A 115343-nucleotide genomic window follows, 5' to 3' on the forward strand; every position below is an offset into this window, starting at 1 on the left:
TTTGTTCTGACTTAAGCATTACTTGCTAAGCATTTAATTTTTATTTCAAAAGAATACGAGTTGTTTATCATACTCTGTTTAATTTTCAAAGATCATTCTATTTCATCACTTTTACCAAGCGACTCATTTATCATATCATTTTTTTTAAAACTTGTCAACAACATTTTTTAAATATTTTTCAATTTATTTTTGTTGTGATGCTACTTTACTGTAGCGACAAGAAATATAATATCATATACAGATCATATAATTATATTACTTATCTTTATTATACTAGATTATATTTTTCTTACGTTTATTTTGTTGTTATTTCTTATATTTTCTTATACCGATACACATGGTAAAGTTTATATTAAGATTATTTAGAGTACCTCTTTTTTTCTATTATTAATAGGGTATTCTGTGAATTGTATAAAACAAAGGTTATCTTTTTTAGTTAAAAATAACCTTTGTTTTATCTGTTATATATAGTCTCTATAAAGTTAATTCTTATTTTAAATTTTCAACTACCTCTCTAAAAACATTTCCCCTTACTTCAAAGTTAGGAAACATATCAAAACTTGCACATGATGGTGATAATAATACACAATCTCCACTTTCAGCTATATCTTTTCCCTTATTAGCTGCTTCTTCAAGAGTTTCAACCATATATATAGGCATTTGAATTTTCTTTTTTTCTATTACGTTTTCAAAAACTTGTTTGATTTTATCTTTTGTATTTCCTAATAATATTAAACTTTTTATATTTTTATATCCTTGCTCTGCTAAGGGTTCAAATGGTATATTCTTATCGTATCCTCCAGCTATTAATATAACAGGATGATCAAACGAAGAAATTGTAGCTAATGTTCTAGTAGGGCTTGATGCAATAGAATCATTATAGTATTTAACTCCTCTTAATTCACGTATGAATTGACATCTATGCTCTACCCCTTTAAAAGTTGTTGCAACTTTTTTCATATTTTCCTTAGAAACTTCAGAGTGTACTGCTAAAAATGCCGCTAAATAATTTTCTACATTGTGCATTCCTCTAATAATTATTTCATCCCTTTTACAGATTTCTTCTCCATTAACATACAATATCCCTTCTTCATAATATGAACCATCTTCTATTTTTCTTTTACTACTAAAGAATTTTACTCTTCCTTTTTGTTCTCCTAAGAAAGAATAAGTTATATCATTTTCCCTATTTAAAATAAGTAAATCATTATCATTTTGGTATTTAAATATATTCTTCTTAGCATTTATATATTCTTCCATACCCTTATGCATATCTAAATGATTAGGACTTAAGTTTGTAACTATAGCAATTTCTGGTGATACATTCATAGTCATAAGTTGAAAACTTGAAAGTTCCAACACAACTCGATGATCTTTTTTGACCTCTTCAATTTTTGAAAATAGAGGTGTACCAATATTACCACCTACCCATGTTTTAAACCCTTGCTCTTTTAACATATTATATATTAATGTAGTTGTAGTAGTCTTTCCATCACTTCCTGTTACAGCATAAATTTTAGCCGGACAATATCTAACGAACTCTTCCATTTCAGATGTTATATATGCCCCTGCTTCCTTTGCCTTAACCAAAGCTGGATTATCTATTCTCATAGAAGGAGTTTTAAAGATAACATCAAAATAAGTTAAATCATTTAAATATTCTTCTCCTAAGACTAACTTTACTCCCCTACCATTAAAATCTTCAAGTAATTTTTTATCTAGTTTATCTTCTGTTTTTTTATCTAGAGCAGTAACCTTAGCACCCAAATCTAATAAAAAATATATAAGAGGTATATTACTAATACCTATCCCTACAACTCCGACTTGTTTATCTTTAATAAATGTTTTAAATTCCATAAAATCTTTTTTCATCTAACCGCCTCCAAAATTGCCATTGCTGAAAACAATGTTTCATTTATATTATACTCATATTTATATAAAATGTAATCATTATACCAATTAAATCTTATGCTTCTATAAGACATTTGCAATCGTATAGATATATAATCAAATTTAATTTAAAAATATAAAAAATATTTTTTGACTTAATATTGCAAATTTCGACTTATTATGTTAATATATATATGTGCCGTAAAGAAATGATATAGATAATTCCCCAAGTATAGGTTAATCATTGACATATCCCCATAATTATCACAAATAAGATAGCAACCCCATGATTAACCCCTTTAAACCGGATTTCGAAAATCCGGTTATTTTTTTATTTTATGATATTTATTAATATATTTAAATTTTTTGTAAAATAATAAAATAAAGAGATGTAGCATAAAATTTCTACATCTCTTTATTTTATCTAAAATTCAATTTTTTCTTCTATGAATTTTGTTAAATCATCTATATTAATTCTTACCTGATCCATAGTATCCCTATCTCTTACAGTTACTTGATTATCTTCTAATGTTTCAAAATCCACTGTTATACAATAAGGAGTCCCAATTTCATCTTGTCTTCTATACCTCTTACCTATACTTCCTGTTTCATCATATTCTACATTGAATTTTTTAGCAAGCATTGAATAAACTTCGTTTGCTTTATCTGAAAGTTTTTTTGAAAGTGGAAGAATAGCAGCTTTAAATGGTGCTAATGCTGGATGTAAGTGTAAAACTGTTCTTACATCATCATTTTCTAGCTCTTCTTCATCATATGCATCAACTAAAAATGCAAGTGCTACCCTATCAGCACCTAAAGATGGCTCTATACAATAAGGAATGTATTTTTCATTTGTTACAGGATCCATATAAGTCATATCTGTTCCTGAATGTTCACTATGCTTCTTTAAATCATAGTCAGTTCTATCCGCTACACCCCATAATTCACCCCATCCAAATGGGAATAGATATTCTATATCTGAAGTAGCATTACTATAGAATGATAATTCTTCCTCACCATGATCTCTATATCTTATATTTTCTTTAGTCATTCCTAGATTAAATAAGAAGTTTAAGCAATATTCTTTCCAATATGCAAACCATTCTAAGTCTGTTCCTGGTTTACAGAAAAATTCAAGTTCCATTTGTTCGAATTCTCTTGTTCTAAATGTAAAGTTACCTGGTGTTATTTCATTTCTAAATGATTTACCTATTTGAGCAATCCCAAAAGGTACTTTTTTTCTTGTGCTTCTTTGAACTGATTTAAAGTTTACAAATATACCTTGTGCTGTTTCTGGTCTTAGATATATTTCTGCTTTGCTATCTTCTGTAATACCTTGGAATGTTTTGAACATAAGATTAAATTTTCTTATTGTAGTAAAATTCTTTTTACCACATTTAGGACAAACTATATCATGTTCTTCTATATATTTTTCATATTCTTCATTGCTCCATCCATCAGCACTAGCAACTTCAGCACCTTGAGCTGTCATATAATCTTCTATTATTTTGTCAGCTCTAAATCTAGCCTTACAATCCTTACAGTCCATTAATGGATCTGAAAAATTACCTAAATGTCCTGATGCTACCCAAGTTTCAGGATTCATTAATATAGCACAATCTAATCCTACATTATATGGACTTTCTTGAACAAATTTTTTCCACCATGCTTTTTTTACATTATTTTTAAATTCAACTCCTAATGGACCATAATCCCATGCATTTGCAAGACCTCCATATATTTCAGACCCTGCAAATATAAATCCTCTTGTCTTACACAATGCTACTATCTTATCCATAGTTTTCTGTACTGCCATACTTATTCCTCCACTTCTTATAAATGTATGTAAATTTTACTTATTTTCCAAAAACTCTATAATTTTATAAATGGATGCCTAAATTCTAGGCATCCATTGTAATTAACCATTATGCGCCAAATTATTTTTGTTCTGGCTTCATTGTTGGGAAAGGTATAACATCCCTTATTGAAGAAGAATCTGTTAAGAACATTATTATTCTATCGATTCCTATTCCTAATCCACCAGTTGGAGGCATACCAACTTCTAGTGCATACATGAAGTCTTCATCTATTAAGTATGCTTCATCATCACCTAGTTCTCTTTCTTTAAGCTGTTGCATAAATCTTTCTCTCTGAACGATTGGATCATTTAATTCTGAATATGAATTACAAACTTCTCTACCGAAAATAAACCCTTCAAATCTTTCAGTATACTCAGAATTTCCTCTTTTCTTCTTAGTTAAAGGAGAAATTTCAACTGGATAATCACATATAAATGTTGGTTGAATCATTTTATCTTCTGCATATTCTTCAAATAATGCATTTAAAATATCACCCTTTGTACAGAATTTGATATCTTTCTTGAATTCTAAATGTTTTTCCACAGCTATTGCTTGAGCTTCTTCATCTGTTTTAATTTGAGTAAAATCAACACCTGCATATTCTTTAACTGCATCTTCCATAGTAACTCTTCTCCATGGTGGAGTTAAATCAATTTCAGTTCCTTCGTAGCTAATCTTAGTTGTTCCTAAAACTTTTTCAGCAACATAAGCTATCATATTCTCAGTAATTTCCATCATATCATTATAATCAGCATATGCTTCATATAACTCTATCATTGTAAATTCTGGATTATGTCTAACATCTATTCCTTCATTTCTGAAGTTTTTACCCATATCATACACTTTTTCAAATCCTGCAACGATTAATCTTTTTAAATATAATTCTGTTGCTATTCTTAGATACATATCTATATCTAATGCATTATGGTGAGTCATAAATGGTCTTGCTGCAGCACCACTAGCTATAGGAGAAAGTATAGGAGTTTCTACTTCCATAAATCCTCTATTATCTAGATATTCTCTTATATATCTCATTATAGAACTTCTATTTTCTAAAGTTTGTTTAACTTTAGGATTCATTATAACATCTACTTCTCTGTGTCTATATCTTAAATCTGGGTCTTTTAATCCATGCCACTTCTCTGGAAGAGGTCTTATTGACTTACAAGTTAATTGGAAGTCCTTTATATGTATAGAAACTTCACCAGTCTTAGTTTTAAATACTGAACCTGTAACTGCTAAAAGATCTCCTACGTTAAATGTTTTAAATTCCTTTAATTTTTCTTCTCCAACATCATCTAACTTGATGTACATTTGAAGTTTACCATATCTATCATGAAGATCTGAAAAACCAGCTTTACCATGTACTCTTTTAGACATAAGTCTACCTGCCACAGTAACATCTTTTCCTTCCAATTCCTCAAAGTTATCTTTAACTTCTTTAGAAGAATGAGTAACCTCTACTGTATAAACATCAAATGGATCTTTTCCTTGTTCTTGAAGTTCTTTTAATTTTTCAACCCTTTGAGCCATTTGTTCATTATATTCTTGTTCTTCTTTTTTAGCTAACTTTTGTTCTTTTAATTCTTCCTTTGTTAATTGCTTTTCTTCTGCCATTACAAGTCCTCCTATCCTCTCTTAACTTCTAAAATTTCATATTTGCTCATTCCATCAGGAATAGCTACTTCTACTACATCACCAACTTTTCTACCCATTAATGCACTTCCAACTGGTGATTCATTAGATATTTTATATTCCATAGGTTCAGCTTCTGCAGATCCTACTATTTTAAAATCAACCTCTTCATCAAATGTATAATCTTTAACTTTAACAACACACCCTAAGTTTACTGTATTATCTTTTAAGTCTGTTTCATCTATTACTATTGCATTTCTAAGAGTATTTTCTATATTTGCTATTCTTGCTTCTAAGAATGCCTGCTCATTTTTAGCTTCATCATATTCGGCATTTTCACTTAAATCTCCAAAAGAAAGAGCTACTTTTATTTTTTCTGTTATTTCTCTTCTTTTAACAGTTTTTAAAAATTCTAATTCATCTTCTAACTTTTCTATTCCTTCTGGTGTCATCATATATTTCTTTGAATCACTCATTTATTTCGCTCCTTTATATAAATACTTCTTACATTTTTTGTATCTATTTCTAAAAAATATATTGTTCTTAACTATTTAACTAATTATAAAACAGAGTAATATTAAAGTCAACATTATAAAACACTCTGGATTACACGTATTACTATATTATAACATACTTGCATAGTTTGATAATATATCTATAACTTCATCTGAGTTATTTTTTGTATTTATTTCATTTTTTATATCTGTACAATTTTTGATTCCTTTTATATACCAAGCTACATGTTTTCTCATTTCTCTAACAGCCTTATATTCATTTTCATAGTTTAGAGTAAGTTTATAATGTTTTATACACATTTCTACCTTTTCTCTATCTGTTGGATATTTTATATTTTCCCCTTTTATTGCACTATTTATTTGTTCAAATATCCAAGGGTTTCCCATAGCTCCTCTAGCAACCATTATACCATCACAGTTTGTTTCTTGTTTTAACCTCATGGCATCTTCCACGCTAAAAACATCACCATTCCCTAGAACCGGTATAGAAACTGCCTCTTTTACTTTTCTAATAATATTATAATCAGCTTTCCCCTCATACATTTGTTTTCTAGTCCTGCCATGAACAGTAATTGCATCTACACCTGCATCCTCTAATTCTTTTGCAAACTCTACAGCATTTATATTATCTTCATCAAAGCCTTTTCTGAACTTTGCAGTAACAGGTTTTGATGTAACACTCTTAATCTTTCTTATAATATTACCTGCTAACTTAGGATTTTTCATTAATGCAGATCCATCACCATTTTTAACTATTTTAGGTACTGGACATCCCATATTAATATCTATTATAGAAAAGTTATCATTATTATTTAAAAACTTTTCACAAACATTAGCCATAATCTCGGGATCACTTCCAAAAATCTGTATTGCTGAAGCCTTACACTTTGGTGATACTTTCATTAATGCCTCTGTATTTTCACTTCCATAATACAATCCCTTTGCACTTACCATTTCAGTATATGTAAGTCCACACCCTAACTCTGTACATATTTCTCTGTAGGCTACCTCTGTAACTCCAGCCATAGGTGCTAAAAACGTAGAATTTTCAAATTCCAGGTTTCCTATTTTCATAAAATGCATTACTCCTTATTTTTATTATATATAATTCTAAGACCATCTAATGTTAAGAAAGGTTCTATTTTATCTATACTTTTAGCTTCTTCATTTATTAAACTAGCTAAACCTCCGGTTGCTATAACCATAGGTTCTTTTTCTCCTAAAGCCATCATTTCTTCTTTCATTTTATTAACTATAAATTCTACTTGCCCAACATATCCATAAAGAATACCCGCTTGCATACTTGTTATCGTATTTTTGCATATTATACTTTTAGGTTTTTCTAAATTAACTTCTGGAAGTTTAGCTGCCCTTTCTATTAGGGCCTGTGTTGAAATCTTAATTCCTGGGCATATAACTCCTCCCAAGTAATCTCCCTTTTCTGTAATAGAACAAAAAGTGGTTGCAGTACCAAAGTCAATAAGAATAAGAGATGATTTATATTTATCATAAGCAGAAACTGCATTTACAATTCTATCAGCCCCTACTTCTTTAGGATTATCATACTTTATATTTATTCCCGTTTTCACACCTGGTCCTACTATAATTGGCTTTACCTCAATATATTTTCTAATCATATGCTCTATAGTATACATTATATTTGGAACTACCGAAGAGACAATTAGCCCTTCTATATCTTTTATATGTATATTATTAAATTCAAAAAGCTTCATAACTTGAATACCATATTCATCTGATGTTTTATGTGGATCTGTTGATAACCTCCAATATCCTACTAATTCATCCCCCTCATAGACTCCTAATACTATATTAGTATTTCCTATATCCATTACTAAAATCACTTTATGCACCCACCTTGCCACTTATATGTATATTAACATAACAAAAGCAGCTTATAGCTGCTTTTATTATGTTATTTCATCTAAATCAATAATTTAATTGTAACAACTCCACCCTATTTGTCAAGTAGATAAGCATTTCCAATAATTTTATAAACTTACGTCTTTTTACGATTAAAAATCAATATATTCTTATTAAATACTTATTAGAATAATCCTATAATAGATCCATCCTCTAAGATATCCATATTGTTAGCTGCTGGAACCTTAGGAAGACCTGGCATTGTCATAATATTACCTGTTAAAACAACGATAAATCCTGCACCACTAGATATTTTAACTTCTCTTATAGATATATTAAAATCTTTTGGTCTTGATAAAAGAGCAGGGTTATCTGACAATGAATTTTGAGTTTTTGCCATGCAAATTGGTAGTTTATCTAATCCTAAAGATTCAATTTCCTTTATGTCCTTTAAAGCATTTTTATCAAAATCTACACCATCAGCTCCATATATTTCCTTGGCTATTATATTTATTTTTTCTTTAATGTTTAAATTAACTTCATATAATGGTTTAAAATTACATTGCTGTTTTTCAATAGTATCAACAACTTTTTCCGCAAGTTCTATACCACCATCTCCACCTTTTGCCCAAACATCTGATAAAGCTATTTTTACACCTAGTTTATCGCAAAACTCTTTAATAAAATTAATTTCATTTTCTGTATCACTAATAAATTTATTTATGGCAACTATTACTGGAACTCCAAACTTCTTAATATTTTCTATATGCTTTTCAAGATTTTGTATTCCCTTAGATAATGCTTCTATATTTTCTTCATTAAGTTGATCCTTCTTAATACCTCCATGATGTTTTAATGCCCTAACAGTAGCTACTAATACAACACAATTAGGTTTTAATTCACCATATCGGCATTTTATATTAAAAAATTTCTCTGCTCCTAAATCCGCTCCAAATCCTGCTTCAGTTACAACATAATCTGAAAGTTTTAATCCCATTTTTGTAGCTATTAAACTATTACAACCATGGGCAATATTAGCAAAAGGTCCTCCATGAATAATAGCAGGTGTATTTTCTAAGGTTTGAACTAAATTAGGTTTTATCGCATCTCTCATAAGTAAAGTCATAGCACCATTTACTTTTAATTCTTTACAATATACTGGTTCTCCATCTAAATTATACGCTACTAGAATATTACCCATTCTTTCTTTTAAATCCATAAGATCATTAGCTAAACATAGTATAGCCATAATCTCTGATGCAACAGTTATCATAAATTCATCTTCCCTAACAAATCCATTAGGTTTACCACCCAAACCAACTACTACACTTCTTAAAGCCCTATCATTCATATCCATTACTCTTTTAAATTTGATTCTCCTACTATCTATTTTAAGAGAATTTCCTTGGTGAATATGATTATCTATAGCTGCACTTAAGAGATTGTTAGCTGCTGTTATAGCATGCATATCTCCTGTAAAATGAAGATTTATGTCTTCCATTGGGACTACTTGGGCATATCCGCCTCCTGCCGCTCCACCTTTAATTCCAAATACAGGTCCTAACGATGGTTCCCTTAATACAGCAACTGAATTCTTATGTAATTTATTAAGTGCTTGACTTAATCCTATAGTTACAGTGGATTTTCCCTCACCAGCTGGAGTTGGATTAATAGCTGTAACTAAAACTAAATTTCCTTTTGCATTAGATTTTTTGCTTAAAACATCTAAATTTATTTTACATTTGTACTTCCCGTAAAAATCTATATTATCTTCTGTAAGTCCTAACTTGTTAGCTATAGTTGATATATGTTGCATTTTTGCTTCTTGCGCTATTTCAATATCGGTTTTCATAAGAGTGACCCCCTTAAAATTTTATATAAAAAGGATAGTCCTTTAGAAAATGACTATCCTTTTTTGTTTCATTTATTTTTTCTTACTTTTCTTGTTTTGGTTCGTCTTCAATTTGTTGATCTTCTATCTTTTTAGATTCATCAACACTCTTTATTTCTTCAACCTCAGTTTTTTCTAAAACTGTCTCTTCATTTGATAATGTTTCTACATTATCTTTAACTTCTTCTGTCTTAAGTTTTTCTTTTTTTTCTTCCTTCGGTGGTAATTGTTCACCTTTTATTAAAAGTTCAAACTCTTCGCCTGTAAGTCTTTCTCTTTCTAGAAGAGCTCCTGCTACAGCATGAAGTTTATCTATTTTTTCTGTTAAAATTTTCTCAGCTCTATCATAAGCATTAAAACTTAATTGAGATACTTCTTTATCTATTCTAGATGCAACTTCTTCACTATAATTTCTTTCATGTCCTAAATCTCTACCCAAGAATACCTCTCCATGAGTAGTTCCGTATGAAAGAGGTCCTAGTTCATTAGACATACCATATTCAGTAACCATTTTTCTAGCTATAGAACTCATTCTATCTATATCATTTTTAGCTCCTGTACTAATATCTCCAATTATAAGTTTTTCTGCAACTCTTCCACCAAGTAATCCTACCATTTCATCTAATAATTTAGACTTAGATGTGTAACTTCTGTCTTCCTCTGGCAGATTCATAGTATATCCGCCTGCCATACCTCTTGGAATAATACTAATTTCATGAACAGGATCTGCATGTTTTAAGTATCTCATAACAACCGCATGACCAGCTTCATGGTATGCTGTAAGTCTTCTATCATCTTCGCTAATAACCCTGCTTTTCTTTTCTGGACCAGCGATTACTCTTGTAATAGCTTCTTCTAACTCATCCATACCTATAGCCTTTTTATTAGCTCTTACTGTTAACAAAGCTGATTCATTCATTAAATTTTCAAGATCTGCACCTGTAAATCCTGGTGTTCTCTTAGCAAGTACTTTTAAATCTATACAATCTTCAAGACGCTTATTTCTTGAATGAATTTTTAAAATTTCTTCTCTTCCTTTAACATCAGGAGCTCCGACTAAAATTTGTCTATCAAATCTACCTGGTCTTAATAAAGCTGGATCTAAAATGTCCGGTCTATTTGTAGCCGCAACCATTATAATTCCTTCGTTAGCAGAAAAACCATCCATTTCAACTAGAAGTTGGTTTAATGTTTGTTCTCTTTCATCATGTCCTCCACCAACACCTGCTCCTCTTTGTCTTCCTACTGCATCAATCTCATCTATAAAGACTATACATGGTGCATTTTTCTTTGCTTGCTCAAATAGGTCTCTTACCCTTGAAGCTCCAACACCCACAAACATCTCTACGAAATCAGATCCTGATATACTAAAGAATGGTACTCCTGCTTCACCTGCTACTGCTTTTGCAAGTAAAGTTTTACCTGTTCCTGGAGGTCCTACAAGTAGAATTCCTTTTGGTATTCTTGCTCCCATTTCAATGTATTTCTTAGGTTGTTTAAGAAAATCAACTACTTCTGCTAATTCATCTTTTTCTTCCTCTGCGCCTGCAACATCTTTAAATCCTATTTTCTTTTTATCCGGTGTGGCCATTCTTGCTTTACTCTTTCCAAAATTCATAACTCCACGGCCACCGCCACCGCCTTGTGATTGCTGCATAAACATAAAGAAAAAGAAAACAAGCATTAATATGAACAATAGTGTTGGTAAATATTGAACCCATGCTGGGAAACTTTCAGGTTTTAAATATTGTAAATTAACACCTTCTAATTTACCTTTATCTATAATTTCATCTAGTAATCTAGTTGATATTACTACTTCATATTTACTTTTGTTATCACTTTTAAGTTGACCAGAGATTATAGCCAAACTTCCTTCTTGTTGTATATTGGCAGTTTTTATTTTATTTTCATCTAATACTTTAACAAATTGATCATATCTCATAGTTCCACTAGACTTCGTGGAGTCAAGCACTAGCATACCTGCCACCATAGCCAATACAAAAACAATTATCCAGACCGTTGCACTTGATAATTTTTTCATTAAAACAGGCCCCCCTCTCTATTTAGTTACTATAAAATTTTATCATATGAAATTTTTATTTACAATAACATTAATATTAATTATTTATTAATGCTTTGCTAAAACTTCAAAGTCGTATATATTTTAACTTATTTTCTCAATAATAATTCATTGAAAAATATTCTATATATACGACTTTCTTAGCTTTAACATTAATAAACTATGTATTACTTTAATTATACTACATTATTTAGTTTTTAATCCTTTTTATTTAAATTTGATATAAACTTTTTTATTTCGTGTAGACTCTTTCTTTTAAAATTCCTATAAAAGGTAGATTTCTATACATTTCAGCATAGTCTAATCCATAACCCACTAAAAAGTAGTCCGGTACATCATATCCTAAATACCTAACATCTAATTCTACTTTTCTTCTATCAGGCTTATTTAAAAGACAAGCTATCTCTACACTTTCTGGATTTCTAGATTTTAAATATTTCATTAAGTACTTTAAAGTAGTACCTGAATCTATTATATCTTCTATAACCAATACATTTTTACCTTCTATTTCATAATCCAAATCCTTCAAAATCCTAACGATCCCAGATGATGTACTAGACATACCATAACTTGATACGGCCATAAAATCCATTTGACAAGGGATAGTGATTTCTTTTAATAAATCTGACATAAACATTACAGATCCTTTTAAAATACCTACTAAAAGCAACTCCTTGCCTTTATAATCTCTACTTATTTGCTCACCTAGTTCCTTAATTCTCCCTCTTAACTGTTCTTCTGAATAAAGAATTTCTTGAATATCTTGTAACATCTAACTTTTTCCCCTCTCTATCTTTATTTTTAGCACTTGTTTTGTCTTATCCGTTACTTTATATTTTTCACTTACTCTATAGCCTACTATCCATGCTATATCTTCTCCAAAACAAACTAAAGGAACTTCATTTCTTTTTTCTCTTGGTACTTTCATATCTACAAACATCTTTTTAAGACTTTTATTTCCCTTCATCCCTAATGGATTAAACATATCTCCTTCTTGTCTGTATCTAAGTTTTTTATCTCCATTAATATTGTCATAATTAAAAAATTTAGTGTATGTACTACTTTCTGTTAAGTTTACTTCTTCTTTCGGAATTATTTCCAGAGAAATTTTAATATCTGAGATACAAACAACATTACCATCTCTTAAAAATATTTCTTTCTGTTTGCAGTTAGAATTATTACCAAAACTATTTTCAAAATCTTCTTTTGAATAAAGATAGACATCTCCATAATTATTGTACGCCACCACATCATTCGGAAGTATTGTTCGTGTTCCTGTACTGTTACGTCCAATTTCTATAACACTACTAATATGGTTTTTTTCAAAGTTATACATATTACCTTTAAGCTTATATAAAGCATTTCTAATAACTCGCGCTAATAGATTTTCGTTTTCATTATGGAATGCCTCCTTTCTTATTATAACCCTATTTTGTTCTTTATAACAATATTTTTCGTAACATTCTTTAGAAATTTCTTTTAAAAGTTCGTTTTCTCCTTGCATTATTTCCCCAAGTCTATTTAAAGCTGCCACCACATCTTTATTAAAATTCTCTTCCATATAAGGTATTATCTCTAACCTTACCTTATTACGACTATATATACACTCTAAATTTGTTTTATCTATTCTAGGTTTTAAGCCTATATTTTCACAATATGATTCAATTTCTTTTCTTGTTCTTCCTAAGATAGGTCTAATATAAATTTCATCTCTTACAGGTCTAATTCCACAAAGTCCTTCTACCCCAGTACCTCTCATAATCCTCATTAACAAAGTTTCTGCTTGATCATTAGCATTATGAGCTAAGGCAATCTTTTGTATATTATATTTTTTCCTTAGCTCATTAAAATAGTTATATCTCACTTCTCTTCCTGCCATTTCACAAGAAAGGCCTTTTTCCTCTCCATATTTTTCTACATTAAATTTTTGAGTAAATACTTTTATACCAAGTCCATTACATAAATCCTTTACATATTGTTCATCATCATCTGCATCCTTGCCTCTCAAACAATGATTAACATGAGCTGCATACAATTCTATATTCAATGTTTTTCTTAAACTATATAAAACATGTAATAGGCATACAGAATCAGGCCCCCCCGACAATGCTACTAAAATTTTATCTCCCTTTTGTATCATATTATACTTTTCAATATAATTTAAAACTTTATCTATCATTAGTAACCACAACTCCTAGCATCTTTATTATTTTATTAATTAAAGTTAATTATATTTTTTAATATATATTAGTGCAATACCAATTAATTAAATTTATGTTAATGAACTTAAGGTATAAATAATATTAATAAACCCCATAAACCTTACATGCTAATACTGTCATATCATCTTTAACTTTATATTCTCTAAGTTTTAATGCCTTATTCAATACTTCACATGCAATTTCTTTCGGTTCATTGCTTTTAATACTCTTTAAACACTCCTTAATAAATTTTTCATTTAAGATAGAATCATCATTATAATCTAAAACTCCATCACTAACCATGACTATAATATCTCCATTATCAACCTTTCTCTCCTCTATTTCTATATCAGCAGTATCCAAGACTCCTATTGGTAAACTTTTAGACTTTATTACTTCTACATCATTAGCTTTTTTCAAAAAGCTATCTACTGCTCCAACCTTCATGAATTCCACCCTACCTGTATATAAATCTATATTACATAAATCTAAAGTAGAAAACTTCTCTGTTTCAGAAAATTTCATACTCATTATAGAATTTATAGCATTAATAGCCGTTATCTTACTAAAACCATTTTTGCAAAACTCATTTATAAGCTGTACAGATGCTTTACTTTCCCTACTAGCTTGAGGTCCTGAGCCCATACCATCACTAATAATAGCCGTATATGTTCCATCATCTAATTTATTCGCACTATAACTATCACCACTACATTTTTCTCCATCTTTACATTTAATCGCTACATAAGAACTTACTTGAAATTTGGGTATTCTTTCATAAGTAACATTACATGTACCATTCGCTTTGTCTATAAGACATGAATCTCCACAAACATACATAGGATATCCTGTTGCTTGATTTACATATGCTAAAGCATCCTTACTACAATATTTTTTACCCCCACACGAATTTAATATAAGTTTTACAATATCTCTTTTTCTTTCATCTTTAATACACAAAATATCTTTGTATTTAACTCTATTTTTATCTAAAATTCTCTTTAACTTATTTTCTAATTCTATATTTATATATATATTATCTTGTATCTCACCTCCTATATTTTTAACGGTTTCACCCATATTTTTTATCTGTTTTGAAAGTAGCTCCCTTCCCTCACATAAACTACTTCTTTTCATCTCATTAATAATATATTTATTCACTATATCCTCTGTATTTTTCATTAAGGCAGTTCTATTAACGCATTTTCTTTCTATTTCATAAGGAACCTGAAAATTATTCTCCTGATAATTTTGTATAAGCTCCATAAATGCAGAATAGGTATAATGCATTTCTTGTTTCCAACAAATACTTTTCATATTACAATTGCAACATACTCTATCCGCCAAATTTTCAACCAGAGCCGAACTTTTCCCTTTCATCTCAAGTTTCTCATTATCCACTAAAGAATCTAAGGTGTATGATATATTAAATAATAGATTAGAAAATTTATTTAACCTTTCATCATAAAGCCCCCTTATTTTATGCATATACCCATCATTTAAGTCTTCCTTTTTTTCCTGAACATTAAATTCTAAACAAATTCTATTATAAATTTTTTTAGGAGTTATCATAAATAACGCCATAGAAGCTAAAAGTTCAAATCCCAAAAAGCTAGAATCAACTCCTAAATAAATTTGCATTATAAAAAATGTAATAGCATACGCAATACCCGAAAAATATTTTCCTGTATCTCTAAAAACTCCTGCAATTAAACCACATACTCCAAAAACAGCTATATATACTGGCATAGATAAAGATGTCATTCCAACTATAGACCCTAAAACAACCCCAACTCCCCCACCGACAGAACTTCCACAAGTAAATCCAACTACACATACAAAATAAAGTCCCAATATATTCATCAATGATATTGATTTAAAACTGACTCCCCACGTTCCTGCCAAAATTAACGATATTACTATTCCCATGCTAATAGTTTCTTCATTGTCAAATAATTTTTTATTATCTATACTTTTAAAACATAAAATACCTTTGTTCATAATATAATATAATGGAATAATGCATAACCCTTCCATAACAGCGTAAAAAACACTAAGAGAAAGATTCATTTTACTAAATATTATTTTAGTAGCTATAAATTCAATAAAAATCATAAAAAACATAGCTATAACTTTTTTCTTTCTTGATTCCTTATTTATAAAATAGTTTAAAATTAATAAACCACCAATACAAATTAGATAATTTCCAACACTTTGAATTTTAGGCATTAATGAAAAATAACCTAGCATACTTCCTATAGAAGCCACTAAAAACATCTGTTTATTAATATATAATGAAAATACCATCAACATAGCAATCCCAAATGGGGCCATACCATTTATAAGTTTAACTCTACTAATTAGCAGACAAACCAAACTATATAACATTGCCTGTTTTATGAAACCTATATTTATCTTACTATTTTCCCTTTCTTCCTCCTTTTCTTTTTTAACCCTTTTATAAGGTAAAACTTGTATACCATATTGCATAATTAATCCACCACCCTTTATAAAATTACGAAATCATTATACCAGTTTGAACTGGAAATAATTGTCATAAGGTGGAATTATATTTTATTTTTTATAAGACATTTTAAGAGTATATTTGTATTTTTTTACCATATTGTATGAAATTCTATTTTAGATTTGAAATTTTAACTTTTAAAATGATAATAACTGAGTAAAACTTAAAGAATTTAACAGATTATTTGTAGATTTTATTAAGACTAGAATATATAAAAACATAAAAAAAACTGTTGAATTTATTCAACAGTTACACTCTATTTGGTAGCGGAAATAGGATTTGAACCTACGACACTTCGGGTATGAACCGAATGCTCTAGCCAACTGAGCTATTCCGCCATGTTGGTTGCGGGGATAGGACTTGAACCTACGACCTTCGGGTTATGAGCCCGACGAGCTACCAGCTGCTCCACCCCGCGGCATTTGGTGCTGAAGACCGGAATCGAACCGGTACGGTGTGTTAGCACCGCAGGATTTTAAGTCCTGTGCGTCTGCCAGTTCCGCCACTCCAGCTTAAATTATTAACATGTAAAGATTAAAATGGTAGCGGAAATAGGATTTGAACCTACGACACTTCGGGTATGAACCGAATGCTCTAGCCAACTGAGCTATTCCGCCATGTGGTTGCGGGGATAGGACTTGAACCTACGACCTTCGGGTTATGAGCCCGACGAGCTACCAGCTGCTCCACCCCGCGACATTGGTGCTGAAGACCGGAATCGAACCGGTACGGTGTGTTAGCACCGCAGGATTTTAAGTCCTGTGCGTCTGCCAGTTCCGCCACTCCAGCATTTACATGCTTTCATTTTATGAAATTGATTATATATCTTATTTAAAAACCTGTCAACAAGTTTTTAAATTTGGTGCTGAAGACCGGAATCGAACCGGTACGGTGTGTTAGCACCGCAGGATTTTAAGTCCTGTGCGTCTGCCAGTTCCGCCACTCCAGCACATTTTGTTTCGCTGTTTTTCATCAGCGACAAGTGTTATTATATATTAATATGGTACACATGTCAACACATTTACACAAAAAAATTTATTTTTTTTAAAAAGGTAATAGAAAAGCTAGGGTTATTAACGTTTTCATACCCTAGCTTTTTTACATTTCCAAAGCATATTCTTTAAAAATGTGCCTTCTTTATTTTAAACTAATAATTATTTTGTCTTTTTTTTAATACTTCCTTGACCTTTAGCAAGTTTATAACTCTTAGTATCTTTTAATCTTTCTTCACTTTCTTTTAAAAATTTAGAAAGGTTATCTTCAAAGTTATGGTGATGAGCCTTGTTTTTTTCTTTTTCCCAATCGATTTCTTGTGGTACATGAGTTCTTTTAGGCTTATTTTCTTCTAACTGCTTCATTGACAAACTTATTTTACCATCATTATCTACTGAAATTACTTTCACTTTTACTACATCATTTTCTTTTAAATGTTTACTTATATCCTTTACAAAAGTTTTAGATATTTCAGATATATGTAAAAGCCCTATCTTGCCCTCCACTTCTACGAACGCTCCAAATTTTGTGATGTTAACCACTTTGCCTTCTAAAATGTTTCCTGGTTGTAAAGACATTGAAAATGTATCCTCCTTAAAATAAAATATTTATGTATTTTTTTATTTTTTCTTATCTATTATTGTTTCTTCACCTTTTTTTACTAATCCAAGTTTTTCTCTAGCTAATTTTTCTAAGTAAATTTCTTTTCCTGATATTGTGACCTCATCTTTTAACTTTTGATTTTCCATCTTAACCTTGCCTAATTCAGTATTCCATTTACTAATTTCATTTTTTTGCTCATGCATAATAACTTGTTGTGAAATTAGTACATATCCTATATATACTATCGATAAAAAAATTAATATCTTTTTTTTATTAATAAATCTTTTCATAGTATATCATACCTTTCACATTTGGTAAATTCATAATACTTTAGTCTTTATTAAAAACTTTTTTTACGTTATATATTAATAACTCAAGTGGAAATAACATATACTTAATTAAAATTCTAAAGAACTTAAAGATATATTTACTAAAATTATAAATTATCAATAAACAAAAATTACTTAAAAATCTTAAATATATAACTATTCCAATAAATATTAATAAATATATATATATACTAACATAAGCGTAGTTAGTGTACAACAAAAATATAAATACTAAAATCGATGTTAAAATCCAAAAAAGTATATCTTCTATCACAGTAATTATATTACCTGGTTTTTCCACACCCCTTATTAATCTATATATGTCAAAAAATAATCCTGTAATAACTCCAGCCATTAAACTAAAAATGAATAAACTTATTTGATACCCTATAGGAAATAACATTTTATTGCCTACCTAAATAATCTACTTAGTATAGTATCTTTTTTTTCTGGTCTTTTATTACTCCTATATATGCAAGAATTAATAGTTCCTGTTATGTTTAATTCTCCATTATTTACATCCAACTTATTCATTTTTAGATTTTGACCTTTAATGTTTAAACCACCTAAACTTGTACTAAGTATTATCTCTTCTTCATTAAAACTAATTACCTCTTGTACTCCAGAAACCTGTAACTTCTTTCTATTTTGTAAAGTTAAATTACTTTTCTTTTCTTCTACATTCATTTCTTTTTTAGATTCCATAATATTTATATTATCCTCCTTCTAAAATCAAATACTGCTTATACACCCTTCTTTTTATATATATATGCACTTAATTCAATAAAATGATAAAAAAACATTATGTAAAATAAAAAATGAAAAAGAGCCTATAAATTGATAAGGCTCTTTTTCATTTTTTATTCTTCAGCATCTGCACCAGATATGATTTCATACATATCTTTTGCTTCTTCTTTTCTAGCATGCTCAGTTACATTAACTATTCTTGCTTTAAGTGTATCTTTAGCAAATACTATTTCTATGATATCATTTTCCTTTATACTTGTACTAGCTTTTGCAGGTTTGTTATTTATTAAAACTCTACCACCATCACAAATTTCCTTTGCCTTTGTCCTTCTTTTTATTATTCTTGATACCTTTAAATATTTATCTAAACGCATAAATTATTCCCCTTTATTATAATTTTCGAATTTTAATTTTATAAAAAATCTAGATTTTAATAAAGAAAAAACCTAGATATTTATCTAGGCTTTATTAGTTATCTCTAACTACTTATTTACTCTTTCTTTGAACTCTTTACCAGCCTTAAATACTGGAACTACTGATGCTGGAATTGTGATTTCTTCCTTAGTTCTTGGATTTCTACCTATTCTTTCAGCTCTTTTTCTAGTTTCGAAAGTTCCAAATCCTATTAATTGTACTTTTTCTTCTTTTTCTAATGATTCTTCTACTGCTTCTATAAATGCTTTTAATGCAGCTTCAGCATCTTTCTTAGTTAACTTAGATTTCTCACTCATAACAGTAATTAATTCCGCTTTATTCACCTTAGTTACCTCCTTAAATTAAAGCATACTCTATAACATGAGTATACATAAAATAGCTTATTCTTCAAGAATTCAAAAAATCCTTCTTTTTTTATTATTTTTATAACAAATTTAGTTATAAGCTAGTCATTTTTATTTTTTGCTTGTTCCCACAACCCATCCATTTCCTCTAAAGTCATATTTTCTAAGGATAGACCTTGTTCCTGAGCCTTAGTTTCAATAAAACTAAATCTTTTAATAAACTTATTGGTTGTATGGGTAACAGCTTCCTCAGGATCTATATTTAAAAATCTGCATACATTTACTGTAGCAAAAATTAAATCTCCTAATTCATCTATTATTTTTTCCCTGTTATTAGAATTATATACCTCTTTTACCTCAAAATATTCTTCTTTTACTTTGTCTAAGGCTGGTTCTACATTTTTCCAATCAAATCCTACCTTAGCAGCTTTCTTTTGAACTTTCTCCGCTCTCATTAAAGCTGGCAAATTTTTTGGAATATGTTCTAATATTTGCGTATAATTTTCAAAGTTATTTTCCTTCTTTTTTATACTCTCCCAATTATCTAATACTTCTTGTGTAGTGTCAAGTTTAATTTTTCCAAAAATATGAGGATGTCTAGAAATCATCTTTTCACAAATAATTTCTGTTATATCATAAATATTAAAGAACCCCTCATCTTTTCCTATTTTAGCATGAAATACAACTTGTAACAATACATCCCCTAGTTCTTCAATTAATTTATTTTCATCATCTTCATCTATAGCCTCTAAAACTTCATAACATTCCTCAATTAAGCATTTTTTTAATGTTTTATGGTCTTGTTCTAAATCCCAAGGACATCCTTCTTCTCCTCTTAAAACATCCATAATATTTACCAAGTCATAAAAATTTCTTAAAGCTTTTGTCCCTTTAGGAATATATAAAGAGGTTAAGTAATCAATATCCTCTTGTCTATCTAACTCATAAATTTTTATTTTTCTTATACTTTCTACACCTTTTATACCAGCACCTCTTACAAAATATATTTCTTCCTCATCATTGTAATACTCAGAAAGTGCCAATTTAACTTCTGATGCAATTAAGTTATTATAAACTTGTGTTATTACTATACCTGTTTTATTATTTAGAACAGAGTTTTTCATTTCAAAGGCATCGACAACTTGCATACCTTCAATAGGATCTATTTTTAAACATCCCATGATAGCTTCTAAAAAACTAACTGCTGGAAGTATCTCATATTCTACATTTTCTTTTTTACAAAGATCAATTAATAAAATTACCGACTTCTCTGCAACTAATGGATGTCCTGGTACAGCATAAACAATCTCTTCAAAATGCTTCGCCTTTGATATTATATCTTCTGCAATTGATTTATAAACATCATCAAAACTCTCATTTGTTTCATAAGCATTATCATAAGTTGCAAATTTTATGCCCAATTCTCTTAAGTATTCTACTGTTGGATGTTTTTCCGTTCTTAAAAAAACATTTTCACAGTTTTTCAAGTTTTCTATTGTCCCTAACGTTAAAGAATCTTTATCTCCTGGACCCAATCCTAAAATTTTAATCATTTGCTTACCACACTCCTTCCTATATAGCTTTAACATATTACTTACTATTAGTTAAGCCTTGCACTGAAATTATTATACTTTAGATATTTTAGCACATTTTAAATAACTTTAAAATTCTAAGGTGTTCTAAATTTACGTTTTATTTCTTTATAGGAAAAAATATTAAAAACTATTATAAATATAGAATATATTATGACCCCTATTAAAATTGCTCCTAAACAAGCTAAATTGCTACTTGAAGTTAATATACATATATATCTATAAGAAATTATTACTGCAATAGACATGAATACTGATGCAAATCCTGGCTTAATTGTAGCTTCATAAAAATTAATAGACATATTAAGTTTTTTTCTAATTAAAATTAAATTTAGTATACATGCTATAATATACCCTAAAGTAGATCCTATTACAGCACCGTATATATTAATACCTGGTAAAGGGACCAAAACATAAGTTATTATAACCTTAGCTATACATCCTATGGCTAAATTCTTAACAGGTGCATAAAAATTATTCATAGCCTGTAACAAAGTTGTACTACATTGAGTTAATACTATAAACGGAAGTGATAAAGACATATATTTAAGAATTTCATATCCTCCTACATCTCCCTTAAAAATAAGATTCATTATAGGATAAGCTAAAAAATACAACCCCATGGCGGAAGGAATTGATATTACACTTGATAATTTTATAGCTCCTTCAACCTTATTTTTAAGATCTAATCTTCTTTGTTTTATATAAGCTTCTGCTACTATAGGAACTATAGATGTACATAATGCTACAGATAAAGCAAGTGGTACATGAGATAATGTTGATGCCTTTCCTGTAAGCTGCCCATACAATATAGCTGCTTGTTTAGTTGAATATCCTGCCCTTAATAATTGACTAGGAACTAAAATTGAATCTACCAACCCCATTATAGTTCCTATAACTGCTCCGAATGAGAATGGAACAGCATTTCTTAATATAGTACCAACTATTCCTTTAGAATTTGTACTTATTGATTTATTAAAACATTTAGTTACCTTTAAATATTTAATTATTAAATAAACGAGTCCTATTATAGAACCTATTACAGCTCCTAATGCCGCTCCTCCAGCAGCATACTCTATTCCTAATGGGAACAATATATATGCAAGCCCTACTCCCCCTACAACCCTTCCAATTTGCTCTAAAATTTGAGATATAGCTGTAGGATTCATATTATGTAATCCTTGAAAGAAACCCCTTAAAATTCCCATGATTATAACAAAAACAGGTGCTAATGCCGTAGCTATAAAAGCATAATATGCTTTCATGTCCCATTTTAGACTGTTAATTATATTTTTAGAAAAACAAATAAGTATAAATGAAAATCCTAAAGCCACGGGTATCATTATAAGAAAACTGGACCTTAAAACTTTAAATATTCCTCCCCTGTCGTTATTAGCATTCATTTCTGATATTATTTTTGATACTGCTATAGGTATTCCTGAAGATACTGCTATAAATGTTAAATAAAGAGGATACGACATCTGATAATATCCCATTCCTTCATCACCAATTAATATCTGCATAGGTATCCTAAAAAATAACCCTAAAAATCTTGCTAAGATACCAGCTAATCCAAGGATTAGTGTTCCCTTAATGAGATTTTGCCTTTTCATAATTTTCCCCTCCTGTTAATCCATAGTTTAACGCAAATGTTTTGCTTTAATTAATATTATTTTTAGGTTTGAGGAATTATTACTTTAAGACAAAAAAATAAATGACAGGATTTTCATCACTGTCATTTATGTATAAAACATTTTTACTCCATTTGCTTACCTAAGAAATTAGCAGCTGTTTCAGCTAACTTTAATTCTAATTCTCCGAAACTATCTTTATCTTCATCTGTAATGATTAAAACGTTTCCAATAGTATCTCCTTCTGCTATAATTGGAGCAACAACTTGATACTTATATTTTGTTTCTTCATCATCTTCATATACTGGAATAACTTCTTGTGAGTTTTTACCAAGTATAACAGCCTTTCTTTCTTCCATAATAGTTTCTAATTCGGAACTTATCTTTTTATCTATATATTCCTTTTTAGAACCACCACTAACTGAAATTATTCCATCTTTATCTGTTATAATTACAGTTCCTCCTATGGTTTGTTGTAATGACTCTGCATATTCTTTAGAAAAATCGCTAAGTTCTTCTATTGGAGAATATTTCTTTAAGATTACACCACCATCTCTATCAGTAAATATTTCTAATGGATCTCCTTCTCTTATTCTTAAAGTTCTTCTAATCTCCTTTGGTATAACTACTCTGCCTAAATCATCTATACGTCTTACTATACCTGTTGCCTTCATTTGTTTTCCTCCTTTAAACATGTGTTGCATAAAATATCCTTGTGTTATTATTATCTTTATAATTATGTAATTTTATGCACATATTTAAATCAAATTTTCATAGTAAGACATTTTTTTCTATGATGACCGTAAAAACTCACATATTACATGTATTATTATTCAAATTTATTTTCATATATTTTAACGTTTTTCTCTTTTTTCCACTTCTCCATGGAATCTTTCCAAGCTTTCATTTTCTTATCAATTAAAACCTTATCTTTAATTCTATCTTTTACTTCTTCAAATTTCTTTGGTGGATAATCTGTTTTTTCCATCAATTTAATTATATGCCAACCTCTTTCATCCTGAGAAGGTTCACTAATTTGACCTACTTTCATAGACATAGCTGGTAATAAAAATGGTATTTGCGTTACTTGTTTATACTGTAAAAACCCAAGTTCTCCACCCTTTTCCTTGCTAGATTGATCTATGCTCTTCTCTTTAGCCATCTTAGCAAAATCTGCACCTTTATCTAATTGTTTTTTAATTTCCTTAGCTTCTTTTTCTGTTTTTACTACTATTTGTGCTGCCTTAATTCCATTTGGTTTTTCAGTAAAATCATTTAAATTAGATGTATAATAGTCTTTTAATTCTTTTTCATCCACCTTTATATCTTTTGTAATCTTTTCATACACTTTATCAGACAGCATTGATATTTCTGCATTTTCCTTTATTCTTGTTTGCAATTTCTCTTCAGTTAATTTTTCTTTTTCTAGAGCTTTCTTATACTCTGCATCTGTTTTAAATTTTTCTCTTATTTGTTTTTTAGTTTCATCAATTCTTTTTTGTAATTCTTTTTCATCGACTTTGATTTTTAGATCATCAGCTTTACTTTTTATAACCATATTAGTTACTAAAATTTCTGTTAGCTTAGCTCTACCCTCTTTTAAAATTTCCTTAGCCTCTTCATTTTTTTCATAATTATCACCATATTTTTGTTTTAGAGGTTCAGTCATATAAGCAAGCTGTTCATCAAGTTGTCCTCTTGTTATTTTATTACCATCCACCTTAGCTACAATCTCTTTTGCAACAGCCTTAGGAGTTTTTTCGATCATTTTACATCCACTTAAACTAGCCATCATTGTTAAGGCCATAATAGCACAAGTTAATCGTTTTGTATTCTTCACTTTAAGTACCTCACATTTCCATTTTATTTTTTTATTTTTAGAATTTTACATAAAATGATTTTATCATAACTACTTTAATTTTTAAACTATAGTTAAAAACTCTTTAAAAAGTTCAATAAGCCTTTCTAAAAGATTTTCTTTCTTTATATTTTTTAAATTATAGTATAAGACTGGCTCATCACCTAATTTAACCGCTAGCTCTCCCCTATAATCAGATAAAATCTTCTTAATTAATTCCCTACTTAATTTTTCCTTATTTATAAATTTAATATCTAATTTTTCTTTTACTTCTTTTATTTCTACTATTCCTAATTCATTTGCAATACTCTTTAAATATGCTATATTAATGAGATTTCTCACTGAAGGTGGTATATCTGAGAACCTATCTTCTATTTCATCTTCAATTTCAACTAATTCTTCATCTGAAGATATAGATGCAATTTTTTTGTAAACTTCTATCTTCTGAGTCTCATCTTTTATATATCCACTTGGTATATATGCATCAATCTTAATTTCAATTGTTGTTTCAAATGCTTCCTCTTCTATATCTCCTCTTATTTTAGCTATTGTTTCTTCTAGCATCCTACAATATAGATCATATCCTACAGAAGACATATGGCCATGTTGAGAAGAACCCATCATATTTCCCGCTCCTCTGATTTCTAAATCTCTCATAGCGATCTTAAAACCTGAACCAAGCTCTGTAAATTCTTTTATTGCCTTTAATCTTTTTTCTGCAACCTCTGTTAGTACTTTATCTTTCATATAAGTAAAATATGCATATGCTATCCTATTAGAACGTCCTACTCTTCCTCTTAATTGATAAAGTTGAGATAATCCCATTTTATCTGAATCATATATAATCATAGTATTAGCATTTTGTATGTCTATACCTGTTTCTATAATAGTTGTACATAATAAAATATCATATTTTCTTTCCATAAAGTCAATCATTACATTCTCTAATTCTCTTTCAGTCATTTGACCATGTGCTATAGCAATTCTTGCCTCTGGTATAAGATTAGATAGATATACACTCATATCTCTTATAGTTTCTACTCTATTATATACAAAAAATACCTGTCCATTACGTGCTATCTCTCTCATAATAGCATCTCTTATTAATTGTTCATTAAATTCCACAACATAAGTTTGAATTGGATATCTTTCTTCTGGTGGTGTTTCAATTACACTTATATCTCTAACCCCTGTTAAAGACATATGCAATGTTCTCGGTATCGGAGTCGCAGATAGGGTTAAAACATCTACGCTTTTCTTTAAGTCTTTAATTTTTTCTTTATGCTTTACTCCAAATCTTTGTTCTTCATCAACAATTAGAAGTCCTAAATCCTTAAATACTACATCTTTTTGTAATAATCTATGCGTTCCTATTATTACATCTAAATTTCCTTCTTTTAATGCTTGTAATGATTTCCTTTGTTCTGCTGCAGTTCTAAATCTACATACCATATCAATATTTACAGGGAAACTTGAAAATCTTTTAATAAAATTATTATAATGTTGTTTTGCTAATATTGTTGTAGGAACCAGCACAGCAACCTGTTTTCCATCCATAACTGCCTTAAATGCCGCCCTTAATGCTACCTCAGTTTTTCCGTATCCTACATCTCCACAAAGCAATCTATCCATGGTCTTTTTAGACTCCATGTCCCCTTTTATCTCTTCTATTGCTGTTAATTGATCTGGAGTCTCCTGAAATGGAAATTCATCTTCAAATTGCTTCTGCCATACAGTATCCTTTGTATACTGATGACCTTTTAGTATGCTTCTAGCCGCATAAAGCTTAACTAGATCTTCTGCAATATCTTCTATAGACTTTTTAACTTTTCTTTTAGTTTTACTCCATTCTGCACTACTTAACTTTGATATCTTTGGAGTTTTTCCTTCAGAACCAATATACTTTTGAACTAAATCCAATTGGTCAACAGGTACATATAAAAGATCATTTCCACCATAAGAAACTTGTAAGTAATCTTTCTTATGTCCACCTACTTCTAGTTGTTTTATTCCCTTATATACACCAATACCATGATTTACATGAACTACATAATCTCCTAATTTTAATTCTGTAAAACTTTTTATCTTAGCTACACCTTTTTGATTGGTTTTATGTTTTGCTTTTCTCTTAGATTCTCCAAAAACTCCTTTATCTGAAATAACACAAAGCTTTAATTCTGGATATTCATAACTTCTTAACTGACTTCCATATGTTACTACAACTTCTCCATAAGCAATTTCATCTACAATATCCTTATAAACACTTTCTACACCTTTATCTCTCAAAGTTTGAATTAATCTTTCACCTCTACTTTTGGTACCAGAAAGCAGTAAGATTTTATATCCTAACTTTTTCTTTTCCTTTATTCCCTCTATTAGTAGATCTAACTGACCATGATATTCATTTAAAGTTATTTCAGAAAAAGATACTATAGATTCAGGCTTGAATTCTTTTAATGTCTTGGTAATACCACTTATAGTTAATAATTCTCTAGAAATAATATATTCTTTTAAAATTTCCTTACTTATAATCAGCTCACCTTGTTTAGGAAGAAGATTACCTCTATTTAAGAAATTATCAAAATTTTCATTAAACTCCATGTAAATACTATCAAGCTTACCTGAACACCTTTGTGGGTCATCCATTACTATAAATACATCCTTAAAGTATTCAAAGAATGTAGAAGTCTTTTCATAAAAATAAGGAATATAACTATCTATAGTTTCAAATGTCCATTTCTCTTTTAAAGCTTCTAGGTTAGTGTTTATTATACTTAATATTTTTTCTGCTTCTTCATACTTATTATTTTTGTTAAATTTTTCTACGGTTGTTTCTAATTGTGTTTTAATATTATTATATCCATTTTCCAGATTTTCCTTGTACAATATAATTTCTTTGGCTGGAAAAACCTCAATAGTAAAACACTTGTCTATACTTCTTTGAGTTTGTGCACTAAAATTTCTAATTGAATCAATTTCATCATCAAAAAGCTCTATTCTATAAGGCATATTTGCAATAGGAGGATATATATCTATAATTCCTCCTCTTATGGAAAATTGTCCTTTTTGTTCCACCGTAAGTGTTCTTTCATATCCGCTCTGAACTAATCTCTCGCTTAATTTTTTTGTATCTACTGTATCTCCCACAGATAATTTAAAAATATTTTCTTTAAACATTTCTAAAGGAGTATAAACAGCCACTAATGCATCCACAGTAGTAATTACTATCTTTTTTTCTTCTCGTAACATTTCTCTAATAACTTTTAATCGTTCCCATCTCAAGTCGCCAGAAATGGCATCTATGTTATAAAACACTAGTTCCCTAGTAGGCAAATAATATACATTTGGAAGAAAAAAGTTTAAATCCTCATATAAATTTCTTGCTTCAATATCATTATGAGTTACAATTAAAATAGACTTATTAACTGTGTTGTATATAGCATTTGTTAAATAAGCTTTTGACGATTCAGATATACCATAAACCCCTATTGGATAACTTTTTTCTGTCATATTTTTTTTAATTTCAGAAAATCGTTCATTTTCCAATAAGGGCTTCATTAATCCTTTAAGCCTCATTATATAACACCTCTTATTTTAAACTTATAACATATTAACGCTCTTATTCATCAACAGAAAATCCATTAAATTTATTCATGGTTTCCGTTACTCCTGACTTAACTATCATCTCTACAATTTGAGGGCATATTTTTAAAACTTCTTCTACCTTTGCTCGCTCCTCTTTTCCAAACTTACCCAAAACATGCGCAACTAAATCATTTTTAGGTTGACCAACTCCTATTTTTATCCTTGGGAAATCTTGTGTACCTAATTTCTTTATTATATCCTTGATTCCATTATGTCCTCCTGCACTTCCTTTAGCCCTAACTCTAACTTTTCCTTCATTTAAGCTAATATCATCATATAACACTATAACTTTCTCTGTAGGAATATCATAATAATCAACCACTGCTTGCACACTATCTCCACTCAAATTCATATATGTAGAAGGTTTTAATAATATAATTTTTTCACATCCTATCCTTATTTCTCCATAGGTTCCTTTAAATTTTACCCTATCAATATTAATTTTATACTCTTCCGCTAACACATCTATTGCATCAAATCCGGCATTGTGTCTTGTATTTTTATATTCGTCACCTATATTGCCTAATCCTACTACTAAATACATAATTTCCTCCTATTTCAAACCATTATTCACTACAGTACCTATATTAAGGTTTTAATCCATCTTAATATCAAAAATAATTAGCATGCAATTATTGCATGCTAATTATTAATTTTAAATTATTTTTATAATTACTTCAACTACCTACACTTATATCACTGTAAATAATCTCTCCATTTCTCCATATCCTTAAAACTAACTTACTATCTTTCTTATTATAAATACTAATAAGTTCCCCTAAATCATCCATATTTCTTACTGTAATATTATTTACACCAGTTATAATATCTGTAGGTCTAATATTTTCTTTTTCACTTATACTATGTTGTAAAACCTTTCGGATATATACTCCTTCTACACCTTCATAACCAGTCGGTATAGCATTTTTACCAACAATACCTAAAGACTTTATTGCATTAAACTTCGAATTCAATATATTATTCACAACTTCTTCAATTTCATAAGGGTGCAACGCATTATAACTACAATCCTTTAATGCACTATTATCCTGTCCTTGAAAATTTATACCTAATACTTTTCCATCTTCATCGCAGATAATTGTTCCACCTTTGAGGTTCTTATTATTAGATATACCTGTCTGAATAAAATTAACTAAAAATTTTTTATTACCTTTAATATTTAAATTGCTAAATAATCTTTTTTCTATAGATACCATATTTCCTAAAAAGTTTCCCTTATGCTGTTCATCACCTTCTAAAATTATAATGTTCCCAGCTAGAGTACACTTCTCAATATTTCTAAAACTTATAGTCTTCAAATTCTCCTTATTTATCTTAATAACAGCTATTCCAGTTAGACTATCTTCCCCAATAAATTCTCCTTTAATTCGTTGTCCATTACTTAAACTAACCAAGATATTATTTTTATCTGGAAGATCATTGGCCCTTGTAATTATATATCCGTTTGATTTTAAAATTAACCCCAATTCCTTCACATTTTTACTTTCTATAATAACAGACTTATCTAACATAGAATTAAAAAATTTATCATAGTTAGAGTTATACTTACTTACCATACTAGCATCAGGTGAAAATTTATATTTCATTGATTTTTGTCCTAAGCTTTCACTTCTTATTTCTCTAATGTTAGTATTATAATCTACGTGAGTTTTAAAATACGATATAATTAAAATACTTGAAGAAACGGTAAGAGTAATAATAATTGTAACATTACTAAAATATTTTATACATTTATTAGTGTTACTTTTTCTAAATTCTATATTTTGCTTTCTCACTTCTTTTATTTTAGCTTTTTTTAGATTTAAGCCTGTTTTTAACCGCATTCTACCACTTCCTGTTTAGATTATGTATTAACAAATTTATTTAGATTTATCTAATGTGAATGTAAAACAAACTCCCTTATCTTCGTTTTCCACCCATATCTCTTGATCCAATTGTGATAATATTTCTCTAACTATAGAAAGCCCTAGACCTGTGCTCATTTTAGATGTTCTTGATTTATCTCTCTTATAAAATCTTTCCCATAATTTTTTTAGTTCTTCATCAGGTATGGGCTTAGAATCATTATACACAGAAATAATAGCTTGTTTAGATTTAGACTTAGCATTTATCTTAATTTCAGCATCTTGTTCAGAATATTTTATAGCATTATCAAGTAAGTTAGTTAGTACCTGTATAATTCTATCTTTATCTGCTCGTACCATTAATTTATCACTATCAAAATATACATCTACAGTTAAGTTTTTTTCTTTTATTCTTGTTTCAAACTTTAGTACAGTTATTCTGATAATCTCATTTATATCAATATCTTCTATTATAAGTTTAAACTTACCATCTTGTAATGCTGATATATCTAAGAGTTCATTAACCAACCTAGTTAATCTTTGAATTTCCTCATGAGCTAATTTTAAATAATAGGTTTCTTTTTCTTTTGGAATAACACCATCTATTATTCCTCCTATAAATCCTTTAATTGAAGTAATAGGGGATCTTATTTCATGAGACACATTAGAAATAAATTGTCTTCTATTGTCTTCTATTTTCTCCAAAAAATCTGCCATATAATTAAATGAACTAGCAAGTTCTCCTATCTCATCGTTAGTTCTTATTGTTACTCTTTTATCTACTTCTCCCTTAGAGATTTTTCTAGCAACATCATTTATTTCTCCCAAAGGAGTTAAAATAATTCTTTGTGAAAATGCATATATTACAAAACAAGATATAATAATGGCAAAAACTGCGGATATCCATATTATCTCATAAAATCTATTTAAAGGATCAGTAATTTGATTCATAGGAGTATTCATAACTATGGCTCCTAAAAATTTTCTATCATGAGTAATTACTGGAATTTCAATACTATGAACTAAGGTTTCATACACCTCTCCATAGCTACTTTTTTTATCTAAAATTTTATTATGTTTCAAATCTTTTACATCATTTATAAATAACTGAGTTCCTATTAATTTTTTATGAGAATATTCCGAAACAGAATATATATACCCCCAACTATCAACAAGCCAAATATCTGCATTTAAATAGTTTCCTACAAAGTGTAAAGTTTCCTCTACGGCTTCTGGAGTTATATCATTTCTTATATACCTTACAGCTAGCTGACTTAGTATAGGTGCTTGGCTTTCTAATTGTTTCGTTCTTTGTTCAAAATAATAATTTTCAAACCAAAATGATAGAAACGCAGCTAAAATCACAAAACTTAATGAAATTATTAATGTATAAGTAGCTAACATCTTAGTGAAAAGACCCTTTTTTCTCATCTATTTCACCTCAAACTTATATCCAACACCCCAAACAGTTTCAATTTGCCAACTTCCCGCTCCTTGAAGTTTTTCTCTTAATCTTTTTATATGAACATCGACAGTTCTTGAATCCCCTGGATAATCATACCCCCAAACTTCACATAAAAGTTGTTCTCTTGTAAATACTTTATTTTTATTTAGGGCTAAGAAATATAAAAGTTCAAACTCCTTAGGCGGCATCTTAAGTTCTGTACCTTTATATATAACATTATAAGAATTTATATCTATAACTAAATCTTCAAAAGATAATACTTCTTTATTTACACCTTCAACATTATATCTTCTTAAAACAGCTTTAATTCTAGCTATAAGTTCTTTAGGTTCAAATGGCTTAACCATATAATCATCAGCACCTAATTCTAAACCTAATACCTTATCAAAGGTTTCTCCTTTAGCTGTTAAAAGTATTACTGGTGTCTCACTATCTTTTCTTATAGTTTTTAAAACGTCTATACCATCAACATATGGTAACATTATATCTAATACCATTAAATCTGGCTTATATGAACCAAACTTCTCTATAGCATCCTTTCCATTATGAACTACAGCAGTTTCATATCCTGAATTTTCTAAATACATTTTTATAACTTCGCATATATTTTCATCATCATCTACAATTAAAATTCTTGCTATTGCTCCTTCCACATTAATACCCTCCCTTTATATTTATATTTATAATTTATCATATTTAAGTTTTTATTTTTTCAGTTTTACTTAAATGTTACAAAATATTTACCATGTACAATAATATTTTTTCCTAATTAATTGATTATATGTAAAAATAAAAACATGTTATAGTTATACTACAACATGTTCTTATTTAAAATGAAAATTAATCTTCAAATAATGTACTTATAGAAACATCATCATGAATTCTACCTATAGCATCCGCAAATATTGGTGCTACTGGTAATATCTTAAACTTAGAAATTCTTTTTTCTTCTGGTAAATCAATTGTATGTAACATAACAACTTCTTTTATAACTGAATTTTCAAGTCTTTCTATAGCTGGTCCTGATAATACGCCATGACTACAGCAAGCATATACATCTTTTGCACCCATTTTTTTAAGTGCAGCTGCACCGTTTGTTATTGTACCTGCAGTATCTATCATATCATCTATCATAATACATACTTTGTCTTTAACTTCCCCAATTATATTCATAACTTCTGATACATTAGCCTTTGGTCTTCGCTTATCAATGATCGCTATTGGTGCGTGTAACTTGTCAGCAAATTTTCTTGATCTTGCAACACTACCTAAGTCTGGTGAAACTACAACTACATCATCTCTATCTTTAAAACCATTTTCTATGAAATAATTTGCAAGAATTGGGCATCCCATTAAATTATCTACTGGTATATTAAAGTATCCTTGAATTTGTGCTGCATGTAAATCCATAGTCAATACTCTATCAATACCTGATGCTGTTAAAATATCTGCAACTAATTTAGCTGTAATTGGATCTCTTGATTTTGCCTTTCTGTCTTGTCTAGCGTAACCATAGTATGGTATTACTGCTGTTATCCTACCAGCAGATGCTCTTTTTAATGCGTCAACCATTATTAATAGCTCCATTAAATTATCATTTACTGGAGCATTTGTTGATTGAATAACAAATACGTCAGTACCTCTAACAGTCTCGTTAATGTTTACTGAAATTTCCCCATCACTGAAAGTAGTTACTCCTGAATGTCCTAAAGATATTCCAAGTCTATCAGCAATATCTTGTGCTAATCTTTTGTTTGCGTTTCCTGTGAAGATTTTAATATTTTTCCCATTAAACTGCATTATGTAGACCTCCTAAAAATTATTTCTTTAGCCCCTTTTTTTCTACCCAATCAGCTATGTTAGTTTGTCTTGACCTTGCAACTGCTAATGCTCCTTCTGGAACTTTCTTAGTAATTGTAGATCCCGCTGCTATATATGAGTTTTCTTTAAGCTCAACAGGTGATACTAAATTAGCATTACATCCAACAAATACGTGGTTTCCTATAATTGTCTTATGTTTTTCTTTTCCGTCATAATTTACTACTACTGTTCCGCAACCAAAATTGCAACCAGAACCCACTTCGGCATCTCCTATATATGTTAAATGTGATACCTTAGTATTATCTCCTATTGTGGACTTTTTGATCTCAACAAAATCACCAATTCTGGCATTTTTACCAATGTTACTATCAGGTCTAATATATGCAAAAGGTCCAACCGTAGTATTTTGGCCAATATGACTTTCTAATATTACAGAATTTTGAATAGTAACCCCTGCTTCAACAACACTATCTTTAATTCTTGAGTTAGGATATAACATACATCCTTCCTTTATAATAGTTTTTCCCTCTAGTACATTGCCAGGATATATAATTGTATCTGATCCAATTTCTACATCTGTTTCAATATAAGTAGTACTTGGATCAATTATTGTTACCCCATTTTCCATATGTTTTTTATTAATTCTTTTTCTTAAAATTGCTTCTGCCATACTTAATTCCACTCTGGAATTAACAGCAGTTGTTTCTTCTACTGGAACTTCAAAAGCTCCTATTTTAAATTTTTTATTTTTAAATATTTCAATTATATCTGTTAAATAATATTCATTTTGTGCATTATTATTAGATAATTTATTTAAATTATCTAATAAAGCCTCTATATCAAAACAATACATTCCTGAATTAACTTCTTTAACTTTAGCTTCTTCTTTTGTGCAATCTTTAAATTCAACTATCTTTTCCACTTCAGATTTTTCGTTTCTTATTATTCTTCCATATTTAGATGGATTTTCTAGTACTGAAGTTATTATGGTAGCTTTATATTCTCCATCTTCATGGAATTTAAATAATTTTTCTACCATTTCTTCGGTAATTAATAAACCATCACCTACAAATATTGCAACAGTTCCTTTTTTACCCTTTAAAAATTCATTACAACACATTACTGCATGCCCAGTACCTAACTGTTCTTCTTGAAGTGAATAAGTAACGTTTCTGCTTTTTGTACTTTCCTTAACTTGTTCTGCACCATAACCTATAACTAAGTTTATGTTTTCAATTCCTGTAGACTTTATTGTATCTATAACAAGATTAATCATCTCTTTACCACAAGCTTTATGTAATACCTTTGGTAGTTTTGATTTCATTCTTGTACCTTTACCTGCAGCTAGGATAATAGCACATTTATCCAAATTCAACACCTCGTATATATTTATTTTCAAATATAAAATTCCCTTTATAATTATATTTGAAAAGATTAAGTTTTTCAACCTTATCAAGATTTTTTTCAGTAAGTTACATTTTTTTCAAAATTATCATCTTATTTGAAAACTTACAAAAATAAAAAGGAGCCTAATGAACTCCTTTTATTAAAACTACAAATTTTTATTATTCTCCTATTTCCTCTGATAAAGTGTTTTCATCTGCACTTATTTGGCTTTTCACTCTTTCGTATTCTGACAAAATTGCATCCTGTATCTTTTGTCTTGTATCAGTATTTATAGGATGAGTTATATCTTTAAACTCTCCATTTGGTGTTTTTCTGCTAGGCATAGCGATGAAAAGTCCATTTTTACCTTCTATAACCTTAATATCATGTACTACAAACTCTCCATCAAATGTAACTGAAACTATTGCCTTCATCTTGCTATCAGTAGAAATCTTTCTTATTCTTACGTCTGTAATTTGCATAGGTGCACCTCCAAAACAGTTACTTTATATAATAATTCTCCATGATTCACAGAATTCCTTCTTAATTTTTAAAAAATTCTCAATCTTTTTTAATATTGACATTTTTTTTACCAATATTAAATAAAATTTCACTTCTAATTTTTATTTGATGGATATATTACTGCATTTCCTTCTTCATTTATACCCTCAAATTGTAACAAGGATATATAATCTTTAACTAATTTTTCTTTTGTCTCGATATCTTCTATAAATACACCTATACCTAAAAGCTCACATTCAAACTCTTTTAATAAATTTATAATTCCTGTTGCAGTTCCCCCGCCCTTCATAAAATCATCTATAAATATACACTTACTATGTCTATCTATAGCCTTTCTTGCAAGAGTCATAGTTTGTATTCTCTTTGATGATCCTGATACATAATTAATACTTACAGTAGTTCCTTCTGTAATTTTTGTGTCATGCCTAACTATAACAAGTTTAACACCTAAACACTTTGCAACTTCATATGCTAAAGGTATACCTTTAGTTTCTACTGTAATGACACAATCAACATCTAATTCATTAAACTTAGATGCTAAAATAGCCCCAGCTTTACTTATAATTCTAGGATCATATAATAAATCGGTCATATATAAAAAATTTCCTGGAATAATTCTTTCGTGATCACTTAAAAGTGAACATATTTCTGACATAAAATTTTCTTTTTCTATATTACTAGTGTCTGGTATATATTTTATACCACCTGAAGCCCCTGATATTGTTTCTATTTTTCCCATGAACAACTTAGATAAACATTCTCTTACGATAACTATATCTTCACTGATTGTAGATTTTGCAGCATTCAGCGAACTTGTAAATGTATTTAAATTTATTACCCTATTAGGGTTTTCTACCAACACTTTTGTTATTGCTCCGATTCTTTGATTTCTTGTAAACTTCTCTGCCATTAACATCACCTTTAGAAAAAAATTTTACGAATTATTATTTATTTACCTCTAAAAACATTCATGATTTTATAGTATATTTTACAACATATAAAGAATTTTAACCATAAAATAGAGAAATATTTAAATAATTTTTTTTAAAATCCATTTTTTGTGTTGATTTTCAATAGTTTTGTATATAATTATAATGTAATAATCTAAAAAATATTTTATATTAGAAAGAAATTTTATATTTTGCCCAAAACAGGTAAGTTTTTAAATAAAATTTTCTTTTTACAAGGAGTGATAAAAATGTCTTTAAACTTTATAAATGATATTAAAAAGAAAGTTCATTTCATAGGCATAGGTGGTATAAGTATGAGTGGACTAGCAGAAATTTTACTTAAAAACGGTTATTCCGTTTCTGGTTCGGATATGAAAGAAAGTCATATAACGAAAAAATTAGAAGATTTGGGTGCAACTATTTATATAGGTCACAAAAGTGAAAATGTAGATAATACTGACATAGTTGTCTATACTGCTGCCATAGCTCAAGATAATCCTGAACTTATCCATGCAAAAAATTTAAATTTAACAATGTATGACAGAGCTGAATTTTTAGGTCAAATAATGAAAGATCATAAATATAACGTAGCTGTTGCTGGTACTCATGGCAAAACTACAACTACATCTATGATGTCCCATATAGCATTAAGTGGAAACCTAGATCCAACAATTTTAGTCGGTGGAGAACTAGATGTTATAAACGGTAATATTCGTGTAGGTAAAAGTGATTATTTTATAACTGAAGCTTGTGAATACAAAGAATCTTTTCTTAAATTTCACCCTTATGTAGGAATAATATTAAATGTAGACGCAGATCATTTAGACTACTATAAGGATTTAAATCATATTAAACAAGCTTTCGCAAAATTTATAAATTTAATACCAACGGATGGATATCTTATAGCAAATGCAGAAGATAAAAATCTTATGGAAATTATAGATACTGCTAAATGTAATGTAATAACTTTTGGTATTAATAATGGAAGAATAAGGGCTAAAGACATTGTCTTCAACGATAACGCAACTTCTACCTTTAATGTCTATGATGGTGAAGAAAAATTATTCCAAGTAAATCTTAGTGTACCTGGACAACATAATATACTAAATTCACTAGCTACTATATGTGCTTCTTTAAGCTTAAAAATTCCTAAAGATGCTATAATAAATGGTTTGTTTGATTTTAGAGGAACTCATAGAAGATTTGAAGTTAAAGGTATTAAAGATGGTATATCTGTTATAGATGATTATGCCCATCACCCAACAGAAATTAAATCTACTATAAAAACTGCAGACAAATATCCTCACAAAAACTTATATTATATCTTTCAACCACATACTTATACAAGAACCTATACATTATTTAATGAATTCTGTAATTGTTTCTCTGGAGTAGAAAATTTAATTATTACAGATATCTATGCTGCTAGAGAAAAAGATACTGGACTTGTAAGTTCTGAACAATTAGCAGAAGGAATTAAAAAAGCTGGTGTAAATTGTACTTATATAAAAGACTTTAATGAAATAACTGATTATCTAAAAAAACACTGTACAGATGGAGATGTAATAATAACTGTAGGTGCTGGAGATGTATTCAAAATAGGAGAAGATTTTTTAAAGTAGTCTGACTAAAAACTTATGGTTATAAAATTTTTATTAATTTTATAACTGTAAGTTTTTTTATAGGATAATTTTTAAAATATTGTACAAAACTATAAGTAAATTAACTTTATTTTACTTAAAGGATGTGAGACTAATTGAAAAATTTTTTAATATCTGCATTAGTAAACTTAGGCCTAATTCTAATCTCTTATTACATATTCAGAAGCATTATTAGTGGTCCTAAACGTCATAAAATCTATGAGAAATTCATGAGCTCCTTTGCAAAATTCGTTATATTATTATTTATAATATCACTTGTAATAACTAGTGTTACTACTTTTATTTTATATAAAACTAGATATTTAATGTATATAAATATTATTACTCCTGCAATTTTATCATTACTTGTAGGATTTATAGTATCAACAGTACCAACAAAGGGATTTGATGATAAAAAAAATTAATTATAAAAAATATAGCAGTTAAAACTAACTGCTATATTTTTTATTTAAATTAATAAACTTTCTTGACAGTATCCAAGCTGTCTTGTATAATATTATTTGTATTTCGGGGTGTAGCGCAGATGGGAGCGCGCGTGGTTTGGGACCATGAGGTCGCAGGTTCAATCCCTGTCACCCCGACCAAAAGAATCACATTTTGTGGTTCTTTTTTTATTTATATTATATTTATATTATATCTATATATTTTTTTATTAATTATCCACATCTATAAAATACTTTTTTAATAAATCCACATTTTTCTAACTTTATTCACATTTCTTCTCTTATATGAAACTTAATATACTCTTTTATCCACAATTATATCTTTTGAAAAATATCTATACCTATTATATAATAATCTAAAATTAATTAATATTTCTCAAGTTAAGGAGGGAGAACTTTGAATTCAGTTTTACATCATTTAAAGACAACTGATGAAAAAATTTTAAAGTTTTTTAATCATAATATAAAATCTAAATTTTTGGACTCTATACTGCCAAAAATAACTTATTTAGGTTCTATTCCTTTTACTTATTTATTTTGTTTAACCCTTTCAACCATACCCCTAAAAAGCTTGAGAAGTCTGGGCCGTAAATGCTCTTTATCTTTAGTATTGTCTAGTATCTTAGTTTTTCTTATAAAAAAACTAGTAAACAGAAAACGACCTTTTTTAAAACTTAAAAATTTACATATTCGAAAAATTCATATAGATCCTTACTCTTTTCCTTCTGGTCATACAGCCATGGCTTTTTCTATAGCTGTAATGTTAAGTCTTTCCTTATCTTTCATCGATATATTACTTATACCACTTGCAATGCTTGTTGGCATATCTAGAATGTATACTGGTGTTCATTATCCAACGGATGTATTTATAGGAATGCTCATTGGAAGTATTTGTTCTATATGTATTTATTTTATTATGTAATTCAAAATTATTTTAGGAGGAATTCCTTATGTTTAAAGATATTAAAGGAGCAATTTTTGATTTAGATGGAACTCTTATAGATTCTATGTGGTTATGGAGTAAAATTGATGTAGAGTACTTAAAAAAGCATAATTTACAAGTACCTGAAGATCTTAAAGAAAACCTGAACCACCTATGTTTTAAGGATTGTGCTAAATACTTCAAAACTAGATTTAACCTGCCATACACGCCAGAAGAAATAGAATCTCATTGGATACAGATGGCTTTACAAGAATATTCAACTAATATATCTTTGAAACCTGGTGCAAAAAAGTTTTTACAGTTCTTAAAAAATAACAATATAAAAATTGCCCTGGCAACTAGCAACCGAAGAGACTTAGCAAATGCTAGTTTAAAATTAAATGATATAGCTAACTACTTTGATTGTATAACTACTACTGATGAAGTGCCTCGTGGCAAGAATTTTCCTGATGTCTATCTTCTTGCTGCAAATAGATTAGGTGTAAATCCAAAAAATTGTATAGTCTTTGAAGATATTCTTTTAGCTGTTAAAGGCGCCCATTCTGCTGGTATGAAAGTTATTGCTGTTTATGATGAGTTTTCTAAAAATGAGGAAAAAGAGATCACAACTATAGCTAGCAAATATATTCATAATTACGATGAATTACTTCACATGATTTAATCTTTAACCATGTAATTAATTTAAACTTTCATTAATATAATTATATAGACATAAAAAATAGGATGTTTATTAAAAAATAGACATCCTATACTAATTTTAATGGAGGTATTTTTATGATTTTTACCATTTTGTTGATTATAATTCTCATATGTGCTTTGATTTATATGTACTATACATATGAAAATGCCATTTATAATTTAAAAAATCAGCTTACCCTTAGCAATTCACAAAACTTAAAACTTAAATCTACTCTATTGGAAAACACAGATAATTTTTCTAACCTTACAATTAACTTTTCTAATCCAGAATTTTCACATGCAATTATAAATCAAAAATGTTATATATATTTATGTCCTTTAGAAAATTCACCTATTATAAATATTTTAGAACAAGGTATTGAGATTAATTTATTAGCCATAGCAGAAGTTCAAGATTTGACTTGGTATGAAATATCATTAAAAATAGAATCCAATAATATAAATTCTAGAGGTTGGATTTTAGAAGAGTGTATAAATAAACTAAATTTAAATACTTAGAAATTGTTACTCTAAACTTTTGTTAAACAAAAGCCAACAAACAAATGTTGGCCTTTTACCATACTAATTAATATTATTTAATTTTTCCATCCTTATATTCGGGAACTATATCAATAATATCTTTTTGTATACAATATTCTAAATCATCTTCAAGATTTAATCTTGTTAACCTATTATAGTGTGTAGCATCTTTTATGAAACTTATTATATCCTTATGATTTTCATAGACCATATAAGATGTTTTTGCTATATCAGTTAAGTTAATCTTTTTATTAATTTCTTTTATTTTAGATATTATATATCCCCCACAGATAAAATCATCCATTGAAAATTCACCATTTGTTCCTGAATTAACAATAACCAAATCATTATTTATAGCACAGACTTTTTTAGCCACGGCTTCTGCATTAATCATTGCCCCTATTAAAATATTTCTTGCTCTCTTGCTACCTTTAATTGCTCTTGTTCCATTACTAGTGGTTATTATAAATGTCTTATTCTTTATAACCTCTTCTGTATAGTCCAATGGAGAATTAGAACAATTAAATCCCTCTATTTTTAATGCATTTCTTTCTCCGCCTAAAATGTATAATGCTCTATCCTTTTTACATAAATCAAAAGCTTCCTCTGTAGATAAAACGGGTATAACCTCTTTACATCCATTCTTAATAGCCGTAACTATAACAGATGTAGCTCTTAATACATCAATTACTATTACTGTCTTTCCCTCTAATTTATCTGCATTAATATGATCAGCCGAAATCATTAAATCAATATTCATTACGATTCATCCCCTAATTATATATATTATTAGTCTTTAAAATCCTTGCCTTGGTAAATATCTTCTTCTATAAACCTTCTATCTATAGCATTTAATATTTCCCACTTTTTTAAGCTCCACATAGGTCCTATTAATGATTTTCTTGGTGCATCTCCGGTTAATCTATGTATAACTATAGATTGAGGTAACAACGCTACAGATTTACATATTATATCTATATACTCATCCTGTTCCATAAACTTAAGCTTTCCTTGCTCATATAACTTTACTAGTTGGGTATTCTCCATAAGATGAAGTAAATGAAGTTTAATCCCTTGAATATCCATTTTGGATAAATACTTTATAGTATTAAGCATATCTTCAGCTGTTTCACCTGGAAGTCCCAAAATAACATGCACTACTACATCAATATTTTTTTCTCTTAGTTTTCTAACAGCATCTTCAAAAACTTTAAGTTCATATCCCCTATTAATAATTTTTGCCGTATTTTCATTAGAAGTTTGAAGTCCTAATTCAACCCATGTATAAAGTTTTTTATTATATTTATCTAAAAGCTCCACTACATTATCCTCAAGACAATCTGGTCTAGTTGCTATAGCTAATGCCACAACTCCTTCATTTTGTATAGCTTCATTATATCTTTTATCTAACACTTCTATGGGTGCATAAGTATTTGTATATGCTTGAAAATAAGCTATGTATTTCCCGCTTTTCCATTTTTTATTCATCATTGCTTTTATATCTTTAAATTGAGTACTAATGGAAAAATTTCTGTTTCCTGCAAAATCCCCAGATCCTCTTGCACTACAAAATACACATCCTCCTTTTCCTATAGTCCCATCTCTATTAGGACAAGAAAAGCCTGCATCAAGTGAGATCTTAAAAACTTTTTCTCCGAATTTTTCTCTTAAAAAATAATTTAAACTACGATATCTCTTATCGCCCCATTTTTTTTGCATTACATACTTCCTTTCAAATCTTTTGTATATTTATTAGTATGATTATATTTTATCCCTCTTTATAAATAACTTCAAAACATTTATTTATATAAATTAAAGGTTTCAAAACAAAATTTGTTTTGAAACCTTTATATTATCTAAATTTTGGTTAATTTAAATTCCTTCAAATCTAAACTCCAGTTTCCTATAATATTTCCATCTACATTATCTTTTTCATTTCTTTTAACAACTTGAAAATTTAGAGTTTCCTTATCAAAACCATTAAATAATATATTAACCTTATCTACTGGAAAAATACTTTCTAGATTAACTGGTATTAAAGAGCCTTCTCCCGTATTATATACTCGTATAAATTTTCCATTATTACTATCACTATATTGACATAATACAAATTCATCATCTTGTGAAAATACTAGAAAATCTATATTTTTATCCTTAAGTACATCTAAAGATATAATTTCTTTTCCTATTGGAATTTCTTTCATACCCGAAGAGCTTTGACCTCCAGTTGTTCCACCTGATGGCGGAGTACTGCCTGCACCTGATGATGGCCCTTGAACAGCTAAACTATCATCTATAATAATTATTCCAATAAAAGGCATTTTGCCTTTTGTACTAATAGCTATCTTATCCGCATTATAATTAAATTGTAATCTTCCAAATTCTTCTTTGCTAACTAATACTTTATGAATATTTCCTGCATCTACTTTAGGAAAAAAGTATGTTGGTATACTGCCTTTTTCTAAAATTAAGTCAGTTTTTACATTAGTCTTATTCCTTTGTCTTACTTTTCCAGATTCAATAAATCCCTCTTTTTCAGGTGAATATTTAATATCACTAATTTTATATTCTGATCCCTCTTTAGTTACTTTTATAGCCAAATTATCCAAAAATGCTTGTGCATATTTTTCACTACATCTAGCAACTTTTAATTCAACTAGGGCACTTCTGCCTATTTCATTAACATTATTTATTGTAAATCCTTTTATTTTTAACTCCCCATCTTCCACTTTCTTAGATTTAGAACTTAATTCTTTAGTATAAAGTTTTTTAGCATTAGTATAATCATCTTTTTGTAAATATCCTATATAATTATTAACTATTTTTAATGCTGACTTAATTTCAAAATTATTTTCTTTCTCCTTAGCCATTTCTTTTGCATTATTACATCCTGATAAAACTAAACCTATAATTAAGAAAAATATAATTAAAGCTCTTCCTTTTCTCACTCTTATTTCCCCTTTCACTAAAATTCATATATTTATTTTTTCCATAAAACAAAATTTAATTAATAAATTCATTATTTAGTTAACAACTTAATATACTTGTAATAAAAATATATATTTTAGGGAGGAATTTGTTTTGAAAAAGAATACCGGTCAGACTTTGCAAATTGCAGCTGTTTTTATAGGCACCGTTGTAGGTGCTGGATTAGCCTCTGGTCAAGAAATTACTCAATTCTTTACTACATATGGATTTAAAAGTTTTATAGGAATCTTTATTTGTCTTTTAATTTATGTTGGCATATGTCCTATAATTTCTGAAATAAGTATAAAATATAACTTAAATTCATATGACCAACTTATAAGCCTTGTAAGCCCTGGATATTTGGGTAAATTCACCGATTTAATGACGGCTTCCTTTTTAGTATGTTCCTCTGCCATTATCTTAGCTGGAAGTGGGGCTTTATTACATCAATATTTCAAAATTCCTAAATATATCGGATTAATTCTTATGACCATAATCTCTATTTGTACCCTATTGAAAAATACTAAAGGTCTAGTAGTTATTAATTCTTTTATTGTACCCTCTTTGATTATTGTTATACTGTTTATATTCTCTTTATATATTACTTTTTTTAGCAAAGAAATAAATATAAATACCTTGTTAGCCTTAAAGCCTTGTAAACCACAGCTAATCTCTGGCCAATGGCTAATTTCATCTATTTTATATGGTGGATTTAATATACTATGTTGTTGTGGTGTTTTAGTACCATTGAGCAAGGAAAACTCAAATAAATGTGTTATGAAGAATGGAATCATTTTAGGCTCTATAGGTTTAACCATAGTATGCGCCATAATTAATCTAATGTTATCTTTAAATATCCCTGGGATATTTAAATATGATATTCCTCTTTTATATATAGCTAAGCCATTTGGCCTTGTTGTACAAGGAATCCTATTATGCATTATATGGTGTGAAATGTTCTCTACTGAAGTATCCAATATATATAGTGTTTCTAAAGCATTAGAACAAAAATATAAATTAAATTATAACATTGGAGTATTTTTAGTTATGGCTATAGCCATTCCCATTTCTCAAATAGGTTTTAAAAATTTAATACGCTTTTTATATCCTGGGTTTGGTATAGTTAGTTCAATCTTTATCATGCAGTGTGTTTTCTTTTATAAAAAAATGAATTGTTAAAGTTACTTTTGAAATTTTATTTAAATGTTGATAAAATTAACTTAAATAATTTTATTTAATATTAAGGAAGGCACTATTTATATGAATTATGAAAAATATTTAGAGAAATGTTCAATTTGCCCTAGGGCTTGCCAAGTAAATAGATTTAATAACATTAACTTAGGTGTATGTAATTCTTCCCACAAAATAAAAATAGCTAAAGTATCATTACATCAATGGGAAGAGCCTTGCATTTCTGGTACGAGGGGCTCAGGAACCATATTCTTTTCAAATTGCAACCTAAAATGTGTGTTTTGTCAAAATCATAAAATTAGTCAAGAAGGATTTGGAAAAGAAATTTCAATTGATCGATTAAGTGATATTTTCTTGGAACAACAGGCTAAAGGTGCACATAATATAAATTTAGTAACTCCTACGCATTATGCACTTCAAATCATTGAAGCGCTAAAAATAGCTAAGTCTAAAGGTTTAAATATTCCTATATTATATAATTCTAATGGGTATGAAAACATAGAAACCATTAAATTATTAAATAATTTTATTGATGTTTATTTACCTGACTTAAAATACTTTGATAATAAATATGCTCTTAAATATTCTAATGCACCAAATTATTTTAGTGTTGCATCAAAGGCCATAAAGGAAATGTATAAAAGTGTAGGACCCGTAAAATTCAATAAAGATGGTTTAATTGAAAAGGGAGTTATAATAAGACACCTAATGCTCCCAAACCTTTTATTTGATTCTAAGAAGATAATAGATTTTATATTTAATACTTTTGGTCATAATGTATATATAAGCTTAATGAATCAATATACTCCAATGTATAAATCATTGGAGTATAAAGAATTAAGTAATCCTCTTAATCCTAAACTTTATGACAGTCTTATAAATTATTGTTTATCCTTAGGAATTGAACATGCTTTTATCCAAGAATGTGGAACAAATTCTACAAATTTTGTTCCTAACTTTGATTTAAATGGAGTATAAAAAATGAAAAAGAGCACAAATAATTAGTGCTCTTTTTCATCTATTTCTTTATTTTTTGCTTCAAAAATCTCTTTTTTATTTTTATTCTTTTTAAGTTCTTTATTTTTTAAATATATATGAAAATTTGTATGTTTAAATATAAAACATACTATAAATGCCAAGATTACTCCACCTATTACATCAGCAAAATAATGTTGTTTTATAAATAAAGTAGATAGTATTATACTGACTCCCACTATAGTTGCCATAATCTTAACGTTTTTAGAAAATTTATCAGATACACATACAAAATAATTAATTATTAATGTATTCAAAACATGTATACTAGGAAAACAATTATATGGATTATCTGTTTTATAAATCCATAATACCATGTTGCTTAATATATCTGTTCCTATAACCTCTGGTCTAGGTACATGCGTAGGAAAGATAAAAAATACAAAATAACTTATAAGCATTCCTAGATTTAAACTAAATACTGTCCTAAAATATTGTTTTTCATCCAATATACATAAAAATGCTAAAAACCCCGCAACATAAACATACCATATAACATATGGAATTATAAATATCTTCATAAAAGGAATGTAACTATCTATGGACATCTTTAAAATAGTTGTATGTTCTCTTGGTGTATTTAATATAAGATACAATATATTAATTATAGGTACACTTATTAAAATAATCCCTCTTTTAATAAGTGTATTCCAATCATGTATTAATATATTTTTTATTTCATCAAATGTACTCATGCTCATCTTACCTTTTCTATCTTCTATTTTTTATTCACTAAGTTCAATTTTATATTACTACTGTATATTTGTACACAGGTTTAAGATTAAATTAAGCTAATTTTCATCTTTACTTAATGTATGACCTAATTTATTAAAAATATGTTAATATATACTACAATATAAAACAAAAAAGTCGTTCTTATGAAAGAGCGACTTTTTTAAATTTATTCTTCATCATCTATATATTCAACTTTGGGTATGTCATATACATTTTTATATGGTGTATGAGGTATAAATGTTCTTTTAAGTCCTCTTGTATCATTTCTTAACTCTGCAATTTTAGTTACTCCAACATAAATATCTGAAATCTTATACCAAGTAGAATAATCAACTGTTCCTGTCATCGGTAAATTAAATACTTGTTGAAAAACTTTTACAGCCTTACCTGTACCTTCTCCATAAATTCCGTCTACCTTAACCTTTGGTATAGCAGGAAAATTATCAGCTATTCTGTTCAAATAACTCTGTACTGTTCTAACAGGTGCTCCCGAACTTCCTATTCCTAACGTATATCCAGGATAAGATTTTGGAATCCCTGATACCTTATTAGCTCTTACTAATTCTATATCTGTTCCATAAAAATTAGTTAATATCTCATATGGTGCCTTGCCATCATCTCCCAAATATTTGCTTCCCCATTGAGTGAGCCATCCTGGACATTGAACTTTTACTCCATCACAATATTGCGTAAGTAATGGTTGTTTTGCACCAAATCTTCTTATATATGTTGAAAATATCTCATCTACAACAACACTAATACTTTTATAAATATTTCTTCCATACATAAATGCATGGTCATAAGCTGTTGAGCTAGTAACATCGAAATTTTTTCCTTTTCCTCTATACCATTCAGTATATATTCTGTTCAAAGTAAAAGATAATATGCAATATACATTAGCTCTAATTGTAGTTTCTGGCCAAGTTGAAAAAATCTCAGAAGATGCTACATTTTTTATATAGTCATTAAATTTAACTGTATAATTAGGTGCAGATGGATCATCAGGTAATCCTTGATGTACCACAACAAACTCTGGTACTACAGGTTCTGGAAGTACGACAAATCCACTTGGTGGTGGTGGTAATGGTTTTTCTGGGTTTTCTGGAATCTTAGGTGGGTAATTTCCAACTAATCTATTGGGATCAATTGTTATTATCTGTTCTCCTTGCCTCGTTACTCCTGTATTTGTTTTTTGTAAATTACTATTTTGTATAGCGAGCTCTTCTGGGAAAATTTGAACACCTTTTATTCTTAATGGATTATATCCAGGTTGTTCTATTTTTATATCATATAAACTATATGGTAAGTTTGAAGATGGTTTCATAGAGTTCTCTATCGGTGGAGCAGGAAGCTCTATTTCATTAGTTTCTCCTGATATATTCGTTGAAATTTCAGCTTGCTTAGTTTGTTCTCCAGGTTCTGGCACTTTTGTAACAGTTACTTTTGCTTGTTCTATTGGAGCTAAAGAATCACTTTTTAAAACTTGAACTTTTAATCTTCCTGTAGACGCCATGTTATTCTCTCCTATAAAGTTTTGTTCATAAATAGTATATGATTAAACTTTATAATAGTGATATTTTTTATAAGTATTTATAAATATCTTTAGGCAATACTACCTTTAATGTATTTTTCTTTATCATTCTGGAACCTCTATCTAGAGATCTTATATTTTCAAATACTCCATTTAAATCTAATCTTCCATATCCCCATTGTCTATTAGGATACATATCTCCCGCTCTTTTTTTAGTTCCCCTTATTAGATAAGTTTTTATTTTAGTAGAATACATAGTTTCATCATTCTTGTCTACTATTCCCCATTGTAATAATAATGCTACTGCACCTGCAAATACTGCTCCTGAAACACTCCCACCTGATACAGTTACTTCCTTATTATTCAATCCAGTGGTTAAAACATTTACTCCCCCACTTGTTAAATCTGGCTTTATCCTTCCATCTCTTGTATATCCATTTCCTGAAAAAGGAACAATGGTATCATTATTTTGATCATATGTTGATGTAGTCAAAATATTTTTACCTGTAGAAGGAATTGTAAGTGTTATATCTGGATCAGGTTTTAAAAACCTAGTATCAGCTTTAATTAATGGTCTTTGAGGTAACCAAATATCAAATTTACCATCTATAATTAAGTCACCTGTAAGCCTTATTTGCCATATTCCTCCTTTAATATTTGTTATTTTAACTATTATTAATTCATCCCCTGTACTTTCTTCTGGAAAATAATAATTTATTGTAGCTATACTCCCTTCAAAAACAAACTTTATTTCTTCTTGTTCTTTTAATTTGGCAGGAATCTTTTCTATTACTTCTCCACTAGGTGAAACTAATCCTATAGAAATTTTGTCGGGCTTATTAGCCCAAACCTCAAAACTTAAACTTCTTTCTTTTTCATCTACTTTTAATTCCACACTTTTAATTTCACCACTTTGTTGGAATCTACCACTTGTATGGGTTGCACTATCACCTTCATTTCCTGTAGATGTTACTACTGCAACTCCTCTAGTTTTAGATATATCATCTATATACCTTTCTAATATTGAGGAACCATCATGTCCTCCCATATTAGTTCCAAGAGGTACATATATAACAATTGGCATATTCATTTTCTTTCCTATAGAATACAAGTATCTTATACCAAGAATAATATCTGTGCTACTATAGACCATATCTAGATAATTACTAGGATTCTGCTCTTTAAAAGTATTGTGCTTTGTAGTCCTTAATTTAACAATAGCAAATTCACTATCTGGTGCAGCTCCAATTGGAGCTAGTCGTCCTCTTGAACCTATTACACCTGCTACCGATGTTCCATGTCCAATTTCATCTTTAGAAGGAACTATGTCATAAGGATTTTTTCCTTCTTTTTTACTCTTTATAGCCTCATTTATATTTTCACTTGTATAATATGATCCTAATTCTTGAGGATTTTTAGTATCAGGAATTGTTTGATCCCATATACCCACAATTCTTGTAGTATCATCCTCATACATAAAATCTAAATCTAAATAATCAATTCCTGTATCCACAATCCCCACTAATACACCATTTCCCCTTAAGGTTAAGAATGGATTATCATGAAATTTATAAACATTTGCACTTTGCATTGGTGATACATCATTTAGTGTATATAAAGTGTTTCGCTCTAAATAAACTATCTCTGGAACATCTGCTAATAACTTGTCCTTATATCCATCTTTCACAGAAATAACAGCATAATTATCATCTAGAATAAAACCACAAGCATACCCTGTTTTATTTAACACTGTTTCTATATCCCCATCATATTCAACAATATAATTATGATAACCCTCATCTATATACTGACTTCCACAATATTCTCTAGTTTTATCTAATCTATTATAATCCTTATTCATTCTAACATTTCCCTCCTCCAACCATATATTAAAAGCATTATTAAGACATAATGAGCCATATCCCCAGCTGGGATTTGGATATATTATATCGCTCCTATTACGTCTGGCACCTTTCAATAAATAATATTTTAATCTTTCTCCATAAAGATAAGGATCATTTCCTTTAACTAAACCCCATTCTGTTAATAATGCTACTGCACCAGTAACTTCAGGAGTTGCCATAGATGTTCCTGATAAACTATCAAATCCTCCTCCAGGTATAGATGATTCTATTTTTTCGCCAGGTGATACTATATCTGGCTTTATTACACTACTATTTCTTTTTCCTCTTCCCGAAAACGATGATATCGTATTAGTCAAAAAGTTATAACTTCCTACAGATACTGCATTATAAACAGTTGCTGGTATTCCTAATGTGTTATACGGATTTGGGTTTAAAAACTTTGTTTGAATATTTAAACCTTCCGCAATAGGTAACCATATATCATATCCTCCTATTAGACTTTCTACATTGATTAACCTTAAATCCCATATACCAGAAGTTATCTCACCACTAGCACTTTGGAGTACTATTAAAATTTCTCCGTTTATATTAAAAGGAGTAGGTCCTGAATTATAAATGTAATAGCTATCACTTCCTAAGTTGCCATTAGAATATCCTTTTTCATATATATTTATAACTCCTGATGTCCTCCCCATTGGATTTCTAATTTCTATACTTATATCATCCGTAAAACTTTTATATAATTGAAGTGTAATTATATTTTCACCCTTTGCAATATTAAATGATATTATATTTTCAGTATCTAATTTTCCACCTACATGATGATCTGTTGATCCCTCATTTCCTGCAGCAATAACAAAGGTCAACCTTTCTAACCCTATTATAGTTTGTATATAAAGTTCTAATAGACTTTTCCCATCATGAGCTCCATCATTTGTACTAAAACTTAGATTTAATACCAATGGTAAATTAAGTTCCTTGCTTTTATCTATAAGATATCTAATTCCCCTCATTAATTGAGTACTTTTAGCATAGCTAATTTTGCCTTCCCTTGTCATCTTAACCATAGCTATATTGCTTTCATATGCAACACCATAAAACTTTTTATCTATTTTACCACCTGCACATGCTATTCCTGTTACATGCGTACCATGCCCCAGTTGATCTCTCTCTGGCACAATAGCATACGGATTAGGTGATTTTATAGCTTTATTAATTTCTTCCTCATTCCAATCTTGTTTTTTATCAAGATCATAAATATACTTTATTCTTGTATTTCCCTGTTCATCTATAAAAGCTGGATGAGTATAGTCTATACCCGAATCTATAAATCCAACTAAAACTCCTTTTCCCGTTAATTTATATTTACTTTGTACTTCATCTACACAAGATGCCGAATTACTAGGTGCATAACTTGTATAAAGTGTCTTAGGTAATTCCATATATACAATTTCTTTTATATTAGATATTTCTTCTAACTTCCCTATCGGAACTGTCACTATTCCAAATCCATATCCTAAATACTCAAAATTTCCATCAAAGGTTTTAACCTGCCGTAAAACACTATTGCTGTCTCCATTAATTAAAACTACTACTTCTATGTTTTCTAAATTCTCTATTTTGTTATAAGAAAGAATTTTTGTTTTTATATCATTAGGAACAAATTTTAATAAATTTAATATCCCTTCTGTATTTTCTATTTTTATCACCTTAAAAATTAATTTCATAATATAATATGATTAATTAAATATTTTGATATAAAAACAAGAGATAGCTAAACAAAAAAAGAGAGCTATACTTAAAATAATCTTTCAAATTATTTTAAGTAACTCTCTCTAAATTCATATCATAATTTTATTTATAAATTGATTCTAAACCATAATAACCTAGCTAAAATTTTTATATTTTTTTTTGAAACTGTTTCTGTTCGTAATGTTCCTCTTTGGCTTATAAGTAATACCTTATTACTATCTAATAATTTTACTTGTCTTACAACTCGTTCTTCTCCATGTTGTAAGAAATAGATGCCATTATTTTCAATGTTAGAATTAATGATTGAGAATGCCAAATCACCTTCATTAATTCGCATACCAAGCATACTATCGTCTTCTATTTTTAAAAACATAACCTTATCCGGATTATGCCCATCAACCTTATTAGAGACTATAGGCATATCTATAGATCCTAATGGCTTATTCATATTATAATCATAGATTGGCACTTTTTTTATAACAGAACTAAAAGCATTAGTCCAAACATCTTTAGCTTTACTTAATGCTTTTTCTGGGGTTTCAACATGCTTTCTTAATTCTTCAGCCTCATCCTCTGCACTAATAAATCCTGAATCTAAATCTTCATTAAAAAGCTTTGAAATTTTAGCTATAATATTCTCATTTAATATCTTTCTACCTAGCTCTACATCTTTTATAAACCCTTCAGAAAGTCCTAATTTTTTAGCTAATTGTTTTTGACTTAACTCTCTTTTATTTCTTAATTCAACTAATTTACTTGCCATTCTATTTTGCATACTTCTCACCCCAAGTGGTTTATTTTAATTTATTGATTATTATTTTTAAACCATTCCCTCTCCTCTATTAAATGATTTACCAAATACTCAAATGTCCAATTAATAGATGTAGGAGTTACAACAGCTAAAATACAATTTAAATCTTTACATACTCTTATATCACCAATAATCTTATTTAAATCTTCCTCTTTAAAATCATTAAACAAAATTACTTTTTCATTAATTAAATTTTCTTTCTTACCTTCCATCATAGATTTATTTAACTTTAATCCATGAACAATCTCTTCCATTTTAAGGTTCATCATATTATTTTCAATTATTATTGTTTCCGATCTATATTTATTAGCTATTGCCTTCAACTTACTTTTTTCAACATCATTAAATCCAAAAACTATAATTGATCTTCTACTCACCTTAAACTCTCCTTTAAGAAATTTTTTCTGGTTCTTCGTATTCAACACCAAAAGTATCTACAGTTACTTCTTGCATAACTTGATCTTCCTTTGGTTTATCCATCATATTTCTTCTAACCTTTACTATTTCCTTTGCTACTTCTATTCCTTCTATTACCTTACCAAATGATGCATATTGTCCATCTAAATGTGGTGAATCAGCTACCATAATAAAGAATTGGCTTCCTGCAGAATCTGGAACCTGAGTTCTAGCCATAGAAATTACACCTGTTGTATGTTTTAAATCATTTTTAAAACCATTTGATGTAAATTCACCTTTAATAGAGTATCCTGGGTCTCCCATACCATTCTTTTCAGGACATCCTCCTTGAATCATAAATCCTGGTATTACTCTATGAAATATAAGTCCATTATAAAAACCTTTTTTTACAAGGCTTATAAAATTTTTAACTGTATTAGGTGCCACCTCTGGATATAATTCTATTTTCATCACTTTATCGTTTTCCATTTTTATTGTTACTATAGGATTTTGCATTTTTATACACTCCTTATCTTCTTTAAGTTATATTCAGTTATAATTATAACACAATGATTAAAAGTTAAAACTCCTATTTACTGTAATTAAAAAGAAAGTCGTCTCTTAAAGAGACGACCTATAATACTATATTTTTGTTTTCTCTATACTTATTTCACCATCTAATTCTTCTAGTTCATTATTAAACTCAACCGCTATACTTCCACCTGGTAATATTATAACGAATTGTTCATCTAATAATTCTAGATTACTAATATTATTATTTTCCCTAATTTTGACTTCTTTTAACTGTAATTCATCAACATGATTTTCTTGATTCATGTTATTAAAATAAATATTAGGTTCTTCTTTTTTTTGTTCCTTAAAATCATTATTATTATTATTTCCATATAATCCTATGCGTTTTAAAGAGTGTGCATTATTATTTTTATTCCTTATCTTTAAACCATGAATTATATATAAGGATGAACTTTTTTTAGGATTACTAATTGTTACACTTTTAATTTGACTTTTACCACTTAATTTAAGTTTATTAACTTTTTTATTTTTTTCTTCTGAGTTTTCTTTTGAAAATAAAAACACCTTCATACTTTCTCACCTTATTTCTAAAAGTTGTTTTACTGTAACTTATTCAAAAGTATAAAGATGTGTTATAGTTATTTAAATTTAACTTTTTATTTCATACTTAACAACTGCTTACTAAGTGTTATAATTTCTTCTTTCCCTAAAGAATTGCAAATTTCTATATGTCCATTTTCTAATTTATTACTTACTATGTCTTTTTCCTCCATAAGCCTTCTCAACTGTTTTGCTGTGCCATATCCACCATCAATAATAGGCACTTCTTCTCCTACTACCTCTTTTATAACTTTGCTTACAAACGGAAAATGTGTACATCCTAAAACTATAGCTCCTATATCATCTAAGTCAAACTGCTTTAACTTATTTTTTAAATACCCTTTTACCTCATCACCATCTATTTGCCCTTTTTCTATAAACTCCACAAGCTCTGGACAAGGTAATGGTTCTATCCTTGTATCACTCTTATAATGTTCATACAAATCCTTAAACTTTTTTTGTCTCAAGGTAACTGGTGTAGCCATAATTATTACTTTCCCTTGTGGTTTTAATAAAACTGCTGGCTTTACTGCTGGCTCTATTCCAACTATAGGTATATCTTTATAAACTTCCCTTAGTTCATTTATTGCAGCACTTGTCGCAGTATTACATGCAATAACTATAGCCTTTACCCCTCTATTTAAAAGAAATTCCACAGCCTTAAAGGTCAAATCTCTTACTTCTTGTACAGATTTTATTCCATAAGGAGCATTTCTTGAATCTCCAAAGTATATATAATCTTCATTAGGCATTATTTTTATAGCTTCTCTTAATACACTAAGTCCTCCTAGTCCAGAATCAAAAAAGCCTATTCCTCTATTCCTTTCTTCCAACCTTCGTCACCACCATACCTAAAAATATATAAATATATTTCCTATTTTGATATCTTATAAATATATTATAAGCTACTAGTTATATTTATAGAATACACATAATAATTATTATAATACAACCCATAAAAAATAAAAGAACTTATTACTAATAGATTAACATTTTTAAATTTATTTTAAATTTAAATGGTAAGGAGTATTATGTATATAACTATATGTTATAATATTTAAAATACTAAGAGGGGGTTGATTATATGGCAATATTTAACAAAGATTCTTTAAAAGATACCTTATCAAAAATATCTATTTCAGCTAAGGATGTAGCGGAAAACGTTGTTAAAGTTACTAAGGAAGGTGCTAATACAGTAGCTAAAAAATCTAGTGAATTAGTTGAACTTTCTAAACTTAATTCATGTATATCATCTGAAGAAACAAAAATTAAAGAACTATATACTTCTATTGGAAAAACCATTTACGAAAAACATACTAATAATATATATGTAGATCCCGATGTAGTGGAAATCTGCGAGGACATAAGAGAAAAACAATTTAAAATAAAAATACTAGAACAAAGAGTTCAAGATCTAAAAAAGTTTGATACTTGTACTAAGTGTGGTCATAATTTACAAGAAGACTCTAGATTTTGTCCAAACTGTGGACTTGAACATAATCCAATAAACACAGATTCAAGTTGTGAAACTGAAAATGAAAAACCTAATGAAGAAGAATAAGAAAATGGCTATCTCTAAAATGAGATAGCCATTTTCTTATTCTTTATGACCTTCATGATGTCCATCATGATGATTACATAATACTTCTCTGTCTTTTAAGCTTCTATTTATATATTGTTTAACCACATCTTCAATTTCTCCATGTGCACCTCTTATTACTTCAAGTCCTTTTTCTTTTAATGCGTTATATGCACCAGGACCAATTCCTCCTGTAATAACAACTGTAACACCTTCATCGCAAAGTAAACTAGAAAGTCCTCCATGATTATGTTGAAGTGTTTCTGCCGATATTTCTTTTATTCCTACTAATTTATTTTCTTCTACCGTAGCAATGGCAAAACTTTTGCTTTTTCCAAAATGTTGGTTTATCTCATTTCCATTTTTAGGCATACCTATTTTCATTTAATCTACCTCCAAAATTTATAGTAAAATAAAAGATCTACTCAAAATATAAGATGAACAGACCTTTCATAAAATTCTTTTCTATTTAGCTAAAAGTTCGTTTAATTTTTCTTCTACATATTTATAAACTTCTACATCTTTTATATAAATAGTATTATCACCCTCGATATCACTTGGTTTTACCATAAAGAAGTTTATTAATAATCTGTTTTTATCTATAATATATTCATCTAAATTCATTGGTGAGAAAATAACTTCTAATTCTTCATATTTATCAGCACCATCAACATTTTGTAGTTTTTCAACCAATGCATCAAAATTTAATTTCTTTACTGGTTGAATCATTAGATCTTTATATTCCATGTCTTCCATAATCCACATGTTATAATTCCAGAATCTTTTCTCCTTTTTATTACCTGTAAATGGTTCCCTATTTTTTATAGCACTTAATGTTCTTCTAACTGACTCTTCATTAAACTCATCATCATATATACAAGTCATAGCAGGCATAGCTCCTACCTCGTGAAAGAATTCTTCTGATACGTTTTCTTTATCACTAGCAGCTTGCCAGAAATAATTCATCATTTCTATAGCTTCTAAATTTACCTTAATTCTCTTCAACATTGATCTTCCCCCTCATTCCTTAACATAACTCTTAACTTTTTAACTCCCTAAAATTACACTCTATGAAAATTATATACCTTATTTATTGAATATTCAAGTAAACAGACAATTAACTATTCACTATATTTATAAACAATTTATTTTCTTTCATCAGGTTTCAAATTACTTCTATTTCTACATTTAATATCTCTGCTTCCGTATTATCTTCTATATAGTTTATTACTTTATTCACTATACTATTTACTACGTTTTTATCAGAATTAATACATGCAAATCCTATTACAATAGAATTATGAAGATCTTGATCCTCCACCTCTGCAATAGATATATTAAATTTGTGTTTAGTTTTATCAATGATACTTCTAACCACCATTCTTTTCTCTTTTAATGAATGACACCAATTAGCTCTCATGGTTATAGTTCCTGTTCCTATAAACACTTCTAACTCACTCCTTTTAACATTCTAACATTATTGTGTACATTAATAAAAAAATAACACAAGTTTTTTGTAATAAAAAAACTTGTGTTATCTAATAACCTATTTTCTTAAATCTTATTCTGTTATCTCAACTTTATACTTTTCTTTAAGCTCTTTACTTTTTTCTAAATATTTTTCTTGTTGTTTTAAAGAAAGTACAGTATTAAATATTTCTTGTTTAACTTCATCAAAAGCTTTAATTCCTGCTGGTTGTTTATCTGTAACCTTTATTAAATGGAAACCAAATTGAGTTTTAACAGGAGCTTCACTAACATCTCCTACATTCATAGAAAATGCAGCTTCTTCAAACTCTGGAACCATTTTTCCTCTTGTAAAGTTACCTAACTCCCCACCTCTTGAACTTGATGGACAAGTTGAATGTTCTTTAGCAACATCTTCAAAAGAAACTCCTGATTTAATTTTTTCTAATAATTCTTTAGCTTCTTCTTCTGTTTTAACTAATATGTGACTAGCTGAAACACTTTCTTCTTCTAAGAAATTTTCTCTATGTTCTTTATAGAATTTTTCCACTTCATCTTCAGCCACTTTAGCAGTATTTAAAACTTTTCTTAAAGCATATTGCTTTAAGCCTATTCTTTTCATTCTTTCTATTTCTGCTTTAAATTCTTCATCTTCTTCAAGATTGTTATCTATAGCATCACAATAAAATAATTCTTGATTTACAAGTTCATCAAGTAATTGCGCTTTACCCTCAGGTGAGTAAAATTGCATAGCAACTTGAGGATCTAAACTTCTCATTAAAAGATTAACATCATTTTCTGTTATTTCTATTCCATTTACCTTGGCTAAAACTTTATTATCCATTAAAAGTTCTCCTTTTTTATTATATAAGTTAAAACTAGATTGTATAAAATACTAATCTAGTTTCATCTTATGTTATCATAACAAAAAAAACTTAGAAATGTCTAATAAAATTCATTTATTTATTTCAAATTAATGAAATTTTACTACTATATATTAATATATTCTATATTTTACAATTAATTAAGCAACATTTTGCTTTTGATTTTGATTTGGTTTTTCACCGATTTTCTTAAATATAGAACTTCCTACATAACCTGCTACTAAACCACCTATAACTGCAAACACAAGTGCAAATATTACATTCTTAGGATTGTTAAACCCAAATGGTGCTAATAATCCTGGTATAGGTGATGCTGTACCTGGTGCATTATTAATAATTTTAAAATGCGCTGCTGCAAGTCCTGCAAATCCACCACCGAAGAAATTAGAACAATAGATTGGTATTGGATGTGATGTTACTATAGGTGCTTGAGTCAATGGCTCTAACATTACTGCTATAACATTACTCTTATTACCATATTTTAATCTATGAAATACCATTCCATTTGTAAATGATCCACCAACACAAGCTATGGCTGCAATACCCATTGCAAGACCTTTTAATCCTAGCATAGCTGTTAAGGCCATTGAACTTAATGGTGAAGTACAAATCATCTTCATTATTCCACCTAGTAAAAAGCCCATAACTAAAGGAGATTGTTCTGCTGCTACTGAGATCATTCCACCAATATTAAGTAAAGTGGCATTTACTAATGGATCTACACCTAATGCAATAATTCTAGCAAGTGGTGCTAAAACTAATGCCCCCAAAATAACATTCAAACCTTCTGGTAATTTCTTTTCCATAATAGGTGCTATAAATCCAACAAGGTACCCAGCTATGAATCCTGGTAATATTCCATATCCTGAAACTGCAACCCCAGCTGCTACTGCATAAACTGGACTTACCTCCATGTTAAGACAAACTAGAATAACTGCTGCAACACCTCCCATGGTTCCGGAAGCCCCTCCAACAGATCCTAGGAAATTAACATGAAGCAAATTTCCACTAATATATGTGTGAATTGCTTCTACTAAAAAAGTTGCTACAGCTGCATCAGCAAGACCTGACATAGCTTTCTGGCCTTTAGGCATTTTCAAACTGAATAAAGAGAATAATGCAAGCGTAAAAATAAGTAAACCTATCCCTTTGATAATAGTAAACATATAACCCCTCCAGTTTTACTTTTCCCTATTGCCCTAAGAAATCCTTATCGTACTTTCTATTAAAAATTTCAATTAGTAACCACTTTATAAGGTATTGAATGACTCTTTACTTTTTTGTATTATTATGGTATGATAACATCTGTGTTAAATTGTTATACTTTTACAATAACATGTTGCAGCATGTATTGTATTTTAATAAATAGTTACTTTATTAATAATAGATTTCTTAAATACATTAGAGAAATTTATTGTTTTAATTTACCAAAAAAATTGTGATTGTTGAAAAAATCACAATTTTTTTTTTAAATAGTAACTAAAGTATATTATATAATTTACACAAAGTTTCATTGAGTATCAAATTTACCGTAAAAAATTTTCAAAAAATTTTAATTTATTAGAATAGCCTATCTTTCACAGTAAAAAATAAGTCCATTCATGAATTTTTTTATACTAATTTTCCCTCTTATTTTACTTTTTCCTCTTATATAATCCATTTCTCTTTTCACTTGTTGAAAATTATACAATCCATTGGAATACTCTATGAAAATTTCATTCATATAATCTTCAATTCCTAAATTAGCTAAATTAATCATTCCTACATTGGCCGTTCTTCTAATTCTTTGTTCAATAGACTTAGGATTATCTGATAACATAGCACATAAGTCTTTCATTGCATAGTTAGACATAGTCTCTCCTTTTGAAATCAAATAATCAATTATTCTTATTATATCCTCACTACCAATTTCGCCCATTATTCCAATGCGCTGCATTAACAGTTTTAATTTTCTAATATGTATTTTTTCTTCATGATTAGATTGTTTAACTTCCTTTTTAGCAACTGGAACAGTAACATTGTCTTTATCCTGAAAAATATTTTGTATTCTATTTAATGTTCTGTTCATTTCTATAGATTGAATTACATTTTTTAGGACCTTTTCTACTTCAATAGCATTTACTGGTTTATTTATATAAAATTCAACTCCACTTTCATAAGCTTTAGATATCATTTCTTTATTTGTAACTTGAGACATCATTATAAATTGAGTTTCTGGAACTAATCCTTTACATTCTCCTACTAAGCTAATACCATCTTTTTCTGGCATCAATAAATCTACTATAGCAATATCTGGTTTTAAAGTACTAATCTTTTTAATTCCATCTGCTCCATCACTACTATATCCTATTACTTCTCCTAAGGCCTTGTTTTTTATGATTATTTTTAAAATTTTTACTACGTTTATATCATCTTCTACTATATAAATTTTCATTTTCTTTTATAGAACCTCCTTAAATAAACTTATACAAAACTTAGTTCCTTTATTTATTGTAGATGTTACTTCAACTTGTCCATTAAGTACTTCCTCAATAATCTCTTTAACTAAGCTTAACCCAATTCCCCTATTTATTTCACCTGTGTCATAATTTATTTTTGTTGAATATCCTGGTGAAAATATACAATCAATATCTTCCTTTTCTATACCACATCCTGTATCCTCAATAGTAAATATCAATTTATCCCCTTCGGATCTTTGCTTAAAATAAATACTATTTCCTTCCTTACCCTCTTCTAAGGCATCTATAGAATTATTCATAAGATTCCTAAATATGGACATTAAATAATAATGTTTTGTTGTGTAAAAATTTTCATCATAAGAAAAATATAACGATACATTCTTACTTTTTATATTAGCATCATCATTAATACTCTTCTTCAAGATATCTAACATATCTTGCAAATACATCCCCTCATTTTTAAACTTACTTTCCGTTATGTCCATTACACCTCTAACAACTAAGGCATATTCTTTTTTTATTTCATGGATATCCTTTGCTATAGTCAAAGCTGATTGTGACCATGTATCTTGTTTTTCATCAGAATTTATATTTTCAAATAATTTATATGCTTCTGTCATTGTTTTTTCAATATGATGCATATTCTTTTCCATCCAAAAAACTTCTGATTTTAATTGTGAACTTAATACTAATAATTTTCTATACCTCTCTGCATGTTCTTCTTTCAATAAAAGTAATTTATAAAACTTTATAACCGAAATAATAATTATACTTGCGCCTGATCTTAATAATGCTACGGCTAAAAGTCCTGCATGTAAATGGAAATTGAATACCTTGTCAGGTTGTCCTATTAATATTTCCATTACATTTGCCAGATAATCGCATAATATTAGTATTCTAAACATTTTACCTGGTTCAAATCGTTCGTTTTTCTCGTTAAATACCCAATAAAAAACTCCATAAAATACATAAAAAAATATTTCAGGGAAATAGGCTAATGGTAAGTTAGATAGAAAGTGATTTGTAAAGAAAGATGTTATTAATCTTGTTATATATACGAATATAGAAGTTAATGATGCTGTAAATATAGTACTTAAATTATTAAAGTAATATAAAGAGACTGGAAATAGAATTATAGCAACTGAAACTCTGAAATTTGGTAACAAAAAATACAAGTGAATCTCAGATAATAGTGCCATAATTAATGATATTAATATAGTTTTTTTAATTGTAGTTAAGTTTTTTCCCCTGTCATAGATCTTATTCATATTGTCACCCTTAGATTAATAATAGTTATTACTCTTGCATTATATCATATAAATTCAAATTTGTTTTACTATTAAAAAAATTTATATATCATTTTTTTTTAGTTTTTTTATCAATAGATTCTTGCTTTTACTTTATATTTTTGTAGGAACTTCTTAATTTTTTTATCTTTTGATATAATAAAATTATGTTAAAGTTATATTAAAATTTTAATTATTTTGCGAGGTATATAATGAAAAAATTATTCCTATTTATAATTATACTTTTTTCATTTTTCTTTGGTGGTTGTTCATTGTTTGAAACTCCAAGCAATCTCATGAGTAAACCATCAACATATATAAATGGAGAAAGTATAAACAAGATTACTGAATTACTAACTAAAGAAGATAAATCACTAACTATTCCTCTAGGTGATACTGACAAAAGGGCTATTCGGCACTTTGATTTGGATAAGGATGGCAAAGACGAGTTAATCCTTCTATATAAAAAAGAAAATAATTATTTTAATTATGGTGTTATGATTCTAAAACAAAGTCACAACAAATGGGAAATTTTAAACAATATTACTTTTTCTTGTAAAAATATTGATAAAATAATGCTTGAAGATTTAACTGGAGATGGCAAGGCCGAACTAGCTATAGGTGTGAAAACTTCTGAAAAGAGTAATAAAACTTTATATATTTATTCTTATCATCGTGGTTTTTTTGAATCAATCGGTCATTTACCTTACTTAAATTATGATATATGTGATCTAAATAACAACAAAAAAAATGAATTAGTTGTTTTGAAAGACGCAGACAATAGTACTAATAAAAACTATTTTCATTCCTTGCAAGTCTTTGAATTTTCTCAGAATAAATGTAAACTTACAAGTAGTTTTAACTTTAATACACCTTCAGCGGATATTAAATTTTCATTAGGAAGAGCCTCATCAAACCATAATGGAATTTTTGTTACAAGAAATATAGATAATACCTTTATGTATACTGATTTATTTATATTATCTCATAATAAATTAATTGATGTTTTAGGAAACGAATCAATACATGATAAATCTAAAGCTCCTGAAAAACTTAAGCCTGTTCAATCATCACTTAACTTTTGTATAGATTTAATAAAGGACATAAATAATGATGGAATATATGAAATTGGATCAATAGGTGCTTTTAATCTTTCTAGGGATCCTCAATATCCATATAACTTCTGTTATTGGTATCAGTGGGATGGGAAAAATGGCTTAAAAAAGGAATATAAAGAATATTACAATAAACAATTTAATTATAAAATAGAAATACCTTTATCTTGGACCGAAAAATTTGCAGTACTTGAAAATGTTAAAGAAACCCTAGCATTAAATAGGTCTGATTTCTTTATCAATGATTATACAAATAAAGAAAACCTATTATTTTCAATAAAAGTTTATAGTACTCATGATTGGTCAAGTTTAGAACAATCTCTTGATAAGAATTCTTATGCTATCTTAGAAAAGACTGATAATAAAATTTATATATGTGTAATAAATGAAGAACTTTGTAATTTAAGTAAGATTTCTTTAAGTTATTTAAAAAGCTTATTTCAATCTGTAATTAAATAAATATGGAGGTTACAATATGTCAATAAAAATATTAATTTTAGAAGATGAATTATCTATTAGAAGTTTCATTAAAATAAAGCTAAAGAATTTAGGTTATGAAGTTACGGATGTAGGAACTGGAACAGAGGCTCTTGATAAAATTGATGATAGTTTTTCTGTTGCACTGCTAGATATAATGCTTCCAGACATAGACGGAATACAAGTATGTAAAAACATTAGAGCCTTTCATCCTAATATCGGGATAATAATGTTAACAGCTAAAGGTCAAGAACAAGATAAGATATTAGGTTTAAAATCTGGTGCAGATGACTATATAGTAAAACCTTTTAGCCTTTCAGAACTGGTCGCCAGAATAGAGGCTATCTTAAGACGAATTAATCATAACAACGATATCTCCTCAATTAGTAGTGGTCCATTTACATTAAATTTAGATAAAAAATTATTAACTAAAGACAAACAAGAAATTCCTCTTACCCCAACGGAATTCTCAATCATTGAATTTTTAATGAAGAATCCTGACAAATCCATTAGTAGAGATGCTATCTTAGATTATGTATGGGGAAAAAATTATGTTGGTGATACAAAAACTGTTGATGTAAATATAAGAAGACTTCGTCAAAAAATAGAAACTAATGCCTCCAATCCTAAATACATAATAACCTCTTGGGGATATGGGTACATTTGGAGTAATAAAAATGATTAGTTTAAAAAATAGAATATATATTCAAAATGCCGTAATTATCATAACCTTACTTATTTTGTTAGAAACTATATTTATTATTTTTATAAAAACTTATTATGTGGAAAGTGCCAAAAGAGAGCTTAGTAGTAAGCTTTCTTTTTCCGCAACATTGTATAATAAATATATAAATAAAGAATCAGAGGAAGAAAAAATATGCTATATATTAGAAAATGAATCTAAAAACCAACCATTCTATGTTGAATTACTAGATAAGAACTTTCATCTTCTTATAGATTCTAATGGTTTTAGTAATGATGCACCCATATCATATGAAGATGTAGTGTTAGCTGCTAAAAATAAACCTGAAATAATACAAAGAAATGACTATGAAACTACCTTATCAATGTCATTACCACTTTATGATACTAATAATGAGGTATGGGCTTATATTAGGTACTCAACATGTATAGATAATATAGAAGAAAATATTAATTATATAATAAAATTTTCTATCCTAATTATAAGTATGGCACTTTTAGCATCCTTTTTATTTAGTTCTTTATTAGTAAAAAAAATTCTTGTACCTATTGAAAAAATTATACTTATAGCAAAAAAAATGGCTACTGGTGATTTTTCTCAGAGAATTGTTATAAAAGATAAGAATGAACTGGGTACTCTAGGCAATACTCTTAATTATATGGCTGATGAAATAACAAAAAATGAACAATTAAAAAATGAGTTTATATCGTCCATATCTCATGAATTAAGAACTCCTTTAACCGCTATTAAAGGTTGGAGTGAACTTATACTAACTGGTGAACTAGATAATACCGAGGATGCTAAAGAAGGTATATCCATTATTGCTAAAGAAACTGATAGATTATCTATGTTAGTAGAAGACCTCTTAGATTTCTCAAAATTGGAATCTAGAAAAATTAAACTTGACTTAAAAGAAACCTGCATAAATGATTTAATTAAGGATATTTCTGTTTTTTTTAAAACCAAATTAGAACAAGCACATATAAAGTTAGACATTGCACTACCAGATGAAGAAATGTTTATACTAGCAGATAGTAATAGATTGAAACAAATTTTTATAAATTTAATTCATAACTCCATGAAGTTTTCTAATCCCAATACAACTATACGTATAGTTACTAAATCTGAAAATAATTTTGTATTAATATATGTAATAGATGAAGGCATAGGAATATCTAAAGAAGATCTACCTAAAGTAACAGATAAATTTTTTAAAGGCTCACTTACTCAAGCCGGAAGTGGTATAGGTCTTGCTGTATGTAAAGAAATTATGAATTTACATAGCGGTCAACTTGTTATAGATAGTATTGAAAATATAGGAACTAAGGTGTGCTTAAAATTCAAAAAAATATCTTAACTACTTTGTAACTAATTCTATAAGTTTTTATTTTATAATTTTACTTAAGAAAATTTATTTTACAATAGAAAGAAGGAGATATATGAAGAACTCTAGAACACATACATATACTATAATTACCATATTAATATTGATTATACTTATTTTAACAAGCATTATATTTTATTTTTATATAAAAAACTCATTCAGTTATAAAAATCCTTCTGGTTCTGATTCAGCTAATGCAAATATATCAACTAAAAAGGCTACTGATAAAAATAATGTTAAAAATGAATCCGAACCTAATACTTCAAATAACACACAAAAATCAGACACGAAATCTACTACCGAGTCTCCTAATAATACTACAGAAATAAAGGATACAACTTTTCCACTAACAAAGTTTCTTCCGAATTTAGAAGGAAAAGTTTTAAATTACTCAGGTACAGCAGAATTTATGGAGACCATTACAGTAAATAAAGTTTTAAAAAGTTCTGGAAAAACTAATATTATACTTAAGGGAGCCCTAAATAATATGAGTGAAAAAGGCAACCAAAATTCTACAGTAGAATACAACTATGAAATTTCAAACAATGAGATTAAAGTTTTTACTAAAAATTCTCCTATATATCATTGGCAACCTATAGCATCATCTCAAACATTGATTAAAGGTCCTATAAAGGTTGGTAACTCTTGGTGTGAAAACTTAATTATTGATAAGAAAACTTATACAGCTACTAGTACTATAGTAAATGTATTTAAGGATTCCGATAATAAAACTTTAATAAAAATTGAAACCATAATAAATAATATTCCTAACTATCCTAGTAATACTTATAAAGAAACTCGTGTTTTTAAAGAAGATATGGGATTGTATTCCTATGAAAAAACAATTTTATTAAAATCAGATAATAATTCAGGTCCAACACCTTTAGATTTTAATCTTCATTTAGTTGAAAACCAATAAATAAAAAAGACTATATTAAATTGGAAATAGCTTTTCTAAAATAATATAGTCCTTTTTATATTTAACTACTCATATTTAATTTTTTGACATAATTCTTCTAGTTGATTTCTTACCACCGTTTCTTTATCAACATCAACTAATATTAAAAGGGAATCACCCCTTAATAATTTTGTATCTCCTTTAGGAAGTATCTCATGTTCACCTCTTTCTATTGAGACTATTAAAACATCATGAGAAATTTTTACATCCTTTAATAACATTCCTTCAATAGCTGATCCTTGATGAACTATATATCTTATGAAAATTTTCTCTTTTTCCTTATTATGAGGCACTCCATTAGCCTTTTCTATATTTCTATCAAGTAAAGATTCATAAATAGGTGTACTACCTATTAGATCTGCAACTAAGTAAGCTACTGCACACACTATTGTAACTGTCAATAAATGAGTAAAAGAACCACTCATTTCGCAGATTAACATAATTCCAGTTATAGGTGCTCTTACAATTGAAGTAAACATACCTGCCATAGATAATATTGTAAATGTAGTTAAATATTGAGGATTAATTCCTAATATCTTAACAGCCACTTCTCCAAATATAGTTCCAATTAATCCACCCAAAACTAATAACGGAAATAATATTCCACCTGGGGAACCTGAACAAAAACTAATCATTGAAAATATAAATTTTAATACTAAAAAGATAACTGCCATCTTTAATACAATCTGTTCTCTTAATAACCCCTGTATTATTCCGTGTCCACCAGCTAAAACCTCTGGACATAATAGTCCAAATAATATAGCAAATAAGAATGGTACTATCATTCTTATTCTAGTTGAACTAATTTTTCCATATAAATCTTGAGTTTTTAAAAGAACAAAATTATAAAATGCACCTGCCAATCCTAATATAATACCTAAAATAATTAATAGTCCATAATATTTAAAAGGTATCATTGCTAAAGGCTTTGCCCCTACCATATCAAATAAAGGTTTTCTTCCTAAAAATTGTTTAGTTATAAAGTCCGCTGTTACTGATGCAGACATAGCTGAAAGCAATACGACAGGTGAGAAATTTTTATGCACTTCCTCTAATGCAAATATAACGCCTGAAAAAGGGGCATTAAATGCAGCAGCTAAACCTGCACTAGCACCACTAGTAAGTAAAAATCTACCCTCTAATTTTGGTCTTTTAAAGATTCTAGATACTATCTGTCCACAACTGGCTCCTAATTGAATTGATGGGCCTTCTCTTCCTAATGATAATCCTGATCCAACAGCTATTACCCCACCAACAAATTTATTTATAAGAATTTTAACTGGAGATACTTCAAAATATCCTGTTAAGATTCCTTCTACTTGAGGTATTCCACTACCACTTATCATAGGTTGTTTTTCGACTAATATTCCTACAACATATCCTGCAATTATAAGTGCTACCACGCCTAAAGGAATATACATCTTATGACATGCTAAAAATTTATACATATTACCTGTAAAAGATTCTGCTTTTCCAAGTAATACTCTATAAGCAACAACTACAAGACCTGAAAATATTCCTACTAAAATTCCTTGTAAAAGCACTCTTAACTTTAAACCATGTAAAGTATGGTAAAGTCTACTAGTAGATCCTTCAGTAGTAAAATTTTTATTACTTTCTTCCAAGCTAATCCTCCTCCTTCTATTATAATATCCCCTATCAACTTCTAAAAACATTCATAATGTCTAAAAGTTTATACATAATATTTATACTTAAAATATTATTATATAATTCTACAAACTTTAATTATAAAAAACATATATAACCTAACATGATCAATCCTTTTAGCCTCCATGTAAAAAAGCCTTAACAACAATGCTAAGGCTTAATAAACTCAATGTTACACGATTTACCTGAATCAGGATTTTTTCCTATTAAGTCGAATATAACTTATCTTGATATGTTTTTATACTAAAAAACTTCTTCTTATATTGCTAGGGTATTTTTTACGGTTTTTATTATATTCTACAATATTTTGTTTGTCAATTTTCAATTATAGGGTAAATAACCCCATTATTTCTTCAATAGTCATATAACTAATAAGATTTTCTGTTAATCCTTCATCACCTATAACATTTTCAATAATTTTCTTTTTCTTTTCTTGTAAATTTAAAATTTTTTCTTCAATAGTTCCTCTTGATACTAATTTTATAACTTGCACTGTATTTTTTTGCCCTATTCTATGTGCTCTATCCGTTGCCTGCTCTTCTACCGCCGGATTCCACCAAGGATCAAAGTGAATAACAACATCAGCAGAAGTTAAGTTTAATCCAGAACCTCCGGCCTTTAATGAAATTAAAAATACTTCACTGCATCCTTCATTAAATTTTCTTACCAATCTCATTCTCTCTTCTGATTTTATAGCTCCATCTAAATATAAATATCTTATTCCTATATTCTTTAATCCATATGCTATATTTTTTAAAACAGAGGTAAATTGTGAGAACACTAAAATCTTATGTCCTTCTTCTAAACAGTTTTCTACAAGTTCATAAAAAGATTCAAGCTTTCCACTTCCACCTATATAATTTTCTATAAATACAGATGGGTCACAACATATTTGTCTCAATCTAGTTAATCCACTTAAAATTTTAAACCTACTTTGATTTATACCTTTTAATTCTACTTCCTCTTGTATCTCATTTTTTAATCCTTGTACATAAGACATATATAATCTTTTCTGTTCATCGCTCATCTCAACTAAAATATTATTATATATCTTGGGTGGTAATTCCTTAATAACATCTTTTTTTAATCTTCTTAAAATAAAAGGTCTTATTTTATCTCCTAATTCTTTATTAGTATCTTCATTTTTATCCTTGCAAATCGGTACTTCATATCTACTATAAAATTTATTATGATTTAAAAGATATGCAGGCATTATAAAATCAAAAATAGACCATAACTCGGATAAATTATTTTCAATTGGAGTTCCAGTTAATGCAAATTTATTTTTAGCTTGGATTTCCTTTATACTTAGTGCATTCTGTGAAACTGGATTTTTAATTTGTTGTGCCTCATCTAAAATACAATATAAAAAGTTAAATTGTCTATAAAGTTCTATATCTCTTCTAACCAAAGGATAAGATGTTATAACTACATCATAATTTTTAAAATTTTTAACTTCTTTTTTTCTATCTTCCTTATTACCATTAAAAATTAATACTTTTAGCTTATTGGAAAACTTCTCAATCTCTTCTTTCCAGTTGTAAACTAAAGATGTAGGGCAAATTATTAGAGACGTTCCCATTCCTCGTTCTGAAGTTAGAAAAGCTATGGTTTGAAGAGTTTTACCAAGTCCCATCTCATCTGCCAATATTCCACCAAAGCCATATTCTGATAATGTTTTAAACCATTTAAATCCTATTTTCTGATAAGATCGTAATACATCATCTAATTCTATTGGAATAGCATAATCCATATCCTTTACTTCTTTTAAACTAGATACAACATTAATAAACTCTTTATTCTTACTAATATATGTATCTAAATCGTTAAGCTTTTGTTCTATATATAAGGAATTATATTTCGGCAATTTTATGACTTCTTTAGTATATTCCTCCGGACTAATATCTAAATACTCTATAATATCTCCTACACTCTTTAAGAATTTTTCATTTAAAAGTACAATATCTCCATTACTAAGCTTATAATATTTCTTTTTTTCTCGTAAAGCCTCAAATATATTTATAAGCTCATTCTTATCTACATTCTTTATGTCAAATGAAAACTCTAACATATCTTCTTTATTAATTCTTAAACTGCACTTGTAACTTTTAGAATCATGTACCCTAATACTCTTAAAACTATCAGAATAAAATACCTGAAATCTATTTTGAAAAATCTCTAATCCTTTTACCAAAAAATTAACTATATTTTCTTCATTACTTAGTATAAAGTCCCTTTTTCTCTGTTTAAAATCATACATATTAATTAAATTTAAAATTTCTAGCTCTTGCTCAGCATCTCTAATTAATATTCCTTTATCACTTGAAAGATTTTCATCTTCACAAGGATTTATTTCTATATCTCCATAAATAAATATAATTTTTAAACTTACGCTTTCCCCTTCTTTATCTAAATAAATTTCTGTTTTTAATTCTTCCTTATAAAATTCTTGTGCTAAATCGTCCTTAATTTCTATCTCAGAAAAGGACTTTAGTTTAGGAAATACAAAAGATGCAAAATCCCCTTTATGACTTTCATCTATTGTAAGTTTACACCCTTTACTTTCAATGATAGATTTATAAAGAGCTTCATATAATTCCCTTTTATGTCCTCTTAAACTACATACATTTCCATTATAATAAAAATAACTTACATCCCTAGTCAAAGGATAAGCTAAATTATTATCTTTATGATATAAAAGAATATTATTACCTTCTTTTTCTATAGAAAATTCTATTTTACAATTTTCTATATACCTAACATTTTGGTACTCTCCTATAGGCAAAACTAGTATAAAACTTTTATTTCCTATGAGTTTTAGAAATCTTTTTAAGTCACTATCTATCAGATAAACTTTTTTACCATTAACTAACTGTTTATTACTACTTATAATACTAGAATGTGAGGATGTAAGACTTTCTTCTATTTCTAGTATTTGAACAAATAAGTCTAATATCTCACTATCATTTTTAGAGAACTTGGCTTTTTTAAAATCTAAGGTAAAATTTTTTCCAAAAAATAATGGTTGCTTAAAATAATATGCCTTTAAAAAATCCCTCATACTTTTAACAATGTATAACTTATCTATTCCTACTTTTAACTGAACAAAATTCTGTATTTCTCCTATAGATGTATTAAACAAAGTTATATCTAAATTTAATTCATGCTTTTTTATGTTCTGTTCAAAATTAAAAGGTTTCTTATAGACTCTTAGTATTTCATCCAAATAAGAAGATTCATTTAAATTTACTTCATTTATAAATTTTAAATAAGATGCAACTATATGTTTACAGACCTTATTTTTCTTAGCAAACTGTTCACACGTACAATTATAATCACTTATATCGCAACTTTTATCATGAACAGTAAATTTTGTTAGATATTCACTATATACATTAGCAGAAAGAACCATTGACTTTATAGCTATACTTCTATCACCTTCATTTTCATAAGACAAATCAACAACATAATCCTGTTCATAATATTTTAGACCATTTTTATAGGTTGAAATGTCACAATAATCATTTATAAGCCCATTATTCAAGAGTGCCATTTTTATCTCCTTTCTTTTAATTAACCCATTAACTAATTATTAATTTTGAGCCTCTTTTCTACTATGTATAAAATCGCAACTAATATTAAAGATAAATAATCAGAAATAGGTTGAGCCCAGAAAATACCTTCCGCTCTTAAAAACTTTGATAAAATATATGATAATGGAATTAAAAAAGCATACCACCTAGCAATTGATAATATATTTGCAAAAATATCGTTTTTAGTAGCTTGATAATAACTTGACATAATAACTACTATTCCCAATACTGGTAAAGAACTTAAATATATTATTAACCTTTTACTGGCTATCTTAACCACCTGAGGATTATTGTTAAAAACCAAAACTAATTGTTTATTAAATATACATACCAATATAAATCCTAGTATTCCAAGGACTAAATTCACAATTATAGTTAACTTTAATGTTTGTTTAGTTCTGTCAAACTCACCAGCTCCATAATTATACCCAACTATAGGTTGTATTCCTTGTGCAATTCCTAAAAGTATCTGAATAAAAATCACAGAAATATATGCAACAATAGCAAAAATAGATACATCAATAATTGTCCCATATTTTAATAAAAGTTTATCTTGAATTAAATACATAATTCCTAATGAAGTTTGAGTAAAAAAAGAAACAACTCCTGATGTCATTATTGATTTTAATGTATTATGATTTATCCTTAAATAAGAAAAATTTATTTTTATATTTGCTCTATCACTAAAGAAATAATATAAAAGATAACTAGCTGATAGGCTTATCCCTATAACTGTTGCTGTTGCTGCTCCTCTTATACCCATATTTAATTTCATAACAAAAAGCCAGTCTAAAAATATATTTATTAAGGCACCTGCAACCAATACCCCCATAGACAATTTAGGATTTCCATCCGCTCTAACAATAGGATTTAATCCTGATGATAAAATATGAAATGTAGTAAACAAAAACATTATTGTAGTATATTCTTTAGTTAGTTTAAGAACATCCCCCTCTGCACCAAAGAACCTCATCAAAGGTTCCAAAAATATAAGTCCTACTATAGTAATTACAATCCCTATAATTATCATTAAAAATATAGAAGTTCCTAACACCTTCTTAGCCTCTTCTTTTTTGTCCTCACCTAATTTAATAGAAATTACAGTAGCCGCTCCTATACCTAATAATAATCCAATTCCAATATTGAAACATATGGCTGGATAATCTATATTTACACTAGCCAAGCCCACCGCTCCTACTCCATTACCAATAAAAACACCATCAACAATTACATATAAAGAATTAACTAAAACACCTATAATGGATGGTATTATATACCTAAAAAATAATTTCCTGATGTCATCTCTCAATAATGTATTCTCCATCTTTATCCTCCGTATTTATTAAATTTTAATATATCAACATATTAATTTAAAAATTGAATTATAATCAAACTTTTAAACATAATATTTATTATATATGATGTTTAAGTTAACTAAAAGGGAGGTGTTTTTTTGAAAGATATTAAAAACAGTAATTTTTCCTTTGAAAATATATTTGAAAACTTCCTATTCATATTAGGTATAATTCTTTTTGTATATTACATCATATTTTTTAATTCGCAAAAATTATTTTCCACAATCCTTACACTCTTAACAGTTCTAACTGCAAATCAAGTATTAAAACGTTCTAAAGTTAAAATAAACAATTTGTTGTATTTTTTTTGCGATTTATTTATTTTTTGTTCTATGTATTTAGGTCAAATTGGTGGATTTTATAGTCGTTTTTATTGGTGGGATATATTATTACATTCAATGTCAGGCCTAGTACTAGCTGAATTAGGTTTTCAAATTCTCTTATCCTTGAATTCTCAATATATAAATAAATCTTTAAACCCATATTTAAAAATACTTTTTGCATTTTTCTTTGCCGTAGCCTGTGCTGGCATGTGGGAAATATTTGAATTTTCCGGTGACCAACTTCTAGGTTTAAATTCTCAACTTAATAGTCTTTGGGATACTATGTGTGATATTATTGCGGGTACTATTGGGGCCTTATTAGATTGCTCAATTCACTTCTTAAATATAAAAAAATAATACTTAAAATAGCGAATATAACTTTAAAACTATATCCGCTATTTTAATTTAAATTTTCTCATTTCCAATTAGTATAATTTTTAACAATTAGTATTTTAATTATATAGTATAAGGTAATTTAATTTATGAATATTTATTCAAGTTTATTGCATAAATATCTTGATTTTTTTTTAAAAAGTATTAAAATAGTATTAACATATTAATACTATTTGCATATTAATTCATTGCACTCTGTTTTTTACAAAATTCGTACTAATTCTTAGAAATAATTAATTATTATTTGTTAATCGACATCTCTTATAAGATCTACTGTATTTTTTAGAGTTTGTTTAATTGATTTAATAACATTATTAGTTATATAATTAAATTAATTATAATTTTTGTATATTTTTAGTGTTTATTAATGTTTTATTATTATGTTTTGTATTTTTATTAACAAAGTACTAGCTCATATTAGGAGGAAAAAACATGTTAGATATACCCAAGAAAAAATATACCGCTATTGAAATCCTAAAATTTTTAATTCCTTCGCTTATAGGAGTATTATTTTTTATGATACCTATGAAATTAGGTGGAAAACTTACTATTCCTGTAGCCTTTTTATCAAATTATTTACTAAACTTAATTTCTACTTACCTACCACTTATAATGACTGTTATTATCTGTATTTCTCTTATAGGTAGTGTAATATCAAAATTATTTAAACCTAACTTTATAGTAAATAACTCTTTTTTAAATAAATTACTTAATGTAACACCTGTTTGGTTTACCATGAGAATCCTAGGTTCAGCTTTTGCTGTTTGTACCTTCTTTAAAGTTGGTCCTCAATGGATTTCTTCAAATGATACTGGTGGCTTACTATTATTTGATTTACTTCCAATACTATTTTGTGTTTTCTTATTTGCAGGTATGTTCTTACCTTTACTTTTAAATTTTGGCCTTTTAGAATTTTTCGGTGCTTTATTAACTAAAGTTATGCGTCCAATATTTACCTTACCTGGACGTTCTTCCGTAGATTGTATTGCCTCTTGGCTTGGTGATGGTACAATTGGCGTTCTATTAACTAGTAAACAATATGAGGATGGTTATTATTCAAAACGTGAGGCTGCTGTTATTGGAACTACTTTTTCTTTTGTATCAATAACATTTAGTTTAGTTGTTCTATCTCAAGTAAAATTAGCCCATATGTTTGTACCTTTTTATTTAACTATATTATTTGCTGGTATTTTTGCTGCTATAATAATGCCTCGTATACCGCCATTATCTAAAAAAGCTGATACTTTTCACCTAAATAAAACTCAACAAGTAAAAGAAGCTATTCCAGAAGGACATACTGCTTTTAGCTGGGGGGTAGACCAAGCTGTAGAAAGAGCATCAAAGAATACTAGTCTTGTGAAAATATTACAAGAAGGAATTGAAAATGTTTTAGATATGTGGATAGGTGTAGCCCCTGTAGTTATGACTATAGGTTCAATAGCATTAATCTTAGCTCAATATACACCTATATTCCGTTGGCTTGGTATACCATTTATACCATTATTAAAACTTTTACAAATTCCAGAAGCTGCTCATGCTTCTCAAACATTAGTAGTTGGTTTTGCCGATATGTTTTTACCAACTGTTATAGGAAGTACGATAAATAGTGAGTTAACTCGTTTTGTAATTGCATGTGTTTCAGTAACTCAATTAATATACATGTCCGAAGTTGGTGGTTTATTAATCGGTTCAGAAATTCCTGTATCTATGAAAGATCTTATAATAATCTTCTTAGAACGTACCTTAATAACTTTACCAATAATATCTTTAATTGCCCATTTTTTATTTTAATAATTTACGTGATGCAGAATGATTTTAATTCTGCATCTTTTTTATTAGATAATTTTCATAATAATATGGTCTAAGCCCTTAAAATATGTTATAATTATTAAAAATTACTTTGATAATCAAACTATTTTTTTAGTAAAGAGAGGTAATAAAATTGAATTTAAAACCATTAAAATTAGGAAGCTTAGAAGCAAAATTACCAATCATTCAAGGCGGAATGGGAATAGGGGTTTCCTTAAGCAACTTAGCTTCATCTGTAGCTCTAAACGGAGGCTTTGGTGTAATCTCCGCCGCACAAATAGGATTTAAAGAAATAGATTTTAGAAAAAATATACTAAATGCAAACCTAAGAGCATTAAAATATCATATAAAAACAGCTCTAAAAAAAGCCTGCGGTAAAGGAATTATTGGAGTAAATATAATGTGTGCTGCAAAAAATTATGATGAATTAGTCAAAACCTCAATAGAGTCAGGGGCACAAGCTATAATATCAGGAGCAGGATTACCTATAACCTTACCCAAGTTATGCCAAAACTCTCCCGTAAAAATTATACCTATTGTATCTTCTGAAAAAGCCACTTCTGTTTTACTTAGGATGTGGGATAAGCACTATAATAGAACTGCAGATGCAATAATTGTAGAGGGTCCTAAGGCTGGTGGACATCTAGGATTTAAAGAAGATGAATTAGCGAATAGCATGTTAACATTTGAACATGAGATAAAAAAAATACTAAAAACCATAACTATATTCAAGAAAAAGTATAATCAAGATATACCTCTTATTGTTGCTGGTGGAATATATGATGGTAAAGATATTTATAAAGCTATTAATCTCGGTGCTTCAGGTGTGCAATTAGGTACTAGATTTGTTACCACTGAGGAATGTGATGCCCATATAAATTTTAAACAAGCTTATATTAGCTGTAATAAGGAAGATATACAGATTATAAAAAGCCCTGTTGGTATGCCAGGACGAGCTATTGCTAATAACTTTATAAATAATATATCTAAGCAAAACAAAAAAATAACTTCATGTTACTCTTGTCTTAATCATTGTGATCCTAATACCATACCTTACTGTATTACAGAAGCATTAATAAATGCAGTAAACGGTGATATAGATAATGGACTTATATTCTGTGGAAGTAATGCTTATAAAACCAATAAAATTATCACTGTAAAAGAATTATTAACAGAACTGATTAATGAAGTTGCTATTATTAATTAACTGTTTCTTAATAACTTATTTTTAGTAATAAAAATAGTATACTTTTACTTACCCCCTAAAGAATAAATCAAGTAAAAGTATACTATTAATTAATATCCTAAAACCTATTTTAAATTATTTACTGATTCTTCTAGATCTATTAGTTTTGTTATATCTCCGACTAAAGATTTCTGAGCATTTGTTAATTTATCATAATCTTTTCTTGCCTTTGATATGTCATCCTTGTCTGATATCTTTATATTTTCTTTTGATGGAAGTGATTTAATTTCATTAAACACTTTTTCTGCCACTTCAAAATCATTTTCAACAGAATTTTTTGCCTCTTTATATGCCTTAATAACATCTTGTGATTGCTTTAACTTACTATAATTAGTAACTAAAGCTTGTACTTCTTTTGATAATGCATTAAAGTTTTCTGTTGCCTTATTAACAACCTCTTCATCTTTTAATTCAGTATAACATGGACTTGGTAAGTTATTAATTTCTTGTATAACTTTCGCGGCAGAATCATTATAAATTTTTTGTTGGAAGTTATCTACTGCAGAACTCCAAGATGAAATGTAGGCCTTATTTCCTTCATAGGTTGCAAATGATTTTACAAGTCCTCTAGCTTTGTTAACTTCTTCTTGTGTTAATGATTTTTTTAAAGTGATTTTTCCTTTTTCTTGTGTATATAATATATTATAGAATTTTTGAAATAACTTTTGTTGAGCTACATCTACTTGTTTTGAAAATTCACCAACTGCAAACTGTAATTCTTCATGATTTGTCATCTCTTTTATTGCTAATCTAGCTTTATTTATATACTCTTGAGTACATTCATTTTTGGCTTTTTGCATTGCCTTAAATCCATTATTATATATAGTATCTGAATTACCTTGAGCCCAAACTGGTGTAACCCCAATACCTGTAAACATTGTAATTCCTGCTAATATTCCACCTGTAACCTTAACATTTTTTTTATTCATTTTAATTTTACCCCCTATATAGATAAAACTCTTATTAATCTAATTATAAATCTTTATTATGATTAACATTTGTCTTCTTAGTAGTTTCTTTAATTAATTTCTTATTTAAATCTTGAGTTTTTTCTATACAATAGTTTGCAATTCTATCACAATACTTTGTCATATATTCTTCGGCAGCTTTTGGGTCTTTATTATAAAGTTCTGCTACATAATTATCTGTTTCATATAGCTTTTTAGTTATCATTTGTTCCTCTGCCCTTAATATAGGTTTTGTTATTCTACCTAAATAATCGTGATAATATGGTTTTGTTAAAACTCCAGTTCTTCTATATGTCCAATATGCTGATTTATAATCTGGTGTATTCGTACCTATTTGATATGCCTTTGGTGTTTCTGTTATTCCTGAATAAAAAGGTACATACACACTTGTTTCTGGTACACCTAATGCTATCCAATGCACTCCTCCTACTCCCTTAGGTAGATTCGATCTACATTGAAGTATATGTGATTCCATTGTATGTTCTGCATTAATTGTTCTATATTCATTTTTGTATTTTCCATAGCAATCATATTCTGTACCTTCATAATGGGCTCTTAATACCTTAGCTACATCCTCAACAGAAATTTTCTTATCAGGTTTCATAAACAATTTATAATCATTTCTTCCTATTTCTTGTTTAACAGATGGGCTTAAAATTTTCTGACCTAACCAAGTTCTTGGGTAGTTATATTTGTAATCTTTTTTGCTATCAGTTCCATAAGCCTTTTTAAAGCTAAATTCTCCATCCTTCTTAGGATCATACAGACCTTTTTCTTCTGCAAACTTTATTAGATTTTTTGATCCCATAAAGTTATTAGTATCCTCTAGGTTAACTTTATCTATAACCAATATGTTAGGAATAACAGCATAACAATCATCTGGAACCCTTTGGGCTACCCATTGATGCCCTGAACCTGTTTCTACATACCAAACCTCATTAGGATCTGAAATTATAACTCCATAGGCTTCAGTTGCCCCTTTTTCTTCAACTATTTTACCTAGAAGTTTAACCCCTTCACGTGCTGTTTTAACTCTTGGTAGTATTATTGAATTAACAGAATCCTCATCTATTCCGTTTTCTACTAAAGGATCTGCCGCTTGTGCCTTATCATTTGCTGTTGCACTTTCAGTAGAACTTACTGCAACTTCATATTCATTAATTCCAGCTTCTTCAAAGTCTCCATCTGATGTATCCCATTCTGGAGTAGCTGTATATTTAAAGCTCTCTTTTGGGAGTGGATATGTAAATCCATTCGCTTTTGATATATACATATCTCCTTCCTTATTAACCTTGTGAGGATGTACTATAAATCTTTTAGTCCAAGCTGTGCTCATATCTTCATTACGTGCATTAATAGTTGATCCATCTACAGTTGCATTCTTTCCTGCTACTACAGTTGTACATGCTGATGCACTCATAATAGATGTTCCTACTAATAATCCTGTAGTTACAGTTGTCATACAAAGTAATTTTAGCATTTTTTTTCTTAACACATTTAACAACTCCCCTCAAAATAAAAACATTGTTAATTAATTATCTACATTATAATGCTTTAATTTAGATTTTTCTAGAATTTTTTCTTTTTTTCTAATATTTATTTTTTTCTCTCATACTTTTTATTTTTAATATTACTTAAAAATAAATATTAAATAAAAATTAGAAATGTATATATTATCTTTATAGAATTTTACATTTTTATTTTAATTTTTTTTATATTTATATATAGTTTTGTTTTGTCGGGGTCAAACTATATAGTTATTTTTTTTAATTTTTTTATTAATTTAACATTTTTATATTATTATTTTTAATCATACTATTTTTTTCTATGTATTAAAGTAAATTTTTTATTGATTTATATTTTTATTTCATTTAGAATAATAAAATCACTAATAAATTTCTAAGTATTTGACATTTTTTTTAATATCTTTTATAGATATGATCATACTATAAGAAAAGGAGAACATTATGAAAAAATCTTTAAAATTTTCTGAGATACTTTCTATTGGATTATTGTTATTTGCCATTTTTTTCGGTGCTGGAAATATGATTTTTCCTCCATTACTTGGTCAATTAGCCGGAACTAATATGTGGACTGCAATAATCGGTTTTATAATAGCTGATGTAGGTCTTTCATTAATAACAATTTTAGCAATAGCATTAAATGGTGAAAGCTTTCATGAAATAAGTACTAAAGTTTCTACAAAATTTGCTTCTATATTTGGAATTATAGTTTATCTTGCAATAGGCCCTCTTTGTGTTATACCTCGAACTGGTGCTGTTTCTTATGAAATGAGCTTATTACCTTTAGTCCCTCAAGGTATGAATTCTTGGATATTCGGTATTATATTTACAGCAATATTTTTTATAATTACATATTTTTTGGCTTTGAATCCATCTAAATTAGTTGATCGTATTGGCAAAATAATAACTCCATTATTATTATTAATGATAGGTTTTATAGCCATTAAGGCCATATTATCTCCTATTGGTTCATTTGGTGCTCCTGTTGGAGACTATAATACAATACCATTTTTTAAAGGATTTGTAGAAGGTTACCAGACTCTAGATGTTGTTGGTGCCTTAGTTATTTCAATCGTAGTTATTAATGCAGTTAAACAATATGATATTACATCTCCAAAAGATATAGCAAAAAATACAATAATAAGTGGTATAATCGCTTCTATTGCATTAATGCTAGTTTATTTTTCTTTAGGTTATATTGGCGCTTCAAGTGTTTCTCTTGGTAGAATAAATGATGGTGGGCAACTTTTAGTTAAAGTTATGAGTTGTATGTTTGGAAAAAGTGGCATACTTTTATTAGGCTTAATTATAACCTTTGCTTGTTTAACCACTTCTATTGGCCTTGCTTCATCTTTTAGTGATTATTTTTCTAAACTTTATCCTAAATTAAATTATAAAAATATCTTAAGAATCGTATGTATCTTTAGTTTTATAATCGCTAACTTAGGTTTAAATACGATTTTAAAGTTTTCACAACCATTATTAATGATATTATATCCCGTAACCATAGTATTAATATTTGTATCATTCTTTGATAAATTTATTAAATCAAACTGTAATGTTTATATAGGATCTATAACTGCAGCCTTACTAATTAGTGTTATTCAGGTATTAGATACTTTAGGTTTATCCTTAGGGCTAATTACCAACATAATTAAGATGATCCCACTTTACTCTTTTGGTATTGGTTGGATTATACCTAGTATAATAGGTGGATTCATAGGCTTCTTTATACCAAGCATAAAGAAATAAATAGAAAGCACTATATAGAATAAGTTTTTACTTACATTCTATATAGTGCTTATATTTTTAAATATATTTAGCTAAAACACTTTGAACCTCATAAATATCTAAACTACTGTTAAATTCCTTTGTAATAGGTTCTTCCATTCCCCTTACCCATATATTTAATTCAGCATCTAGGTCAAAATGCCCCACTGTTTCTACTGAAAATCTTTCTATGCTTCTATACGGTATAGATAAATATTCTATTTTTTTTGCAGTTACACCTTGTTTATCTATTAATATTAACCTTTTGTTTGTAAAAATCATTACATCTCTTATTAACTTGTATGCTCTTTCAACAATTTCATTGTTGGCTAATATTCTAATATATTCTTGTTGTATGTCTTCACTAGATACTTCTGAGGCGTGCCCCATCAGTCCGCTAAATAAACCCATTTTTCTCCTCCTATAGAATTTAAATGTTAAGATTTTTTATTGTTTTTATAAGTTCATTTTTAAGTAAGGCTTTTTGACCCTCATTTGCAAAAGAAGCTTCAATAGAATTAAAAAGTACTTTTTTAATATCCTCAACATTAAATTTTAATTCTTTTACTAATATATTAAACTCATCATTTAATGTAACATTAGATACAGTTTCATTATCAGTATTTACTGTCACTTTTATACCTTTCTCAAGATAACTTTTTATAGGATGGAATTTTAGCTGCTCAATAGCCTCTGTATTATAATTACTTGTAACACAAACTTCTAAAGGAACATTGTTATTTATTAAAAACTGAACAATTTCTGGGTTTTTATATGCAAAAACTCCATGTCCTATTCTTTCAGCATGTAAAAGTTCTATTGATTTTATTATATTTTGCTCTATACCAGTTTCTCCTGCATGTATAGTAATATGAAATCCATATTCCTTTGCTAAATCAAAAACCCTTTTATGTAATTCTGGTGGAAAATCATGCTCATTACCAGCTAAATCAATGGCCACTACCCCTTTATTAATATACTTTTTAGCTGTATTTACTAATTCTATGTTTTTATCTACACTTTCATGTCTCATAGCACATAAAATTAAATTACTTATTACCCCATATCTTTCTTCTCCTGCTTTCATGGCTTCTAATACCGTCTCTATAACTTCATCCATTGTAAGTCCCTTTTCTAAATGAAAGTATGGTGCAAATCTAATTTCTATATATTTAACTCCTTGTTTTTTACAATCCTCTAATAATTCAAGTGTTATTCTATAAATATTCTTTTTATCTTGCATAACCATTATAGGATACTTAAATTTAGTTAAGTATTCTTTTAAGGATTCGCATTTACCTATAACCTTAACATATCTTTCAAACTCTTCTAAAGTTTTTACAGGTAAAGCAATCTTTTGATCTTTTAACATTTCAAAGATAGTTTCAGGTCTCACACTTCCATCTAAGTGACAATGTAATTCCACTTTAGGCAATTTTTCAATTATATTATTTATATCCACTTTAACATTTCCTCTCTGTTTAAATTAGTTATACTTATTCTAATATATAATCTAAATTTATCAACATATCTTTATGTATTATTTAAAAATTTTTAAAAAATAAAGATACTCTAAATTAAAGTATCTTTATTTTTTATAATTATTACTGTTTTACATATAAAGGATTACCTGCATAAAATATTGCATCATATTCTTTTATACTATCTAAGACTTTAGTTGGAGATTTATTTTCACCCTTTAACAAGTATAACTTATTATCTGTAGTATAATATGCAATATCACCTTTATCTATCTGAATAAACTCAACATTTTTAGCTATAACTTTATCATCAATTTTTAATACTTTATCTTTACCTAAAAGATATATCTTACCATTGAATAATGTATAAACTTGATTATTGGCTTTCATATTTTTATTTTCTTTGCCTTCCACTTTAACAGTAAGGTTATCTTTATTATTTAGATAAGCTGTATTACCCTTTTCATCAACCATAAAGTTAACTATATCTTTTCCTAGTTCTTTGGTTTCTTTTGTTGCTAGTTTTGTAGAGAAAAATTTATTTTCATTGTTCATATAATAAGCAACTCCATTAACAACTTGAAAGTCATAAGGAGATGCATTAACATTTGAAGCTATTTTTACTTCTTCCTTGCCAGATGGCTTATAATATAAATCACTAAAATACTTTTTATCTTTTTCTTTTATATTTTTAAAGTAAGTAACTCCTCCATCCTTATACATTCTAATAAAAAGATTATTCATTACATTACCTAACTTTTCTTCTTTTCCATTTTCTTTAAGCTCTTTTATATAAACAGCTTTATCTTCTTTTGTTATCAATATCTTGTCTTTGCATTCAGTAAAACTAAGTGCCTTAATTCCTGTTCCTATCTTTTTCCCCGTTTTATCACCATTATTAGTTAAAAATAACTCTGCTTTGTCATTTGTATATACTAATTGATTACTATCAGGATTTAATCTTGCCATTCCTACATTAGAAGCAATTTGTACTTTTTCCTTTCCATATGGTTTTAAATAGAGATTTTTATTTTTGTCAATATATGCTATATCCTTTTTATTGTTTATTATAGTTTCCGATGGTGATTTAGCTATTTCTGTTTTTGCTTTACCTTCCTCAAACATAAAAACATTTTTTTCAGAATCTTGGTATACTAACGCCCTGCTATCAGTAAAATATTGAAGATTTGAAAATTGATTATCTAATACAGCCTTATCTATAATCTTTTTAAACCCACTATCTTTTTCATATTTCATATATATATCATTAGTACCTTCTTTAGCAGCATTCTTTTTAATAGCAATTAATGTGTTATCTGGTTTTTCTAAATTAGCACTTGAAGTACTACATCCAAATAACCCAAATGGTAGTGTAGCAATAACAATACTACTAACAATTTTTTTTATTTTTTTCAACGTATAATCCTCCTTAGTTTTATTTAACTTAACATATACATTTTATATTATACAATGAAATCCTTTTTTATCATATTATCCATTATTTAATCTTTTATTAATAAGTATAATTTTATCTTAATTTATATATTTCTTAAGGTTTTTTTAAGGTATATTTATTATAATTTTATTATGGAATAAAAGATTTATAGTATAAATTTAAGAGGGTGTCTTATGATGATAAGGGTATTAAAACTTAATAAAAAATATATACACACTATAAGTTATCTGCTTATCCCCATTATAAGTTACTTATTGTCAACTAGGTTAACCGATGCTTTATTACAACCTATTTTAACTCTAGGCAAAACTCATGCCTCTAGTAAGTTAGTTAAATTAATTTTAAGATATACGGAAAGTTGTTTTTTTGAAACTACTTTATTTCTTACTATATTTGCATTAATTTTCTTTATGCTATCATTTACTTATAGCACTATTCTTAATAATAATTTTAGTGATGATGACCCTAAGTAATTCATATACTTAGGGTTATTATTTCATTTTTAAAAGTCCTTTAGTATCTTTCAATGACATCTGCGCTTTTCTAAAAAAATGATTGTTTAGATTATACTTGTTCTTATTTTGAATAACATCATCTACTGGCAAAACCTTATATTTATATCCTCCCCCACTATTTGGCTTTCTAAACACCCATGTTGGTACTATATCAAAATCTTTTAAATAGGTTTTTCCATCTTGTTTTTTTATATTCAATTTCACCATATATCCATCTTCAGTAAATCTATTATTTAAACTTTCATAACACTGATTTGATATCAGGTTACCGAGAGAATAAGTTACGAAAGTTTTATGTCCGGTAGATTTATTTTCTATTGTTTCATATGGCTGAATAACATGGGGATGTCCACCTATTATCGCATCAACTCCCATTTCATTTAACTTTTTACTCATGTTTTTTTGATATTCATTAGGCCTTCTTGAATATTCATCTCCCCAATGTAGTAAAGCCATAATATAATCTACTTTTTCTTCCTTCATCTTATCTATATTACATTTAATATCTTCATAAAATTTTTCTAGATTACTATAATCAAAGGTATTTATTAAACCTTCACATTTCTTAGGCATCAATATTCCATTTATAGTTTTTCTTCCATTTATTTTTTCTGTTTCATAAACATAAGAAATTATTCCAACTTTAATCCCATTTATATTTTTTATAGTATATTTTTTTTGATTTTCCTGCTTCTGCACTCCCGTAAACTCTAATCCAGCCTTTTTTATTTCCTGTAACGATTCCCTAAACCCATTCTCTCCTTTATCTATAACATGATTACTAGCAAAATTCACTATATCAAATCCACTATTTTTTATAGATCTTAATGCCTCTGGTGGAGTATTAAAATTAGGATACCCAGAATATTTATCCTTATTATAAAAATTGGTTTCTACAGTTAAAAGTGATAAATCTGCCTCTTTGACAAAAGAACTTATATACTTAAAATTATCGTTAAAATCATACCTTTTACCATTATATGCGGCCCTAACTTGAGGCATATGATAAATTGTATTTCCTGCTGCAACTATACTTATATCTTTAGGTGTTTCTATAACTTCTTTTTTTTCTTCTTTGGATTTTAAATTTTCTTGTTTCTCCTTTTCTTCTATAGGTGCTAAAGTTTCCTTTGCTGTTTCTTTAACATTTCCTTTAGAATTCATGCAAGCTGAAAAAAATAATACAATGGTCAAACTTAACATTAAACAACTCTTTATGTATTTACGTTTCATAGTTCTCCCCCTTATTTATCTTTCATATATTTATATAATATACCATTTTATGTAAATAAGGAAGTATAATCTTTAAAAATAAAAAAAGAGGCCAAATATTATTTGGCTTCTTTATGAAAAAATTTTCTTTTCATTTTAGATATAATTTTAAGTTCTAAACATTTTTTAACTATCTTAGATACAAACCCTATAACCGGCAAAGATAATAATATTATCAAAAACGCAATACTATTATATGCAATTCCACAATTATATAGACTAAATATATCTTTACCTGTTGGGGTTAAAAATGCTACTGCAAAAAGTGTACTCATAGCAATTATAAGTAGAATCTTAAAGAGATTAAGAGGCCTAGCCACCTTATTAACAACTACTAAACTTATTCCTCCTAATACCAATACTGATAAAGTCATGCACTGAGTTCTTTGAAGTCCTGTCAAATATGCTATTAAATACATTATTAAAGTACTCATTGCTAATACAATACCATTCGGCAAAGCAAATTGTAATACTCTATTTAAAAATCCTTTTTTTACACGTTCCTTATTTGATCCTAATGCTAAGAAAAATGAAGGTATTCCTATAGTTAAAGATCCTATTAAACTTAACTGAATTGGTAAAATAGGAAACGGAAGAAATATAATTGCAAAAATAAATGAAAGAATTATAGAATATACTGTTTTAGATAAAAACAACTCTGATACCCTTTCTAAATTATTTATAAGTCTTCTGCCTTCCATAACTACTTGTGGTAATGCACTAAAATTGGAATCCAATAAAACTAGTTGTGCTACCGCCCTTGTAGCATCTGATCCATTAGCCATTGCTATACCACAATCTGCTTCTTTTAATGCCAAAACATCATTAACCCCGTCACCTGTCATAGCAACTACATGCTCACTTTTTTGAAGTGCATTTACTATGTTTTTCTTTTGATGTGGTGTAACTCTCCCAAATACCGTAATGTTCTCCACTATCCTTGATAATTCTTCAATATTGTCTGGTAAATTCGTAGCATCTATATATTTATCTGCATTTTTAACACCTGCATTTTTAGCCACTGCTGATACCGTTATTGGATTATCACCTGAAATAATTTTTAAAACCACACCCTGATTGTTAAAATATCTTAAAACCTCTGGTGCATCTTCCCTAATAATATCTTCTATAAGGATTAAAGCCGCAATTTCTAATTCACCTTTTAACTCCTTTGTTAATGATTCACCATTAAATTTTGCTAACAATAATACTCGTCTTCCCTTGATGGCCTCTTGTTCTACCGCTTCTTTTATTTCAGTATATCTATTTTTTAGAATCATTTCTGGAGCCCCTAAAATCCAAGTACCTTTTTTCTCAAATTCTACAGCACTCCATTTTCGTGCAGATGAAAATGCTATTTTGTTTATTACTCTTAGATTAGTATCTTTATTAAACCTATCTGCAATGGCACTCTGAGTTGGATTTGTATTAGAAAAAACTTTGCATATAGACGATAATACTTCTTCTATATCTTCCATATTATTATTATTAAATGTTATTACATCTGTAAGTTTTAATTTACCTTCTGTTATTGTTCCTGTTTTATCTAAACATAAGGTATCTACCCTTGCCAACACCTCTGTAGCCGGTAATTCTTGTACAAGTGTATTCCATTTAGAAAGTCTTATTATGGCTACAACAAATGTTGCACTGGTTAAAAGCACTAGTCCCTCTGGAACCATTCCTATTACTCCTGATACGGCACCTATAACCGCATCCCTCCATGAAGTTCCCGTAAACATAAGTTGGGTTGTAAAAAGTAAAATACTTATTGGAATTACAAACTTTATAATCACTCCAAATATCTTATTTATTGCTCTCTGTAACTCTGAATTAATTTTTTTAAACTTTTTTGCCTCATTTGCAAGCTTAGCAGCATATGTATCAGAACCAACTTTAATAGCTTTAGCATACCCTTTACCACCAACTACAAAACTTCCTGATAATAAATTATTATGTCCTTTTTTTAAAATAGGATCTGCTTCGCCGGTTAGTAAAGATTCATCTACTTCTAATTCATTATTTTCTAAAACTATAGCATCACATAAAACCTGTGATCCTGTTTGTAAAATCATTATATCATCTATAACTAGCTCTTCTATAGCTATATCTTTTTCAATTCCATTTCTCATAACTTTCAATGTTGCTGAACTAAATACAGAAAGTTTTTCTATAATTTTTCTAGCCCTTAACTCTTGAAAAATACCTATTAAAGTATTAGTTATTATAACTCCCGCAAAAATAGAATTTTTAGGTGAACCAGCTATTATAACAATTAAGGCTAAAACAGCATTTAAAGCATTAAATACAGTAAATAAATTTGCCCTTATTATCTGCCATGTAGTACGAGATGGTGCCTTTGGAATAACATTAACCTTCCCTTCTTTTACTCTTTCTTCTACCTCTATATCTGTAAGTCCTTTTATATTCTCTACCTTTTCATAGGAGTTTTCTTCGCATTTTGTATTGTTGTTCATATATTACTCCTTTTTATTTTTTATTATTTCTTTATATATTATTCTAAGCTTAATTTCTTAAAATAATCTTAAAGAATATTTAAATTTACATTTCCACAAGATAACGTTTACTTTAAATTTATAACAATTTATAAGTTTCCATTGACCAACGCCATTTATTTGTATATTATAATATTACGATATATAAATATATGGAGGTCTTATATGAAATTTTTCAAAAATTATGGTTATGTAATATTTTTTACTTTCCTCATTTTATCTTTATTTGATTTTAGATTTAGTATAATTGCTATAGTTTGTATGCTAGCTCCTATAATTTTAGCCATTTTAGGTATGGGACGTTTTTGGTGTGGAAACTTCTGTCCTAGGGGAAGTTTCTTCGATAAAATAATGAGTAAACTATCTCCTAATAACAAGGTTCATCCATTTTTTAAAAGTAAATTTTTAAGAATTTTTATGGTAGTATTTATATTTGCCAATTTTATTATTGGAATAGTACTAAATTGGGGCAATTTATATGGAATAGGTAAAGTTTTTTATAGAATAATAGTTATTACCACAATTGTAGGTGTAATTTTGGCTTTATTTAATAACCGTAGAACTTGGTGTAACTTCTGTCCTATGGGAACTATTGCTGGATGGATAACTAAGGTCAAAGGAAAAAAAACTGTAATAACCGTAGATTCATCTTGCGTATCTTGTAATCTATGTAAAAAAGTATGTCCTATGAATATAGAACCAAGTAAAAACAAGAATTCTCACATAGAATCTGAAGATTGCATATATTGTTCTAATTGCATCTATAAATGTCCTAAACATTCTTTAAAATTAACCAAAAAATAAACATAGATATAAATAAAGTTCCCTTTATATCAAATACACTTGCGTACTTATAATATTAAAGGGAACTTTATTTATATTAACTTCTTAAAAATCTATATTAAAAAACTGATTTTCCTTCTTTATCTAAATTAGTTGCTATTTTTTCTATAGCACTAAACTGTTTAATTATTCCTATAGATATATTTTCTGCTTCTTGTGCATATCGCATTGCTTCACTCTCATTTTTATTTTTTACAGCATTTACAATTTTATGTCCTAATTTATGCAATTCTTTATGTGGCTCTCCAATTTCATTCCATATGGTTAGAATTTCTTCATTTTTAGGTTTAACTGCATTATAAAAATGACCAAATCCACATTTCTCTCCATTTAATTGAAGAGGTTTTATGGACATCTGTGAAACCATTGTTTTAACTCCATCCACCCATTCCTCATGAGCATCTATAGCATTTTGCATAGCTTCTATAAAATCATTATTAGCCAATTTAAACATATCTTCACTATTAATTTCATTAGTTAACATAGTCATATTAGAAACTTCAGAGTCTACTTTTTCTAAATCGCTTCCCATTTTTCTAATAGCTTTAGCTGTAGAATAAAGACTTTCCCCCATGTCAGCTAAACCTTGTGCCCCATCTGTTAAAACATTCATTGCAGATGACATTTCCTGTCCTATGGCATTTACCTCCTCCATATTACTAGAAATCTCTTGCATACCTGATATAATTTCAGTTATTGACTGTTTACTATCCACAAATGAATTAGTCATATCTACTGTGTACTCTGTCATTTCATTAATTGATACTAGGGAGTTATTTATACTGTCATTACATTTTTCGGAAGCTTGTTCGATTTTGTCCATAAATCTTTCTATAAACTTCAACTGTTCACTTGTATCTTCAGCTAGTTTTTTAACTTCATTAGCAACAACGGCAAAGCCTTTGCCATATTCTCCAGCTCTAGCAGCCTCTATACTGGCATTCAATGCTAATATAGATGTATTAGAAGTTATGTTGTTAATGCCATCAACAATATTCTTCATGTCTTTTACTACAGTACTCATTTCTTTCATATTATCTCTCATAACCTCTCCATTAAGAGATAATTCTTGGTTTAGATCAGTGACTTTTTTTAAGCTTTGTTCACTCTTATCTAAAGTTTGAGATACCTTACTACTATTTGAAGAAACATTTTCTAAAGCTGAAGCATTTTGTGATATTGCAGATGATACTTCTCCTATACTAGCCGTTGATTGTTGTATTGCAGCTAATAAGTTTTCACTTTCATCCTTTAATTTATCTGATGTATCATTTAAGTCATATGAATAATAATCTAAATGGGTATGAAACATACTTATTCTACTAGAAAGTCCTATAATATTTTTAACTGTTTTTTTAATTGCCGATTTAGTTTTTAACATAGTTTTTCCTATATTAATAAATGTATCTTCCATTCCCCCAACAAGATTTTCAGACATTTTTTCAAGTGCCTTAACATCTTTATTTTCTATAGCCCTTTTTACTTCTTTTAGATTTCCTTTACTTTCTTTTTTAAAAAACATATTATACCTCCATATATCCCCACTAAATTTATAAACATTAACACCGACTTGATATATTTATAAATATATTATTAATCAAATGTATATATTATAATATATCGAATAATAAATATTTTTACTTGATATTATATTCAGTAAATTTAAACTCCTATCCAATAATATAGTGTATTATTGGATAATCTTTATTAATAATATCATAATATTCTATTAAAATCCATAAAAAAATAAAGCTATTTAATATACCTTGTTTTAAGGATAATATTAAATAGCTTATGATTTTTGTTATTCAGTTATTGCCTCATTAACTTGAACATGTTCTCCCATAGTTAATTCCTTTTCAGCAATTATATCTTCTATTAGTTCCTTAGTTTCCATTAATTCTTCCAATGTCATATTATTATAATCTTTTGAAGACCCTTTAGAAACATTTATTCCTTGATTTTTTAGAAATCCATCTATTTGTGTTTGATTTTTCTTATATATGTAATAACCTGCTGCACACACTCCAACACCTACTACTATTCCTTTTATATGATCTCTATTTATGTTTTGTAACATAAAACTTCCCCCTTAAATATATATTAATTTTGATTTAAAACATTAGTAATAACTTTTTTAGGATTATTATGAACCCTCATATAACTGCAGTTCTGTGAAAATTCACAAGGTCTATTCTTATCAAACCCTAATTTAATTCCCTCTTTTGTAACTAAAAAACCTTTAGCACAAGAGTAAGCCTCTTTTTCTAAAACCTTAGATGCAAAAGTTTTTAAAAAACAAATCTTTTTATTATCTTCTACAGATGGAATAACGGAAACCTCATAATTATTTTCATCTGAACAACTTCCCTTAACTTTTTTTATATTTATCAATATACTATCATATGAAATATTTAATATATGTCTTCCAAAAGTAGTTAACCACGTAATAGCCGATGCCTTAACAAAATCTCCATTAAGCATAGACTTTATTAAATATATGACGGACATAACTTCTGGATCTACAGTACCTTTTGAATTTATCTCATAATAGGCATGTTCTCCTATAGCTCCTATTGTAGTACCTACTGTTAACCAATTTAAAAAATCCTGTATCTTTACATTGTTAGTTAAAACTTTGTTTAAAGAAGCTATTATAATTGTTATTATAGAGTAATAAGATAGTATCGGCATCTCCCTTTTTGGAGAATCAGATATAAATTTTATCGGTATAAAACCATATCCTTTAGAATACTCAATAACTACTCTTACTATTATTTCCTCTTCACATATCTTAAATTGATCATATTCCAAAAGCACAGATTTTGTAATAGAATTATACTTTATATTTTTAACTCCATGATTGCTAAAAACAATTTTATCTAGATTTTCTAACTTTAAAAAAGGATGCGATAATTTTAACCTTATCCTACCTGGAAGCCTATGGGCAATTACTATTATTGGATTTTTCACCTTATGTACCCCTTTCCATGTTAAAGAAAAGTAACCTTAATGAGTTTGATACTACAAATATAGTACTAGAATTATGTAAAACAGCTCCCCAAAAAACAGGTAAGACTCCAACTGCACTTAGTAATAAACCTAAACTATTTATGGTAATAACTAATCCAAAATTTTGTTTTACTATATTCATAGTTTTCTTTGATAGATCCATTACTATAGGTAACTTCATAGGATCATCACCTTGTACTGTAACATCCGATGTCTCCATAGCCACATCTGTAGTTCTTCCCCCTAGTGCAATACCAACATCAGAGTAAGCTAGTGCTGGAGCATCATTTACTCCATCTCCTACCATTATTACCTTGGAACCATTTGCTTGCAATTTCAGTACAGCCTTTGCTTTATCTTCTGGTAATAGTTCAGCCTCATAACTATCTACACCCATTTTATCCGATACAATCTGTGCTTGTTTCTCTAAATCACCTGTTAATAACATTATTTCATTAATTCCTTGGTATCTTAGGTTATTAAGCGATTTTTTCATGTTATCTCTCATTTTATCCTCAATACCTATTAAGCCAATAATTTTTTCATTTTTACTTATATATATAAGGCTCTTCCCTTTTGCCTTCATAGCATCTGATCTATCTTTAAGTTCTGATATATCCACATTATTTTCAGTTAAAAATACTTCACTACCAACTCTTATAATATCATCATCAATCTTAGTCTCAACACCTCTTGCAATATGAGTTATAACCTCCCCATGCTTAGGTATAGATAACCCTTTAGATTTAACCTTCGATAATACGGCCATGGCCATTGGATGCCCTGATGTTTCTTCTGCTGCTCCAGCTAGTTGTAATATCTCAGTTTGCTCATATCCACTTGCAGTAATTATATCTACTATTTCTGGCTTACCTTCTGTTAAGGTACCTGTTTTATCTAAAATTAATGTATCTGCTTCTGATAAATTTTCAATATAATTTCCACCTTTTATTAAAACTCCACCTTTAACCGCTGTATTAATTGCAGCTGAAAATGCCGTTACAGTAGATAACTTGATACCACAAGAATAATCAATTACCAACATATTTAACGCTCTTATTGGACTCTTTGTCACTATATAAGTTATACCTGCAAACATAAAATTAAACGGTATTAAATATGCCGAAAACTTATCAGCATAATTTTGTATATTTGCCTTTTGGTAGGCGGCATCTTCTACTAAGCTTATAATTCTCGATACAACTGTATCATCCCCGGCTTTTTCTGTTGATACAGTTATAATACCATTTTTAAGTACTGTTCCTGCAAAGACTTTATTATCTTTTCTCTTAATTTCTGGCATAAATTCACCAGTAACAGCTGATTGATCTACAACAGCCTCTCCAGAAATAACAGTACCATCAACACAAATTTTTTCCCCAGCATGTACAACTATTGTATCGCCTTTTGTAATATTATCTATTTTCTCTTTCCTTACAGTTCCATCATTTAGTTGTTTCCATACATATTCTTCATTAAGATTCATCATATTTCTTATAGAATCTCTAGTCTTTTTCATAGTATAGCTTGTCATAAATTCAGCTATATCTGATAAAAGAATGATAGTTAATGCTGAAACATCCTTTCCTGTTAAAAGACTCGCAGCTATTGATGTTATTGTAAGTGTATCTGCATTAGGTCTAAAATTACGTGTCAGTGAACCAATTCCACTTTTAAATAATGGTTTTGTTAAATATATAGACATTAATGCTGGTAATGTAGTAAACCTTTTATACAGTGATAAAGGTAATTGCTGAGATGCTTTTCTCTTTTTCCAAAATGAGTATCCTATAACACCTAATGTTACTCCAACCCTTTTTACTATTTCTCCGACGCTTACTTCTTCTAATTCTCTATTATAATTCATAGCTAAAGAAGATTCTTTTCTTTCTTCCTTATATGCAACTAAAGAATAATAAGATATTATCTCTTCAAAAATTTTAAGTACTTCATCCTGATTTATTAAATTTTGCTCATAACAAATCAAGGAATTTTTTGTAATACAGTTTACTTCTATACTTTTGATTACTCTCAAGTCACTAAATTTCTTCTCTATATCTATTTTGTACTGGCTAAGATATTTTAATGCTCTGCATCCAATCCGCACTCTACCCGGTAAGCTATGAACTACATATGGTTTTAATAAAGGTATTTTCTTTTTTAAAATCATCTTAGTCCCCCTAAATATAATTCATTACAACTTTTTAACTTCTTCTTTTAACTTTTGATTTAGTGTATTTATTACATATTCTAAATTTGTTTCCCCATATTGTTGTATAAATTTTAAATTATCTACAGTGATTTCTACAACCTTATTTATCCACCTTAAAACCTTTTCTTCATATACCTTTTCAGTATCATAATTTACTAGAATAGTTCCTATTATATAATTAAAGGATATATTTGTAATACCGTCTAGGTTCTTAACTCCTTCGATTACAAATTTATCATATTCCCTAAATTCTTCTGGAACCTTAACTGATGTTGGCACTTTAAGTCTTAGTCTTCCAGGTATACTATGAACAACTTTAACTTTAGCAAAATGTTTAACTATATAAGCTTTAAAATCTATCACTTTAGTACCTCCTTAAACTATTTACAAATAGAGGAATAAGCCCACCAAAGATAAGTTATACCTCCCGGAGTAATGGCCGGATTCTTTCTTATTTTATACACACCAAGAACTATAAATAATATAATCAAACATGTTTTCATATCTATAATTCCATTACTTTTATCATAAACAGCCAGATTTAAACACTCATTTATGTTCTTTATTTCTGAACCTATTAATGCTTGTGGCTCATCATTTAACTTCTCTTCTAAATTTAACATTTTTATTATTATCCCTATTATTAAAACAGGTTTTAATTTGGACTCATCATATTTTACTAATAATGATCCTGTATATTTATTGGCTTCCACTGTTTCAATACCTTGAATTTGAGAAAATTGAGTTATAAACATATTAATTGTATCCTCATTATTCTTAAACATAGGTACATAAAACCTTATTCGTCCAGATAATGCATGTCTAACTTCTAAATTATTTTTAAAATTGGGTAAACTCATTGTCTTCTTGCGCTGCTGCTTTTTTCCCTTAACTACATCTGTAATTATCATACTTCCTAAAGAATATATAATTAATCTACTTATCCAACTATTCACCTAGTCACCTCTTTTCTTTATAGTAAATTCTTTATCGTCAATTTTTTCTTAATTAATTATATATATTACTATAAAATTTTATGAAATTAAATACTATGGTAGAAATTTTTTCTTATTTTGAATTTTAAAATGATTTATGAAAAAGAGACAATTTGTTCTTGTCTCTCTCGTTTAATTTCGATTATTTTTTTAATCATAAAACATTATACCATCTTAATCTTTATTTAAAAATTTCTATCGCTCTATCTAAAATTCCTGTTAGATACGCTATAGTAATACCATAATTAGTTATAGGTACATCTTTTTCTTTACATACTTGTATTCTATTTAAAATAGTTTTTCTAGTCATCATACAGGCGCCACAATGAATAACCAAGTCATATTTTTCAATATCCTGTGGAAAGTCATTACCTGTTCTAAATTCGAAGTTAAGTTTTTTATCCACAAATTTGTTTATTAATTGTGGAATTTTTACTCTTCCTATATCTTCATGTGAAGTATTATGTGTACAACTTTCCATCATAAGAATTTTTGATCCTTCTTTTAATTCTTTTATTTTTGAAACACCCTTCACAAAAGCATTTATTTCTCCTTTATGACGTGCAAATAATATAGAAAAACTAGTTAAACTTATGTTTTGTGGAACAATTTTATTTACTCTTTTAAAAGCCTGGGAATCTGTAATTACCAAATCTATATCTTTAGTATCCTTTATAGCAGATTCTAATTCTGTATCACGCACTACATAACTTTTAATACCATGATCTAAACAATCCCTTATAACCTGTACTTGGGGTAGGATGAGTCTTCCCTTGGGAGCTTCAGAATCTATAGGAACTACTAATATAACCTTGCTATTATACGATAATAATCCTTCCATTATCCTTGGCTCTTCTTCTGCATTTTTAAGTTCTTTTATTATTTCTTCTCTTAATAAATCAACGCCTTCTTGTTTTTTTGTAGAAATGAAAACTTCCTTAGGAAATCTTTCTTTTAACTTTTTTAATTCTTTTTCATTTAAAGTATCAATTTTATTAAAAATAACTATGTATGGAATGTTAAACTGTTTAAATTTATTAACCGTATCTTTAAAAGATTTTTCATCTATATCATTGACATCCATAACATAAAGTGCCAAGTCGGTTATTTGAATCAATTCAAATGTTTTTTTTACTCTCAGTTCACCTAAAACCCCTTCATCATCTAGTCCTGCAGTATCAATAAACCTAACTGGGCCAAATGGTATGAGTTCCATTGTTTTAAAAACTGGATCAGTTGTCGTACCTTTAACATCAGACACTAAAGCTACTTCTTGTCCTGTTATTAAATTTACAAGTGAAGATTTACCTGCATTACGTTTCCCATATATACCAATTTGTTTTCTATTAGCATTAGGTGTATTATTCATAAGACCCTCCCAATATATAAAACTTTTTCATTTATTTATGTCCATATTTGTAATATAAAGTAAGTCAATTCATCATAAATGCTTCCAATTTATATTATCTCCTCTTGACATATCAAGAGAAAATCCTGCTTTTTTTATTCTTTGTTCTATGCATTTACGACACTCTGCAGCCTCATCTCCTGTACATACTTTCCCATCATAAAGTGCATATTTTTTTCTAACCGATATGGGTGATAAATTAGGCATAACTACGTTGGCTCCAGCCTTTAATCCTTTCTCCCTTCCAAATGGATCTATAGTTCCTAATGCCGTTGTTGCTGGTAACAACACATCTGGCAATAGTAATCTTATTAAAGCTAACATTATTGTAGTTTTCTCAACAGTTCCTCCTTGTGCTTTTCCCAATACAGTATCTTTATGGGGAATAAATGGACCTATACCTACCATATGTGGCTCAAGTTTTTTTAAAAACAATAGATCTTTAACATAATCTAAATTGGTTTGTCCTGGAAGCCCCAACATAAACCCTGCCCCTACTTGATAACCTATTTTTTTTAAATTCCAAAGACATTGTTGCCTATTTTCCATACTGTATCCTGGATGCAAACTTTCATATAAATCCTTATTTGCCGTTTCATGTCTTAAAAGATATCTATCAGCTCCGGCATCATAAAATTTTTTATAACTGTCATAAGATTTTTCTCCTATAGATAATGTAATAGCTACCTCTGGATATTTTCTTTTTATAGTGTTAATTATTTTAACTATTTTATCATCTGTGTAGTAAGGATCTTCACCTCCTTGAAGCACAAAAGTTCTATACCCCAAACTATACCCCTCATGACAAGCTTCAAGTATCTCTTCTACTAAAAGTCTATATCTATCGGCATGTTGATTTTTGCAGCTTATACCACAATATATACAATTACGCTTACAATAATTAGTGAACTCTATAAGACCACGCATAAATACTTTATCACCATAAACTTTAAGTCTTGTATCTAATGCCTTACTTTTTAAATATACTGTGCTTTCTTCATTAAGGTTGTTTAATATATATAAAATTTCTTCTTCTTCAAGGTAATTATTTTTATATAGTTTATCAATAAGTCTTTTCATATTTTAAAGTTCCTTTTTTGATATAGATGTTTTTACTGAAACATGTTCTATGTTTCCTAACTTTCCTGTTAAGCTATTTATCTCATCTAGGTCACCTACAACAATTATAGAAATCACTGAAACCTCTTCCTCTTGAAAAGGTACTCCCATTCTACCTCTTACCATTCCTTTAAATTCTGATATAACATTATTAAATTGGTTTTGACATATTTTAGGTTCCTCTAATATTGCACTTATAACAGCTATCTTTTTCAACGACCTCACTCCTTTACTGTAATAATAAAAAAACTTTCCCACCGGAAAGTAATATAAAAATAACCTTAAAAGTTCTAAAGTTTATAATTCATATTTTTAACTTCCTTTCAAATTAGATAAATCTTTTTTGTTAGGTTATTATTTTTTAATAGACAAATATTCAAAGGATATCCTCTGAATATTTGAATTTTTCCTAATTATCAACTTCATTGTACTCCTGTACTTCTATAAAATCAACGAGTAAAGTTATATATTATTCTTGAAAATTTAAGGATATAATCATACCATCATTTCCTATAACCGAATTTTTATGAACCTCCAAACAATTCTTAGCATATTCTTCTGGATTTGTCATGGCTGGACTGAAATGAGTTAAAACTAGTCTATCAACGCTTGACTCTTTTGCTAAAGTTGCTGCTTCTCTAAATGTCATATGCTTATTTTTTATTGCTTTTTCTATGTCATCGTCATTCCCATACGTACCCTCACATATAAATAAATTACTATTTTCTATAAATTTCTTAGCTTCCTTTATTGGTCTTGTATCTGTTATATAAGATATTTTTATTCCATTTCTCTCTTCACCTAATACCAAATTCGGAGTATATATCCTATCTTCTAGTTCAATAGTTTCTCCTTTTTGTAGCCTATTCCAAATAACCTTGGGCACGTTATTATTTGTGGCTTTTTCAACATTAAATTTAGGATTACGTTTGTAATAAAAACTATATCCTATACAGTGACTTGAATGTTCTAGCTTCATAGTTGATATTACTATATTTGAATCTTTTTCATTTTCACATATTATTATTCCATTTTTATCTACTTTCATGAAAATATCCATACTAGGATTTTCTATAATATTAAGTTGATATGGTAAATATGGATTAATAACATTTAATCCTTCAACAACTTTTTTGATTCCCTCAGGACCAATAATAGTTATAGGATCTAACCTTCCACTATTTCCAATAGTAGATAGTAATCCTGTTAACCCTATAATATGATCTCCATGACAATGAGTAATGCAAATTACATCTAATGATTTAAAACCTCTTCCTAAAATTCTCATTGCCACCTGTGTTCCTTCACCTGCATCTATTAATATTTTTCTTCCTAAATAGCTTATAATACTTGAGGCTAAAAACCTGTACGGCATAGGCATATTTCCACCAGTACCTAATAAACATATATCTATCATATTATTACCACCCGACTTAATTAATTTAACTTAAGTTATTATCTCACTAACCTAATATCTAAATTCTTAAAACTAAGAAAGTAATTTTAAAAATAAATATACTAACATATAATTAACAATTTATTTTTTCTTTGTTTAAAAGTAAAGACTTTTTATATTTCTTTACTAATATAATTGATATAATAAAAGTAATTCCCTCTGCAAAAGGCACAGTAAGCCATACTCCTGAAACATTTAATACTGGAACCAAAATTAATAATCCTAAACTTGAAAAAATTATTCCTGAACTCAAGGATAAAAAAATTGAAGCCTTGGCCTTTTCAATAGACTGCAGAAAATATAGGCTTACGACATTTGAAGCACAAAATACATACCCTAAAAAGTATAACCTAATTCCTTTTACACATATATTAATAAGTTCTGTATTTCCTTTAGTAAATATACCTACTATATCTTTGGGGAATATTAGTAATAACCCATAACAAAATATTGCTAGAGAAATTGCAGTAAATAAAGCATATTTCAATGCTTCATATACCCTATCTGTCTTTTTGCCACCAAAATTAACACTAACAATTGGTTGAATACATTGTGCTATACCAGCAAAAATACAAGTTCCTACATAAGCTATATTAGTTATTATTCCATAGGCTGATACATATATTTCTCCACCTAAATTCATTAAAGTTTTATTAAACATAAACAAAAGCGTTCCTCTACAAACTTCTAAAATAAAGGTTCCAAATCCATTTTTAAAGATCCTTAAAATTAAACTAAACCTTATACTTATCTTTTTTAAAACTAAAGTATTGTATTTTTGGGTAAAATGGATACATAAAATAACTAAATTAACTATTGGTGAAATAACCGTTGCAATGACCGCCCCTTTCATTCCCCAATGAAAAATAAAGATAAATACATAATCTAAAATAACATTAGTTATATTTCCAATAACTGTGGCTATCATAACTAACTTAGGATCTTTGTCGTTTCTAATAAATGAACCTAATACTACCGAAAGTATAAATGCCCAACTGAAACTAATTAAGATAGATAAATATTCATTAACTAAAGGAAGAATTTTTGTAGATGCTCCCAATATAACACAAATTTGTTTTGAAAATATGTTTCCAAATATAGATATAATTATTCCTAAAATAATAGATATGTAAATGGAAATATTAAAAACTTTTACACTTTTATCTCTCTGCCCCCTTCCAATAAACACCGATGCAGTGCTTGCCCCTCCAATACCTAACATTAAAGATATTGATGAGGATACAGTAAAAATAGGCATAGCTATGTTTAGAGCAGCAATACCATCACTGCCAACTCCAATACCTATAAACATAGTATCCACAAATATATACATAGAAATAGCTATAGCTGCTAATACAGATGAAGTTAAATATTTAATAAATAATTTATTTATATCATCCTTTAACAAGTCAATTTTTTCTTGCATTTCATACCCCCCATATTGTTCTAAAAATTCAAAATATTCATTTCAGTATATAATAATTTCTGTTTTTAAAATTGTCAATACACAACTTTTATCTTAATAATAACTTATAATAAAAAATTACCTAAGATATAAAATCCTAAGTAATTCTAATTTTAAAATTCTATTCTTTAAAAACTATTAATCTTTTTCTAGACTGCATTACAAATATTATAGAAATAACACACGTGATCCCTTCTGCAAAAGGAACAGTAAACCACACACCTAGTATATTGAACAAATATACTAATATAAACAATCCCGAACTTGAAAATACAATTCCAGAACTTAATGAAATTGCTATAGACTCTTTAGCTCTTTCTATAGATTGTAGAAAATACAATACAACCATATTTATAGAACAAAATGCATATGAAAGGAAATATATTCTCATCCCTTTAATAGTTATATCAACTAGTTCTTTATCACCTGTAGTAAATAAAGATATTATATACTCTGGAAAAATTAAAACCACTACGTATAATGTAAATCCCACAATAACTGATGTACTTAATGCATATTTTAATGCTGTATATACTCTCTTTATTTTTTTAGCTCCAAAATTTACACTAATAATAGGTTGTATACTTTGTGCTATACCTGCAAATATACAAGTACCTACATATGCTACATTAACTATTATTCCATAAGATGAAACGTAAATTTCTCCCCCCAATGTCATTAAAGTCTTATTAAATAAAAATAACATTACGCCATGACATACATCCTGTATAAATGTTCCAAAACCATTCTTTATAATCCTCATTATAATAGCAAATTCTACTTTTACCTTTTTAAAGGAAAGAGTATTATTCTTTGATTTAAAATGTATACTTAAAAGTAATATATTTATTATTGGTGAAATAACAGTAGCAAGAACAGCCCCTTTCATTCCCCAATGGAAAATAAATATAAATACATAATCTAATACAACATTACTGATATTAGCAATTATTGTTGCCCTCATAACCAACTTAGGATTCTTATCATTTCTAATAAAACACCCTAATACTCCTGCAATTAAAAACGCCCAAGTAAAACTAATCAAGATTGAAAGATATTCATTGACTAAAGGTAAAATTGTTTGGGATGCTCCTAAAAACAAACATATTTGTTTTGAAAAAACATTACCTAATATAGAAATACTTATTCCTAATATAGTCGCTATTAACATTGAAATAGTAAATATCTTAGAACCCTCTTCTTTCTTACCTTGTCCTACACATATAGATAATGTGGTTGCCCCTCCAATTCCTAATATTAATGCCAAAGAAGATGAAATTGTAAAAACGGGCAAAGAAATATTTAATGCCGCAAGACCACTACTCCCTACTCCAAGACCTATAAACATAGTATCTACAAATATATACATGGCAATGGCTATGGATGATAAAACAGATGGTATTAAGTATCTGATAAACAACTTCTTTAAATCATCATTTAATAAATCAAATTTTTTCTTCATATTGTGTTGTTCCCCTAATCAATTTTTACTATATTTAAATATTCTTAATATAAATTATAGCATATAATAACTTATGATAAACTTTTACGAGTTACATTAAACCCTTAATATTAAATAATCTCCATTTTTCATTTTTACAACATCTGCTTTCATTGCTTTTGCAACATCTTGAACCATAACTTTTTGTTCATTCTCATTGTTTGCAAAGAGAGTTAGTTGAGCTCCACCTATTACTCTAGTTTTATCCCTAGTAACTATGGCCAACAACTGGTAACTTGGTCTTGAAGTTGCTTCACGTCCCATTTTATTCACTTCCTCTCCTTACTTTTTCATAACTGAATGACTCTTTTTAACACTTTCTAATAATGGTGTTTCCTTAACTACTTTTATTAATCTTTCCATATCATTTATTATAGGAATTAATGCTATAACAATTCTTCCATCTTTATAATCTTTACGAGTAAAATGATATCGTTTTACCCCTAATGCTCTAGTAGCTTCAAATAAAGCCGCTTGTCTTTGACCAAAATTATCTAAAGTAATTCTAAAATGTTGTTCTTTAGGATAAATCACTACAGCCATTCCTTCCTTTTTAAACAGATTTATTGCATTATCTGTACCAAGCAAATTTGTTACATATATACCATCCACAAATAGTTCTGAATCCCTAATTTCTATTTTACCTGGTCTAACATATGCAATATCTTTGATACTTTTTCCTTTTAGAAACTTAGTTAAAAAATAAAATATAATGGCCGCAACAAAAATGGAGATTAATATTCTTAACAACACATACTGAACTCTTAACATGTGCATTACTAAAGATACTACAAGCGACATAATAAAAGAAACATAATTTCGTACTTCAAATGTCTTGGCTATACCATCTATATATGCATTTCCTCTAAATGCATACTCCGTACTCTCTAAATCTTTTAAACTTTCCCTTTCCACTTTTCTAACTTCTCTAAATTGTTGAATAGCTATAACTAACCATGTAACTGCTATATAATTTTTATTTAGTAAGGCTGGTATGGCTACAGACCCAAGTGCAGATGCAACAAATCCTGTTACTAAATTTAACATATATCCATTGGGGAAACTGGGATATTGTCTTGTATCCTCCTTAATAGTTAAAATTCTAGCCATTGTACCTGCTAAAATTGAAGTAACTATTATAATTATTTGTTCTAAAGAAATATATTGGTTATTCATAAATACTCCTTATATAAATTTAATAATACATCTATAATTTCCCTTGAGCACCTTCTTTATTCTTATATTTTTCCTATGTATAAGACATATAAAATTCTCAATTAATGATCTATCTATTATCCTAAAATTATTTATATAATTACAAAAAAGTGAACTCCGTAAAGTCCACTTTTTTATAAAATTTAACTTTTTAATTATTTTAACTGATGTATAATTTGTTTACATTCCTCTTCAATTTCCTCTATAGAATTGTGTATATAAATCCCATTACCACATGCAAAAATTCCTTCTTTAGAAGTCATATATCTATCATTCACTTTAGGTCCTGTTGTCATAGGATTTAATTCTATATTACTTCGCATAGCTACTAATCCATCTGAAACCATAGAATTTGCAAAAATTAAAGTGTCACATTCTATAACTTTTTCTATATTATCTTTACGTAATATTACCTTTTCAATTCTTCCCTTTCCACTGATAGATATTATATCATAACCTTCATATATGTTACTTGTTAATCCAAAAAACTCTTTGTTTTGGTCTTTGACTGCCATACCAACTATATTTAGGCCGTGTTCTTTTAATTCCTTTTGAATCATATACAAGGTATCATTATTAAATATAAAAATATTCCTTCCTAAAAGTATATCCTTCATATTCAAAATCTTTTTAGCCATACCAACAGTAAAAATTCCACTACATCTATCTCCAACCATATTCACGACTTTTCTTCCAGTATCCTTTGCCCCATTTGTTAAAATGATATTTCTACCTTCTATTTTTTCTACTCCATACTCTTCACTTATAAGTAATACCTGTTTATGTTCTTCAACCTTTAAAGCCATAGTATTTAACTTTATATCTATATTATTTAGTTGTTCTAATAATTGTTTTCTATATTCTTTTCCTGTTATATATTCTTTTTCACTTATATTATAATCTCCTAAAGTTAAAGCTTCACCTAAAATGCTACCTTTTTCAATTAATAAAATATCTTTAATCCCTGTTCTTTTTCCCTCTATAGCACATAAAAGTCCTGCTGCTCCTCCACCAATAATAATTAAATCATATTGTTTCATTATTAGGCCTCCCTAAATCCGATTGCTACAGAATCTTTGCTATTTTTGTTTATTTGGCTTATATCTACTCCTAATTCTTTACTTAAAATTTTGCTTATTGGTATCATACATCCTATTCCCTGACAACCTCCCATCATAGCCCTAGTTCTTCTCTTTATTCCATCTAATGTTCTAGCTCCTAAAGGTCTATTAATAGAATCTATTATTTCTCCCTCAGTTACTAATTCGCACTTACAAACTATTTTTCCATAGGAAGGATTTTTAGAAATTAACTCATTTTTTTCTTTTATATTAAGTTCTGAAAACTTGATAATTGCTTTTCTATTTGCCTTAAAATCAGCCTTTTTTATAAGGGCAATTCTTTTAGATAGAAGTTCTACTACATATTTTGCTATTGCAGGAGCAGCTGTTAAGCCTGGTGAATCAATTCCTATTACATTAATAAAATTATCAACACCTTTAACTTCTTCTATAATAAAATCTTCACCTTCTATTTTAGGTCTAATCCCACTAAATGTATTCAAAATTCTATTTGTAGGCATATCCTCTATACTTATCCTACCTTTGTGTAAAATTTCATCTATTCCCTCTCTAGAAGTTGAAATGTCTTCACCAGCTTTAGCATTAGGTCCTACTAAAAGGTTCCCTTCTATTGTAGGAGTAATTAATACTCCCTTACTTAATTCATTAGGTACTTGAAATAAAGTTTTTTTACACAATGTACCAGCTACCTTATCAAATAAACAGTATTCTCCTTTTGTACGATTTATTTTATACTTTTTCTCATTTACTAAGTTATTAATAAATGCACCCTGTAATCCGGCAGCATTTATAATTACACTACTATAAATACTTTTTCCATCTTTAAGACATACCTTGTACCCATGATTTTCTTTTTCAATGTTTATAACTTCCTCACCTAAAATAAATTCTACTCCGTTTTCTACAGCATTTTCCCCCAATGCTAGGGTCATTTCATATGGATTCACAATTCCTGAACTTTTAATATATAAAGCACCTATTATATTTGAATTTACATTATTCTCTAAATGTAATACTTGTTCTTTATTAAGTATCTCTAACCCCTTAACCCCTAAAGATTCACCATTTTCCTTTAATCTATAAATAGTATCCATTTCTTTATTATCAAATGCTAGAACTAAGGCACCATTTCGTTTAAATCTAAAATCTAATTCCCTTGATAATTTTTGGATCATACTATTGCCTTGTAAGTTAAATTTAGCTTTTAACGTTCCTTTTTTTTCATTAAATCCTCCATGGATTATACCACTATTAGCCTTTGAAACTCCCTCTGCAGCATCTTCATTCTTTTCAACTACAACTATATCTAAATCATACTTTGATAATTCTCTAGCTATGGAACATCCTACTACCCCTGCTCCTATAATTAAAATATCTTTCATGTAAGTTTCCTCCTTTTAATAAAAGCTATTTAATGTCAAGAATTTATTCTTTCATATTTTATCCTAATAATATCTTTTTAAAATAAGTCTTTATATCTACTGTCTTTATTATATTCTTTTAAGAAGTGTGCTTAAAATGAAGATTTAACATGATAATGATTATATTTTTAAATGATAACCTTACATACTACTCTAATTAGATAAAAAAATTCTCGGTAATATTTTTATCTATTACCGAGAACATCTTCTAAAAATTATTTTAATATATATTATTATTCCTTTTTAAATTACTCAAAATAGCATACTACAGGTGTGCCTGATTCTATGTTATTAAATATTGCACTTGCCACTCTATGTGGTGAGTTTATACAACCATGTGAACCACCTGTTTTATATATTTCTCCACCAAACTTATCTCTCCAACTAGCATCATGAATACCAATTCCTCCATTGAATGGCATCCAAAACTCAACTTTTGTACTATAATTTTCACCTTTTAATGTCGCATTTTTTTCTTTATATTTTAATTTATAAGTTCCTGCTGGTGTACCATTGTTATTACTTACATTTCCTGTAACAACATCCCCTTCTGTAATAAGAGAACCATTTTTATAAAACCACATGTGTTGTCTTGTTAGATTAATTTCTACATATGTGTTCCCAATGTCATTTGCTCCATGAGATACTGCTGTTTGAGCATACTTTGGTTTTCTTGTTATTGTTTGTCCATTTTTTATAGATGAAATTATATCTTTAGACTCTTCATAGCGATTGACTACCCAACCATAGTCTCCTCCTGGTACTTGTACCTCTCTACCTACTGATGTACTAAAATTCCTAGTCTTGCCACTAGTATTATATGTTCTAGCTAATGACCATACAAATTCCCTAACCCTATCATTATTAATATTAACATTTAAATTTTCATCAGTTTCAAGCCATTTATTTATAGTTGATCCATCTAAAACCTTTGTAACATCTCCAACTGCATAAGTAATTTTAGTTGATACATATTTATCAAGAATATTCTTAGCTTCACTAACCTCTTTTGACTTTGCAGTATACTTAGGATTCTCATAACATTTAGCAGATTCTAAATTAATATTAGTTTTTTTATTAATAATTGCGTTTTCAATATTTTTTGTTAAGAGTTCTTTATTTACTTTACTTCCATAAACCTCATCTACAATCTTATAACCATCATTAGTATATTCTAGTTTGGCACTTTGTGGTTTAACTATATTTTCTTCTTTAAAATAAGATAAATTATCTATATGTTCTTTTAATTTATTCTTATCATAAGAAACTAATTTTGAATCCTGAAAATCTTTATTTTGAGAAAATGCTACTATCCACGCAAAAGGATTTTGCTCATCTTTTATATCTTGAATTTTTCCTTTTGCATCATACTTTAACCCAATATCGGATGATTTAATTTGCTGATTTAAATTATTCCTTCCTTTTAGGTCTAAGGTATACGCATTAACTGCAGAAGAAAATTGTTTTTCTACTTCATCTACTGTCTTACCTGAAACATCAACATTATTAATCTTTGTACCAAAATAAAAATGATTGCTAAAATACATTGATATGCCTAAATATATTCCAAGTAATACAACAATAGAAGCGCTAATGCCAATAATAACTTTCCTCTGTGTTTTTATTTGTTTTTTCATAATGATTAATCTCCCATTCTATATTCTTAAATTTAATATTTTTTGTTATTAATTAACACTTCTTCTACTATATCTATTAGTTAATTTCATCATATTTTTAATACCCTTTTTACCCAAATCTTTTACTACATATACATTATAATTTATAATACATTTATATGTTCCATTCTATACTATATTATAATTTATACCTAAGGGCAATATAACTTATTTATATATTTTTTTATTAACTAGTACCTTTTAAAGTTATATATATTTTCTATCATCTAATATCCTTTTTAATATATAATTAAGATAAATATATGCCTTTAAGATTTATACTTTGTGATATAGAAAATATCATAATATAGTATTATTTACTATTTACTGCAAAATAATTTTCTATCTCATACTTGCTGTATCATTCTTATTATAGTCTTCTGTATTTAAAATATCTACAATAATAAAAATTTTTCAACTAAAATTTTTATTAATTTACTGCCAACATTTTATTAAATTTAAATATAGAACATATATACTAAAATAATATATGAGGAAGCTATTTAACATAACTTCCTCACCTTTAAATTTTAATATTACATCTCTACTAACTGTAACTTTGCATCTTTATATTCCTTATAAATGTTATTTATATTATTTCCCTGATCTGTTCCTTGATCTTTTATGGTATTAACTATTACACATCCTATATTTCTTCCTAAACTTAACCCTTGTTCAACATCTATTGGATAATGAATTCCTCCGTAAACTCTAGATATTGATGAATATACAGCTATTTTTCTTAACTTTTCACTTTCTGCTGGGAAAAAGTATGATAACACAACCTCAGCCATACCAGCTATAACCCCATGTCCAACAGGATAGCTAGGATCATAGCTAGTATTTAGATATGTTTTTAAACTTGGATCTAGTTGAACTGGTCTAGGTATTTGAAATTTGTATTTAAAATAATAACATATGGACATTGCATCATTAAATGCATCACCCATAATTGATAGAATCCTAGCAGAATCCATTGATGGAACCTTATATGTCTTTAACAAAGTATATACATTCTTAAAATGAAGAAGTACTACATTTTCTGAATTCCAATATGAGGCTAATGCCCTTTGTTTATCTGTTAATTCCTTTAATGATTCCTTTACTTCATTTAACTGAGTAACTCTAAAATCCATTGTATCTGATGGGGTTTTAATTTTAAATGCTACTTTATTACCTTTCAAATCATAAAAGTCATCCTTATCTCTTGTAAAAAACTTCAATGGCCAACTTCCTGCATCTTCTCCCTCACCTATAGGACCAAATTTCTCTCCTGGATAAGGTATTTCATTCCACCTAAATCTAGTCATAACTTTGCCTCCTAATTCTAAATTTGTATAAATATCTTTAAATAGCATATTAAATATTATTTATACTTATTTCATTATATTTTAATCTCACTATGTTATTCTTATTCAAAGATTCTTTTTATAATGTAAACACTCATATCCATACAAACTTATGCTAATCTAGATATAACAAATAAAAAAAGTAAGGAATCTTTTATTTATAATAATCCTTACTTTCATTATCCTTATTATTCAATTAGTTCTTTTTCGCTTCATAGATATATTAATTATTTAAAATAAACACCTACTAGTTTCATATCTTTATTATAAGATAATGTAAATTGAACATTACTATTTTCATATTGTGCAATAACTACAACTATGGCAATACTATTTTTCTCTTGGAAGATTATCTTTGATATAGATTTATACTTTCCCACCTTCTTAAAGTTAGACCATGCCTCTTTTAGTTGATCGCTTGAAACCTGCTTTTTTAAACTATCATCCATTCCATCCACAATATTATCGTATTTTTCATTATTAAAACAGTCTATTAACTTTTCTGATGACTCTTTTAACTTATTTTCATTGTAATTATCACTTAACTTTGAAGCACCACATCCACCTAACATACACATACATAATATTCCTATAATAAACTTATATAATTTTTTCATTTTTAACTACATCCCCTTTAAATAAATATTTAAATTTTATTGCAAAAATCAATAATAGCATAGAACACACTAAACACCAAATTTCTATTAAATATATATTAACCCCCAAATTAGATAGGATTCCAACAACAGAATCTATAATTCCATGGACTAATATAGCCAGGATTAAATATTTCTTATTATTTTTTTGAATTCCATATAGCACTAACAAGCTTAATACAACATGTATAATTATTGCACTTAGTCGTTCAATACTACCTAATAATACAATCATACTATTTAAGCTTTGAATCGTTGTTCTAATAGAATTCTCATTCATTATACAACCAGAACCATTACTTGAATAAATTACTATAATTAAATTTTGCAAATTGGCAATTCCCCCAAACATTATGGCCTCTATTCCTCCATGGCCTATTCCAAATGCAACTCCATCCTCCCAGCTTAAATTATTTTTTCTAAATACCTTAAACCCTAAAAATCTACCTATCTCTTCAAATAAGCCAGCGGTTATCCCCAAAAAAACACAGTATATAATAGGATAAATACTAGTCATTATAAGATACCAATTCATTTTAGGTAAGAGTTTTTGAATAATAGGTATTCTCAAAAAAACTTGGGATATTAAAAACATCAACATTCCACAAAGAAAATATTTTACTCTTTGCTTTTTAGTTAATATAAGATATATAAGATATCCTATGGGTATTCCAAAACAAATAAAGATATTTATAATAAAACATATAATTAAAGCTAAACACTTCACAATATCAACTCCTATACTAAGAGAAGTATTTATTAACACATAGGAATAACTATATTTACTTTAAATACTTTATCACTATAATCTATTCTCATGTCACCCTTATATTTTTCCAATGCCATTTTTACATTAATTAATCCAATAGCCTCATGATTTTTTTTAGTTGATTTAAATATCTCCTTACTTTTTATAGGTTTACTATTTATAGAATTAGTAATATTAATTACTATAAAATCATTAAATTTATCAACTTTTAAACATATATATTTATCATTAAATACATTTTTTGTACCTTCTATTGCATTATCTAAAAGATTTGAAAATATAGTAGTTAAGTCAATATCTTCAATAAACTCTAAAGTTACTTCTCCTATTTTACAATTAAAATCTATACAAAACACCTCTGCTCTTTGAACCTTATCGTTAATAATGATATTAAGTACTCTATTACTCGTATAATATTTTTGTACAAACTTATCAAATAACTTGTACATATTTTTAGAGTACTGTTGAGCTTTTTCATTTTGGTTAAACTTATATAATTCTTCTATAGTCTGTAGATGATTTTTCATGTCATGAATTATTTTTCTAGAACTTCTATACTTACTATCTAGATTACTATAATATTCGTATTGCATCTTACATTGTTGTTCATAAAGTAATATCTTATTTTTCAGCTCATTATTCTTTGATATAGATTCAAAAATATTAGTAATAAATATATTTAAAATAATAATTGAGGTTATACTTATTAGTAATAAAATTGTATCTTCAATAGATAAATATACTTGGATATACATCATAAGTACAGTTATATAGAAAATACTAAATATAGGTAAAATAAGAAAATTTAAATATTGTATCATGCTAATCATTTTAATTTTTTTATTTTTATACCATATTAAAAATAACCTTGAAGCACTTAGATTAGAAAACTGTGTAACTATACTTGTTGTTATTAAAAATATATCTAAACTATAAAAATTTATATTTGCACAAGTACAGATTATTTGAAACAAATAACTTGCACCTACTTGAAAAACTATCAGCACTATAATATAAATACTATAATATAAGATAAAGATTTTCTTATTATTATAAAAAAAATGACCAATAACAATAGTTATAATTATACTGATAATTAAATTTAATGTATTACTACAAAACATTTTTGAAATAAAGATTATAAGAGTAAATATTAAATAAACAAATATATAAGCATATTCACTATAATATATATTTCTTTCAAACTTACTCATAAAATTTAATATTATATATGTCGAAAATAACCCTAATATAAACATTATTAAATTTCCTAAAATTGTAATTGTATCAATCATACTGAAATCCCCCAATTATTTATTTCCAAATATGATTTTCCAAGAATATATTAAATGTTTCTCTAAATTCAACTGATCTTTTTTGAGAAAGAGGAACAATACTTCCATCCAACATTAAAAGATCATATCCCTTTATTGCCTTAATATAAAATAAGTTTACAGTAAAACTCTTATGCGGTACTAAAAACCCGAAACATTCCATATCAACAGCGATAGAAGATATCTTTTGTTTTGTTATATATGTTTTATTTAGAGTTTTAATTTTTACTTTTCTATTTACATATTCAAAATAATATATATCACTTGGAGCCAATCGTATGATCCCTTCATTTGTTACAAACTCAATTAAGTTATTTTCCTTTTTATTATTAAAATACTGCGTAGCCTCATCTAATTGAGAATATATTTTTTCCTTTACAATAGGCTTACTTAAATATCCAAAAGCATGAACTTCAAAAGCCAAATTTGTATACTCAGTAAAGTTTGTAACATATATTATCTTTACATTCTTATCATATTTCCTTATATGTTTTGCAGTTTCAATGCCATCTAATCCTTGCATATCAATATCTAAAAATATAATATCAAAGATCTTTTGTTCTTGTAATAACTCTTCTCCACATTCATAAGTCGCTATTAAACATTTGTCATTTTTATATTCTTCTAGACACTCCTTCATTCTACTTATAACATTTTTATTATCATCACATATTGCAATATTAATCATACTATCTCCACCAGTGAATATTTTATATTTTATTTTCCTAGGTAAGTTAATTATAAAATATATTATTTTTATTACAACATAGATTACTTAATATACAGTTTTTAATACCTAATATACATACTTATAATATAAAATTTATCTTAAAATAATACTAAAATTGTTTTAAGATGTTTTCCTATCTTTTTGTTGAATTTAGCATTAAAAACATAGAAATTTTGTTCATTTAAAAATTTCTCTACATTATTAAACATTAAATTTAAGCAATAAAAAATTCTCGCCTAAAGATATTAATCTTGTAAGCGAGAATTTTAATGTTTTTATTATAAATTTATCATAGGTAATTATATAAACTATACAATATTTTTTATATTAAATTATAATTTTTTAACAAACTCTGATTTCAGTTTCATAGCACCAAATCCATCAATTTTACAATCAATGTTATGATCACCTTCAACTAAACGTATATTCTTTACTTTAGTACCTTTCTTTAATGCAGATGAACAACCTTTTACCTTAAGATCTTTAATTATTGTTACAGAATCTCCATCACTTAAAAGATTTCCATTTGAATCTTTAACAATTAATTCATCTTCATTATTTTGATTTTCTGACTGTAAATTCCACTCATATGCACATTCTGGACAAACAAAAAAATTGCCATCCTCATAAGTATATTGTGAATTACATTTTGGACAATTTGGTAAGCTACTCATATTTTAAATTTCTCCTTTGTTCTTAAATCTTTTTCTCAAACATTATACATGAATTTTAAATAATAATAAAATAAATTTCTCATTTTATTTTAGTTTTAATATTTTTAATTCTAATTATGTAGTATTTACTCAAAATACATGCGAAGAAATTTAATCATACTATCTTTATTTTGTTGAAGTTGAGATATCCTATTTACATTGGCTCCAGAGGGGTGTGGAAACCCCCTTAGTATTTGCTTACTATCTATAACTCCATCTGATTGTAACTTACATAATACCTCTTCCACAGCCTTACCTAATGGTATTAATAATAGTTTTTTATGATCTTTTATGCTTTGTAGTTCATTAACAAAGTTATCATAAACATACTGCATCAAAAACTCATTCTTTAAAAGTTTAGGTGTATGGCCAGTATAGTTTTGTTTATTAACAAATACAGAATAAGGAATTAGGGACACCGTGTGTAATAAATAATCTTTATTGGAAAACAATTCATCACAACTATTAATATCTAAAATCTTATTAAGTTCTATTTCATTTAACATAGATATTATATTTTTTCTTAAACTACCACTAAATCTTCCTGAAACCTTACATTTATATTGTATAACCTTAATGTTCTCATTTAACTCCAATTCTTTTCTAGCAGTAGCTATGGCCATATTCATCTGTTGAAAACCTGGAGTTATTCCAATTATAAAAATACGTGCCCTTTGATTTATATATTCATTATGTGGTGCATAATATATTTCCATCTTATCTTGTTTATCAATCAAAAAATCTGATGTTAACAACTCTTCTCTTGTGTATTTATCTTTCAAAGGTAATTTTTTAATAACTTCTTTATAATCACTTAGCATCTTTTTCATAAATTTACTCCTATAGAATTATTTCTTTTTATCAATTTTAAAACAATATTATAATAAGTTTATGATTTTACAATTTATAACTAATTATTCGCTTTAATATTTTATATACTTTTTAAAATAAGCTTATTTAGATTTATAGTCTCTTCTTTAAAAATTTCCCCTAATAGCATTATTTCTAATATAATTCTAAACTTTCATCTAGGACTAATGTCAATAAGAAACTATAAAGACATTTTAGTTTTGCTTAGTTAATTATAATTATTTATGAAAACATTGTCACTTATAATCTGTTATTTGTTTTATCTTCTTATTTATTCCACTTTTACATGCTAAACTTGTATAGCGTTAAAACGATAATTAAACATACAATTTTATAGGGAGTGGAATATATTGAAAAAAAGTTTTAAAAAAGATTTATTAACAAAATCCATAATATTATTATGTATATCGCTTACATTATCTACCTTTATTTTTATCTTTCTACATGTTAAGTATATGCTAAAAACCAACATTGAATATCTAAATGAAACTTCTACAGGTTCCCAAAACTTAATTCTTAAAGCCATTGATTCTGTTAGAGGTTCTACTGACCTTCTAGCAAAAGATTTAGGTACATTACAAAATTCAGGTAATATAGATAATCAAAAAATGATTGAAAATTTAGTATCTACTAATTTATTTGTAAAAAGAGCCTTTATTACAAACATCACAGGAATGCAAATAGCGAAGTACCCTAACATAGGAAATATAAATATTTCTCATAGAGATTATTTTAAAAAAGCCATACAGGGAAAAGGAAACTTCTCTCCGGTTATAACCTCTAAAGTTACTGGTGAATCAATTATAATCTATTGCACTCCAATAATTAACAATGGAATTATTACTGGAACTGTTTCTTCTATTTTTGAAATCAATAGTTTAAGTGAAATTTTAAGATCTACAACTAAAGATTTAAACTGTTCATTTGGACTGTTAGACAATAAGGGTTCATTATTGTTAACTAATATGAAAAA

101 protein-coding genes and 8 tRNA genes (1 of these 109 running past the window's edge) are annotated in these 115343 nt (G+C 28.0%); 20 read left to right on the top strand and 89 right to left on the bottom strand.

Going from position 1 to position 115343, the window contains the following annotated elements; genetic code table 11:
- Nucleotides 1–489: 489 nt before the first annotated feature.
- The 37 genes from murD to purR form a co-directional block, all read right to left on the bottom strand.
- A complete protein-coding gene (murD, locus tag QOZ93_RS01360; RefSeq protein WP_307354825.1) occupies nt 490–1872 on the bottom strand; it encodes a UDP-N-acetylmuramoyl-L-alanine--D-glutamate ligase in 1383 nt (460 codons plus the stop codon).
- Nucleotides 1873–2314: 442 nt separating this feature from the next.
- The gene (locus tag QOZ93_RS01365; protein ID WP_307354826.1) at nt 2315–3706 is read right to left on the bottom strand and encodes a glycine--tRNA ligase; all 1392 of its coding nucleotides are present in this window, start codon (nt 3704–3706) and stop codon (nt 2315–2317) included.
- Nucleotides 3707–3827: 121 nt separating this feature from the next.
- The gene (gene lysS, locus QOZ93_RS01370) at nt 3828–5282 is read right to left on the bottom strand and encodes a lysine--tRNA ligase (RefSeq protein ID WP_422723862.1); all 1455 of its coding nucleotides are present in this window, start codon (nt 5280–5282) and stop codon (nt 3828–3830) included.
- Nucleotides 5283–5377: 95 nt separating this feature from the next.
- Nucleotides 5378–5860, bottom strand: a complete 483-nt coding sequence (greA, locus tag QOZ93_RS01375) for a transcription elongation factor GreA (RefSeq protein WP_111944143.1) — start codon at nt 5858–5860, stop codon at nt 5378–5380.
- Nucleotides 5861–6007: 147 nt separating this feature from the next.
- A complete protein-coding gene (dusB, locus tag QOZ93_RS01380) occupies nt 6008–6973 on the bottom strand; it encodes a tRNA dihydrouridine synthase DusB (RefSeq protein ID WP_111944144.1) in 966 nt (321 codons plus the stop codon).
- An 8-nt stretch (nt 6974–6981) separates the two neighbouring features.
- Nucleotides 6982–7761, bottom strand: coding sequence for a type III pantothenate kinase (locus QOZ93_RS01385; RefSeq protein ID WP_111944145.1), 780 nt, complete (start codon nt 7759–7761; stop codon nt 6982–6984).
- 203 nt (nt 7762–7964) lie between these two features.
- A complete protein-coding gene (locus QOZ93_RS01390; RefSeq protein WP_307354828.1) occupies nt 7965–9632 on the bottom strand; it encodes a formate--tetrahydrofolate ligase in 1668 nt (555 codons plus the stop codon).
- Nucleotides 9633–9714: 82 nt separating this feature from the next.
- Nucleotides 9715–11712: an ATP-dependent zinc metalloprotease FtsH gene (gene ftsH, locus QOZ93_RS01395; RefSeq protein ID WP_111944147.1), complete on the bottom strand. Its 1998-nt coding sequence runs from the start codon at nt 11710–11712 to the stop codon at nt 9715–9717.
- 271 nt (nt 11713–11983) lie between these two features.
- Nucleotides 11984–12523, bottom strand: coding sequence for a hypoxanthine phosphoribosyltransferase (hpt, locus tag QOZ93_RS01400; protein ID WP_307354829.1), 540 nt, complete (start codon nt 12521–12523; stop codon nt 11984–11986).
- Complete coding sequence (gene tilS, locus QOZ93_RS01405; protein ID WP_307354830.1) at nt 12524–13930, bottom strand: tRNA lysidine(34) synthetase TilS; 1407 nt, start codon at nt 13928–13930, stop codon at nt 12524–12526. It abuts the gene before it with no gap.
- A 124-nt stretch (nt 13931–14054) separates the two neighbouring features.
- A complete protein-coding gene (gene spoIIE, locus QOZ93_RS01410; RefSeq protein WP_307354831.1) occupies nt 14055–16442 on the bottom strand; it encodes a stage II sporulation protein E in 2388 nt (795 codons plus the stop codon).
- A gap of 295 nt (nt 16443–16737) precedes the next feature.
- Nucleotides 16738–16814, bottom strand: a tRNA-Met gene (locus QOZ93_RS01415).
- A gap of 4 nt (nt 16815–16818) precedes the next feature.
- Nucleotides 16819–16894 (bottom strand) — tRNA-Met (locus QOZ93_RS01420).
- Nucleotides 16895–16899: 5 nt separating this feature from the next.
- Nucleotides 16900–16988: transfer RNA gene (locus QOZ93_RS01425), tRNA-Leu, on the bottom strand.
- Nucleotides 16989–17016: 28 nt separating this feature from the next.
- Nucleotides 17017–17093, bottom strand: a tRNA-Met gene (locus tag QOZ93_RS01430).
- A gap of 3 nt (nt 17094–17096) precedes the next feature.
- Nucleotides 17097–17172: transfer RNA gene (locus QOZ93_RS01435), tRNA-Met, on the bottom strand.
- 4 nt (nt 17173–17176) lie between these two features.
- A tRNA-Leu gene (locus tag QOZ93_RS01440) sits at nt 17177–17265 on the bottom strand.
- 71 nt (nt 17266–17336) lie between these two features.
- A tRNA-Leu gene (locus QOZ93_RS01445) sits at nt 17337–17425 on the bottom strand.
- Between the two features lie 205 nt (nt 17426–17630).
- Entirely contained in the window at nt 17631–18047 is a 417-nt protein-coding gene (locus QOZ93_RS01450) for a S1 domain-containing RNA-binding protein (protein ID WP_111944151.1), read from the bottom strand.
- Between the two features lie 42 nt (nt 18048–18089).
- Nucleotides 18090–18362: an FtsB family cell division protein gene (locus QOZ93_RS01455; RefSeq protein ID WP_307354833.1), complete on the bottom strand. Its 273-nt coding sequence runs from the start codon at nt 18360–18362 to the stop codon at nt 18090–18092.
- Nucleotides 18363–18402: 40 nt separating this feature from the next.
- Nucleotides 18403–18804, bottom strand: coding sequence for a spore cortex biosynthesis protein YabQ (yabQ, locus tag QOZ93_RS01460; protein ID WP_307354834.1), 402 nt, complete (start codon nt 18802–18804; stop codon nt 18403–18405).
- 8 nt (nt 18805–18812) lie between these two features.
- The gene (gene yabP / locus QOZ93_RS01465) at nt 18813–19106 is read right to left on the bottom strand and encodes a sporulation protein YabP (RefSeq protein WP_307354835.1); all 294 of its coding nucleotides are present in this window, start codon (nt 19104–19106) and stop codon (nt 18813–18815) included.
- 155 nt (nt 19107–19261) lie between these two features.
- Complete coding sequence (locus tag QOZ93_RS01470; protein ID WP_111944155.1) at nt 19262–19522, bottom strand: RNA-binding S4 domain-containing protein; 261 nt, start codon at nt 19520–19522, stop codon at nt 19262–19264.
- 108 nt (nt 19523–19630) lie between these two features.
- Complete coding sequence (locus QOZ93_RS01475) at nt 19631–19906, bottom strand: HU family DNA-binding protein (RefSeq protein ID WP_111944156.1); 276 nt, start codon at nt 19904–19906, stop codon at nt 19631–19633.
- 122 nt (nt 19907–20028) lie between these two features.
- On the bottom strand, nt 20029–21480 hold the full coding sequence (gene yabN, locus QOZ93_RS01480) for a bifunctional methyltransferase/pyrophosphohydrolase YabN (RefSeq protein ID WP_307354836.1): 1452 nt from the start codon (nt 21478–21480) through the stop codon (nt 20029–20031).
- A 116-nt stretch (nt 21481–21596) separates the two neighbouring features.
- The gene (locus QOZ93_RS01485) at nt 21597–23132 is read right to left on the bottom strand and encodes a putative polysaccharide biosynthesis protein (RefSeq protein ID WP_307354837.1); all 1536 of its coding nucleotides are present in this window, start codon (nt 23130–23132) and stop codon (nt 21597–21599) included.
- Between the two features lie 143 nt (nt 23133–23275).
- Nucleotides 23276–23824: a stage V sporulation protein T gene (gene spoVT, locus QOZ93_RS01490; protein WP_307354838.1), complete on the bottom strand. Its 549-nt coding sequence runs from the start codon at nt 23822–23824 to the stop codon at nt 23276–23278.
- A 155-nt stretch (nt 23825–23979) separates the two neighbouring features.
- Nucleotides 23980–24990, bottom strand: coding sequence for a peptidylprolyl isomerase (locus tag QOZ93_RS01495; RefSeq protein WP_111944160.1), 1011 nt, complete (start codon nt 24988–24990; stop codon nt 23980–23982).
- Between the two features lie 81 nt (nt 24991–25071).
- Nucleotides 25072–28584 (bottom strand): transcription-repair coupling factor, encoded by a 3513-nt coding sequence (gene mfd / locus QOZ93_RS01500; RefSeq protein ID WP_307354839.1) that lies wholly within the window; start codon nt 28582–28584, stop codon nt 25072–25074.
- A gap of 43 nt (nt 28585–28627) precedes the next feature.
- Nucleotides 28628–29197: an aminoacyl-tRNA hydrolase gene (pth, locus tag QOZ93_RS01505; RefSeq protein ID WP_307354841.1), complete on the bottom strand. Its 570-nt coding sequence runs from the start codon at nt 29195–29197 to the stop codon at nt 28628–28630.
- 133 nt (nt 29198–29330) lie between these two features.
- Nucleotides 29331–30497, bottom strand: coding sequence for a S1C family serine protease (locus QOZ93_RS01510; protein ID WP_307354842.1), 1167 nt, complete (start codon nt 30495–30497; stop codon nt 29331–29333).
- 36 nt (nt 30498–30533) lie between these two features.
- Nucleotides 30534–31949, bottom strand: a complete 1416-nt coding sequence (locus QOZ93_RS01515; RefSeq protein WP_111944164.1) for a HAMP domain-containing sensor histidine kinase — start codon at nt 31947–31949, stop codon at nt 30534–30536.
- Complete coding sequence (locus tag QOZ93_RS01520) at nt 31950–32636, bottom strand: response regulator transcription factor (protein WP_111944165.1); 687 nt, start codon at nt 32634–32636, stop codon at nt 31950–31952.
- 187 nt (nt 32637–32823) lie between these two features.
- Entirely contained in the window at nt 32824–33783 is a 960-nt protein-coding gene (locus QOZ93_RS01525; protein WP_111944166.1) for a ribose-phosphate diphosphokinase, read from the bottom strand.
- Between the two features lie 19 nt (nt 33784–33802).
- Nucleotides 33803–35173, bottom strand: a complete 1371-nt coding sequence (gene glmU / locus QOZ93_RS01530) for a bifunctional UDP-N-acetylglucosamine diphosphorylase/glucosamine-1-phosphate N-acetyltransferase GlmU (RefSeq protein ID WP_307354843.1) — start codon at nt 35171–35173, stop codon at nt 33803–33805.
- 196 nt (nt 35174–35369) lie between these two features.
- Entirely contained in the window at nt 35370–35672 is a 303-nt protein-coding gene (spoVG, locus tag QOZ93_RS01535) for a septation regulator SpoVG (RefSeq protein WP_111944168.1), read from the bottom strand.
- Between the two features lie 134 nt (nt 35673–35806).
- Nucleotides 35807–36622, bottom strand: coding sequence for a pur operon repressor (purR, locus tag QOZ93_RS01540; protein WP_307354844.1), 816 nt, complete (start codon nt 36620–36622; stop codon nt 35807–35809).
- Nucleotides 36623–36910: 288 nt separating this feature from the next.
- Here purR and murC point away from each other — a divergent pair, with 288 nt between their 5' ends.
- From murC to QOZ93_RS01570, 6 genes are all read left to right on the top strand, one after another.
- Nucleotides 36911–38284 carry a UDP-N-acetylmuramate--L-alanine ligase gene (gene murC / locus QOZ93_RS01545; protein WP_307354845.1) on the top strand — a complete coding sequence of 458 codons (1374 nt, stop codon included), beginning with the start codon at nt 36911–36913 and terminating at the stop codon, nt 38282–38284.
- A gap of 134 nt (nt 38285–38418) precedes the next feature.
- Nucleotides 38419–38727 carry a hypothetical protein gene (locus QOZ93_RS01550; protein WP_111944171.1) on the top strand — a complete coding sequence of 103 codons (309 nt, stop codon included), beginning with the start codon at nt 38419–38421 and terminating at the stop codon, nt 38725–38727.
- Between the two features lie 104 nt (nt 38728–38831).
- Nucleotides 38832–38907 (top strand) — tRNA-Pro (locus tag QOZ93_RS01555).
- Between the two features lie 256 nt (nt 38908–39163).
- Nucleotides 39164–39688, top strand: coding sequence for a phosphatase PAP2 family protein (locus tag QOZ93_RS01560; RefSeq protein WP_307354846.1), 525 nt, complete (start codon nt 39164–39166; stop codon nt 39686–39688).
- A gap of 28 nt (nt 39689–39716) precedes the next feature.
- The gene (locus QOZ93_RS01565) at nt 39717–40370 is read left to right on the top strand and encodes an HAD family hydrolase (protein ID WP_307354847.1); all 654 of its coding nucleotides are present in this window, start codon (nt 39717–39719) and stop codon (nt 40368–40370) included.
- 113 nt (nt 40371–40483) lie between these two features.
- Nucleotides 40484–40906, top strand: coding sequence for a hypothetical protein (locus tag QOZ93_RS01570; protein ID WP_111944174.1), 423 nt, complete (start codon nt 40484–40486; stop codon nt 40904–40906).
- Between the two features lie 73 nt (nt 40907–40979).
- On the opposite strand, the gene QOZ93_RS01575 is transcribed toward QOZ93_RS01570, so the two are convergent.
- The 3 genes from QOZ93_RS01575 to QOZ93_RS01585 all read right to left on the bottom strand — a co-directional run bounded on the left by QOZ93_RS01575 (nt 40980) and on the right by QOZ93_RS01585 (nt 43875).
- Nucleotides 40980–41687 (bottom strand): 2-phosphosulfolactate phosphatase family protein, encoded by a 708-nt coding sequence (locus QOZ93_RS01575; RefSeq protein ID WP_307354848.1) that lies wholly within the window; start codon nt 41685–41687, stop codon nt 40980–40982.
- Nucleotides 41688–41716: 29 nt separating this feature from the next.
- On the bottom strand, nt 41717–42646 hold the full coding sequence (gene mnmL, locus QOZ93_RS01580; protein ID WP_307354849.1) for a tRNA modification radical SAM protein MnmL/YtqA: 930 nt from the start codon (nt 42644–42646) through the stop codon (nt 41717–41719).
- Between the two features lie 137 nt (nt 42647–42783).
- Nucleotides 42784–43875: an outer membrane protein assembly factor BamD gene (locus QOZ93_RS01585; RefSeq protein ID WP_307354850.1), complete on the bottom strand. Its 1092-nt coding sequence runs from the start codon at nt 43873–43875 to the stop codon at nt 42784–42786.
- Between the two features lie 133 nt (nt 43876–44008).
- Between QOZ93_RS01585 and QOZ93_RS01590 the strand changes: the two genes are divergently transcribed.
- Both QOZ93_RS01590 and QOZ93_RS01595 read left to right on the top strand, forming a co-directional pair.
- Nucleotides 44009–45073: a YkvI family membrane protein gene (locus tag QOZ93_RS01590; protein WP_307354851.1), complete on the top strand. Its 1065-nt coding sequence runs from the start codon at nt 44009–44011 to the stop codon at nt 45071–45073.
- An 81-nt stretch (nt 45074–45154) separates the two neighbouring features.
- The gene (locus QOZ93_RS01595) at nt 45155–46063 is read left to right on the top strand and encodes a radical SAM protein (protein WP_307354852.1); all 909 of its coding nucleotides are present in this window, start codon (nt 45155–45157) and stop codon (nt 46061–46063) included.
- A 23-nt stretch (nt 46064–46086) separates the two neighbouring features.
- Here QOZ93_RS01595 and QOZ93_RS01600 read toward each other — a convergent pair whose 3' ends face one another.
- The 8 genes from QOZ93_RS01600 to murI form a co-directional block, all read right to left on the bottom strand.
- Nucleotides 46087–46815 (bottom strand): phosphatase PAP2 family protein, encoded by a 729-nt coding sequence (locus tag QOZ93_RS01600; protein WP_307354853.1) that lies wholly within the window; start codon nt 46813–46815, stop codon nt 46087–46089.
- 206 nt (nt 46816–47021) lie between these two features.
- Entirely contained in the window at nt 47022–48368 is a 1347-nt protein-coding gene (locus QOZ93_RS01605; protein ID WP_307354854.1) for a peptidoglycan-binding domain-containing protein, read from the bottom strand.
- A 67-nt stretch (nt 48369–48435) separates the two neighbouring features.
- Entirely contained in the window at nt 48436–51978 is a 3543-nt protein-coding gene (locus QOZ93_RS01610; RefSeq protein ID WP_307354855.1) for a S8 family peptidase, read from the bottom strand.
- Nucleotides 51979–52109: 131 nt separating this feature from the next.
- The gene (locus QOZ93_RS01615) at nt 52110–52778 is read right to left on the bottom strand and encodes a S24 family peptidase (protein ID WP_307354856.1); all 669 of its coding nucleotides are present in this window, start codon (nt 52776–52778) and stop codon (nt 52110–52112) included.
- Between the two features lie 29 nt (nt 52779–52807).
- Nucleotides 52808–53191 carry a DUF3783 domain-containing protein gene (locus QOZ93_RS01620; protein ID WP_307354857.1) on the bottom strand — a complete coding sequence of 128 codons (384 nt, stop codon included), beginning with the start codon at nt 53189–53191 and terminating at the stop codon, nt 52808–52810.
- Nucleotides 53192–53204: 13 nt separating this feature from the next.
- Nucleotides 53205–53726, bottom strand: coding sequence for a peptidylprolyl isomerase (locus QOZ93_RS01625; protein WP_111944184.1), 522 nt, complete (start codon nt 53724–53726; stop codon nt 53205–53207).
- A 126-nt stretch (nt 53727–53852) separates the two neighbouring features.
- A complete protein-coding gene (locus tag QOZ93_RS01630; protein WP_307354858.1) occupies nt 53853–54314 on the bottom strand; it encodes a hypothetical protein in 462 nt (153 codons plus the stop codon).
- An 86-nt stretch (nt 54315–54400) separates the two neighbouring features.
- Nucleotides 54401–55177 carry a glutamate racemase gene (gene murI / locus QOZ93_RS01635; protein WP_111944186.1) on the bottom strand — a complete coding sequence of 259 codons (777 nt, stop codon included), beginning with the start codon at nt 55175–55177 and terminating at the stop codon, nt 54401–54403.
- A 251-nt stretch (nt 55178–55428) separates the two neighbouring features.
- On the opposite strand from murI, the gene QOZ93_RS01640 reads away from it, so the two are divergent.
- Entirely contained in the window at nt 55429–55905 is a 477-nt protein-coding gene (locus tag QOZ93_RS01640; RefSeq protein WP_307354859.1) for a zinc ribbon domain-containing protein, read from the top strand.
- Between the two features lie 36 nt (nt 55906–55941).
- On the opposite strand, the gene QOZ93_RS01645 is transcribed toward QOZ93_RS01640, so the two are convergent.
- From QOZ93_RS01645 to QOZ93_RS01675, 7 genes are all read right to left on the bottom strand, one after another.
- Nucleotides 55942–56307, bottom strand: a complete 366-nt coding sequence (locus QOZ93_RS01645; RefSeq protein WP_307354860.1) for a NifB/NifX family molybdenum-iron cluster-binding protein — start codon at nt 56305–56307, stop codon at nt 55942–55944.
- Nucleotides 56308–56388: 81 nt separating this feature from the next.
- Entirely contained in the window at nt 56389–56931 is a 543-nt protein-coding gene (locus QOZ93_RS01650) for a TDE2712 family protein (RefSeq protein WP_111944189.1), read from the bottom strand.
- Between the two features lie 157 nt (nt 56932–57088).
- Entirely contained in the window at nt 57089–57370 is a 282-nt protein-coding gene (locus QOZ93_RS01655; RefSeq protein ID WP_111944190.1) for a DUF503 domain-containing protein, read from the bottom strand.
- 114 nt (nt 57371–57484) lie between these two features.
- On the bottom strand, nt 57485–58234 hold the full coding sequence (locus QOZ93_RS01660; protein ID WP_307354861.1) for a peptidylprolyl isomerase: 750 nt from the start codon (nt 58232–58234) through the stop codon (nt 57485–57487).
- Between the two features lie 180 nt (nt 58235–58414).
- Nucleotides 58415–59440, bottom strand: a complete 1026-nt coding sequence (locus QOZ93_RS01665) for a PTS sugar transporter subunit IIC (protein ID WP_307354862.1) — start codon at nt 59438–59440, stop codon at nt 58415–58417.
- Nucleotides 59441–59844: 404 nt separating this feature from the next.
- On the bottom strand, nt 59845–60708 hold the full coding sequence (locus QOZ93_RS01670) for a response regulator (RefSeq protein ID WP_307354863.1): 864 nt from the start codon (nt 60706–60708) through the stop codon (nt 59845–59847).
- Nucleotides 60709–60714: 6 nt separating this feature from the next.
- Nucleotides 60715–62001 carry a sensor histidine kinase gene (locus QOZ93_RS01675; RefSeq protein WP_307354864.1) on the bottom strand — a complete coding sequence of 429 codons (1287 nt, stop codon included), beginning with the start codon at nt 61999–62001 and terminating at the stop codon, nt 60715–60717.
- A gap of 230 nt (nt 62002–62231) precedes the next feature.
- Between QOZ93_RS01675 and QOZ93_RS01680 the strand changes: the two genes are divergently transcribed.
- From QOZ93_RS01680 to QOZ93_RS01695, 4 genes are all read left to right on the top strand, one after another.
- Complete coding sequence (locus QOZ93_RS01680) at nt 62232–63593, top strand: hypothetical protein (protein ID WP_307354865.1); 1362 nt, start codon at nt 62232–62234, stop codon at nt 63591–63593.
- A 16-nt stretch (nt 63594–63609) separates the two neighbouring features.
- Nucleotides 63610–64296 carry a response regulator transcription factor gene (locus QOZ93_RS01685; RefSeq protein ID WP_307354866.1) on the top strand — a complete coding sequence of 229 codons (687 nt, stop codon included), beginning with the start codon at nt 63610–63612 and terminating at the stop codon, nt 64294–64296.
- On the top strand, nt 64289–65671 hold the full coding sequence (locus QOZ93_RS01690) for a sensor histidine kinase (RefSeq protein ID WP_307354867.1): 1383 nt from the start codon (nt 64289–64291) through the stop codon (nt 65669–65671). The genes QOZ93_RS01685 and QOZ93_RS01690 overlap by 8 nt, the downstream gene beginning before the upstream one ends.
- Before the next feature lie 82 nt (nt 65672–65753).
- Nucleotides 65754–66617, top strand: a complete 864-nt coding sequence (locus QOZ93_RS01695; protein WP_307354868.1) for a hypothetical protein — start codon at nt 65754–65756, stop codon at nt 66615–66617.
- 65 nt (nt 66618–66682) lie between these two features.
- On the opposite strand, the gene QOZ93_RS01700 is transcribed toward QOZ93_RS01695, so the two are convergent.
- The 3 genes from QOZ93_RS01700 to QOZ93_RS01710 all read right to left on the bottom strand — a co-directional run bounded on the left by QOZ93_RS01700 (nt 66683) and on the right by QOZ93_RS01710 (nt 73241).
- Nucleotides 66683–68281: a ClC family H(+)/Cl(-) exchange transporter gene (locus QOZ93_RS01700; RefSeq protein WP_307354869.1), complete on the bottom strand. Its 1599-nt coding sequence runs from the start codon at nt 68279–68281 to the stop codon at nt 66683–66685.
- 368 nt (nt 68282–68649) lie between these two features.
- Entirely contained in the window at nt 68650–71877 is a 3228-nt protein-coding gene (locus QOZ93_RS01705; protein WP_307354870.1) for a DEAD/DEAH box helicase, read from the bottom strand.
- Between the two features lie 32 nt (nt 71878–71909).
- Complete coding sequence (locus tag QOZ93_RS01710; RefSeq protein WP_307354871.1) at nt 71910–73241, bottom strand: MATE family efflux transporter; 1332 nt, start codon at nt 73239–73241, stop codon at nt 71910–71912.
- 129 nt (nt 73242–73370) lie between these two features.
- On the opposite strand from QOZ93_RS01710, the gene QOZ93_RS01715 reads away from it, so the two are divergent.
- The 3 genes from QOZ93_RS01715 to QOZ93_RS01725 all read left to right on the top strand — a co-directional run bounded on the left by QOZ93_RS01715 (nt 73371) and on the right by QOZ93_RS01725 (nt 77004).
- Nucleotides 73371–73952 carry a DUF2238 domain-containing protein gene (locus QOZ93_RS01715; RefSeq protein WP_307354872.1) on the top strand — a complete coding sequence of 194 codons (582 nt, stop codon included), beginning with the start codon at nt 73371–73373 and terminating at the stop codon, nt 73950–73952.
- Nucleotides 73953–74420: 468 nt separating this feature from the next.
- Complete coding sequence (locus QOZ93_RS01720) at nt 74421–75779, top strand: YjiH family protein (RefSeq protein WP_307354873.1); 1359 nt, start codon at nt 74421–74423, stop codon at nt 75777–75779.
- A gap of 151 nt (nt 75780–75930) precedes the next feature.
- Nucleotides 75931–77004: an NAD(P)H-dependent flavin oxidoreductase gene (locus tag QOZ93_RS01725; protein WP_111944204.1), complete on the top strand. Its 1074-nt coding sequence runs from the start codon at nt 75931–75933 to the stop codon at nt 77002–77004.
- Nucleotides 77005–77108: 104 nt separating this feature from the next.
- On the opposite strand, the gene QOZ93_RS01730 is transcribed toward QOZ93_RS01725, so the two are convergent.
- Both QOZ93_RS01730 and QOZ93_RS01735 read right to left on the bottom strand, forming a co-directional pair.
- Nucleotides 77109–77972: a hypothetical protein gene (locus QOZ93_RS01730; RefSeq protein ID WP_307354874.1), complete on the bottom strand. Its 864-nt coding sequence runs from the start codon at nt 77970–77972 to the stop codon at nt 77109–77111.
- 43 nt (nt 77973–78015) lie between these two features.
- Complete coding sequence (locus tag QOZ93_RS01735) at nt 78016–79506, bottom strand: C69 family dipeptidase (RefSeq protein ID WP_307354875.1); 1491 nt, start codon at nt 79504–79506, stop codon at nt 78016–78018.
- Between the two features lie 472 nt (nt 79507–79978).
- On the opposite strand from QOZ93_RS01735, the gene brnQ reads away from it, so the two are divergent.
- The gene (gene brnQ, locus QOZ93_RS01740; RefSeq protein ID WP_307354876.1) at nt 79979–81286 is read left to right on the top strand and encodes a branched-chain amino acid transport system II carrier protein; all 1308 of its coding nucleotides are present in this window, start codon (nt 79979–79981) and stop codon (nt 81284–81286) included.
- A gap of 57 nt (nt 81287–81343) precedes the next feature.
- Here the strand turns inward: brnQ and QOZ93_RS01745 are convergent, their stop codons facing one another.
- From QOZ93_RS01745 to QOZ93_RS01755, 3 genes are all read right to left on the bottom strand, one after another.
- Complete coding sequence (locus QOZ93_RS01745; RefSeq protein WP_111944207.1) at nt 81344–81715, bottom strand: PH domain-containing protein; 372 nt, start codon at nt 81713–81715, stop codon at nt 81344–81346.
- A gap of 19 nt (nt 81716–81734) precedes the next feature.
- Complete coding sequence (add, locus tag QOZ93_RS01750) at nt 81735–82766, bottom strand: adenosine deaminase (protein ID WP_307354877.1); 1032 nt, start codon at nt 82764–82766, stop codon at nt 81735–81737.
- A 142-nt stretch (nt 82767–82908) separates the two neighbouring features.
- Nucleotides 82909–84201 carry a hypothetical protein gene (locus QOZ93_RS01755; protein ID WP_111944209.1) on the bottom strand — a complete coding sequence of 431 codons (1293 nt, stop codon included), beginning with the start codon at nt 84199–84201 and terminating at the stop codon, nt 82909–82911.
- Nucleotides 84202–84414: 213 nt separating this feature from the next.
- On the opposite strand from QOZ93_RS01755, the gene QOZ93_RS01760 reads away from it, so the two are divergent.
- Complete coding sequence (locus QOZ93_RS01760; RefSeq protein ID WP_111944210.1) at nt 84415–84714, top strand: hypothetical protein; 300 nt, start codon at nt 84415–84417, stop codon at nt 84712–84714.
- Between the two features lie 18 nt (nt 84715–84732).
- Here QOZ93_RS01760 and QOZ93_RS01765 read toward each other — a convergent pair whose 3' ends face one another.
- Together QOZ93_RS01765 and QOZ93_RS01770 are read right to left on the bottom strand one after the other, a co-directional pair.
- Nucleotides 84733–85989, bottom strand: a complete 1257-nt coding sequence (locus QOZ93_RS01765; protein WP_307354878.1) for a CapA family protein — start codon at nt 85987–85989, stop codon at nt 84733–84735.
- A 98-nt stretch (nt 85990–86087) separates the two neighbouring features.
- On the bottom strand, nt 86088–88505 hold the full coding sequence (locus QOZ93_RS01770; protein WP_307354879.1) for a cation-translocating P-type ATPase: 2418 nt from the start codon (nt 88503–88505) through the stop codon (nt 86088–86090).
- A gap of 204 nt (nt 88506–88709) precedes the next feature.
- Between QOZ93_RS01770 and QOZ93_RS01775 the strand changes: the two genes are divergently transcribed.
- Nucleotides 88710–89348, top strand: a complete 639-nt coding sequence (locus QOZ93_RS01775) for a 4Fe-4S binding protein (protein ID WP_307354880.1) — start codon at nt 88710–88712, stop codon at nt 89346–89348.
- Between the two features lie 97 nt (nt 89349–89445).
- On the opposite strand, the gene QOZ93_RS01780 is transcribed toward QOZ93_RS01775, so the two are convergent.
- From QOZ93_RS01780 to QOZ93_RS01895, 24 genes are all read right to left on the bottom strand, one after another.
- On the bottom strand, nt 89446–90909 hold the full coding sequence (locus tag QOZ93_RS01780) for a methyl-accepting chemotaxis protein (protein WP_111944214.1): 1464 nt from the start codon (nt 90907–90909) through the stop codon (nt 89446–89448).
- A 282-nt stretch (nt 90910–91191) separates the two neighbouring features.
- A complete protein-coding gene (locus QOZ93_RS01785; protein WP_307354881.1) occupies nt 91192–91467 on the bottom strand; it encodes a hypothetical protein in 276 nt (91 codons plus the stop codon).
- A gap of 23 nt (nt 91468–91490) precedes the next feature.
- Nucleotides 91491–92360, bottom strand: coding sequence for a hypothetical protein (locus QOZ93_RS01790; protein WP_307354882.1), 870 nt, complete (start codon nt 92358–92360; stop codon nt 91491–91493).
- A 1-nt stretch (nt 92361) separates the two neighbouring features.
- Nucleotides 92362–94569 carry a heavy metal translocating P-type ATPase gene (locus tag QOZ93_RS01795; RefSeq protein ID WP_307354883.1) on the bottom strand — a complete coding sequence of 736 codons (2208 nt, stop codon included), beginning with the start codon at nt 94567–94569 and terminating at the stop codon, nt 92362–92364.
- Nucleotides 94570–94593: 24 nt separating this feature from the next.
- A complete protein-coding gene (locus QOZ93_RS01800) occupies nt 94594–94974 on the bottom strand; it encodes an HMA2 domain-containing protein (protein WP_307354885.1) in 381 nt (126 codons plus the stop codon).
- A gap of 17 nt (nt 94975–94991) precedes the next feature.
- Complete coding sequence (locus QOZ93_RS01805; RefSeq protein WP_307354886.1) at nt 94992–95567, bottom strand: HMA2 domain-containing protein; 576 nt, start codon at nt 95565–95567, stop codon at nt 94992–94994.
- Between the two features lie 220 nt (nt 95568–95787).
- Nucleotides 95788–96975, bottom strand: a complete 1188-nt coding sequence (hydF, locus tag QOZ93_RS01810) for a [FeFe] hydrogenase H-cluster maturation GTPase HydF (RefSeq protein WP_307354887.1) — start codon at nt 96973–96975, stop codon at nt 95788–95790.
- Nucleotides 96976–97047: 72 nt separating this feature from the next.
- Nucleotides 97048–98094, bottom strand: coding sequence for a [FeFe] hydrogenase H-cluster radical SAM maturase HydE (gene hydE / locus QOZ93_RS01815; protein ID WP_307354888.1), 1047 nt, complete (start codon nt 98092–98094; stop codon nt 97048–97050).
- Nucleotides 98095–98097: 3 nt separating this feature from the next.
- The gene (locus tag QOZ93_RS01820; RefSeq protein ID WP_111944219.1) at nt 98098–98349 is read right to left on the bottom strand and encodes a TM1266 family iron-only hydrogenase system putative regulator; all 252 of its coding nucleotides are present in this window, start codon (nt 98347–98349) and stop codon (nt 98098–98100) included.
- A gap of 253 nt (nt 98350–98602) precedes the next feature.
- On the bottom strand, nt 98603–99550 hold the full coding sequence (locus QOZ93_RS01825) for a ribonuclease Z (RefSeq protein ID WP_307354889.1): 948 nt from the start codon (nt 99548–99550) through the stop codon (nt 98603–98605).
- 112 nt (nt 99551–99662) lie between these two features.
- Nucleotides 99663–101015, bottom strand: a complete 1353-nt coding sequence (locus tag QOZ93_RS01830) for an MATE family efflux transporter (protein ID WP_307354890.1) — start codon at nt 101013–101015, stop codon at nt 99663–99665.
- Between the two features lie 160 nt (nt 101016–101175).
- Nucleotides 101176–102516 (bottom strand): MATE family efflux transporter, encoded by a 1341-nt coding sequence (locus tag QOZ93_RS01835; protein WP_307354891.1) that lies wholly within the window; start codon nt 102514–102516, stop codon nt 101176–101178.
- A 96-nt stretch (nt 102517–102612) separates the two neighbouring features.
- Complete coding sequence (locus tag QOZ93_RS01840) at nt 102613–102819, bottom strand: capping complex subunit for YIEGIA (RefSeq protein WP_307354892.1); 207 nt, start codon at nt 102817–102819, stop codon at nt 102613–102615.
- A gap of 18 nt (nt 102820–102837) precedes the next feature.
- Nucleotides 102838–103731, bottom strand: coding sequence for a YIEGIA domain-containing protein (locus QOZ93_RS01845; RefSeq protein ID WP_307354893.1), 894 nt, complete (start codon nt 103729–103731; stop codon nt 102838–102840).
- 194 nt (nt 103732–103925) lie between these two features.
- Nucleotides 103926–104810, bottom strand: a complete 885-nt coding sequence (locus tag QOZ93_RS01850) for an FAD-dependent oxidoreductase (protein ID WP_307354894.1) — start codon at nt 104808–104810, stop codon at nt 103926–103928.
- A 2-nt stretch (nt 104811–104812) separates the two neighbouring features.
- Entirely contained in the window at nt 104813–106234 is a 1422-nt protein-coding gene (locus QOZ93_RS01855; RefSeq protein ID WP_307354895.1) for an NAD(P)/FAD-dependent oxidoreductase, read from the bottom strand.
- A gap of 287 nt (nt 106235–106521) precedes the next feature.
- The gene (locus tag QOZ93_RS01860; RefSeq protein ID WP_307354896.1) at nt 106522–107910 is read right to left on the bottom strand and encodes a L,D-transpeptidase family protein; all 1389 of its coding nucleotides are present in this window, start codon (nt 107908–107910) and stop codon (nt 106522–106524) included.
- Between the two features lie 575 nt (nt 107911–108485).
- Nucleotides 108486–109259 (bottom strand): phosphatase PAP2 family protein, encoded by a 774-nt coding sequence (locus tag QOZ93_RS01865; protein ID WP_307354897.1) that lies wholly within the window; start codon nt 109257–109259, stop codon nt 108486–108488.
- Nucleotides 109260–109525: 266 nt separating this feature from the next.
- Nucleotides 109526–109915, bottom strand: coding sequence for a DUF3887 domain-containing protein (locus QOZ93_RS01870; RefSeq protein ID WP_307354898.1), 390 nt, complete (start codon nt 109913–109915; stop codon nt 109526–109528).
- On the bottom strand, nt 109899–110681 hold the full coding sequence (locus QOZ93_RS01875; RefSeq protein ID WP_307354899.1) for a YhfC family intramembrane metalloprotease: 783 nt from the start codon (nt 110679–110681) through the stop codon (nt 109899–109901). The genes QOZ93_RS01870 and QOZ93_RS01875 overlap by 17 nt, the downstream gene beginning before the upstream one ends.
- Nucleotides 110682–110713: 32 nt before the next feature.
- Nucleotides 110714–112018 carry a sensor histidine kinase gene (locus QOZ93_RS01880; protein WP_307354900.1) on the bottom strand — a complete coding sequence of 435 codons (1305 nt, stop codon included), beginning with the start codon at nt 112016–112018 and terminating at the stop codon, nt 110714–110716.
- 19 nt (nt 112019–112037) lie between these two features.
- Nucleotides 112038–112745 (bottom strand): LytR/AlgR family response regulator transcription factor, encoded by a 708-nt coding sequence (locus QOZ93_RS01885; protein ID WP_307354901.1) that lies wholly within the window; start codon nt 112743–112745, stop codon nt 112038–112040.
- A 374-nt stretch (nt 112746–113119) separates the two neighbouring features.
- On the bottom strand, nt 113120–113461 hold the full coding sequence (locus QOZ93_RS01890) for a zinc ribbon domain-containing protein YjdM (protein ID WP_111944230.1): 342 nt from the start codon (nt 113459–113461) through the stop codon (nt 113120–113122).
- Between the two features lie 125 nt (nt 113462–113586).
- Nucleotides 113587–114330: a hypothetical protein gene (locus QOZ93_RS01895; RefSeq protein WP_307354902.1), complete on the bottom strand. Its 744-nt coding sequence runs from the start codon at nt 114328–114330 to the stop codon at nt 113587–113589.
- 390 nt (nt 114331–114720) lie between these two features.
- Between QOZ93_RS01895 and QOZ93_RS01900 the strand changes: the two genes are divergently transcribed.
- Nucleotides 114721–115343, top strand: partial view of a methyl-accepting chemotaxis protein gene (locus tag QOZ93_RS01900; protein WP_307354903.1) — the start only. The gene runs 1381 nt beyond the window's last position; the window shows 623 of its 2004 coding nt (coding positions 1–623); its start codon is at nt 114721–114723; its stop codon lies beyond the right edge, outside the window.

It is taken from the genome of Hathewaya limosa (genome assembly GCF_030815255.1).
In the GTDB taxonomy this organism is placed as follows: Bacteria; Bacillota; Clostridia; order Clostridiales; family Clostridiaceae; genus Hathewaya; species Hathewaya limosa.

Bases quoted from the DNA above. Each gene is read 5' to 3' on its own strand.
- QOZ93_RS01455 (WP_307354833.1), bottom strand. From the start codon at position 18,362: ATGAAAAGATTTATTAATAAAAAAAAGATATTAATTTTTTTATCGATA.
- QOZ93_RS01720 (WP_307354873.1), top strand. From the start codon at position 74,421: ATGTTAGATATACCCAAGAAAAAATATACCGCTATTGAAATCCTAAAA.
- spoIIE (WP_307354831.1), bottom strand. From the start codon at position 16,442: ATGCAATATGGTATACAAGTTTTACCTTATAAAAGGGTTAAAAAAGAA.
- QOZ93_RS01705 (WP_307354870.1), bottom strand. From the start codon at position 71,877: ATGGCACTCTTGAATAATGGGCTTATAAATGATTATTGTGACATTTCA.
- mfd (WP_307354839.1), bottom strand. From the start codon at position 28,584: ATGAGGCTTAAAGGATTAATGAAGCCCTTATTGGAAAATGAACGATTT.
- QOZ93_RS01615 (WP_307354856.1), bottom strand. From the start codon at position 52,778: ATGCAAAATAGAATGGCAAGTAAATTAGTTGAATTAAGAAATAAAAGA.
- QOZ93_RS01765 (WP_307354878.1), bottom strand. From the start codon at position 85,989: ATGAAACGTAAATACATAAAGAGTTGTTTAATGTTAAGTTTGACCATT.
- QOZ93_RS01640 (WP_307354859.1), top strand. From the start codon at position 55,429: ATGGCAATATTTAACAAAGATTCTTTAAAAGATACCTTATCAAAAATA.
- QOZ93_RS01510 (WP_307354842.1), bottom strand. From the start codon at position 30,497: ATGCGGTTAAAAACAGGCTTAAATCTAAAAAAAGCTAAAATAAAAGAA.
- QOZ93_RS01625 (WP_111944184.1), bottom strand. From the start codon at position 53,726: ATGCAAAATCCTATAGTAACAATAAAAATGGAAAACGATAAAGTGATG.
- tilS (WP_307354830.1), bottom strand. From the start codon at position 13,930: ATGATAGATAAAGTTTTAAATTATATTGAAAAGTATAATATGATACAA.
- pth (WP_307354841.1), bottom strand. From the start codon at position 29,197: ATGTATTTAGTAGTAGGATTAGGCAATATAGGTGACGAATATAAAAAT.
- QOZ93_RS01675 (WP_307354864.1), bottom strand. From the start codon at position 62,001: ATGAATAAGATCTATGACAGGGGAAAAAACTTAACTACAATTAAAAAA.
- ftsH (WP_111944147.1), bottom strand. From the start codon at position 11,712: ATGAAAAAATTATCAAGTGCAACGGTCTGGATAATTGTTTTTGTATTG.
- QOZ93_RS01845 (WP_307354893.1), bottom strand. From the start codon at position 103,731: ATGAATAACCAATATATTTCTTTAGAACAAATAATTATAATAGTTACT.
- brnQ (WP_307354876.1), top strand. From the start codon at position 79,979: ATGAAAAAATCTTTAAAATTTTCTGAGATACTTTCTATTGGATTATTG.
- QOZ93_RS01670 (WP_307354863.1), bottom strand. From the start codon at position 60,708: ATGAAAATTTATATAGTAGAAGATGATATAAACGTAGTAAAAATTTTA.
- purR (WP_307354844.1), bottom strand. From the start codon at position 36,622: ATGGCAGAGAAGTTTACAAGAAATCAAAGAATCGGAGCAATAACAAAA.
- spoVG (WP_111944168.1), bottom strand. From the start codon at position 35,672: ATGCAAATTACAGACGTAAGAATAAGAAAGATTTCTACTGATAGCAAG.
- QOZ93_RS01630 (WP_307354858.1), bottom strand. From the start codon at position 54,314: ATGAAGGTGTTTTTATTTTCAAAAGAAAACTCAGAAGAAAAAAATAAA.
- QOZ93_RS01390 (WP_307354828.1), bottom strand. From the start codon at position 9,632: ATGAAAACCGATATTGAAATAGCGCAAGAAGCAAAAATGCAACATATA.
- QOZ93_RS01855 (WP_307354895.1), bottom strand. From the start codon at position 106,234: ATGAAAGATATTTTAATTATAGGAGCAGGGGTAGTAGGATGTTCCATA.
- QOZ93_RS01770 (WP_307354879.1), bottom strand. From the start codon at position 88,505: ATGAACAACAATACAAAATGCGAAGAAAACTCCTATGAAAAGGTAGAG.
- QOZ93_RS01895 (WP_307354902.1), bottom strand. From the start codon at position 114,330: ATGAAAAAGATGCTAAGTGATTATAAAGAAGTTATTAAAAAATTACCT.
- greA (WP_111944143.1), bottom strand. From the start codon at position 5,860: ATGAGTGATTCAAAGAAATATATGATGACACCAGAAGGAATAGAAAAG.
- yabP (WP_307354835.1), bottom strand. From the start codon at position 19,106: ATGGAATCTAAAAAAGAAATGAATGTAGAAGAAAAGAAAAGTAATTTA.
- QOZ93_RS01685 (WP_307354866.1), top strand. From the start codon at position 63,610: ATGTCAATAAAAATATTAATTTTAGAAGATGAATTATCTATTAGAAGT.
- QOZ93_RS01665 (WP_307354862.1), bottom strand. From the start codon at position 59,440: ATGTTTACTATTATCAAAGGGATAGGTTTACTTATTTTTACGCTTGCA.
- QOZ93_RS01600 (WP_307354853.1), bottom strand. From the start codon at position 46,815: ATGAGTACATTTGATGAAATAAAAAATATATTAATACATGATTGGAAT.
- QOZ93_RS01860 (WP_307354896.1), bottom strand. From the start codon at position 107,910: ATGAAAAAACAAATAAAAACACAGAGGAAAGTTATTATTGGCATTAGC.
- QOZ93_RS01610 (WP_307354855.1), bottom strand. From the start codon at position 51,978: ATGAAATTAATTTTTAAGGTGATAAAAATAGAAAATACAGAAGGGATA.
- QOZ93_RS01680 (WP_307354865.1), top strand. From the start codon at position 62,232: ATGAAAAAATTATTCCTATTTATAATTATACTTTTTTCATTTTTCTTT.
- QOZ93_RS01890 (WP_111944230.1), bottom strand. From the start codon at position 113,461: ATGAGTAGCTTACCAAATTGTCCAAAATGTAATTCACAATATACTTAT.
- hydE (WP_307354888.1), bottom strand. From the start codon at position 98,094: ATGAAAAGACTTATTGATAAACTATATAAAAATAATTACCTTGAAGAA.
- QOZ93_RS01525 (WP_111944166.1), bottom strand. From the start codon at position 33,783: ATGCAGTTTAATGGGAAAAATATTAAAATCTTCACAGGAAACGCAAAC.
- QOZ93_RS01830 (WP_307354890.1), bottom strand. From the start codon at position 101,015: ATGCAAGAAAAAATTGACTTGTTAAAGGATGATATAAATAAATTATTT.
- QOZ93_RS01650 (WP_111944189.1), bottom strand. From the start codon at position 56,931: ATGTTGAAGAGAATTAAGGTAAATTTAGAAGCTATAGAAATGATGAAT.
- QOZ93_RS01485 (WP_307354837.1), bottom strand. From the start codon at position 23,132: ATGAAAAGGCAAAATCTCATTAAGGGAACACTAATCCTTGGATTAGCT.
- QOZ93_RS01880 (WP_307354900.1), bottom strand. From the start codon at position 112,018: ATGATTGATACAATTACAATTTTAGGAAATTTAATAATGTTTATATTA.
- dusB (WP_111944144.1), bottom strand. From the start codon at position 6,973: ATGAAAATAGGAAACCTGGAATTTGAAAATTCTACGTTTTTAGCACCT.
- QOZ93_RS01570 (WP_111944174.1), top strand. From the start codon at position 40,484: ATGATTTTTACCATTTTGTTGATTATAATTCTCATATGTGCTTTGATT.
- QOZ93_RS01515 (WP_111944164.1), bottom strand. From the start codon at position 31,949: ATGAGAAAAAAGGGTCTTTTCACTAAGATGTTAGCTACTTATACATTA.
- QOZ93_RS01605 (WP_307354854.1), bottom strand. From the start codon at position 48,368: ATGGCGTCTACAGGAAGATTAAAAGTTCAAGTTTTAAAAAGTGATTCT.
- QOZ93_RS01865 (WP_307354897.1), bottom strand. From the start codon at position 109,259: ATGACTAGATTTAGGTGGAATGAAATACCTTATCCAGGAGAGAAATTT.
- QOZ93_RS01565 (WP_307354847.1), top strand. From the start codon at position 39,717: ATGTTTAAAGATATTAAAGGAGCAATTTTTGATTTAGATGGAACTCTT.
- murC (WP_307354845.1), top strand. From the start codon at position 36,911: ATGTCTTTAAACTTTATAAATGATATTAAAAAGAAAGTTCATTTCATA.
- QOZ93_RS01595 (WP_307354852.1), top strand. From the start codon at position 45,155: ATGAATTATGAAAAATATTTAGAGAAATGTTCAATTTGCCCTAGGGCT.
- QOZ93_RS01575 (WP_307354848.1), bottom strand. From the start codon at position 41,687: ATGAATATTGATTTAATGATTTCGGCTGATCATATTAATGCAGATAAA.
- QOZ93_RS01660 (WP_307354861.1), bottom strand. From the start codon at position 58,234: ATGGATAATAAAGTTTTAGCCAAGGTAAATGGAATAGAAATAACAGAA.
- QOZ93_RS01690 (WP_307354867.1), top strand. From the start codon at position 64,289: ATGATTAGTTTAAAAAATAGAATATATATTCAAAATGCCGTAATTATC.
- lysS (WP_422723862.1), bottom strand. From the start codon at position 5,282: ATGGCTCAAAGGGTTGAAAAATTAAAAGAACTTCAAGAACAAGGAAAA.
- murD (WP_307354825.1), bottom strand. From the start codon at position 1,872: ATGAAAAAAGATTTTATGGAATTTAAAACATTTATTAAAGATAAACAA.
- QOZ93_RS01695 (WP_307354868.1), top strand. From the start codon at position 65,754: ATGAAGAACTCTAGAACACATACATATACTATAATTACCATATTAATA.
- hpt (WP_307354829.1), bottom strand. From the start codon at position 12,523: ATGTTACAAGATATTCAAGAAATTCTTTATTCAGAAGAACAGTTAAGA.
- QOZ93_RS01450 (WP_111944151.1), bottom strand. From the start codon at position 18,047: ATGTCTTTACAACCAGGAAACATTTTAGAAGGCAAAGTGGTTAACATC.
- QOZ93_RS01745 (WP_111944207.1), bottom strand. From the start codon at position 81,715: ATGGGTTTATTTAGCGGACTGATGGGGCACGCCTCAGAAGTATCTAGT.
- QOZ93_RS01870 (WP_307354898.1), bottom strand. From the start codon at position 109,915: ATGAAAAAATTATATAAGTTTATTATAGGAATATTATGTATGTGTATG.
- QOZ93_RS01835 (WP_307354891.1), bottom strand. From the start codon at position 102,516: ATGAAGAAAAAATTTGATTTATTAAATGATGATTTAAAGAAGTTGTTT.
- QOZ93_RS01825 (WP_307354889.1), bottom strand. From the start codon at position 99,550: ATGATAGATATATGTTTATTAGGTACTGGTGGAAATATGCCTATGCCG.
- QOZ93_RS01840 (WP_307354892.1), bottom strand. From the start codon at position 102,819: ATGGGACGTGAAGCAACTTCAAGACCAAGTTACCAGTTGTTGGCCATA.
- QOZ93_RS01710 (WP_307354871.1), bottom strand. From the start codon at position 73,241: ATGGAGAATACATTATTGAGAGATGACATCAGGAAATTATTTTTTAGG.
- QOZ93_RS01795 (WP_307354883.1), bottom strand. From the start codon at position 94,569: ATGATTTTAAAAAAGAAAATACCTTTATTAAAACCATATGTAGTTCAT.
- QOZ93_RS01365 (WP_307354826.1), bottom strand. From the start codon at position 3,706: ATGGCAGTACAGAAAACTATGGATAAGATAGTAGCATTGTGTAAGACA.
- QOZ93_RS01850 (WP_307354894.1), bottom strand. From the start codon at position 104,810: ATGAAACAATATGATTTAATTATTATTGGTGGAGGAGCAGCAGGACTT.
- QOZ93_RS01645 (WP_307354860.1), bottom strand. From the start codon at position 56,307: ATGAAAATAGGTATGCCTAAAAATGGAAATGAGATAAACCAACATTTT.
- QOZ93_RS01470 (WP_111944155.1), bottom strand. From the start codon at position 19,522: ATGCGTTTAGATAAATATTTAAAGGTATCAAGAATAATAAAAAGAAGG.
- QOZ93_RS01780 (WP_111944214.1), bottom strand. From the start codon at position 90,909: ATGTTTTTTAAAAAAGAAAGTAAAGGAAATCTAAAAGAAGTAAAAAGG.
- QOZ93_RS01785 (WP_307354881.1), bottom strand. From the start codon at position 91,467: ATGTTACAAAACATAAATAGAGATCATATAAAAGGAATAGTAGTAGGT.
- yabQ (WP_307354834.1), bottom strand. From the start codon at position 18,804: ATGTTATTTCCTATAGGGTATCAAATAAGTTTATTCATTTTTAGTTTA.
- QOZ93_RS01775 (WP_307354880.1), top strand. From the start codon at position 88,710: ATGAAATTTTTCAAAAATTATGGTTATGTAATATTTTTTACTTTCCTC.
- hydF (WP_307354887.1), bottom strand. From the start codon at position 96,975: ATGAATAATACACCTAATGCTAATAGAAAACAAATTGGTATATATGGG.
- spoVT (WP_307354838.1), bottom strand. From the start codon at position 23,824: ATGAAGGCAACAGGTATAGTAAGACGTATAGATGATTTAGGCAGAGTA.
- mnmL (WP_307354849.1), bottom strand. From the start codon at position 42,646: ATGCAAAAAAAATGGGGCGATAAGAGATATCGTAGTTTAAATTATTTT.
- yabN (WP_307354836.1), bottom strand. From the start codon at position 21,480: ATGATTAAAATTTTAGGATTGGGTCCAGGAGATAAAGATTCTTTAACG.
- QOZ93_RS01760 (WP_111944210.1), top strand. From the start codon at position 84,415: ATGATGATAAGGGTATTAAAACTTAATAAAAAATATATACACACTATA.
- QOZ93_RS01885 (WP_307354901.1), bottom strand. From the start codon at position 112,745: ATGATTAATATTGCAATATGTGATGATAATAAAAATGTTATAAGTAGA.
- QOZ93_RS01730 (WP_307354874.1), bottom strand. From the start codon at position 77,972: ATGAATAAAAAAAATGTTAAGGTTACAGGTGGAATATTAGCAGGAATT.